The organism is Streptomyces stelliscabiei (genome assembly GCF_014873495.1).
In the GTDB taxonomy this organism is placed as follows: Bacteria; Actinomycetota; Actinomycetes; order Streptomycetales; family Streptomycetaceae; genus Streptomyces; species Streptomyces bottropensis.
Genome location: NZ_JADBGF010000001.1, coordinates 3326748 through 3441380 on the forward strand (window position 1 = coordinate 3326748; position 114633 = coordinate 3441380).

Consider the following 114633-nt stretch of genomic DNA (forward strand, 5'->3'; position numbering starts at 1 on the left):
TGGACGCCGTACGGGCCTCCGAGCTGAAGGCGGACGATCTCGCCGCGCGGCTGGCGGCTCTCGCCCCGGAGCTGACCAAGCTCAACCAGGGCGCGGGGCAGCACGGCGTACGGGAGACGCTGGAGCGGGCCGACCGGGTGGTGCGCGAGGCGGAGGCGGTGCGGGCGGACGCCGAGCGGCTGCCGGAGAAGGCCGCCGAGATCGATCACCGGCTGGTGTCGCTGCGTACCCGCGCGGAGGCGCTGGGCACCCGGGCGGGCCAGGTGCCGCAGGTGCTGAGCGAGCTGCGGCGGCGGTTCGTGGCGGCCTGCTGGCAGGACCTCCAGCAGGTGCCGGACCAGGCCGCACAGGACGTCGAGCAGGCCCGGGTGAAGCTGCGCGAGGCGCGGGCCGCGCGGGATTCCCAGCGCTGGCCGGACGCCACCGCGCTGCTGTCGACGGTACGGGCGCTGCTGAACCACACCGACGAGGCGGTCTCGGCGGCCGGTGACCGGCTGCGGCGGCTGAACGCCGTGCAGAAGGACCCGCAGCAGGAGATCGACCGGACCCGGTTCGCGATCCGGGACGCCCAGCGCCTGGCCATGACCGGCCGCTCCACCCCGGACCCGCGTCACGCCCGCCCGCTGGACGACTCCGTGGGCCGGCTGGACCGTGCGATCGCCTCCCTGGAGGGGCGCCACCCCGACTACTGGCACTTCCTGACCGAGACCGAGGCCGTACGGCAGAACGTGGCCCGGGTCGTCGACCAGATCCGCAAGGAGCGCGGCGCGGGCGCCCCCTGAGACGTACCGTCACGTCCCGGCCGAGGTTGCCCGGCGGGAGGCCCCGACGGATGCTGAAGGGGTACGCAGGCCTCCGCTCACACCCGATGGGAGGCGGACATGGCCACGCACGCCACGCACACGCTGCGTCCGAGGGGCCGGCACGCGGGTCCTCCCCGGCGGCGGATCAGGATCGACGAGCATCTGCCCGTCGACCACCGGCTCAGCCGGGTCTACCGGTTCGGGGCGGGCCTGATGGGTCTGTTCCTGCTCGTCTTCGGCGTTTTCGGCCTCATCGACAAGGTGGGCTGGTTCGACACCCGGGGCGACGAGGTCGTGGGGCTGAGCACCAACGGCACGCTGAGCGTGCTGTCCATCGCGGTGGGGCTGTTGCTGCTCGTCGGCATGGTGATCGGCGGCAACTTCGCCTCCACGCTGAACATGACCCTCGGCGTGCTGTTCGTCCTGAGCGGCTTCGCCAACCTGGCCCTGCTGGACACCGACTCCAACTTCCTGGCGTTCCGGATCCAGAACGTCCTGTTCAGCTTTGTCGTCGGCGTCCTGCTGATGACGTTCGGGATGTACGGCAGGGTCGGCACGGCGCTGCCGCACGACAGCCCGTACTGGCGGGCGCGCCACCCGGAGGAGTCGGAGCGCGAGATGCGGCGCAAGGCCGCTGTGGGGATGGCGAAGCTGGAACGCGCCGACGCCCTCCCCGGGTCCGGGCCGGGATCCTCGTCGGGATCCGGGTCGGACGGGAAGGGCGCCGACTGACACCTGCGAGGGCCCGGAGGCCGTGGATCAGGTGCGGTACGCGTAGTAGTACGAGTTCGGGTACGAGGCGATGATGCTCTGCACCGAACGGCGGTAGGTGTCCGCGTCGTGGTAGGTCAGGTACGGCACGCCGCTGGAGCTGCGGTAGGTCGTCATCATGGAGTGGTCCTTGTCGCCATCCCGGTTGAAGTCGACCTGCAGCACGTCACCGACGTCCATCTGGTAGACGTTCGCCAGCGGGGTGGTGCGCTTGGCGGTCTGGGTGAACCAGGACCACTCGTTGACGCCGATCCAGGCGTCGGCCGTACCGTTCGAGGCGTAGTACCAGGTGTCGTACTCCTCCGGCGTGACCTTGGAGATCTGCTGCCAGCCGCCCGCCAGGAGGCCCTGGCTGAGGTAGTTGGTGCAGTCGCCACCGAGCGAGTTGTACTTGCGGTACGCCGGGTTGTAGTTCTTCCAGTACTTCTCGGTGTACGCGGCCATCGCCGTGTAGTTGTACTTGCCGCCGTTGATCGTCTTCGGCGCGGCGGCCGCGGGCCAGCTGGTGGCCGCCTTCGGCGCCTGGAACACGGCCATCGGCGTACGGCTCAGCTTGGCGTCGGCGGCCGGGACCACCGGGTCGTTGATGCGCGAGGCGCCGCCGTCGGTGGAGCGCATGGCGGTCAGCTGCCACGTGCCACCGGCCTGGGCGGTGAAGACCAGCTCGTGGTGCGCGTCGAAGCCCGTGGAGGCGGGTTCGTCGCCACGTATCTTCTTGTACTTGAGGCTGGTGGTCTCGGTGATCTTGACCGTGGCCTTCTTGCCCTTGAGCTTGGCGCTGTCGACGCTGACCTTGGTGTCGGCCGAGGTGTAGGCCTCACCGAGGGCGGCGAGACGGGACTTGGTGCCCTTCAGGGCGGACAGCTTGCCGTCCTCGGCCTTCTTCTGGCCGGACGACAGCGACACGCCACCGGTGGGCTTCAGCGCCTTGCGGGCGGCCTTGCCGCCGAGCAGTACGGCCGTGCGGTCGGTCAGCACGTTGTCCGCGACACGGCCGAAGGCGTCCTTGGTCGCCTTGGTGACCTTGGGCGTCGACGCGGCGGCACTCGCGGCGGCGACGGGCAGCAGTGCGGAGGCCACCACGGCTGCCGCGAGGGTCGAGCCTGCGAGGCTCAACGTCCTTCTTCTCACTGGGAATCTCCTTGACCCCGAGTTGGTCGTACCCGGGTACGAATCTTTACATGACCTCCTCAAGCGAAGTGAGGCCGGGGGGTGTAACAAGTGAGCAACATGGGTATCTGTGGGGCTATTTCACGACCGATGCCCAGTCGGCCGGTGCCTGGGCGGGGTCGAGTCCGCGCAGGTTCGCCAGGGTCTGCGGCGTCTGGACGTCCATCCAGTCGGCCAGTTCGTCGAAGGACACGCACTTGACGTCCTTCTTCACGCACACGTTCTTGATGACCTCGTCGACGGCGTTCATGTAGATGCCGCCGTTCCACTGCTCGAAGTGGTTGCCGATGAGCAGGGGTGCCCGGCTGCCGTAGTAGACGCGGTTGAAGCCGGCCATGTAGGTGTCGGTGGTCTTCTGCTGCCACACCGGGTACTGGGCGGGGTCGCCCTCGGTGGAACCGCCCGACTGGTTGTGGAGGAAGTTGAAGTCCATCGACAGCGCCTGGTACTCGTCGTCGTACGGGAGCAGTTGCAGCGGGAAGTCCCAGATGCCGTTCTTCTTGCTGGGCCAGACCTGGTAGGCGCCGGGAGAACTGGCGTCGTAGCGGTAGCCGAAGTCCTTGACCGCCTTCAGCAGGTTGTCCTGGCCCTCCAGGCAGGGGGCCCGGCCGCCCTTGACGGCGTCGACGGTGAAGGGCAGCGGGTCGAGGTCGGTGTCCCCGGTGTTGGTCTTCCAGTTCGCGAGGAAGTCGTTGAACTCCTTGATCTCCTGCTTCCACTCCGCGACACTCCAGTCGCCGCCGCCCTTGGGGCCACAGAAGTGTCCGTTGAAGTGGGTGCCTATCTCGTTGCCCTCCTTCCAGGCCTTGCCCAGCTCGTCCAGCGTCGTGCGGATGTGCTCGTCGGTGGGGTAGCTGATCGCGGCGGCGCCCTTGTCGTGCTGGGGCGGGTCGTAGAGGTCCCGCTTCGCCTTGGGCAGCAGGTAGATGCCGGTCAGGAAGAACGTCATGTGGGCGTTGTACGTCTTCGCCATCTGCCGGTAGTGCTCGAAGAGGTTGTCGTCGCCGGCGAGGGCGCCGTCCCAGGAGAAGACGACGAACTGCGGCGGCTTCTCACCCTTCTTGAGCGGTACGGCCTTCAGCCGCCCCTTCTGCGGGCCCGTGTAGGAGGTCGAGCCGTCCCCGATGACCTTGGTCTTGCCGTCCCACACGGGCTCCCTCTTCGCGGACCCCTTGGTGTTCCCGCTGCCGGACGAGGAGGCGGTCGGCGCGGTGTCGGCCGTGCGGTTCAGCACCATGTAGCCGCCGACCAGCGAGGCGACCACGAGGAGCGCGGCCAGGGTCAGGAACTGCGGGCGGGTGGTACGGCGACGCTGCGGGCGTGCCTTGCGACGGCGGCCCTTGTGCGGCTTGCTGCCAGGGTTCATGTGCGGCTCATTCTGCGAGGGTGGCGGGTGCGGGTGCTCATCGGTGGTCAGCCGATACGCATCGCACGGGACCAGATGTCGTAGGGGACCCCGGCATTGGGTGTTCCGGCGATCCCGTCGAGCCGCAGCGGCTCCAGGCTCTTGGTGAGGTCGATGCGGTAGACGACGACGGCGGTGGAGACGTCGTCGGCCGTTCCGACGTACCAGGCGGCCTTGTCGTCCTGGGTGGTGCCGCCCTTGGCGGCCACCTCGTAGGAGGCGGCGCCGGGCGAGGTGGGGTGGTCCGCGCGGAAGGCGTCCGTGAGCGCCGAGGTGACCTCGGCGGCCACCCCGGGGCCCACCGCGCGCCGGGGCTTCGGCGTGTTCAGGGGAACCCGGGACCCGTTGTGGGTCATCTTCCGCACGGAGTACGGCTCGGTGTGCTTGCCCAGGGCGGCGAAGGTGCTGTATCCGCTGGCCATGCGGATCGCGCTGGGCGTGGCGCTGCCCACGGACAGCGCGGGTACCTGGGCCCCGAAGCTGGAGGAGAGCAGTCCGGCCGCCTCCGCGGTCCCGCGCACCTTGGCCAGTCCGGTGTCCATGCCGAGCTGCATGAACGGCGTGTTCACCGATCCGGCGAGCGCGTCGTGCAGGCTGATCGGACCCCAGGACTTCTTGCCGTCGTTGTGGGCGGAGACCCGGTCGCCGTCCCGGTCCCAGTACGGCCCCTCGGGCGTCGTCACCGGGACGCCGTCGTTGCCGTCGTAGATCGTCTGCGGGGTGACAGGTGTAGCCTCGCCGCCGCGCTCCTTGACGACTCCGTGTTCCAGGCCGGCGGCGTAGACGAACGGAAGGAAGGCCGAGCCGGACGGGACGGTGGTCGCGTTCGACTCGTTGTAGCCCTGTCTGCGGTGGTCGGGGCCGCCGTAGACCGCGAGGATCCGTCCGTCGGCGTCGACCGAGGAGGCGCCGAAGTGGGCGGTCTTCGCCTTCTTCGGGCTCTCCTTCCGCACCTTCTCGCGCTCCTTGGTGACGGCGTCGGTCAGCTCGGCCTGGCGACCCTTGTCGAAGGTCGTGTAGATCTGGTAGCCGCCCCGGTCGAAGTCCTGGGCGGTGACGTTCGCGGCCTTCTTCGCGTACTGGGAGGCCAGCTCCACCAGGTAGTCGCTCTGCTTGCCGGTGTCGTACTGGTTGGACTGGTCGAGCGGCTCGGGGAACTTCTTGTACGTGGCGCGCTCGGACTTGGACAGCTTCCCGATGTCCACCATCCGGTCCAGGATCCACTCCCAGCGGTAGACCGTCCGCGCGTGGTTGGCCTTGCTGAGGGAGGGGTCGTAGAGGCCGGCGCCCTTCAGGAGGGAGGCGAGGACGGCGGCCTCGCTGACGTTCAGCTCGCTGACGTCCTTGCCGTAGTACGCCTGGGAGGCGCGCTGGATGCCGTAGGTGCCGCGGCCGAACCAGCTGCTGTTGAGGTAGCCCTCCAGGATCTGGTCCTTGCTCATCTTGTTGTCGAGCTTGAGGGCGATCATCGCCTCGTCGAACTTGCGTCCGAGCGAGCGGTCCTGGGACAGGTACACGTTCTTGACGTACTGCTGGGTGATCGTCGAGCCACCCTGGGTGTCGCCCTCGCCGACGGTGCGGACCAGCGCGCGGGTGATACCGCTGAAGGATATGCCGGGGTCGGAGTAGAAGCTCGCGTTCTCCGCCGCGAGGACCGCCCAGCGCACGTCCTCGGGGACGTCCTTCAGCGGCATCGCCTGGCGCCGCACCCAGCCGGTACGGGCCATGGGCGTGCCGTCGGACCAGAAGTACACGTTGTCCTGCTGTGTGGCGAAGGTGTTGAGGTCGGCCGGTATGTCCGTGGCGGCGTAGGCGACGGTGAGGAACATGCCGCTGGCGCCCACGGCCAGACCGGCGGCGCCCAGCGACTGCCGCCAGGACGGCACCCAGCGGCGCCAGTCCGCGCGGCCCGGGCGGGGGTACTGTGGGCGCATCCGGGCGATGAAGGGGGCGAACGGGGCGAGCCGGGCGCCGGCGACGGCGGTGAATCTGGCCAGAACAGACGGCCTGGGCGCCTTGCGCCGACCGCGTCCTCCCGGTTTCGGCTCCTCCTGCGGGAGGTCGAACGAGCCGGGCTCGGGCAGTCGCAGCTGCATGGTCTCGTCCGCCGGGGCAGGCGGAAGTTTCAGCTGCATCGTGAGGTCGGACTCCCGGACCTCCTCCGGCCGGCCCTCCCCCGGGGCACGCCGACGGCGCGCGCGGTCCTCGCCCTCGGAACCGCCCGGGTTCCTCCGGCTAGCCAAGGCGGACCCCCTCGTACCGGCGGCCCGAGCGATGCGCGGCAACAATTCGGCGGTGCGCGGCAACCTTTCGCCCGCGCACGGCAACTGTTCGACCGGGAGACGTGGCTCCCGATCGACAAAGGACAGCGGTCATGACTGTCCCCCCTCCCCACTTGGCATCGCCCGTGCGGTCGGTCACAGTCGCCACTCGCGCGACCATGAGCCCCCTGTTCCCCCAGCCTTCCGGCCTCCACACAGCGACCACAAATTATCAGTCACTTTCACAACTGCTTCTGTCAGAGGCGTGAAAATCTGGCCGATGTGACCGACCAGCCATTTTGCAGGACCCTTGCCGCCGCGCGGACGCCGGTTAGCCTGGGCCCATGCCTCGCTACGAATACCGCTGCCGGACCTGCGGCGACACCTTCGAACTGACCCGCCCGATGGCCGAGTCGTCCGCCCCCGCGGACTGCCCCGACGGCCACTCCGACACGGTCAAACTCCTGTCGACGGTCGCCGTCGGAGGGGCGGCCGCCCCGTCCGCACCCGCGCCCCGGGCGGGCGGTGGTGGTGGCGGAGGCTGCTGCGGTGGCGGCTGCTGCGGTTGATCAACACACCCCGATCAACGGCCACCGCCCCGGGAGCGTTCAGCGGTCCCCCGCGGCACTGACTGTTCAAGCATACTTTCGGCCAGGCTCCCCGGCGTTCCCGGTCCCCTCAGGCTCTCTTCAGCTTCGCTCACCTAGCGTGCCCCCCATGACAGCCATGCAAGAGGAGTCGATGAGCGGCGCGCCCCTGTGGATCATCGGTCTGATGGATCTGCTGGGCGCGCCCGGCGCGGGCATCGCCGTCGCGCTGGAGAACCTCTTCCCGCCGATCCCCAGCGAGGTGATCCTCCCCCTCGCCGGCTTCGCCGCGAGCACCGGGCAGATCGGCCTCCTGGCGGCCCTGCTGTGGACCACCGCGGGCTCCGTCGTGGGCGCTCTCGCCCTCTACGGCGTCGGTGCCCTCCTCGGCCGCGACCGCACGGTCGCCCTCGCCGCCCGGCTGCCCCTCGTCAAGGTCTCGGACATCGAGAGGACGGAGGCCTGGTTCCTCAGGCACGGCACCAAGGCGATCTTCTTCGGGCGCATGATCCCCGTCTTCCGCAGCCTGATCTCCGTACCGGCCGGCGTGGAGCGCATGCCCCTGCCCGTCTTCACCCTGCTCACCACCCTGGGCAGCGCCCTGTGGAACACGGCGTTCGTCCTGGCCGGCTACTTCCTCGGAGCCAACTGGACCGAGGTGACGGCGATCGCCTCGACGTACTCGAAGATCGTCCTGGCGGGGGCGGCCCTGGCACTACTGGCCTTCGTCCTGGTCCGCTTCCTGAAGAAGGACCGCGGCAGCCAGGGTCGAGGGGCGCGGGGAACTGCGCGACAAGCCACGAACGACCCGCGGCCCGAAACGCACCGCACCCCCACCCCCTGACCGACACGGCCAAAAACCTCACCGCTCCCGCGACGCCCGCAGGAACTCCCGAAGAATCCGCTCCCCGGCGAGCACTCCCCGCTCGGGCAGCGCGGTCACCCCGGGCCCCATGAACCCCTCGTCCGCCAGCTCCCCGTGCCCGGGCCGCCAGGCCCGGTCCGCCGCGAGCAGCAGATCCGCGTCGAGCAGCGAGTCACCCGCGGCCAGGGTCAGCTCCACCCCGGTCCGGCGCGCGACCTCCCGCATCGCCGCCGACTTGGTGAGCGGCTTCGGCACGGCGTAGATCTTGCGCCCCTGGAGGGACACGGTCCAGCCCCGGTTCTCGGCCCACACCGCGAGATCCTTCACCCATTCCTCGGGCAGCAGCTCACGCTCGACGACGAGATAGACGAAGAGATCCTCCGCGACCCGGTGCTTGCGCACCCACAGCGGGTCCGCCGTGGCCTCCAGATGCGCCCGCACCTCGGCGAGCGGCGCGCACTCGTCCGCGAGCCGGGCGGTGACCCGCTCGTGCCAGGCGACGTCCGTGACGCCGTCCACGAGCAGATGCCCGCCGTTGGCGCAGATCGCGTACGCGGGCGGCGGCCCCGGCAGGTTGATCCGCTGGTACTGCTTGCGTGTGCGGGTCGTGGTCGGCACGAAGACCGCCGCGTCCCCCACTTCGGCGAGCAGCTCCGCGGCCGTCTCCGTCATGTACGACAGCGGTCTGCTCTCGTGCACCTCCACGGTGAGCAGCCGGGGCGCCCGCGCGTCCGGCATGGTCAGCGCGAGCGCGGCGGCCGAGTAGATGAGCGTACGGTCGAGATCGCTCGCGACGAGAACCCGAGGACCCGGCATCAGACCGCCACCGCCCTGCCGTCGGCGCCGGTCGCGCCCCGCGTGTACTGCGGATGGATCAACCCCACGCATGTGTACGGCAGTTCGGCCACCTCTTCCACCGGTACCCCTCTCTGTTCGGCGAGCAGGCGTACGTGGTCGAGGTCTGCGCCCGCCCCGGCTCGCGCGAGGATCTTCCACGGTACCCGGCGCAACAGCACCCGAGTGGTCTCGCCGACACCGGGCTTGACCAGGTTCACGTCGTGGATGCCGTACTCCTCGCTGATGCGCTCGACGGCCGCCCAGCCCTCCCAGGTGGGCGTGCGGTCGGCGGCGAGCAGCTCCTCGACGCGGGCGTCCACGGCGTCCCGGACGTCACCGAAGCGGTCGGAGACGGCGTCCAGGAAGGCCACCGACACATCCACACCGGCCAGCTCCCGGTAGAACTTGGCCCCGTGGAAGTCGTCGGGCCCGACGAGGTCCGCGCGCAGCACGGTCCGCGATATCAGCCCGGAGACGGTGGAGTTGAGACAGGCGGACGGGATGAGGAAGTCCTCCCGTGTGCCGTACGTCCGCACGCACGACCCCGGGTCGGCGAGCACGGCGATCTCCGGGTCGAACCCGGTGACGCCGTCGGTCTTCTCGAACTCCAGCAGGGCGGCGGCCAGTTCACGGGTGATCGCGCCCTTGCCGGTCCAGCCGTCGACGAACACGACGTCGGCGGGGTCGTGATGGGCGGCCAGCCAGCGCAGCGCGTTGGCGTCGATGCCGCGTCCCCGCACGATCGACACGGCGTAGTGCGGCACCTCGATGCCGTGCCGGTACCGCGCCCATCGCCGCATCAGCACACCGACCGGCGTCCCGGCCCGGGCCAGTGACACGAGGACGGGCCGCGCGGACCGCTCGGCCAGCACGCTCTCGGTCACCACGCCGACGGCCGCCGCGATCCGCTCGGCGGAGGTGTCGAGGGCGCTGTGAAAGAGGGCCTGGTACTGCTCGCTCGGCTGGTACTCGACCGGCAGGGACTCCGCGTAGTGCGCGCCCCCGCTCTGGATGGCCTCCTCCCGCTCCTCGGTGGGCGCCTCCAGCGTGACGTCCGAGAGGTCCCGCAGCAGCCAGCCCACCTCGTCGGCCGCGTAGGAGGAGAAGTCGGGACCACGCAGGGGGTCGGGCAGCATGGAGGGCCTTTCGGTGAGGTGCGGGTCGGGGGGTGTCGGCGCCCGGCGTCCGGAGGTACGGGCAGCCGCCCCGGGCTCCCGCGCACCGAGGGTGCCCGGCCGGGGCCGCGCGTCGCGGCCGTACCGGTTCGGGGGGACGTACGAGGGCACCACGGCGAGCAGCACGGCGGGGGTGTGGGCGGCGAGGGTGGCCAGCAGGCCGTCGGTGGCGTGCAGGGCGGGGGTGTCGGCCGTCGAGTCGACGACGGCGACGACGGCGTCGAAGCCGCCACCGGCCACGTTGTAGGCGTACCGCTCCCCGGGCCCGTCCGCGGGGTCGTCGTGGGCGGGGAAGACGAGGCGGCTGCGTATCGCGTAGCCGGGGTCGTCGACGGCGAGGACGGGTGACCGTGTGGTGGTGGAGAACCGTATCTCCGCCCCGGCGGCCCGCCCCTCGACCAGCCGTTCCAGTTCGCGGGCCAGCGCCAGCGGCGCGTACATCAGCTCCTCGAAACCGAGCACCAGCACGCGCCGGGCACCCGGCGGCAGGGCGTCGGCGAGGCGGGCGGCCATGGCGGGCAGCGCGCCCTCCAGCCGGGCGCGGTGCGCCGGGGTGAAGCCGTGCCGCCCGCCGTCGGGCAGACCCTGCGGCCACCCCAGCTCGACCCGGGTGACCCGCGCGGCCCCGCTCCTCCCGGCCGGCGCGGCGGACGCGGTCTCGTACCGCGCGACCAGCGCCTGCCCCTTCTCCAGCACGCCCTCCGGCAGCCGCACGGTCCCCTTCGCCGCGGTCACCAGGTCCACCCGCGCCCCGATCTCCCGGGCGAACTCGGTGAGCCGCCCCTGGTCGGCGGCCGACCGCATGTCGACCAGCGCCACGACGACGTACCGCTCGCGGGGGTACCGGTCGTGCAGGGCGCGGATGGTGTTGAGGACCGTGTTGCCGGTGGAGAACTCGTCGTCGACGAGCACCAGCGGGCCCCGCCCCGCGAGCAGGGTGGGGTCCTCCGGGAGCAGCAGATGCGAGGTCGCGTGCGAGTGGGACTCCTCGAAGCCGCCCGCCCGGTGGACGCCCTCGACCGGGCGCCGGGTGGAGTGCAGATAGGGCGCCTCGCCCAGCCCGTCCGCGACCGAGTGCCCGAGCCCGGTGGCCGTCTCGGCGTACCCGAGAACGACCGCGGTCCGCGCCCCGGCCTCCCCCAGCAGCTCCCGCACCCGGCGGCCGAGCGCGAACCCGTGCCCGTGGACGACGGCCGGCGACTGCGGCACATGCTTGCCGAGGACGTTCGACACCAGCAGATGCGCCCGCTTGGGGTTGCGTCGCAGCGCGAGCCCGAGCAGCCCGCTCAGCTCCGCGTCCCCGACCAGTTCGACCCCGAGCCGCGCACGGACCCAGGTGCCGGACCAGACCCCGCCGGACGGGTCGGGCGTACCGGTCGTGTCGTTCGCTGCGTTGATCATCGATTCCTCAGTCGTGGCGGTCAGTCGGGCAGACCCGCGGCCAACAGGTCCACGAACCCGATGTCCTCGTTGGCGACACCGAACACCTCGGCACGCTGCAGAACCCTTTCTGCCCAGGCGCGGTGCGGTTTCACCTCGTTCATCTTGTTACGGGACGCGGAGCGCAGTACGCCACCGCCGTGGCGGTCGGGCCGCACGATGTCCTGGGCGTCGTGGAACTCCTCGTGACTGACGACGGACAGCGCGTGCACGGGCAGGACGTGCGAGGGGTGGATGCAGGTCTTGCCGAGCAGCCCGTTGGCCTGGTCCAGGGAGATCTCGCGCAGCAGGCCGTCCAGCGCGTGCTCGATGAGCGACTCGCGCAGCTGACCGGCCCGGTTCGCCAGGAAGGGGCTCGTGCGCAGCTGCGGCTTGAACATGCGCTCCTGGACCCGGAAGTACTCCCACACCGGCCCGGTCACCGTGAACCCGGTGCCGTCGGCCCGCCCGAGCACGTTCACCACGTCCGCGATCACGGAGGCGACGATCTGGACGTCGTAGGCGGTCATGTCGGGCGCCCGGCGCAGGGCGTAGGAGGAGCAGAAGTCGGTGACGCCGAGACGCAGCGCGAGGACCCGGTCGCGGTACTTGTCGACGGTGTGGGCGATGCCCTGGAGTGCCTCTACGCGCGTCTCCCTGTACATCAGCTCCGGCGACTCCAGCACCGGCATACCGAACAGCCGCCGCCCGCTCGCGGACTCGGCGGCGGTGAGCGCCTCCAGGAACGCCACACCCCGCTCCTCGGTGAACTTCGGGAACACGAATCCGGACAGCAGGCGTGCGGACGGACCGAAACGGCGTACGAGGTCGGGGATCTGCTCGGGGAGGCGGACCCTGATGAACAGCAGCGGCAGCTCGGCGTCCGGCCGCTCGGCGAGGTCGGCGAACTGCCGGACGAGGTTCTCCTCGGCGTCCACGACCTCCTCGTCACCGATGGAGTCCTCCAGGCACAGCACCATGGAGACCACACCGCGTCCGGCCTGCTTGACGACGTCGTCGGCCAGCCGCTCCCGGGTGGCCGGGCTGTAGAGCGTGGCGCCGAGCGCGGCGGAGAGCACACGGGCCGGGGAGTCGGCGTCGAAGACTCCCGGCTCCCGGTAGAACAGGCGCTGGCGCTGCTCAGGGGCGATGTGCCCGAAATGACGCATGTGGTTCCCCCGTGGCTGCTGGGCGTCCGGTCACGATCGTGGCCGGTAATAGTACGTACAAATGTGTGACATCAGTTTCCACCGGGCGTGAAGTTCTGGTAACCCGGCCATGTCGGGTGCTGAACGATTCCACCGGCGGTTCGCCGCCCCCGCGTTGTCGTGATCAGGACCGAGAGGGCAGGATGACCGCATGACGCACGCGATGCTGAAGGGGTCGAACATCCCGATCGAGGCCACGGCGGTCCGCGCCGTGCTGCGCTGGGCGCCCGGGCAGGGCGTCCCGGTGGTCGACGCCTCGGCGCTGCTCCTCGGCCCCGACGGCCGCGTACGGTCCGACGAGGACTTCGTCTTCTACAACCAGCCGCGCCACCCCTCCGGCAAGGTGTGGCGGCTCGGCCAGAAACGGGTGGCCGAGGGCCCCACCGACACGATCCAGACCGACCTGGCCGGTGTCGAGTCCGCTGTCAGCCAGATTCTCCTGGTCGCCTCCGCCGGGGACGTCGCCTTCGACCGCGTACCGTCCCTGCGCATCCTGCTGTACGACGCCACGGTCGCCGACGCCGAGCCGCTGGCGTACTTCGACGTCAAGCCCGAGACCGGCGAGGAGACCGCCCTGATCTGCGGCGAGCTGTACCGCCGCGGCGGCGGCTGGAAGTTCCGCGCCCTGGGCGAGGGGTACGTCAACGGCCTGGAGGGTCTCGCCACGAACTTCGGCATCATGGTCGACGAGACGACCGCCGCGGGGGCCGACCAGAGCGGCACCTCCCAGCCCCCGTCCCCCGAGACCTCCGCCCCGCTGCCGCCCGAGCAGCCCCCGGCCGGCGTCCCGTCCCAGCCCGGGTACGGCTACCCTCCGGCGGCCCCCACGCAGCCCAGCCAGCCGGCCTACGGCTATCCGCACCCCCAGCCGACCCCGGCCACCACCAACGGCCCGGCGTACGGCTACCCCCAGCACACGGCGGCGGCCCTGGACCCCGACTTCCGTCTGCCGCCGCAGGGACCGCAGTTCATCGGCCGCTGACGACGGGGGCGCCGGGGTTCCCTAGGAGCGCTCGGCCTTGCTCTTGTACCCGCGCCCCCACTGCAGCCCCCACCCGTACAGCCGGTCCAGCTCGGCCTGGAAGCCGTAGACGAACTTCACCTCCCGGCGCACGGTGATCTCCCCCTTGACGTTCTCGATCATCACCACGGCGCACGACCGGGCCTGTGGATGCCTCTCGTCCAGGCCTATCTCGATGCGCGGACCGTTGCTCGGGTACAGGGTCACCACCGCGTGCGTGCGGTCGAACGCCGGCGTCTGGTCGTAGATGTAGACGAACACCAGCATCCGCCGGAAGGCCTCGCGGTGGTCGAGGTTGATGTACATCGTCTCGCCGGACCCCGACCCGAAGCGGTCGTCCCCGCTGAGGCGCATGTACGGCGGCTCGTTGATGTCGCCGAGGAAGCCGCCCAGCGGCTGCACGACCCCCTTCGTCCCGTCGGCCAGCTCGTACAGACAGCCGAGGTCGAGGTCGACGTTCACCATGCTCTGGCTGTGTGCCTGGACCTCCTCCGGCCGCAGCGCCCTGAACGGGTGCCGCAGTACGCTCTGGCGCTTCGGGGCGCCGATGTCGGAGGTCCGCATCCGCCAGGACAGGTTGACGCGCAGATGGCCCGCCGCGGCGTTCTGCTTGGAGAGGGACACCTTCTGGTGCCGCTTGGTCAGCTCGATCGCGTTGGTCGCCGCGTTGCCCGCGTCGAACTCCGAGGCCCGCCCCCGCCAGAGGTTGTCCAGGAAACTCATGCCCGCCCCACACCCGCCGTCTCGTCGCGTCGACCACCAGCGGGGCGGCCGACGAGGACGAGTCCTCGTCGGCCGCCCCGCTCAGAGCCTGCCCTCACCGCACGGGTGGTCACACCCCGGAGGAGACCGCCGCCTTGTCGGCGGCGTCAGCTTTTCCCTCTTCGGCCGCCAGCGCCTTGTTGCGGCGCACGGAGGACCAGAAGGACCAGCCGATCAGGACGACACCGATGAGACCGGTGACGATCTCGTTGATCTCGTACTGGATGGTGATCAGCAGGATCGCCGCCAGGGCGCCGATCGCGTAGTGCGCGCCGTGCTCCAGGTACACGTAGTCGTCGAGGGTGCCCTGGCGGACCAGGTACACGGTCAGCGACCGGACGTACATCGCGCCGATGCCGAGGCCCAGCGCCATCAGGACGATGTCGTTGGTGATGGCGAAGGCGCCGATGACTCCGTCGAAGGAGAAGGACGCGTCCAGGACCTCCAGGTAGAGGAACATGAAGAACGCGGCCTTGCCCGCGAGGGCGACGGCCGAGCGCTGCTTGCCGCTGCGCGCCGCCGCTTCCTCCTCCTCGTGCTCGCGCTCCTCGTCCTCCTCCAGCTTGTTCTCGAAGTAGCCGGAGAGACCGCCCACGATGAGATAGGTGATGAGGCCCGCGAGTCCGGAGATCAGGACGGTCTGCGCCTTGTCGACATGGGCGCCGCCGTGCTGGTGCGCCTGCGTCGCGAAGGTCATCGAGGTGATCAGCAGGACGATCATCGCGATGCAGGCCGACAGCATGTCGACCTTGCCGAGCTTGGCCAGCGGGCGCTCCAGCCAGCCCAGCCACTTGATGTCCCGGTCCTCGAAGATGAAGTCCAGGAAGATCATCAGCAGGAACATACCGCCGAACGCCGCGATCGACGGGTGGGCGTCGGTCACGTACTGCTGGTACTGGTCCTTGTCGGTGAGCGCCAGGTCGACGGCCTCGATCGGACCCAGCTTGGCGCTGATGGCGACGATGACGACGGGGAAGACCAGCCGCATACCGAAGACGGCGATCAGGATGCCGATGGTGAGGAAGATCTTCTGCCAGAAGGCATTCATCTTCTTCAGGATCCCGGCGTTGACCACCGCGTTGTCGAACGACAGCGAGATCTCCAGGATCGACAGGATCGCGACGAGCCCGAGCGCCGTCCATCCGTCGTAGAGAACCGCTGCTACCAAGCCGAGCGCGGTGACCGCGAACGACCAGCCGAAGGTTTTCAGAACCACTGGCTACCCAATCGTGTGTGTACGGGGTTCCCCCGCGCCGCGCGCGGCTTTACGAAACTTTGAACCCGAAGTCTAGTCGGGTACCCCTCGCACCCCACACGGCCCCGGCTTTTGCGCATATAGCGCTACGAGACGTTCACACCGAAGTCGAGTGCGATGCCTCGCAGACCGGACGCGTACCCCTGCCCCACCGCTCGGAACTTCCACTCGCCGCCGTAGCGGTAGACCTCGCCGAAGATCATCGCGGTCTCGGTGGAGGCGTCCTCGGACAGGTCGTAGCGGGCGAGCTCCTGGCCGTCGGCCTGGTTGACGACCCGGATGAAGGCGTTGCTGACCTGGCCGAAGGCCTGGCCCCGGTTCTCCGCGTCATGGATGGAGACCGGAAAGACGATCTTGTCGACGGTGACCGGCACCCGGGAGAGGTCGATGATCAGCGACTCGTCGTCGCCGTCGCCCTCACCGGTGAGGTTGTCACCGGTGTGCTCGACCGAGCCGTCGGGGCTCTTGAGGTTGTTGTAGAAGACGAACCACTCGTCGCCCAGCACCCGGCCGCCCTGGCACAGCAAAGCGCTGGCGTCGAGGTCGAAAGGGGCTCCGGTGGTGGTTCTGACGTCCCAGCCGAGGCCGACCAACACGTGAGTGAGGTTCGGCGCGGCCTTGGAGAGGGAGACATTGCCTCCCTTGGCGAGTGTGACGCCCATGGTGCTGGTCCTCCCCGATTTTCGAGCTTCAGTTGCTCAACTGTTCAGTTGTGTGCGTACGCGCGTGGACGGCCCGCCCCCGTCGTACGAGCGCGTCCGGCGCCGCCGTCGGTGACGACAGCGGCGCCGGACGTGGTGAGTCGGCAAGTCCAGGGGGTACTCCCCCGCGACTCAGACGTTCACACCGAAGTCCTGGGCGATCCCGCGCAGACCCGAGGCGTAGCCCTGGCCGATGGCGCGGAACTTCCACTCGGCGCCGTGCCGGTACAGCTCGCCGAAGACCATGGCGGTCTCGGTGGAGGCGTCCTCGGAGAGGTCGTAGCGGGCGATCTCCGCCTCGCCGGCCTGGTTCACCACGCGGATGAACGCGTTGCGGACCTGGCCGAAGGACTGCTGGCGGTTCTCGGCGTCGTAGATCGAGACCGGGAAGACGATCTTCTCGATCTCGGCCGGGACGGTCGCGAGGTTGACCTTGATCTGCTCGTCGTCGCCCTCGCCCTCACCGGTGAGGTTGTCACCGGTGTGCTCGACCGAGCCGTCCGGGCTCTTCAGGTTGTTGAAGAAGATGAAGTTGGCGTCGCTGCTGACCTTGCCCGACGCGTCCAGCAGCAGGGCACTGGCGTCCAGGTCGAAGTCGGTGCCGGTCGTGGTGCGGATGTCCCACCCCAGTCCGATGATGACCGCGGTCAGGCCCGGCGCCTCCTTGGTCAGCGATACGTTGCCGCCCTTGCTGAGGCTGACTCCCACGAAGTCCTCCGTTTGGTTTCAGGGGCGGGGAGCCCCTGCGTTGCGTTGGTGTCGGATCAACGTGTCGATCCTAGTGACGGGTTCCCGATCCCCGAAGGTCCTGGAACCGAGGAATCACAGGGTGTCGAGGGCGGCGAGGTACTCGTTCAGGTCCCGCGCGTCCGGCAGGGCGTTGACGACCGACCAGCGGACGATGCCCTCCTTGTCGACGATGAACGTGCCGCGCACCGCGCAGCCCTTGTCCGCGTCGAACACGCCGTACGCCCGGGAGACCTCGCCGTGCGGCCAGAAGTCCGACAGCAGCGGATACTCCAGGTTCTCCTGCTCGGCGAAGACCCGCAGCGTGTGGATCGAGTCGTTCGACACGGCCAGCAGCTGCACGTCGTCGTTGACGAACTTCGGCAGGTTGTCCCGCAGCTCGCACAGTTCGCCGGTGCAGACCCCGGTGAACGCGAACGGGTAGAAGAGCACCACCACGTTCTTCTCGCCGCGGAAGTCCGCGAGCCGCACGGTGGCCCCGTGGTTGTCCTTCAGCTCGAAGTCGGGAGCCTTGTCGCCGACCTGGATCGCCATGATGTTCCTGAGTCCCTTCATGGACCGTTCGGGTGGCCCAGCCTACGCAGGGGAAACGGCGCGCCCCTGGAGGGGTGGCCCCCGTGGGGGCCCTCTCTCCAGGGGCGCGGGTTCACGTCACTACTTCTTCGACTTCGCCGCCTTCGGCGTCACCAGCCGGCTCCCACTCCAGTCCTTGCCGACGCTGACGCTCTTCGACGCGGACAGCCCCGCGGTCGTCGCGGCTTCGGAGATGTCGCTGGGCTCCACATAGCCGTCCCGCCCGGTCTTGGGCGTCAACAGCAGGATCGAGCCACCTTCCTCGATGTACGTGGTGGCGTCCACCAGTACGTCGGTCAGGTCGCCGTCGTCGTCTCGGAACCACAGCACGACGGCATCGGCCACGTCGTCGTAGTCCTCGTCGACGAGCTCACTGCCCACGACTTCTTCGATGGACTCGCGGAGCTCCTGGTCGACGTCGTCGTCGTAGCCGATCTCCTGGACCACCTGCTCGGGCTGGAACCCCAGCCTTGCGGCAGGGTTCGTCCGCTCCTCCGCGTGGTCCGCGGTCGCGCTCACGGGTTGCCTCCTGATCATGTTCGGGTGGGGTCGCCCCCTGGGGAATGAGCCACGCGCGTGCGCGAAGCAATGGCCGTAGTCCACACGGGCGGGACCGATCGCGCAAGTACCCAGCCTTCCAGACCGCCGAAACGGTGACGATCCGGGCCGTGTCACCGCAACTCTCTGCGCCGATTCACCGCCTCACGTGACGCACGCCACACCGTTCTGCCCGTTTTGCGCATTCGGCAACCATCCGGGGGTACGAGCATCGAATACCTTTACTACCTTTGTCGAGCGGACGACCACCCTGGTTACCTCCCGGTAGAGGTGACGTTTACGTCCTTGAGGTACACGATGGTGGCGGTGCAGGCACCTAGAGAACACCCTTGCAGAACCCCTGAAGAGCGGCCCTCTGACAGCTAAGGAACAGCGTGGCTTCCGGATCCGATCGCAATCCGATCATCATTGGCGGCCTTCCGAGTCAGGTCCCTGACTTCGATCCCGAGGAGACCCAGGAGTGGCTCGACTCGCTCGACGCCGCCGTGGACGAGCGCGGCCGTGAGCGCGCGCGCTACCTGATGCTCCGGCTCATCGAGCGGGCCCGTGAGAAGCGCGTGGCCGTGCCCGAGATGCGCAGCACGGACTACGTCAACACCATCCCGACCAAGGCCGAGCCGTTCTTCCCGGGCAACGAGGAGATCGAGCGGAAGATCCTCAACGCGACGCGGTGGAACGCCGCCGTGATGGTGTCGCGCGCCCAGCGGCCCGGCATCGGCGTCGGCGGCCACATCGCGACCTTCGCCTCCTCCGCCTCCCTCTACGACGTGGGCTTCAACCACTTCTTCCGCGGCAAGGACGAGGGCGACGGCGGCGACCAGATCTTCTTCCAGGGCCACGCCTCCCCCGGCATCTACGCCCGCGCGTTCATGCTGGACCGGCTCGACGAGCGGCAGCTGGACGCCTTCCGCCAGGAGAAGTCGAAGGCGCCGTACGGGCTGTCCAGCTACCCGCACCCGCGCCTGATGCCGGACTTCTGGGAGTTCCCGACGGTGTCCATGGGCCTCGGCCCGCTGGGCGCGATCTTCCAGGCGCGGATGAACCGGTACATGGAGGCGCGCGGCATCGCGGACACCTCCAAGTCCCATGTCTGGGCGTTCCTCGGCGACGGCGAGATGGACGAGCCGGAGTCGCTCGGCCAGCTCACGATCGCCGCCCGCGAGCACCTCGACAACCTGACCTTCGTGGTGAACTGCAACCTCCAGCGCCTCGACGGCCCGGTGCGCGGCAACGGCAAGGTCATCCAGGAGCTGGAGTCGGTCTTCCGGGGCGCCGGCTGGAACGTGATCAAGCTGGTCTGGGACCGCTCGTGGGACCCGCTGCTCGCCCAGGACCGCGACGGTGTGCTGGTCAACCGGATGAACACCACGCCGGACGGCCAGTACCAGACGTACGCCACCGAGACCGGCGCGTACATCCGGGACCACTTCTTCGGTGACGACCACCGGCTGCGCGCGATGGTCGCGAACATGACCGACGACCAGATCCTGCACCTGGGCCGTGGCGGGCACGACCACCGCAAGATCTACGCGGCGTACAAGGCCGCCTACGAGCACAAGGGCCAGCCGACGGTCATCCTGGCCAAGACGGTCAAGGGCTGGACGCTGGGCCCGAACTTCGAGGGCCGCAACGCCACGCACCAGATGAAGAAGCTGACGGTCGCCGACCTCAAGGGCTTCCGCGACCGCCTCCACCTGCCCATCTCCGACAAGGAGCTGGAGTCCGGCGCGCCGCCGTACTACCACCCGGGGCGGGACTCGGAGGAGATCCAGTACATGCACGACCGCCGCAAGGGGCTCGGCGGGTACGTCCCGACGCGTGTCGTGCGGGCGAAGCCTCTGCCGCTGCCCGAGGACAAGACGTACGCGAGTGTGAAGAAGGGCTCCGGTCAGCAGTCGATCGCCACGACCATGGCGTTCGTACGGCTGCTGAAGGACCTCATGCGGGACAAGGAGATCGGCAAGCGGTTCGTGCTGATCGCCCCCGACGAGTACCGCACCTTCGGCATGGACTCGTTCTTCCCGAGCGCGAAGATCTACAACCCGCTCGGCCAGCAGTACGAGGCGGTCGACCGCGATCTGCTGCTCGCGTACAAGGAGTCGCCGACGGGTCAGATGCTGCACGACGGCATCTCCGAGGCGGGCTGCACGGCCTCCCTCATCGCGGCCGGTTCGGCGTACGCGACGCACGGCGAGCCGCTCATCCCGGTCTACGTCTTCTACTCGATGTTCGGTTTCCAGCGCACCGGCGACCAGTTCTGGCAGATGGCCGACCAGCTGGCACGCGGCTTCGTCCTGGGCGCGACCGCCGGACGGACGACGCTGACCGGCGAGGGTCTGCAGCACGCCGACGGGCACTCGCAGCTGCTCGCCTCGACGAACCCGGGCTGTGTCGCGTACGACCCGGCGTTCGGGTACGAGATCGCGCACATCGTGAAGGACGGCCTGCGCCGGATGTACGGCGAGAGTGCCGACGGCAAGCCGGGCGAGGACGTCTTCTACTACCTCACCGTCTACAACGAGCCGATCCAGCACCCGGCCGAGCCGGCGGACGTGGACGTCGACGGCATCCTCAAGGGCATCCACCGCTACAGGGCGGGAGAGGCGGGCTCGATCCCCGCGCAGATCATCGCCTCCGGCGTGGCCGTGCCGTGGGCGGTCGAGGCGCAGCGGATCCTCGCCGCCGACTGGAACGTGAAGGCGGACGTCTGGTCGGCGACCTCCTGGAACGAGCTGCGCCGCGAGGCCGTCGAGGTGGAGCGGCACAACCTGCTGCACCCCGAGGAGGAGCAGCGCGTGCCGTACGTGACGAAGAAGCTGAGCGGCGCCGAGGGGCCGTTCGTGGCCGTCTCCGACTGGATGCGGTCGGTGCCGGACCAGATCTCGCGGTGGGTGCCGGGCACGTACCAGTCGCTGGGCGCGGACGGCTTCGGCTTCGCGGACACCCGGGGCGCGGCCCGGCGCTTCTTCCACATCGACGCGCAGTCGATCGTGGTGGCCGTCCTGACGGAGCTGGCCCGTGAGGGCAAGGTCGACCGCTCGCTGCTGAAGCAGGCCATCGACCGCTACCAGCTGCTCGACGTGGCGGCGGCGGACCCGGGCGCCGCCGGAGGCGACGCATAGCATCCGTTTCGTGGTCAAGGGGTGGTGAACCGGTGGGTTCACCACCCCTTCACGTTTTCTACTATGCGCCCATGAAGCAGCGAGCGGTCTCGGCACAGGTCCGGTGGGAGCAGCACACTCAGCGGCCGCTGTTCGTTCTGGCGGCCCTGTTCGCGGTGGCGTACGCCGTGCCGATCGTCCGGCCCGAGGCGAGCGGGGAGGTGCGGCGGTGGTGCGACGTCGCCGAGTGGGTGGTGTGGGGCGCGTTCGCGCTCGACTACGTCGTCCGGCTCGCGCTCACCGAACGGCGCCGGGAGTTCGTGCGGACGCGGTGGCTGGACCTGGTGGCCGTGCTGCTGCCGATGATCCAGCCGCTGCGGCTGCTGCGGGTGGTGGCGACGCTGCTGCTGGTCGGGCAGCGGGCGCGGATGGCCTCGCAGATAAGGCTCACGACGTACGTCGGCGGGGCGGTGGTCGGACTGCTGATGTTCGGTTCGCTGGCGGTGCTGTCCGTGGAACGGAAAGCTCCGGGCGGCAACATCCGCACGCTGGAGGACGCGGTGTGGTGGTCGTTCACGACGATGACGACGGTGGGGTACGGGGACCACGCGCCGACGACCGGGCTGGGGCGGGTGATCGCCGTCGGGCTGATGCTGTCCGGGATCGCGCTGCTGGGTGTGGTGACGGCGAACATCGCGGCGTGGTTCATAGCGCGGTTCGAGAAGGACGACGCCGAGGAGCGGCGGCAGACGGCCGCGATAGCGGACCTGGCCGAGGAGGTGCGGCTGTTGCGGGCGGAGGTCCTGGCGTTGCGGGCCTCCGGGTCGGCGGTGCCTGAGCAGCGCCGCTGAGCGTGGGGTGGGGCGGGATGGGGTGCGTCGGTGGGTGCGGGTCCGGTGGGGCTTCTCGCGCAGTTCCCCGCGCCCCGGAGAAGCAGGGGCTGCGCCCACTGCTTCTCCGGCCGAACGGCCCCGCTTGCCAGGCTCGCGGCGCCGCGACTTCAGGCTCGCGGCGCCTCGCCTTCAGGCCCGCGGAGCCCGGGCTTTCAGGGGTGCGGGGAACTGCGCGACCGGCCCTCGCGTACCCGCGCCATCAGAACAGGCCGGTTCCCGGCCCGGTCGCGCCGGCCAGCCAGATGAGGGCCAGGACCGTGTCGATGGCGCCGAGCACGACCGCGACGACCGCGGGGACGGGGCGGGTGCCGGACCAGGTGCGGTTCATCGCCAGCCAGCCGCAGAGGATCGCCACCGGGCCGAGGATGATGCCCAGGACGAAGAATCCCGCGACCGCGCAGATGACGCCGATGATCCCGAGGGTCGCGCGATCCGGCCCGGACCGTGACCACGTCCGGCCACGTGCTCGGGGGTGCCTGCGCGTACCTTGTCCGAAGCCCGCCATCGTCAACAACTCCCTGAACCTCGCGGTCAGTTCGCGTACAGAACGACGGGTACCCCCGCGGAGTGGTTGAAACCAGGGAGTGTTGGCGGAGCCGGCCGCGCGCGCTGCCCCCCTCCGGCAGCGCGCCGCGGACCCCCGGGGTCGTTCCGCCGGCAACGGCCATGCCGTGCGGAGGACTTGACCCACTGTGACCCGCGGCGCGTACCGGGTGGAAGCGAGCTTGAGCGTTGTCACCCTGATAGGCGAACGCGGGCGAAAACCCGCGCGTGAAGCGGCGGTGGAGCGGTCAGATGTGCGCCGCTCCGGCGCCCGCCTCCGCGTTCTCGCCGCGCTTGGTCAGGAACGCCACGAGGACGGCGACGGCCGCCACCCCGGCGGCCACGAGGGACGCCAGGCCCATGCCGGACATGAACGTGGCGTGCGCGACCGTGGCGATCTTCGCCGCGACCTCCGGCGGGGTGCCCTCGGCGACCGGCGGGACACCGACCTGGACGGCCTCGGAGGCCTTGCCGAGCTGGGCCTCGGTGAGCGGCGGGAGACCGGCGTCCGTCCAGTTGCCCGGGAGGTCGCCGTCGACCTTGGAGGCCATCACGGCACCGAGGACGGCGGTGCCGAGGCTGCCGCCGATCTGCATCGCGGCCTGCTGGAGACCACCGGCGACACCGGACAGCTCCAGGGGCGCGTTGCCGACGATGACCTCGGTGGCGCCGACCATGACCGGGGCGAGGCCGAGGCCGAGGAGCGCGAACCAGAGGGACATCACGGCGCTGTCGGTGTCGGTCTCCAGCGTCGACATGCCGTACATGGCGATGGCGGTGAGGGCCATGCCGCCGGCCAGCGGGATGCGCGGTCCGGCCTTGGTGATCAGCGCGCCCGCGAGCGGCGAACCGACGATCATCATGCCGGTGAGCGGGAGGAGGTGCAGACCCGCGTCGACGGGGCTCATCCCGTGCACGTTCTGGAGGTAGAACGTCACGAAGAACAGGCCGCCCATGAAGGCGATGGCCATCAGGACCATCAGGACGACACCCGCGGACAGGGGTACGGAACGGAAGAGGCCCAGCGGGATCAGCGGTTCCCTCACCTTCGTCTCCCAGAAGGCGAAGAGACCGAATCCGGCGACGGACGCAGCGACGAAGGTCCAGGTCAGACCGTCGCCCCAGCCCCACTCCGGGGCCTTGATGAGCGCCCAGACCAGGCAGAACATGGCCCCGGACAGCAGGGCTATGCCCAGGATGTCGAAGGAGCGCGGGGCGTTCTCGGCGCGGTGGTCCAGCAGGATCCAGGCACCGAGGACCAGGGCGAGGACGCCGACGGGGACGTTGATCCAGAACACCGACTGCCAGCTGACGTTCTCCACCAGGAAGCCGCCGAGGATCGGGCCGCCCGCGGTGGAGGCGCCGATGACCATGCCCCAGATGCCGATCGCCATGTTCAGCTTCTCGGCGGGGAAGGTGGCGCGGAGCAGGCCGAGCGCGGCCGGCATCAGCAGCGCGCCGAACAGACCCTGGAAGACGCGGAAGGTCACCACGAAGGCGACCGAGTCCGACAGGCCGATGGCGCCGGAGGCGGCGGCGAAGCCGACCACACCGATGAGGAAGGTCTGGCGGTGGCCGAAGCGGTCGCCCAGCTTGCCCGCGGTGATGAGGGTGACCGCCAGCGCGAGGAAGTACGCGTTGGTGATCCACTGGACCTCGGCGAAACTCGCCTTGAGGTCGTCCGCGATGACCGGGTTGGCGATCGCCACGATGGTGCCGTCGAGGGCGACCATCATGACGCCGACGGCCACGGTGAGGAGGGTGAACCAGGGATGGCCGCGCAGGCCCCGGCCCTGGTTCGTCGTCGGGTCCGACGGGACGCCTGGCGCCTTGTCCCCCGGTCCCGTCTTGTCGACAGTGGTCTGACTAGTCATACGCGCGAGACTAATGACAGCGACTGACAGTTGACAAACCAGTTCACAAGTCGGTAACTGTCACGTCACTCGCCGCAGGGGCGGGTGGAGACGAGGGTTCATGGAGACGGCTGCCACGGCGGCGACGGACCGGGAGCGGCCGGGGCTGCGCGAGCGCAAGAAGCAGCGCACCCGCGACGCGCTGCTGCGGGCGGCCCTGGAGCTGTTCACGACCCGGGGGTACGAGACGACGACGGTCGACGAGATCGCCGAGGCCGTCGACGTCTCCCAGCGCACCTTCTTCCGCTACTTCGCGGGCAAGGAGGAGGCGGCCCTCGCGGTCATGGACCTCACTCAGGCACATTTCCTGGCGGCCGTGCGCGCCCGCCCGGCGCACGAGGCGCCGCTGGAGGCGCTGCGCAACGCCGTGCTGGAGGGCTGGGACGCCATCGGTGAGGCCATCGACCGGGTCGTTCCCGTCGACCTCTATCTGCGCGTCTACGGCATGGTCGAGTCGACGCCGGCGCTGCTGGCCGCCCATCTGCGCCGCTCGGACGAGGTCGCGCGGGAACTGGAGGGGATCGTCGCCGAGCGCGAGGGGCTCGACGTGCGCACCGACCCCCGGCCGCGCGTGGCGGTGGCCCTCTTCGGCGGGGTGATGCGGGTGACCGAGCGCATGTGGGCCCAGGGCGGCGACCTCAGCAAGGACGCGATGCGCGCGCTGACCGCCGCACATCTGGACGCCGTACGGCCGACGTTGGCCGAGAAGTGGCGTTCTGACTGAAAAGCGTAAGGAACGGCATCATCGCGACCTTCCGTGCGCGGCACACGGAAGGTGCGTGATCGAAACGTGATCCCTCTCACTTGGTTAACGCGAGACCCTTCCGTTCTCTTAGTGTGTCCTTTCAGTGACTTCCTTCGACTCCTCCCCGCAACTGAACGTCTGGCGCGCACTGCTGGCGCTGGCCGTGGTTTTCGTGATGCTGGCGACCACCGGCTGGACCGCGATCCGCAGCCACCGCGAGGAGTCGCCGCTGCAGGCGTCGCTCTCCGCGTGGCAGCGCGGACACCTCGACGGCCGTGAACTGCCGGACGCCGACGCGGCCCCGCACCGCCTGACCGCCTTCTTCGCCTCGCTCACCGCGCACCAGCGCGGCAGGCTCGCCCACCGCTATCCGCTCGCCGTGGGCAACATGGCCGGCGCCCCCGTGGAGCTGCGGTACCGGGCCAACCGCCTCGCGCTCAAGCAGCAGAGCGCGCGCGAACGCGAACGCATGCACGACCAGCGGCTCTCCGAGACCGGCCGGTACGAGGCCGGCCGCCGGATGCACCGCTTCGACATGCTCGCCGTGCAGAAGCGGCACATCCTCGCCTTCGACCCCCAGGGCGACGGCCGGGTCGCCGAGGTCTTCGGCAGTCTCGACAAGGCCGAACGCGTCTCGGTCGTCGTCCCCGGCGTCGACACCAACATCATCAACTTCCAGCGCACCAACCGCCGGTTCTCCGCTCCCGTCGGCATGGCCGAGTCGCTCTACGACGCCGAACGCTCGGCCGACCCCGCCACGCGCACCGCCGTGATCGCCTGGGCCGACTACACCGCCCCCACCGGCCTCGGCCTCGACTCGGCCACCGCGCTCCGCGCCGAACAGGGCTCGGTCCGGCTGAACGCGCTGGTGCGCAGCCTGCCCAGCGGCTCCACCGTCGCGCTGGTGTGCCACAGCTACGGCTCCGTCGTGTGCGGGGTCGCCGCGTCCTCGCTGCCGTCCCGGGTCACCGACATCGCGGTCGCCGGCAGCCCCGGCATGCGCGCCGAGACAGTCGGTCAGCTGCGGACGGGGGCCCGGGTGTGGGCCATGCGGGACGCCGACGACTGGATCCAGGACGTGCCCTATCTGGAGGTCGGCGGGCTCGGCCACGGCGCCGACCCGGTCTCCTCGGAGTTCGGGGCGCGCATCCTGTCGGCCGCCGACGCCCAGGGGCACAGCGGCTATTTCGAGCCGGGCACGGAGAGTTTGTCCAACTTCGCCGAAATCGGCATCGGCGCCTACGCGTCGGTGCGCTGCGCGCGGAAGGACGACGCCTGTCTGGCGGGTCTGTCCGACAGCGCTGCGGCCTGACGCGCGTAGAGAGGGGTAGAAGTGCGCTTCGCCACGGTCGGGACTTCCCCGCGTCGCCCGCATACGATGAGCCGCATGGGTGACGTACTGGCCGGATTTCATGCCGCCTGGGAGTTCGAGTCCGACTCCGTGCTCATCCGCTTCGAACGGGGGATTCGCACGCCGAAGCTCTTCCAGGCGCTCGGTGAGCGGCGCGTCCCCTTGGAGGCGATCGCGGGGGTGACACTGACGCCCGGGAAGCGGGGCACCGTCGTCCTGCGTGCCGTGCCGCGACCGGGCGCCGATCCGCTGATGGAGGTGGCGGCCGACCAGCTCAAGGAGGGCTCCGACCCGTACCGGCTGGTGCTGCCGGCCGAGCGGGAGACGCTCGCGGAGTACTACGCCGACGAGCTGCGGGCCCGGTTGACCAAGTCGGGGCCGGCCGACCGGTTCCTGGTGGCGGCGCCCGAAGTGCCCCTGCAGTTCAAGGCGTACGACGGGAAGGCGTCGTTCGACGGGCGGTCGGTGTCGTTCCGGTGGTCCTGGACGGGTGCGTCCTCGGCGAAGTGGAAGGCCGGGGACCAGAGTTTTCCGGTGAGCGCGCTCAGCGGGGTCGAGTGGCGGTCGCCGGAGGCGTTCGAGGGGTATCTGCGGCTGCTGCGCCGCGATGCCGCGGGCGAGCGGGAGGCTCAGCCGGATCACGATCCGGCCGCCGTCGTGTTCGGGCTGGGATACGGGCCGGTGCACGAGTCGTTGCCGTTCGCCGCGGCGGTGCTGGCCTCGGTGCGGTCCCGCTCCGCGGGGGGCACGCAGTCGGTCGAGGCCGGGCCCCGGCGGGATCCGGCCGACATCGCCGACCGGATCCGGCATCTGGGGGAGTTGCACGAGGCGGGGCTGGTCACCGATGAGGAGTTCAGCGTGAAGAAGGCGGAGCTGCTGGCCGAGTTGTAGCCCGCGCTCCCCCGCCCCGGCGGAGTTCGGCGCTACTCCCTGCCCGCGGAGGTGAACCGCATGTCCGCGTAGCGGTCGCCCGCCACCTGGGCCGCGATCGGTTCCAGCAGGGACAGGTCGTCCTCGCCGAGGACGATCCGCGTGGCCGCCGTGTTCTCCTCCACCCGGCCCGGCTTGCGGGTGCCCGGGATGGGGACCACGGGAAGGCCGTGCAGGGGTGCCTGTCGCTGGACCCAGGCCAGGGCGATCTGGCCCGGGGTGGCGCCGTGGGCCTCCGCGACCTTGCGGACCGGGTCCAGCAGGGTCGCGTTGGCGGTGGCGTTGTCGCCGGTGAAGCGGGGCTGCTGACGGCGGAAGTCGTCCGCGGTGAGGTCCTCGGCCTTGGCGAAGGAACCGGTGAGGAAACCGCGGCCGAGGGGCGAGTAGGCGACGAGGGTGACGCCGAGTTCGCGGGCCGCGGGGACGACGCTCGCCTCGATGTCGCGGCTGAACAGCGACCACTCGGACTGCAGGGCGGCGATGGGGTGCACGGCGTGGGCCGCGCGCAGTTCGGCGGCCGTGACCTCGCTGAGGCCCAACCGCCTGACCTTGCCCTCGCGGACCAGGTCGGCCATGACGCCGACGCTCTCCTCGATGGGCACCTCCACGTCACGGCGGTGCATGTAGTAGAGGTCGATCACGTCGACGTCGAGGCGGCGCAGACTGCCCTCGACGGACTCCCGTATGTGCGCCTCGTCGTTGCGGATGATCCGCCTCGTCGGGTCGTCGGGGTCGATCGCCAGACCGAACTTGGTGGCGATGACGACCTCGTCGCGGTGCGCCTTGAAGAAGGGGGAGAGGAACCTCTCGTTCTCCCCGGCGCCGTACGCGTGCGCCGTGTCGTAGAGCGTGACGCCCAGCTCCAGGGCGCGATCCAGCGTGGCCCTGGACTCCGCGGCGTCCGAGGGGCCGTACGCGAAGCTCATGCCCATGCAGCCGAGGCCCTGTACGCCGACCTCGGGGCCGTCGGCGCCCAGTCGTGCCTTCGCGATCCTGCCGTCCGTCATGAGGCCCTCTCCGACGCCAGGGCCTGCCCGGCGTCAGCGTAGAAGTTGATCTTTCGGTCGAGCACGTTCAGGGTGTCCTGCAGCTCCGCGATCCGGGACAGGACGTCGTCCCTGGTCGACTTGAGCAGGTCGAAGCGCTCGGTGTAGGTGTGGTCGCCCTCGCGCACCAGCTCCGCGTAACGGACCATGTCGGCGACCGGCATGCCGGTCAGCCGGAGCTTGCCGACGAGGTCGAGCCAGTCGAGGTCACGGTTGCGGTAGCGGCGCTGGCCGGTGTGGGAGCGGTCGATGTGCGGCATCAGCCCGATGCGCTCGTACCAGCGCAGCGTGTGCGCCGTCAGACCGGTGAGGTCCACGACCTCGCTGATCGTGTACCTGTCCTGCCCGTCCGGCCGCCGGGGCTTCAGTGGCGGACCGGCGCAACTGTCGGTACCGGCGGTACTCGTGGCACTCGGCGTACTCGTGGTCTCCATCACCGTCATGCCCCCCACGCTAAAACCTTGGAGTGCGCTCGAAGCAAGCGAATCCGGTGAGAAAACACGAGGACGTGACGTGATCCCACTGGTTAGCGTGCGGGCATGAGTCTCGTACGACGCGCCACGGCCGAGGACGCCCGGGAACTGCTCCGGCTGCGGCAGGTGATGATCGACTCCATGCGGGGCGCGGACCGCTCCACCGACTGGCACGCCGAGTCCCTGCCCACCGTACGCCGCCGACTCGCCGACCCGGACGGGGACTTCGCGGCCTTCGTGGTCGACCGTCCGGAGCGGCCGGGCACGCTCGCCGCACTGGTGGCGGGGACGATCGACTACCGGATCGGGCGGGCCGGGAACCCGCACGGCGCGGTGGGCCACGTCTTCAGCGTCGCCACCGACCCCGGCGCCCGCCGCCGGGGGTACGCCCGCGCCTGCATGGACGCGCTCCTGGACTGGTTCCGTGAACGGGGCGCCGGCCACGTCCACCTCACCGCGTCCCCCGAGGCGGAACCGCTGTACGCGTCGATGGGCTTCCGGCGCAGATCCGACCCCTTGATGCAGCTGGACCTGTGAGCCGCCTAGGCTCGTGGTCATGTCTCTGCAGAGCCTCGCCTTGATCGAGAACTGGCCGGTTCCCACGGCCGCCGCGGCCGTCGTCCGGGCGGACGGAACCGTCCTCGGGACCCACGGTCCCCTCGGGCACCGCTTCCCGCTGGCCTCGGTCACCAAGCCGCTCGCCGCGTACGCCGCGCTGGTCGCGTACGAGGAGGGGGCGATCGAGCTGGACGAGGCGGCCGGCCCGGCGGGGTCGACCGTGCGGCATCTGCTGGCGCACACCTCGGGGCTGGCCTTCGACGAGCACCGGGTGACGGCGGTGCCCGGGGAGCGGCGGCTGTACTCCAACGCCGGGTTCGAGGCGCTCGGGGACCATGTGGCCAAGGCGGCGGACATCCCGTTCGCGGAGTACGCGCGCCAGGCGGTGCTCGAACCGCTGGGGATGACGTCCACCTCCCTCGACGGCTCCCCTGCCAAGGACGGCGTCTCGACCGTCGCGGACCTGGTCCGGTTCGCCGCCGAGGTGCAGGCGCCCCGGCTGCTGGACCCGCGGACGGTCGCGGAGGCGATGACCGTGCAGTACCCGGGCACGAAGGGCGTGCTGCCGGGCTACGGACACCAGAACCCCAACGACTGGGGGCTCGGCTTCGAGATCCGGGACTCCAAGACGCCGCACTGGACGGGGACTTCGTCGTCGCCGGGGACGTTCGGGCACTTCGGGCAGTCGGGGACGTTCCTGTGGATCGACCCCGTGGCGGGGGTGGCGTGTGTCGCGTTGACGGACCGGGCGTTCGGGCCGTGGGCGGTCGAGGCGTGGACTCCGTTCACGGACGCTGTGCTCGCCGAAGTCGGGAAGAGTGTCTGATTGGTGAAGGAAGCGACAACTCTTCGACGGAAGGCCCCGGCGCCCGGTCCGGTCGGCCACAGGCGGCGATCCGTCCGCTAGCCTCCCCCGTGCACATCGGCCGCACAGCATTCGGGGGAGAACAATGGGCGAGGTTCGCGCGGGCGGGCAGTTCAGGCCGCTGGAGGCCGGTGACCCGACGACCGTGGCGACCTACCGGCTCGCGGCACGGCTCGGGTCGGGCGGCATGGGCACGGTGTACCTGTCGTACACGCCGGGCGGCCACCCCATCGCGCTGAAGACGATCCGGCCCGAGCTGAGCGAGGACCCCGAGTTCCGGCGCCGGTTCAAGCAGGAGGTGCAGGCCGCCCAGCGCGTGCAGGGCCTCTACACCGCCCCCGTCCTCGACCACGACACCGAGGGCTCGCAGCCCTGGCTGGCCACCGCCTACGTCCCCGGCCCGTCCTTGCACGCGGCCGTCGCCGAGCACGGCGCGCTGCCGCTGAACTCGGTCCTGCTGCTGCTCGCCGGGGTCGCGGAGGCGCTGTCGGTCATCCACGGCGCGGGCATCGTGCACCGCGACCTGAAGCCCTCCAACGTGCTGCTCGCCGCCGACGGGCCCCGGGTCATCGACTTCGGCATCGCGCGCGCCGCCGACGCCACCGCCCTGACCGGTACCGGTGTCTCCATCGGAACCCCGGCGTTCATGTCGCCCGAGCAGGCGGCCGGGAAGCCGGTCACGCCCGCGTCGGACATCTTCGCGCTCGGCCAGGTCGCGGCGTTCGCGGCACGCGGGTCCGGCGCGTACGGCGACGGCCCCTCGCACGCCGTGCTGTACCGGATCGTCCACGAGGAGCCGGACCTGAGCGGGCTCGCCGACGAACTCCGGTTCATCGAGCGCTGCCTGGCCAAGGACCCGGCGGACCGTCCCTCCCCCGCCGAGGTCGTCGCCCTCTGCCAGGAGGCGTCGCCCACCCCGCTGGTCCAGTCGGGCTCCTGGCTGCCGGAGGCGATCGGCGCCGACATCACCCGGCGGGTCTCGGCGTCGGCGGACCTGCTGGCCGCACGCGACAAGGCCGCGCAGACCGCGGCCGCTTCGGCGACACATGCCCCGCCGGCCACCGCGCCGGTGACCCACCTCAGCGCGCCGTCCGTGGACCACGGCGCGCCGACGATGCACGCGGGGCCGACCCCGCACTCCGGGCCGGCGACCCCGCCCCCGCCGGGTCCGCCCTCGGCGCCGTACCACCCGCAGTCGGGGCCGCACACCGTGCCGACGGGGCACCAGGCGCCGTACCCGCAGCCCGGCGGCTGGCAGCAGCCGTACCCCCAGGGCCATCCGCAGGGCCATCCCCGTCCGCTGCCCCTCCCGCCGCCGCGCAGCAAGGTCGGCAAGTGGATCGGCATCGGGGTGGCTGCGGTGGTCGGCCTGGGAGTGCTCGGGAGCTGCGCCTCGCTCGTGAAGGACCTCACGGATTCGTCGAGCAGCTCCTCCGGCGGGACGTCGGCCGGCGGCAGTTCCTCCGGCTCCTCCGGCTCCTCGGAGTCCAAGCCGAAGGCCGACCCGAAGCCGGTCACGTTCAAGGGCGTCAACATCCCCGGCAACTACTACGTGCGCTTCGCGGACTCCCCGCCCAAGCCCCTGGACAGCGAGATGGGCGTGTCGTACGAGGACGACGGGGACTTCTACTACTACTCGGACAGCCTGTTCGGGGAGAAGAAGCTGGGCAGCAGCAGCGAGAAGCTCGTCCTGCTGAACAACTCCCAGAAGGGCTCCCTCGCAACCTGCCGGAACGAGACCCGGTACACGGCCTCCGTCAAGCTCGGCCAGGTCACCAAGGGCTCCCAGATGTGCGTACGCACCAACTCCGGGCACATGGGGCTGGTCACCTTCCAGGGCGCGGCGGCGAGCGGCGACCCCAGCGACTACGTCTCCGTGGACATCACGGTGTGGCGCAACGCGGAGGAGCCGATCACCGAGAACTGACGGGACGTCAGTCGGAGAGCTCCCACACCAGCACCTCCGCCGTCTCCGACACTCCGACCAGCTCCAGCCCCTTCTCCCCCGCCACCCGCACCGAGTCCCCGGGCTCCAGCCCCAGCGGCCCGAGCCGTACGGCCCCCCGCACGACGTGCACGTACGCCCGCGCCGCGTCCGGCACCTCGGCCCGCTCCCCCGCCGCGCCGAGCCGCCGTACGTGCAGCATGGCGCCCGCCTCAGGGACGGCGTACGGGGTGGAGTCGGCGATGCCGCGGACGATCTCGTACGCGGGGTCGCCGCCCGGGTCCAGGGGGGCCAGCCACATCTGTACGAAGGTGAGGGGCGCGGAGCCGTCGTTGCGCTCGACGTGCCGCACCCCGTCGGCCGCGCTGAGCCGCTGGACGTCACCGGGGCGGACGACCGTCTCGTGCCCGGCGGTGTCGCGATGGGTCAGCTCGCCCTCGACGACCCAGGTGACGATCTCGGTGTGACTGTGCGGATGCTCGTCGAACCCGGCACCGGGGTCGAGCCGCTCCTCGTTGCAGGCGATCACGGCGCCGAACCGGAGGTTGTCGGGGTCGTAGTGCGCGCCGAAGGAGAAGGCGTGCAACGAGGCGATCCCGGCCTCCGGATCCCCCCCGGGGTAGCGCGCCCCGGCACGCCGCAACTCCATCACCCCTCCACGGTATCCCTCCGGTCGGTTCCGTCGGTGTCGGGCGGCGTAGGGGGCTCGCTCGGTGGTGGTCGGGTAGGGGGCTCGCTCGGTGGTCGTCGATGGGGGCTCGCTCGGTGTGGGGCGGGGCCGGGGCCGCCCCCTCGGTGGTCGGCGATGGGGGCTCGCTCGGTGTGGGGCGGGGCCGGTAGGGCCGCCCTCTCGGTGGCGGGCGGCCGATGTGGGGCTGGGCGGCAGACGCGGGCCGGCGACTCGGCACACCGCCCTGGCGGGACACCCGCGCCGCCGGGCATACCCGGCTCCGGCCGCCACCCTCCAGCCCGTCCGGCGCTTGAGGACGAGGCCGCAGGCCGACAGCGGGGGTCCGGGGGCGGCAGCCCCTGGCGCAGCGCCCCGGGGGGACTCGCACCCCGGCCCACACCCTCCGCCCCCCAGCCCGTCCGGCGCTTGAGGACGAGGCCGCAGGCCGACAGCGGGGGTCCGGGGGCGGCAGCCCCTGGCACACCCACCCCCGGGCAGACTCGCACCCCCGGCCCACACCCTCCGGCACAAGCGAGCGCAGCGATAAGGCAGTCTTGTCCCGTGCCCGAACCCGAAACCAGCAGGCCCGCATCCACCCCGCCCGTCCACGCGCACGTCGCGACCCTGAGGCGGCTGGAGAAGTCGTCCGGAAGCCTCGCCGCGCAGGCCATCGCGCGGATGGACGAAACGCTGCCCTGGTACCGGGCGATGCCGCCCGAGAACCGGTCGTGGATCGGGCTGGTCGCCCAGGCCGGTATCGCCGCGTTCACGGAGTGGTTCCGGCATCCGGACGCCCCGCAGGCCATCTCGACGGACGTGTTCGGGACGGCGCCGCGTGAACTGACCCGGGCGATCACGCTCCGCCAGACCGTGGAGATGGTGCGCACGACCATCGAGGTCATGGAGTCCGCCATCGACGAGGTGGCCGCGCCCGGCGACGAGAGCGTGCTCCGCGAGGCACTGCTCGTCTACGCGCGGGAGATCGCGTTCGCGACCGCGCAGGTGTACGCGCAGGCCGCCGAGGCACGCGGCGCCTGGGACGCCCGCCTGGAGTCACTGGTCGTGAACGCGGTGCTCAGCGGTGAGGCCGACGAGGGCGCGGTGAGCCGGGCCGCCGCGCTCGGCTGGAACTCCCCCGACCATGTCTGCGTGGTCCTCGGCACCGCCCCGGACGGCGACAGCGAGCTGACCGTGGAGGCCATCCGGCGCGCGGCCCGGCACGCGAAGCTGCAGGTGCTGACCGGTGTGCTGGGCGACCGGCTGGTGGTGATCGCCGGCGGCGACAACAACCCGTTGCAGGTCGCGAAGTCGCTGATCGGGCCGTACGCGGCGGGGCCGGTGGTGGCCGGGCCGATCGTTCCCGACCTGCTGGCCGCGACCCGCTCCGCGCAGGCGGCGGCCGCAGGACTCAAGGCGTGTACGGCGTGGCAGGACGCGCCCCGCCCCGTTCTGGCGGACGATCTGCTTCCGGAGCGCGCGATCGCGGGGGACCCCAGTGCGCGCGAGCAACTGGTGGAGGAGATCTACAGACCGCTGGAGGAGGCCGGCTCCGCTCTCCTGGAGACGCTCAGTGTCTATCTCGAACAAGCCTCAAGTCTTGAGGGCGCGGCCCGCATGCTGTTCGTCCATCCCAACACCGTGCGCTACCGGCTCCGACGTGTGACTGACGTCACCGGCTGGTCGCCCTCGGATGTACGCTCGGCCTTCACCTTGCGGATCGCGCTGATCCTGGGGCGTCTGGTCGATGGGGAACCCCAGCTCTAGGGTTTTGTCGAGGTGCTACAAAACCCCTACGTGTTCTTCGTCCCTGTCCCCACGGGCGGCCCGAGCCGTCCTCAAGAGAGAGTGTGAGAGTGCTCGTACTCGTCGCTCCCGGCCAGGGCGCCCAGACGCCCGGCTTCCTGACTCCTTGGCTCGACCTCCCCGGTGCCGCCGACCGCCTCGCCACATGGTCGGACGCCATCGGGCTGGACCTCGTCCACTACGGCACCGAGGCCGACGCCGACGCGATCCGCGACACCTCCGTGGCCCAGCCGCTGCTCGTGGCGGCCGGTGGACTGTCCGCCCTCGCCCTCGGGAGATCCATCCTCGGGGAGGTGACCCCCGGTGCCGTCGCCGGACACAGCGTCGGCGAGATCACCGCGGCCGTGTTCGCCGGTGTCCTCGACGAAACGTCCGCGCTGACCCTCGTACGCAAGCGGGGCCTGGCCATGGCCGAGGCCGCCGCGATCACCGAGACCGGTATGTCCGCGCTGCTCGGCGGCGACCCCGAGGTGACGATCCCGCACCTGGAGAAGCTGGGTCTGACCCCGGCGAACGTGAACGGCGCGGGCCAGATCGTGGCCGCCGGCACCCTGGAGCAGCTGGCCGCCCTGGAGGCGGACAAGCCCGAGGGCGTGCGCCGCGTGGTCGCCCTCAAGGTCGCCGGCGCCTTCCACACGCACCACATGGCCCCCGCCGTGGACACCCTCGCCAAGGCCGCCGAGGAGCTGTCGCCCAAGGACCCCACGGTCACCTATGTCTCGAACAAGGACGGGCAGGTCGTCGCCACCGGCGCCGAGGTGCTCTCCCGTCTCGTCGGTCAGGTCGCCAACCCGGTCCGCTGGGACCTGTGCATGGAGACCTTCAAGGAGCTGGGCGTGACCGCGATCATCGAGGTGTGCCCCGGCGGCACGCTGACCGGTCTCGCCAAGCGCGCCCTGCCGGGCGTGGCCACGGTCGCGCTCAAGACACCCGACGACCTCGACGCCGCTCGCGCGCTCATCGCCGAGCACCAGAATTAGGAGCCCTGGACCTATGTCGAAGATCAGGCCGAGCAAGGGCGCCCCGTACGCACGCATCCTCGGCGTGGGCGGCTACCGCCCGGTCCGGGTGGTGCCCAACGACGTGATCCTGGAGAAGATCGACTCGTCCGACGAGTGGATCCGCTCCCGCTCCGGCATCGAGACCCGGCACTGGGCGAACGACGAGGAGACCGTCGCCGCCATGTCGGTCGAGGCGTCCGGCAAGGCCATCGCCGACGCCGGGATCACCGCCGAGCAGATCGGCGCGGTCGTCGTCTCGACCGTCTCCCACTTCAGCCAGACCCCGGCCGTCGCCACCGAGATCGCCGACAAGCTCGGCACGGACAAGGCCGCCGCCTTCGACATCTCGGCCGGCTGCGCGGGCTTCGGCTACGGCCTCACCCTCGCCAAGGGCATGGTCGTCGAGGGCTCCGCGGAGTACGTCCTCGTCATCGGGGTCGAGCGGCTGTCCGACCTCACCGACCTGGAGGACCGGGCCACGGCCTTCCTCTTCGGTGACGGTGCCGGCGCGGTCGTCGTCGGCCCCTCCCAGGAGCCGCACATCGGCCCGACGGTCTGGGGCTCCGAGGGCGACAAGTCCCAGACGATCAAGCAGACGATCCCGTGGAACGAGTACCGGGTCGGCGACCTGGAGAAGCTCCCGCTCGACAGCGAGGGCAACGTCAAGTTCCCCGCGATCACGCAGGAGGGCCAGGCGGTGTTCCGCTGGGCCGTGTTCGAGATGGCGAAGGTCGCGCAGCAGGCGCTGGACGCGGCCGGGATCACCTCGGACGACCTGGACGTCTTCATTCCCCACCAGGCCAACGAGCGGATCATCGACTCGATGGTGAAGACACTCAAGCTGCCGGAGCACGTCACGGTCGCGCGTGACGTGCGCACCACCGGCAACACCTCGGCCGCCTCGATCCCGCTCGCGATGGAGCGGCTCCTGGCGACCGGTGAGGCGAAGAGCGGCGACACCGCGCTCGTCATCGGCTTCGGGGCGGGTCTCGTGTACGCAGCGACGGTCGTTACCCTCCCCTAGGCACCGCTGCCGGATCTTCGGGTCCGGCGCGGGAAAAACGCACAACCTGCCGCTGACGCGGCGGGCCGCCCACCCTCTGGAAAACAACGAAGGAGCGCCCGACATGGCCGCCACCCAGGAAGAGATCGTCGCCGGTCTCGCCGACATCGTGAACGAGATCGCCGGCATCCCGGTCGAGGACGTCCAGCTGGACAAGTCCTTCACCGACGACCTGGACGTCGACTCCCTGTCCATGGTCGAGGTCGTCGTCGCCGCCGAAGAGCGCTTCGACGTCAAGATCCCGGACGACGACGTCAAGAACCTCAAGACGGTCGGCGACGCGACCGACTACATCCTCAAGCACCAGGCCTGATCCGCGGATCGGGTCGGGCCGGTCCCTGACCGGCCCGTTTGCCCCGCCACCCGGCGGTGGCGCCGCTGAATCCTCGTAACCGTTGGAGAAAATTCCCGTGAACTCGACCAATCGCACCGTGGTCGTCACCGGTATCGGCGCAACCACACCGCTGGGTGGCGACGCGACTTCCACCTGGGAGGGTCTGGTCGCCGGCAAGTCCGGCGTCGGTCCCCTGGAGCAGGAGTGGGCCGCCGACCAGGCGGTCCGCATCGCCGCACAGATCGCCGTGGAACCGACCGAGGTCATCCCCCGGCCGCAGGCCCGCCGTCTGGACCGCTCGGCGCAGTTCGCGCTGATCGCGGCCAAGGAGGCGTGGGCCGACGCCGGTTACACGGAGACCTCGGCCGACGACGGCACCGTCGACGCGGACCGTGTCGGCGCGGTCATCGCCTCCGGTATCGGCGGAGTGACGACGCTGCTCGACCAGTACGACGTGCTGAAGGAGAAGGGCGTACGCCGCGTCTCCCCGCACACCGTGCCCATGCTGATGCCCAACGGCCCGTCCGCCAACGTCGGTCTGTACGTCGGCGCGCGTGCCGGTGTGCACACCCCGGTCTCCGCCTGCGCGTCGGGCGCCGAGGCCATCGGCTACGCCATCGAGATGATCCGCACCGGCCGCGCCGACGTCGTGGTCGCCGGTGGCACCGAGGCGGCCATCCACCCGCTGCCGATCGCCGCGTTCGGCAACATGATGGCGATGTCCAAGAACAACGAGGACCCGCAGGGCGCCTCCCGTCCGTACGACACCGGCCGTGACGGCTTCGTCCTCGGCGAGGGTGCCGGTGTCGTCGTCCTGGAGTCGGCCGAGCACGCGGCGGCGCGGGGTGCCCGGGTCTACGCCGAGGCCGTGGGCCAGGGCATCTCCGCCGACGGCCACGACATCGTGCAGCCGGAGCCGGAGGGGCGGGGCATCGCCCAGGCCCTGAAGCACCTGCTGGAGAACACCGACCTGGACCCGGCGGAGATCGTGCACGTCAACGCGCACGGCACGTCGACGCCGGCCGGTGACATCGCCGAGCTGAAGGCGCTGCGCAAGGTGTTCGGTGACGACACCGACCACTTCGCGGTGTCGGCGACGAAGTCCATGACCGGGCATCTGCTCGGGGGCGCCGGCGGTGTGGAGACGGTGGCGACGGTGCTCGCGCTGTACCACCGGGTGGCTCCGCCGACGATCAACGTGAACGACCTGGACCCCGAGGCCGAGGCCAACGCGGACATCGTCCGTGGGGAGGCTCGGAAGCTGCCGGTCGAGGGCCGTATCGCCGCGCTCAACGACTCGTTCGGGTTCGGTGGGCACAACGTGGTGCTGGCGTTCCGGACGATCTGATTCGTTCCCCACGCGCGTGTGGCCCGGGTCCCTTTCAGGGATTCGGGCCACATCTGTGGGTGCGTCGAAAGATCGAGAACGGGGGGTCAGACCACCTGGTGCAGCCACCGCACCGGGGCGCCCTCTCCCGCGTACCGGAAGGGCTCCAGTTCGTCGTCCCAGGGCTTGCCGAGGAGCTTGGCGATCTCGGCCTCCAGGTCGGTCTCGCCGCGCTGGGAGCGGGTCAGGGCGGCCCGCAGGCGGTCCTCGGGGATGAGGATGTCGCCGTGGATACCGGTGACGGCGTGGAAGATGCCGAGGTCGGGGGTGCAGCTGTAGCGCTCGCCCTCGGCGGTGGCGCAGGGCTCGGCGGTGACCTCGAAGCGCAGGAGGTGCCAGCCGCGCAGCGCGGAGGCGAGGGTGGAGGCGGTGCCGGCCCGGCCCTGCCAGGAGAACTCGGAGCGCCAGGTGCCCGGCGCGGCCGGCTGCCGGATCCAGTCGAGGTTCACGCGGGTCCCGAGAACGCCCGCGACGGCCCACTCGACGTGCGGGCACAGCGCGCGCGGCGCGGAGTGCACGTACAGGACTCCACGTGTCGTCACCGGGGCCTCCACAGAGCAGGACGGTTCGCTTTTCGACGGATCGACGGTGGCAGGGCGGCCACGTGGCGAGGCTACCGTGCGGCGGGGCAAGGAGTGTGACGTACCGTCGGAGCAGGCGTCAGGATGAACGCGGGTTTCACCCGAGGGGACGCCTGTACGGAGGGAACAGTTGCACCTTCCGTCGCGTCGAAGCCCCGGCTCCGCCTTTCCGGGAACTCCCGCGCGTTGTCATGGGTGGGAGCTTGCACGTGTAGGACCGACCGAGGGGACCAGGGGATGCGGAAGCGACGCCACCGTTCGAGGGCGGTGTTCGGCGCGGCCTTGGCGGCGGTCCTGCTGGCCGTGGCGGGATGCGACGCCACCGGTGGCGACTCTCCCGGCCCCGAGGGGACGGGGTCGCGGGCGAAGCCCTCCCCCACCCCCACCCCCGCCTGGGACAGCAGCCCCGAGTCGCTGGCCGCCGTCGGCGACTCCATCACCCGCGGCTTCGACGCGTGCCAGGTGCTCTCCGACTGCCCCGAGGTGTCCTGGGCGACCGGCACCGACGCCTCGGTCGACAGTCTCGCCTTACGGCTGCTGGGCGCGTCGGGGGCGACGCGGCGGAGCTGGAACTACGCGGTGACCGGGGCGCGGATGGCCGATCTGCCGAGCCAGGTGGCGCGGGCGGTCTCCCGTGAGCCGGAGCTGGTCACGGTGATGATCGGCGCGAACGACGCGTGCCGGGCGACCGCCGCCGCCATGACCCCGGTCGCCGACTTCCGCGCCGACTTCGAGGACGCGATGGCCACCCTGCGGGACAGCCTGCCGAGGACGCAGGTGTTCGTGGCGAGTGTGCCGGACCTGAAGCGGCTGTGGTCCGAGGGCCGTTCGAACCCGGTCGGCAAGCAGGTCTGGAAGCTGGGCATCTGCCCGTCCATGCTGGCCGACCCCGACCTCCTCACCACGGCGGCGGGCGAGCGGCGCGATGCCGTCCAGAGCCGGGTGGAGGCGTACAACGACGTGCTGCGCGAGGTGTGCGAGAAGGACCGCCACTGCCGCTACGACGGGGGCGCCGTCTTCGACTACCGCTTCGGGCAGGCCCAGCTCAGCCAGTGGGACTGGTTCCACCCGAGCGTGGACGGGCAGGCGCGACTGGCCGAGATCGCGTACCGGATCATCCGCGGGAAGGGCGCGTGACCTGCGGTTCTGCCGTGGCCTAGGGTTGACGGCAGGCCCGTGCACCGCTGGACTCTGGAGCGGGGCGGCGCCCGGGTGCGGATCCTGACGTACGGCGGGATCGTGCAGCCGGAGACGGGATCGCGTTGGAGACGCAGCACTTTCCCGATGCGCCGAACCGGCCGCGGTTTCCCGGTACGGAGCTGCGGCCGGGGGCGGTGTACCGGTCGGAGACGGTCTACGGGTTCGGGGTGCGTGCGTAGTTCACCGTCGCCCTGACGCGGCGGTCCTCGATCGAGCGGCCGGCCTCCACCTCGTACGAACCCTCCACCGGCACCCACGCGTCGGCCGACTCGTCCCAGATCTCGAAGGCCCTGCGCGGGAGTCGGACGACGGCTTCCCGCGTCTCCCCGGGCGCCGCGCTCACCGTCGCGAAGCCCGCCAGCCAGCGGGTCGGGCGGTTGTCGTCGGGAGTCGTGGGAGCCAGGTAGAGCTGGACGGTCTCCCGGCCCTCGCGGGTGCCCGTGTTGCGGACGCGTACCGTCGCCGTCGTGCCGGTGACGTCGAGGGACTCGTAGGTCCAGTCGGTGTAGCCGAGGCCGTGGCCGAAGGGGTACGAGGGTGTCGCGGAGTGCCTGTCCCAGGCGCGGTAGCCGATGAAGACGCCCTCGTCGTAGGGGAGTTCGCCGTCCGTGGGGGTGACCCGGGTGACGGGGGCCTCGGCCAGGGAGCCCCAGGTGGTGGGGAGCCGGCCGCCGGGCTCGTGGGCGCCGGTGAGGACGTCGGCGAGGGCGGCGCCGCCCTCCTGGCCGGGGAACCAGGTGAGGAGGACGGCGGCGACGTCGTCGCGCCACGGGAGTTCCACCGGGGAACCGGCGTTGATGACCACGACGGTGTCGGGGTTGGCGGCGGCCACGGCGCGGACCAGGTCGTCCTGACGGCCGGGGAGGCGCAGGTCCTTGCGGTCGAAGCCCTCGGACTCGACGCGCTCGGTGGTGGCGACCACCACGACGGCGGTGTCGGCGGCGCGCGCGGCCTCGACGGCCTCGGCGATCAGCTCGTCGGGGTCGCGCTGCGGGTCCTGGTGGCACAGGGAGAAGGCGATGGCCTTGAAGAGGGCGTCGGCGGGGAGTTCCGTGACATGGGTGAGGGAGACCTCGACGGGGGTGTCCGCCGTCAGCTCGACCCGGGCTCGGGGGACGGGGGCGCCGAAGAACGTCACGAAGGGGTCGTCCGTGTCGGTGGTCTGCACTCCGTCGAAGAGGGTCGTGCCGTCGACGGTGAGGGTGAAGGCGCCGAGGCCCTTGATGCCGAAGGTGTGCGTGCCGGCCTCGCGCGGGGTGAAGGTGCCGGTCAGCTCGACGGTGTGCAGGGCGGTGGAGGTCCCCCCGCTCGAGCGAGGCCGAGAGTGGGGGAGGGTGACTCCCTCGGGCAGGTCCGCGCCCATCCACTGGAGCTGGCCGCTCGGTACGGAGCCGGTGCCGAGGACCGTCCCGGTGGTGTCGCGGCAGACGGCCCGAAGGGTGAATCCCTTGTCGGCCACGCCGAGTTCCTCGTTGGGGTCCGCGCCCACCGTGTAGGTGAGGGCGCCGTCGGGGAGGGCGGCGGTGAGGCCGTCGAGGGGGGAGACGACACGGGAGGGGAAGACCGTGGCGGAGCCGCCGCCGAGGACGCGGGCGTCGCGGGCCGCCGCGCCGATGAGGGCGACCTGCGCACCCGGCTTCAGGGGCAGGGCCGCCCGGCCGTCCCTCACGTCGTTGCGGACCAGGACGAAGGACCGGCGGGCTATCTCGCGGGCCAGCGCCTCGCCGTCGACGGGGGCGGGCAGTTCGGTGACCACCGGATCGGCGCCCTCCAGGATGCCGACGCGGGCGGCCAGGCGCAGGACCCGGCGGACCGCCTCGTCGACCTCGGACTCCGCGACGTCGCCTGCGCGGACGGCGGCCGCCAGGGGATCGCCGTAGACGGTGACCGGGCCGGGCATGGCGACGTCGAGGCCGCCGGTGAGGGCGTCGGCCGTGGAGCGGGCGGCCATCCAGTCGGAGACGTTGAAGCCGTCGAAGCCCCACTCGCCGCGCAGGACCTCGTTCACGAGGTAGCGGTGCTCGCTCATCGTGGTGCCGTTGACCGTGTTGTAGGCGGTCATGATGCCCCAGGGGTGGGCGTTCGCCACGATCGCCTCGAAGGGGGCCAGGTACAGCTCCCGCAGGGCGCGTTGGGAGACCAGGTTGTTCACCGTGAAGCGGTCGGTCTCGGCGTCGTTGGCGACGAAGTGCTTGACGGTGGTGCCGACCCCGCCGGCCTGCACGCCGGTCACATAGCCCGAGCCGATCTCGCCCGTGAGGTACGGGTCCTCGCTGTACGCCTCGAAGTGGCGGCCGCCGAGCGGGGAGCGGTGCAGGTTGACCGTGGGGGCGAGGAGGACGTGGACGCCCTTGCGGCGGGCCTCCTGAGCCAGCAACACCCCTGCCCGGCGGGCGAGTTCGGGGTCCCAGGTGGCGGCGAGGGCGGTCGGGGACGGCAGGGCCACGGACGGGTCGTCGGCGGTCCAGCGCACTCCTCGCACGCCGATCGGACCGTCGGACATGACGAGGGAGTCGAGTCCGATCTCGGGCAGCGCGGGCAGGGTCCACATGTCCTGGCCGGAGAGCAGGCTCGCCTTGGCGTCGAGGTCGAGCTTGGCGAGGGCCGCCTCGACGGCCGCCTCACGGGCCTCGTCTGCCGGATCGGTGTGTGTGCCCGCCATGGGGTCCTCCTGGGTTCGGATCCGTCGGTCCGTGCGGTTCGTCCGTGAACCACCCCCATCGTGCATCCGTTACCTGTAGAGCGGTAGGTTTCGTTACCTTTACGTTACTTTCAGGCCCGGGGGATGTCGTACGGTGGCGCCATGAACGGCAGGGCCAGGAGTGTGGAGCGGCGAGCGGAGATCGTCCGGGCCGCCCTGGAGGTGATCGCCGAGCGCGGTTACCGGGGGGCGAGCCTGGCGGCCGTCGCCGAGCGGGTCGGGCTCACCCAGCAGGGGCTGCTGCACCACTTCCCGACGAAGGAGGCGCTGCTGGTCGCGGTGCTCCACGAACGCGACCAGTGGGACGCGGTGCCGAACACCGCGTGGCGGCTCGATCTGCTGGCCTCGCTCGTGGAGTACAACGCGATGCGGCCCGCCATCATCCAGACCTTCTCGGCGCTGCTCGGCGAGAGCGTCACGGAGGGGCATCCGGCACGCGAGTACTTCACCGGGCGCTACGACCGGGTGCGCGCCAGCATGGTGGAGGTGCTGCGCGACGAGTACGGCGACCGGCTGCCGAGCGGGCTGACACCCGAGCGCGTGGCGCCGCTGCTGGTGGCCGTGATGGACGGCCTGCAGTACCAGTGGCTGCTGGATCCGGGGTCCGTGGACATGCCGGGGGCCTTCCGGGACTTCCTGACGCTGCTGGGCGAGGACACGGGCTGAGACCGGCCGTTCACCGCGTACGAACGGCCGTTCACCGCGCGAGACCGGCCGTTCACCGCCTACGACCGGCTGTCGCGCCGCGGCCGCATGGCGTACGCCCCTTCCGTCACGCGATACTGCCGCCGTCCGGAGCGACACCCCCACGGCACGACAGCGACGGAAGGACCTCGACTCCCTTGATGTCCCCACTGATATCTCCCCTGACTTCCCGACGGGCACGCGGAGCGACGATCGCCCTGGCGGCCCTGCTCGCCGGCCTCTGCGCCCCCACCTCCGCCGCCTCCGCCTCCGCCTCGGCGGCCCTCACCGTCGAGGAGCAACGGCTCGACCGGGCCGTACCCCAGGAGATCCTGCGGCGGTCCGGATTCGACGCCGTGGCACCGGAGTTCGGGCGGGCCCTGGCCGGCGCGCGGTCGTACGCCCAGGCCGAGCGCATCGTGGAACGGCAGGGTGCGCGGTTGTGGACGCGGGCCGTGGACCGGGCGCAGGGGCGCGGGCCGGCGGGCGGCGATCTGAGCCGGGACGACGACCGGCCGCTGTACTGGGCGCGGTTGGGGATGACGCGGGAAGTGCGCGGCTGGAAGCCGAAGTTCGGGCTGACGGAACCGCAGAGAGCCGTGCTGCTGGGCGCGTTGGAGCGGGCGTCACGCGGCCAGGACTCCATCCGGTACCCCGGAGGTGCCAAGGGGACGAAGCGGATCCTCGTCACCGGCTTCGACCCGTTCACACTGGACCGGGACGTGCGGATCTCCAACCCGTCCGGCGCCACGGCGCTCGCTCTCGACGGCACGGTGATCCGGACCGCCGACGGGCCGGCGCGCATCGAGACCGCCGTCTTCCCGGTCCGCTGGGAGGACTTCGCGGACGGCACGGTCGAGCGGACCCTGCGGGGGTCGTTGCCCCGCGTGGACCTCTTCGCGACCGTCAGCCAGGGCCGGGTGGGCCGTTTCGACATCGAGCGGACCAACGGGGCCTGGCGCGGCGGCTTCGCCGACAACGACAACATCGGCCGCACCGGAACCGTCCCGGTGACCGACCCCGCCACCCAGCCCCAGTGGACGACCACGACCCTGCCGTACGCGGACATCGTCGCCGCGGACACGGGCCGCTTCCCGGTGTACGACAACACGAGCGTGACCGAGATCCCCGCGGGCGGCACGGCCGCGGTCGTACGGCCGGACGGGCCGACGCCGGGCTCGACCGCGCGGGCCGGGGGCGGCGGCGACTACCTCTCCAACGAGATCGCCTACCGGGCGACGCTCCTGCGCGACCGGCTGGGGCTCGGCCCCCGGCTGCCCGGCGGGCATGTGCACACGCCCGTCCTGCAGTTCGGCGCCGGCAACACCGACCCGGCGACCGGGGCGGTGACCGATCCGGAGTTCGTGCGGAACCGGCTGGACATCATCGCCCAGGTGCGATCGATCGTGACGGTCGCGGTGGACGCCGGTGCGGCGGGGTCCGGCGCGAGGGGTTCCGGTACGACGGATCCCGGTACGACGGGGAGTACGCGAGGCTGAGGCCTCCGGCCGGGCGAGGGGGACACGGCGGCCGCGTGGGTCTCGTTCAGGCGCCGACCTCGGGCTTGCGGAACATGCCGTTCTGCTGCGGGACCCGGTTGCGTTCGTCCTCGCCGGTCGTCTCCTCGCCCAGCAGGTCGCGGGCCATGAGGGTGGCGCCCGCGACCGCGCCCGGCATCAGGAAGACGGCGACGAACGGCACCAGGAAGGCGAGGCCCAGCGGGGTGCCGAAGCCCCAGATCATGGTCTTGCGGGAGCGCAGGAGGGTGAGGCGGGCGCGGAGTTCGACGCGGCGGCGCTGGAGGGCGACGGCGGTCAGTTCCTCGGTGAGGAAGAAGCCGGTCACCATGAAGCCGACCACCGGGACGACCGTCTGGCCGACGAACGGGACGAAGCCGAGGCCGAACAGCAGGAGGGCCCACAGCAGCGCCCGTACGACGATACGGAGGCTGTCCCGGCCCGAGATCCACAACTCCCGCCACAGGGGCAGGCCGGACTCCGGGGCGGTGCCGTCCGGGGAGACGTCCCGGTCGACCTTCTCCGAGAGGTTCTCGTAGAACGGCTGGCCGATGAGGAGGGTCATGGCGGTGAAGGTGATGACCGCGAGGGCCAGGGCGAGGGCGAACAGCACGGCGGTGAGCAGGCCGCGGAACAGACCGGCCCAGGGGCTGGACCAGTCGTCCGCGAAGGGGGTAGCCCAGGTGACGAAGTCCGGGCCCCAGACGCCGAGCGCGACCAGGGCGCCGAGGTAGAGGACGAGTGTGATCAGGCCTGGGATCAGGCCGAAGCCGTACTGCTTGCCGTGCCTGGCCACCCAGCGTTGGCCCTGCACGAGGTACTGGAAACCCACCCCGAAATCACGCATGGGGCAAATTTTACCCAGCGGGGTGCGGGGGGTCCGCAGTGGGCGCGAAGGCTCCCTCCGGCTCGAAGGCCAGCTTCGCGAAGCGTTCGCCGATGAGGCGGTGGGTCTCGGCGTCCGGGTGCAGGTCGTCCGGGAGCGGGAGGGTCGCGGCGTCGGACTCGCCGTAGAGGCTGAGGCCGTCGAGCTGGTGGAGGGCGGGGTCCTCGGCCGAGCGCTGGGCGACGATCGCCGCGAGTTCCTCGCGGATGACCCGGAGGGTGAGTTTGCCCGGGGTGAGATCGTCCGGGTCGCCCATGGCGCGGAAGCGGAGCCGCCCTTCGGCGAGGTCGGTGAAGTCGGGGGCGCTGGGGCCGGGGGTGTCCTCGTGGATGGGGCAGAGGATCGGGGAGACGACGAGGAGGGGCGTGGTGGGGTGGCCGTCGCGGATCGTGTCCAGGAAGCCGTGGACGGCGGGGGCGAAGGCGCGCAGCCGCATCACGTCGTGGTTCACGAGGTTGATGCCGATCTTGACGCTGATCAGGTCGGCGGGGGTGTCCCGGATGGCGCGGGCGGTGAAGGGGTCGAGCAGGGCGCTGCCGCCGAGGCCCAGGTTGATGAGGTCGACGCCGGCGAGGGAGGCGGCGCGGGCGGGCCAGATCTCGGTGGGGCCGGCGGCGTCGGAGCCGTGGCTGATGGAGCTGCCGTGGTGCAGCCAGACCCGGCGGCCCCGGTCCGGGTCGGGCTCGACGGGGGCGTCGGTGCGCAGGGCGAGGAGTTCGGTGGTCTCGTTGTGCGGGAGCCAGATCTCGACCGTCTTGGGGCCGGCGGGGAGGCCGGTGAAAGTCACCGTGCCGGGTGGGCCGGAGCGGTGCTCGGACTGCCCGGTGGTCATGTCGAGGGTGACGGTGTTGCCGTCGGGCACGCTCGCGCGGGCGGTCAGCCGGCCGTCGACGAGGAGGTCGTACAGGCCGTCCGGGCGCGGCGGGGCGCCCACGTAGGCGCGCTTGGTGCGCAGGGCGTCCAGTTCGACGGCGGTGGCGCGGGTGCGGAAGACCAGGCGTACGCCGGAGGGCTGGGACTCGACGACGGCCAGCTGCGGATCGGTGCACTGGGCGCGGGCCCGGGCCGGCAGCCGGTGGGGCAGCACACCGCGCTCGGTGCGCTCCAACTCCAGGGCGCCGCGCAGGAGGTCGGCGGTGAGGGGGGTGGTGATCCAGCGGGGGTTCATAGGGTTCTCGGTTTTCGAGGGGTTCACGGGGCGGGTAGGCGTGACCTGACCTGACGATCGTTGACATCCTCCCCCTCTTGAAAAGAGGAGATTCCAACCCGTTTGAGTTGAGGTTCACGGACGCTCGATCCCTTGCGGGGTGTCGTCCCTCCGGCACCGGCTGTTCGCCGGGGGCGGGGGATCCCGCCCTGTCCTGCCGCGACGTTGATACTCGCGTTGGTGTCCGCGTTGCAGGTGAAGCCGCAGGAGGAGCACTCGAACTCGGCTTGGCTCTTGCGCGAGTTCTTGTCGATCCATCCGCAGGCGCTGCACCGCAGACTCGTGTAGGGGGCGGGTACATCCTCGACCCGGCCAGGGGCTTTGTGCTCGGTGCGCTGCCGGAGCAGTCCCCAGCCCCGGGCGAGGGTCGCCCGGTTCAGGCCGGACTTCTGCGCCACGTTCCTGCCGGGCTGTTCCACGGTGCCCTTGGCCGAGCGGGTCATGTTCTTGATGTTCAGCTTCTCGAACCGCACAAGGTCGTAGGTGCGGGCGAGCATGGTCGAGGTCTTCTCGCACCAGTCCTTGCGACGGTCGGCTTCGCGCGCTTTGAGCCGGGCCGCCTTGGCGTACTCGGCCGTCTTCTCGGGGCTGCCCTGCTTCGCGCGTGCGGCGCGGCGCTGGTGCTTGCGGATCTGTGCCCGTTCGCGGGTGGTGAGCTGGGGGCAGCTGAGGGTGCGCCCGTCGGACAGTGCTGCGGTGACGGTGACGCCCCGGTCGATGCCGATGGCCTCACCTGTACCGGGCGCGTCGATCGGGTCGGGGACGACCGCGAAGGCGATGTGCCACTGCCCGTTCTTGAGGGTGACGCGGAACGTCTTCGCGGACGGGAGTCGGGCGCCTTTGCCCTTGGCGCTGAGACGGAAGCGGACCCAGCCGCAGCCGGGCATCTTCACCTGCGCCCACCTACGGTTCAGCTTCTGCACCACGACCGAGCGGCCCAGGACCTGCCTGCCGGTCTTCGCGTTGAGCTTCACGGTGCCGTCGTCGTTGAACTCCGGAACGCGGTCGTCGCCGATGACGCGGAAGCCCTGGTGCCGGAACTTCTTGCGCCAGGTCGGCTCACCGAACCCCGAGGTGAAGCGGGCGCTCTTGGCCTTGGCGAAGTCCTTGAGGGCCTGGGCCTGGACGGTCTGGTTTCCGGCGCGGAGCCACTGGGACGCGGCGCGGGCTTCGGTGAGCTGGCGGCACTGCTCGGCGAACGACGGGGCCGCCTTGCGGCCCTTGCGCCAGTGTGAGTGCTGTTCGACGGCGAGGTTCCAGACGTACCGGGCGTGCGCGCAGTGCAAGAGCATCTGCTCTTCCTGCGCGGGCGTCGGGTACATCCGGAAACGGCTCATGCACCCATTATGGGTGCACATTGGGTGCATATCAAACCCGTTCCGGGTCTACTCTGGGTGCATGGTGAACTTCAATCTCCGCCTTCCCGACGACCTGCACGCAGCCGTCAAGGCTGCCGCCGAGCGTGACGGACGCTCCGCCCATGGACAGATGCTGTGGTACCTGCGCCAGGCGGTCGAGTCCTCCGATACGCCGGATCGCCCCGGAGGCGACCCGGCTGCTCCTGCCCCGCTACGCGGGGACGGGCATTCACCCCGGCCCTGAAGGACCGGGCACCCTACCCGGCGAGACTGCTGGTGGAGCCGACTCGCGGATCAATCGGGCGGCGGAACGGGCCAGTTGCGCAGCAGGGCGTCGAGGGCGTCGAGGATGCGGTCCCAACTCTCCTGCGAGTCCGGGGCGCTGTGGCTGAAGCCGCCGGCCGACTCCAGGCTGACGTACCCGTGGAAGACGCTGCCGAGGAGCCGGACGGCGTGGGTCTGGTCCGGTTCGGTGAGGTCGTAGCCGCGCAGGATCGCCCGCGTCATCTGCGCGTGCCTGCCGCCCGCACCGGCCGCGGCGGCCTCCGGGTCCAGTCTCAGCTGGGCCGCCGCGTAGCGGCCGGGGTGTGCGCGGGCGTAGTCACGGTACACGTTCCCCAGCGCCGCCAGCGCGTCCTTCCCGGCCCGCCCGGCGAGCGCGGTGGCACCCTGGTCGGCCATCTCCGCCAGGGCGAGCAGGGCGATCCGGGTCCTGAGGTCCTGGGAGTTGCGCACATGCGAGTACAGGCTGGCGACCTTCACGTCGAACCGCCGGGCGAGTTCGGAGACAGTCACCTCCCCGAAGCCGATCTCATCGGCCAACTCCGCCCCCACCTGGGCGAGCCGCTCCGGGGTGAGCCCTGCGCGTGCCATGACCGTCCTTCGTTCCATCGTTCGGCGACGAGATCTACTTGACGAGTATGCAATTGCCTAAAAGTTTTAGGCAAGAGGCATCCATCTTTAGGCAAGAGCGCTCAGGCACCGGAGAAGCTCCTCCTCGGGGTAAGGAGTGCGCCGGGTCTCGTCCTCGAAACGCCGGAAGAAGTCCGCCGTCACCCTGGCGAGCGGGGCATAGCGGGTGATCACCGCCGCAGCCGCGTCCGGGATGCCGGTGGGACGCTCCCCCTGGGCATACGCGCGGATCCGAACCTCCCGTTCCTCACGATCGTGGTCGTAGAGGTCTTTGAGCAGCCAGTTCACCAGGTGGCTCAGGGTGTAGCAGCGGTCGTAGCCGCGATGGCGGTCGAGAAAGGCACACTCCTGCGGGGCGAGGTCGAAGCGGGAGGAGAGCGCGAGGCCGTAGTCGGTGAAGTAGAGGCGATGGCCGTCGGTCAGGATGTTCTGGAAGTGGGCGTCGAAGTGGAGCAGGCCGCGGCTGTTCATGAACGCGATACCGGCGGCCAGTTCGCGTTCCACCAGGGCGCAGGCGCGGTCGACGACTCCCGCGTCGGCCTTGGTCTGTTCGGCCAGCCAGTCGTGGAGGGTGCGCGGGATGTACTCCAGGAACAGTGTGACGCTCGCCGAGGACTTGCCGCGCGCCTCGATGCGCTCGCGCACGCCCGGGCCGCCGCCCCAGTGGGCGACGGCCCGTTCGATGTCGGCCAGTTCCCCGGGCAGAGGCGGGGAGTCCGGCAGCACCCGCCAGTGGTGCATGAGCGGGAAGCCGTCGTACTCCCCCGCGAGCGCCCAGTTCGTCGTCATCGTGTGAACGGCGAGTTCCCGCCAGGCGCCGAAGCCGGGGCTGCCGACGGCACCGACGCCGTACTGGCAGAAGGACGGGAGGCCGAAGAGGTTCGCCGTGGAGTGGACGTGCTCCGGTCGTCGCTCAAGGTCCGTGAGGGGCACCCGTTTCACGAAGACCGGTGTTCCGTCGACGTCCAGCAGTGCCGACGTGCCGCCGATGCCGGAGCCGAACGGGGTGGCGGTGTCGAGGAGTCGGCTGAGGGACCGATCACTGTGCAGGGCGAGGGTGGTCGAGGCCGCGTGGTGGGCGGTCAGACGCGCGCCGCGTGACATGCCGGGAGAGTTCATCCCCGATGCGTAGCACCTCACCGGGTTCCGTGGCCGGAGAAGCGTGATCGGGGCGGTCGTGCCGCCTGCGCCCGCTTGTCGGCCGGGAGTCGAACAGGTAGACCACCTACGGCCTCCGGGCACTCGCGCCGCCCGAAGGGGAACTCCCGCGGGTGGCACCGGCGTTGCTGACCGTGTGGGTACAGCCGGAGTCGAGGAACTGGAGCGCGCATGACCGAGGGGACCCGGACCGCTGTCGTGCACGGCGGTGTCGCCGACGGCTTCGAGGCGGTGCGTGAGGAGTTCGCCGTGTTCGTCGCCGGTGAACGGGCCGACTACGAGGGGCAGTTGGTCGCCTATGTACACGGGAGACGGGTCGTGGACCTGTGGGCGGGTCCCGAGGCGGAGGTGGAGAGGGGCGGCGACACGCTGCACGGCGTGTTCTCCTCCACCAAGGGCGCCGCGCATCTCGTCGTCGCGCTGCTCGTCCAGGACGGCGTGCTGGAGCTGGACCGCGAAGTCGCCCACTACTGGCCGGAGTTCGCGGCCGAGGGCAAGGGCGCGCTGACCCTGCGGGAGCTGCTGGCACACCGTGCGGGGCTCCTCGGCACCGACGCCGGGTTCACCCTGGAGGAGCTGGCGGACGACCGTCTCGTCGCCGAACGCCTGGCCGTCCAGCGCCCGTTCTGGCGCCCCGGCGCGGCCTTCGGCTACCACGCGCTCGTCATAGGCGCGCTCACGGGAGAGGTCGTACGGCGGGCGACGGGCCGCACATTGCAGGAGGTGTACGAGGAGCGGGTGCGCGCCCCGTACGGGCTCGACTTCTTCCTGGGGCTGCCCGAGGAGCACGAGCACCGTTTCCGCAGCGTGCTGCCGATGACGCCGACGCCCGCGCAGCAGGCCGAGCGGGACGCAGTGCCGAGCGGGCCGCACACGCTGGCGTCGATAGCGTTCAACTCCCAGGTGCCGGAGCCGGGAGAGCTGACGGACTTCCCCAACGCCCGTGTCGTGCGCGCGAAGGGGCAGTCGTCGGCGGGCGGTGTCGCCTCGGCGCGCGGGCTCGCCGGGATGTACGCGGCGGCCATCAGCACGGTGGACGGCCGGCCGCCGCTGCTGAAGCCGGACACCGTCGGCGAGTTCGGCCAGATCCACTCCGTCGGCCACGACCTGGTGGCCCGCGCCCCCAAGGCGTTCTGCCTCGGTTTCCAGGCGACCGCCGAGAACCTCTACCCGTTCCTCGGTGCCGGCACCTTCGGCCACAGCGGCGCCGGCGGCTCCCAGGCCTTCGCCGACCCCCGCAGCGGCCTCGCCTACGGCTACACCCGCCGCCGGATGGCCTTCCCCGGCGGGGCGGCGCCGGAGAACACGGGATTCGTCCGGGCCGTGCACACGGCGGCGCTGGCGTCGGCGCCCTGAGACACCCGCGCACCACGGAGTCCACACACGACGGAGTCCGCACCCCACGTCCAGGGGTGCGGACTCCGTCATGTGCAACGAACGTGAGCGGGCGTCCGTCACGGGGTGGGGATCAGAGCTTGACGATCATCTTGCCGGTGTTGTCGCCGCGCAGGACGCCGAGGAAGGCCTCCAGGTTGTTCTCGATGCCCTCGACGACGGTCTCGCGGTACTTGAGGGCGCCGGAGGCGACCCAGGGGCCGACCTCCTGGACGAACTGGGACTGGAAGTCGTAGTGGTCGCCGACGAGGACGCCCTCGACGCGGAGGCGGTTCTGCAGGATCTTGACCATGTTGCGCGGACCGGGGGTCACCTCGGTCGAGTTGTACTGGGAGATCATGCCGCAGATCACGGCCCGGCCCCGCAGGTTGAGCGCGCCGATCGCGGCCTCCAGGTGCTCGCCGCCCACGTTGTCGAAGTAGACGTCGATGCCGTCGGGGGCCGCCTCCTTGAGCTGCTCCCACACGGGGCCGTTCTTGTAGTTGAAGGCGGCGTCGAAGCCGTACTCCTCCACCAGCAGCTTGACCTTCTCGTCGGAGCCGGCGGAGCCGATGACCCGCGAGGCGCCCTTCAGCTTGGCGATCTGGCCGACCTGGCTGCCGACGGCACCGGCGGCGCCGGAGACGAACACGGCGTCGCCCTCCTTGAAGGCGCCGACCCGCAGCAGGCCCGCGTAGGCGGTGAGGCCGGTCATGCCGAGGACGCCGAGGTAGGTGGAGAGCGGCGCGGCGTCCGGGTCGACCTTCACGGCCTGCTTGGCGTCGAAGGTGGCGTACTCGCGCCAGCCGCCGAAGTGCAGCACGTGGTCGCCGACGGCGATGCCGTCCGCCGCCGAGGCGACGACCTCGCCGACCGCACCGCCCTGCATGACCTTGCCCAGCTCGAACGGGGCGACGTACGACTTCGCGTCGCTCATGCGGCCACGCATGTACGGGTCCACGGAGAGGTACTTGTTCCGTACGAGGACCTCACCCGCGCCGGGCTGCCGGATCTCCGCCTCGACCAGGGCGAAGTCCTCGTCCTTGGGCCAGCCGACGGGGCGGCTCAGCAGGTGCCATTCGCGGCTGGTGGCGGGGAGGGCGGGGGTGTCGGCCATGGGGGTGTGCCTTCCTGCGGGTGCGTGGTGCGAGCGGTGGTGCATACCGCACGGTTACTTCAGTGCCTGAAACAACCATGCGCTTTAATATTTCATGTTGTCAAGTAAAGAGGTAGCCTCGACCCCATGCCCACGCAGAAGACGACCCCCCGCATCGACCCCTTGACCATGGAGGTCGTCGAACTCATCGGGACGGTGGTGGCCCGCTACCACGAGGAGTACGAGGACGCCGCCGCCGAACACACGCTCACCGGCGCCCAGGCCCGCCTCCTCGGCCTCCTCTCCCTGGAACCGCTGCCCATGCGCCGCCTCGCCCAGAAACTCCGCTGCGAACCGTCGAACGTGACCGGCATCGTGGACCGGCTGGAGGCCCGGGGCCTGGTGGAGCGCCGCCCCGACCCCGGCGACCGCCGCGTGAAGCTGGCGGCGGCCACGGCCGAGGGGCGCCGGGTGGCCGGCAGCCTGCGGGACTCCCTGGACTTCGCCCGGGAGCCGCTGGCGGGACTCAGCTCGGGCGAGCGGGAGGTGCTGCGGGATCTGCTGCGGCGGATGGTGGGGGGCGTCCAGGGATAGCATGTAATGCATGCCAAACCCTGATGACCCTTACGAAGTGAGCGTCGGCGTGCCCTCCGTCGAGGTCTACCGCCGACTGCGCACCGATGCCGGCCTGTCGGACAAGGCCCCCGAGGCGGTCGCGCTCGCGCTGCCGCACACCTGGCACGGGGTGCTGCTCCGCCACGCGGGGCAGCCCATCGGCATGGGGCGGGTCATCGGGGACGGCGGTACGGCGTTCCAGATCGTCGACATCTGCGTGCACCCCGCCCACCAGGGCCGCGGCCTCGGCAGGCGCATCATGGCCGCGCTCACCGAGGAGCTGGAGCGCCGGGCGCCCGCCACGGCGTACGTCTCCCTCATCGCGGACGGCCCCGCCCGCTTCCTCTACGAGAAGTTCGGCTTCGCCGACACCGCCACGCACGGTTCGATAGGCATGTACCGGGTGATGAGGGCCGTCGCCGGGTCCGCGGACCGGGAGAAATGAGAGAGGGGACGCACGCCCTTTCCGGGCGTGCGTCCCCTCCTGCTCAGGAACACTCAGGCTTTCTTGCGTGCCGTCATCGCCCGCTGGATCAGGATGAACGCGCACAGCAGCACACCCGTGGCGATCTTCGTCCACCAGGAGCTGAGGGTGCCCTCGAACTGGATGATGCTCTTGATCAGGCCCAGGACGAGGACGCCGAACAGGGTGCCGACGACGTAGCCGGAGCCGCCCGTGAGCAGCGTGCCGCCGATGACGACCGCGGCGATCGCGTCGAGTTCCATGCCGGTGGCGTGCAGGGGGTCACCGGACTGGATGTAGAGGGTGAACAGCAGGCCCGCCAGGGCCGAGCAGAAGCCGGACACCGTGTAGACGGCGATCTTGGTGCCGCCCTGCGGGAGGCCCATCAGCATCGCGGACTGCTCGTTGCCGCCGATGGCGTACACCCGCCGGCCGAAGCGGCTGTAGTGGAGGACGTAGAACGCCGCGGCCAGGACCACCAGCGCGACGATCGCGCCGACGGAGAGGAAGCCCACGCCCAGTTGTGCCTGCGCCTGGGCCAGGCTGCTCACCGTCGAGTCGTCGATGGCGATGGACTCCTTGCTGATGACCAGACACAGGCCCCGGAAGAGGAAGAGGCCGGCCAGGGTCACGATGAAGGGCTGGATCTCGTAGTTCTGGATCACGTAGCCCATCAGGAAGCCGCCCAGGGCGCCCACGGCCAGGGCCAGGGGAATGACCGCCAGGATCGGCAGGCCCTGGCGTTCCACCAGCCAGGCCGTGAACATCGTGGTGAAGCCGATGACCGAGCCGACGGACAGGTCGATGCCGCCGGAGAGGATCACGAAGGTCGCACCGACGGCGGCCACCAGCAGGTAGCCGTTGTCGATGAAGAGGTTGAGGAAGACCTGCGGTTCACCGAAGCCGTAGTTCTGGTAGCGGCCCAGGCCCGTGATGTACATCGCGAGGAAGAGCACGGCGGTCACCAGGACGGGCAGGCGCCGGTCGGCGAGGAGCGCCGAGACCTTGGACGGGGACGCGGCTGCCGCGAGGCTGTCCTGGGACGGCGGGGTCTTGGTGGTCGCGGTCATCACGACACCTCCATCTTCGGGGCCGCGTCGGCGGGCGCGGCGGCGGTCTTCGCCGGGGCCGCGGGCGGCGTGCCGCCGCCGGTCGCGCCGGGCTTGGAGCCGAACCGGGCGCCGAAGACCTTCGCGCGGAACTTCGGGGACTGGAGCAGGCAGACGACGATGACGACGGCGGCCTTGAAGACCAGGTTGGTCTGGGTGGGCACGCCGATCGTGTAGATCGTCGTGGTGAGGGTCTGGATGACCAGGGCGCCGACGACCGTGCCGCCGATGGAGAACCGGCCGCCCAGCAGCGAGGTGCCGCCGATCACCACGGCGAGGATCGCGTCCAGCTCGATCCACAGGCCGGCGTTGTTGCCGTCCGCGGCCGAGGTGTTGGAGCTGATCATCAGGCCCGCGATGCCCGCGCACAGGGCGCAGAAGACGTAGACCATGATCTTGATGCGCATGGAGCGGATGCCGACCAGACGGCTGGCCTCGGCGTTGCCGCCGACCGACTCGACGAGGAGGCCGAGGGCAGTCCTGCGGGTCAGGGCCACCGTGATGGCGACGACCGCCGCGACGACGAAGATCGAGAAGGGCAGCGTCAGCCAGTAGCCGCCGCCGATCAGCTTGTACGGCTCGCTGTTGATGGTGATGATCTGGCCGTCGGTGATCAGCTGGGCGACGCCCCGGCCGGCGACCATGATGATGAGGGTCGCGATGATGGGCTGGATGCCCATCCGGGCCACCAGGAAGCCGTTCCACAGGCCGCAGACCACGGCCGCCACCAGGCCGATGCCCATGGCCAGGAAGACCCCCGACAGCGCGTTCTGGTCGGCCTGGTCGCTGATGTACGAGCAGGTCAGCGCGCCGGTGATGGCGACGACCGCGCCCACGGAGAGGTCGATGCCGCCGGTGGCGATGACCAGGGTCATGCCGACCGCCACCAGGATCAGGGGCGAGCCGAACAGCACGATCGAGACGAGGCTGCCGTAGAGGTGCCCGCCGGTCATCTTGATCGCGAAGAAGTCGGGCGTGAAGGGGACGTTGACGAGCAGCAGGGCCACCAGGACCGCGACCGGCCAGAAGAGGTGGTGGTGCGTCAGCGCCCGCCAGCGGGCCGCCGTGCCGGTCGTGGCCGTCGTCGCCACGGGTGGGGTGCTCACTGGTGTTCTCCGCTCGCGATGGTCTCCAGGATCCGACTGGTGGTGATCTCCGGCCCGTTGGTGAGCTTCGCCACCAGCTTGCGGTCGCGCAGCACGCCGATGGTGTGGCTGAGGCGCAGGACCTCCTCCAGCTCGGCCGCGATGTAGAGCACGGACATGCCGTCCTCGGAGAGGGACACCACGAGCTTCTGGATCTCGGCCTTGGCGCCGACGTCGATGCCGCGGGTGGGCTCGTCGAGGATCAGCAGCTTCGGCTGGGTGATCAGCCAGCGGGCGAGCAGCACCTTCTGCTGGTTGCCGCCGCTGAGCTGGCCGACGCGGGCCTCGGGGTTGGCGGGCCGGATGTCGAGGGCCTTGATGTACTTGGCGACCAGTTCGTCGCGCTGGGCGGCCGGGATGGGCCGGGTCCAGCCGCGGGACGCCTGGAGAGCCAGGATGATGTTCTCCCGGACCGTCAGATCGGGGACCAGGCCCTCGGCCTTGCGGTTCTCCGAGCAGAACGCGACCCCGGCGCCGATGGCGTCGTTCGGGGCGTGCATCGGGACCTGCTTGCCGCCCACGGTGACCTTGCCGCTGTCGGGCTGGTCGGCGCCGAAGAGCAGCCGGGCGAGTTCGGTGCGGCCGGAGCCGAGCAGTCCGGCGAGGCCCACGACCTCGCCCTTCTTGATGTCCAGGTCGAAGGGGGCGATCCCGCCCGTGCGGCCGAGTCCCTCGGCGTGCAGCAGGGTCTCGCCGACGTCGGCGTGCAGCTGCTGCTCGTGCAGTTCCTCCAGCTGGTCCAGGTCCTTGCCGATCATCAGCTGGATGAGGCCGACCTGGTCGAGTTCGCTGACCATGTGCTCGCCGACGAGAGTGCCGTTGCGCAGGACGGTCATGCGGTCGCAGATCTCGTAGATCTGGTCGAGGAAGTGCGAGACGAAGAGGATCGCCACGCCGTCGTCCTTCAACCGCCGCATCAGGCGGAAGAGTTCGAGGACCTCGTCGCGGTCGAGGCTGGACGTCGGCTCGTCGAGGACGAGGACCTTGGTGCCCTTGCCCTCCTCACCGCCGGTGCCCACCGACCGTACGATCGCGACCAGCTGCTGCACGGCCAGCGGGTACGAGGACAGCGGGGCCGTCACGTCGATGTCGAGGCCGAGCCGGTCGACCAGCTCCGCGGCCTCCTGGCGCAGCCGCTTCCACTGGATGCGGCCGTAGCGGGTGGGTTCGCGGCCGATGAAGATGTTCTCCGCCACCGACAGGTTGGGGCAGAGGTTGACCTCCTGGTAGACCGTGTTGATCCCGGCCTGCTGCGCCTGCAGCGGGCTGGCGAACCGCACGGACTCGCCGTCGAGGGTGATCGTTCCGCCGTCCAGGGTGTAGACCCCGGTGAGCACCTTGATCAGGGTGGACTTGCCGGCGCCGTTCTCGCCCATCAGAGCGTGTATCTCGCCGGGGAAGAGCCGGAAGTCGACGCCCGACAGAGCCCGTACCCCCGGAAACTCTTTGACAATGCCCGTCATCTCCAGGACGGGCAGCGGCTCTGCCATGGCAGCGCTCCTCATGGAATTCATCGAAGTCGTCCAGGCCCGCAGGGAGCCCCGGGACCGGGGGGCCGGTCCGACGGGGACTCCCTGCCGGTGGGGTGGGTCAGTACTTGCGGGTGGGAAGGGCGTCCTTGGCCTGGTCCTGCATGAAGTCGCTCTCCTTGGTCTTGATCCAGCGCTCGACCTTCTCGCCGTTCTTGACCTTCTCCACGACCTCCATCAGCTGGGGGCCGAGCAGCGGGTTGCACTCCACGATGGCGTTGATCTTGCCCTCGGACATCGCGATGAAGCCGTCCTTCACGCCGTCGACCGTGACGATCAGGATGTCCTTGCCGGGCTTCTTGCCGGCCGCCTCGATGGCCTGGATGGCACCGATACCCATGTCGTCGTTGTGCGCGAACAGCACGTCGATGTCCGGGTTGGACTGCAGGAAGGCCGCCATGACCTGCTTGCCGCCGGCGCGGGTGAAGTCGCCGGTCTGGCTGACGACGATCTTCCAGTCGTCCTTGTGCTCGGCGTCCATGACCTCCTTGAAGCCCTTGGCGCGCTCGATCGCGGGGGCGGCACCGGTGGTGCCCTCCAGCTGGGCGATCTTCACGTTGCCCTTGTGGCCGGCCTTCTCCAGGACCTTCTCCAGGATCTTGGCGGCGCGGCGGCCCTCGTCGGTGAAGTCGGAGCCGACCAGGGTGACGAACAGCGACTCGTCGGAGGTCTCGACGGAGCGGTCGGTCAGGACGACCGGGATCTTCTTGGCCTTGGCCTCCTTCAGCACCGCGTCCCAGCCGGTGACGACCACCGGGGAGAAGGCGATGACGTCCACGCCCTGGGTGATGTAGCTGCGGATCGCGGAGATCTGGTTCTCCTGCTTCTGCTGCGCGTCGGAGAACTTGAGGTTGTAACCCGCCTCCTTGGCCGCCGACTTCACCGAGTCGGTGTTGGCGCTGCGCCAGCCGCTCTCCGAGCCGACCTGGGAGAAGCCGAGGGTGATCTTCTTGCTGTCGCCACCGCCGGAGCCGGAGCCACCGGAGGAGCTGTCCTCCTTGGCGCAGGCCGCGAGGCCCGTCGCAGCCGCCACTCCGACCGCCGCGGTGAGGAAGTTACGTCTGTTGAGCATGTCTTCTCCTTTGAAGAGCCGGTCCGGGAACGGACCGTTGGTACTCGTGGTGGACCGGCCGCACTGCGTCCAACCTGTCGATCATTGTTCGAAATGTCGGCCACACTGAGGGATGAAAAGCGTTCGGTCGTTCGATGCCGCGTCAGCCCGGCGGGGGCAGGTACGGGAAGGTGCTGGCGCGGACGACGAGTTGGGGTTCGATGGCGATGGAGGACGGTCCGGCGGGGGGCCGCCCCTCGATCAGGTCGAGCAGCAGGGCGATGCTCCGCTGGCCCACCGTCGCGAAGTCCTGCCGGACGGTGGTGAGCGGTGGGGCGAAGAACTCCGACTCCGGGATGTCGTCGAAGCCGACCACCGCCACGTCCTGCGGCGTGCGTACGCCCGCCTCCCGCAGCGCGCGCAACACCCCCAGCGCCATCTGGTCGTTGGCGACGAAGACCGCGGTCAGCCCCCGGCCCACCCAGCCGGCCAGTTCCTGGCCCGCCCGGTAGCCCGACAGCGGGCTCCAGTCCCCGCGCAACGGCTGCGGCGGTTCGATGCCCGCCTCTTCGAGGGTGGCCCGCCAGCCGGCGGTCCGGTCCGCCGCCTCCTGCCAGTCCTCGGGTCCGGCGAGGTGCCAGACCTTGCGGTGCCCCGCGGCGAGCAGATGGCCGGTGGCCAGCCGCGCGCCCAGTTCCTGGTCCACGTTGACGCTGGGGACCTCCGAGCCCGAGCCGGTGCCCACGGCCACCACCGGGGAGGGGAGCCGTAGTTCGGCGAGGGCCGCGACCGCCGACCGCTGCGGGGCGAGAGCGATCACTCCGTCCACGCCGCCGTCGCTGAGGCGGTCGACCGCCTCGGAGAGTGTCTCCACGGTCAGTTCGCGCAGACTGACCGTCGAGACGAGGTACCCCTCGGCCAGGGCCGCCTCCTCCAGCGCGAACAGCGTGCTGGCCGGCCCGTAGAGCGTGGTGTTGGAGGCGACCACGCCCAGCGTCTGGGTGCGCCGGGTCACCAGGGCCCGTGCGGAGGAGTTGCGACGGTAGCCCATCTCCTCGATCGCGCGCTGCACCCTGGTCCGGGTCTCGTCCCGCACGTTGGGGTGGTCCCCCAGGACGCGCGAGACGGTCTGGTGGGAGACACCGGCCTGACGTGCCACGTCGGCCATGGTGGGCGGCCGGAGCTGCGAGTAAGTCACGGCCACACCTCCTCGGCGGTCGACGGTGGACGGGGTCCTGTGCTGCGGGTGGTTCGGTGCTGCGGGTAAGTCCTGTGGTGGCGACGGTTCCCGCGCCACGGACGGGCCCTGTGCGGCGGGCGGATGGTTCCGCGCCGTCGGCTTCACGCCGGGGTCCCGGAAAACCCCAGGTCAGCCGCGGGTAATGCGAGTTGGGACGGTGCCGGCAAGACGCTCGTACCTCCTCGGATGCCCTGGGGCGTCGACTGGTGAATGCGGAGGTCATTGTGAGCGCTAACAATTCATGCCGGTCAAGAGGGCTGCGTCAGGGAAGTCGTTACGGTTGCGTAACGCGACCGTCCGCGGGGCCCTCGGAGAGGGCGGCCGGGGCATGCCGGAGCCCCCGGGCACGGACTCCAACCCGGGGGCTCTGACCTGCACGTTCTCCCTACGAGCACCACCACAGGAACTGCTTGCACGTCGCCGAGGGACTGGGTTGCGGGGCGGTTTCGTCCGCGGTCGGTTCGGCGGTCGGGTCGTCGGCGTCCTCGGGGTCCGGGGTCGGATTTCCGGCCGGAGGGGCGGGGCTCACCGTCGCGTTGGACGCCGAGCGGTCCGCAGGCTTGTCGTCGTCCTCATCGGCGTCCTCGTCCTTGGATTTTCCCGACTCGGAGGCGGACGGAGAGGGCGACTTGTCCGGCTTCTTCCTGCCCTTCTCGGTGTCGGCCGGCCCGACCGGACCCTCGCCGGCCTCCTCGGCGCCGTCCGCCGAGGCCGACGGGGAGGCGTCGGAGACGTCGTCGACGGAGGCCGCGCGCGGCTCCTTCGGCGGCGCCTCCATGCCTAGTTCAGCGAGGCTCAGTCCGCCGGCGGCGAGCAGCAGACCGGCCCCGACCATCAGCACCCGCCGACGTCGGCGCCGGTGCGCGGCGGCCTTGCGGTCCCGCCGTCCGGCTCGCGCGTCCCGCCCGCGGCCACGCCCCCGGGACCGGCCGGGAGGCCCGTCGGCCTCCGGGTCGTCACCCTCGGTGACCTGCTCGGACGCGCCGGCGTGTCCGTCCACGTCCGGGGCCTGCCGCGCGGCACGCGCACCGCGACCGCGGCCCCGGGCGCGGCGTCCGCCCGGACTCACGGGGGCGGCTTCGGCGTGCCCGAAAGGACTCTCGTGCGGGTCCGCGGTCGTGTCGTCCCCGGCGGACAGGGCGTCCGGATGGGTGCGGCACTCTTCGGCCGACGCGCCGCACCCCGAGCAGGAGAGGGCGCCATTGAGGTGCCGTTGGCACGGGTGGCAGTAATCCATGACGCCGGAAGATTATGTTCCGCACCGGTGACGTTCCCGGGTGGGCCCGTGAAAGTTGTGTAGGAACCTCGTGGACCGGGGTGTCGCGGCGAGATGATCGGCCCTATTTGCCCGCTGTCCGCGCCTTCGGCCCCCTCGACCCGGAACCGTTGTGCGTTCGACCCATTGACACTCAGACCGGGTCGTCCTTACTGTCGCGATCAGCATTTCGAACGAGCGACGAAATTTCGAACAGACCACAAAGGACAGGGAGTACCGTGCGCATCACGGGAATCAGCACGCACGTGGTCGGGACGCCGTGGCGGAACCTGACCTACGTACAGGTGCACACCGACGAGGGGCTCACCGGCGTCGGCGAGACCCGCATGCTGGGCCACACCGACGCGCTGCTCGGCTATCTGCACGAGGCACAGACCAATCACATTCTCGGGTCGGACCCGTTCGCTGTCGAGGACCTCGTCAAGCGGATGAAGTACGGCGACTACGGCCGGGCCGGCGAGATCGTGATGTCGGGCATCGCCGTCATCGAGATGGCCTGCTGGGACATCAAGGGCAAGGCCCTCGGCGTGCCCGTCTGGCAGCTGCTGGGCGGCAAGGTCACCGACAAGGTCAAGGCGTACGCCAACGGCTGGTACACCACCGAGCGCACACCGGAGGCTTACCACAAGGCGGCGCAGGGCGTCATGGAGCGCGGCTACAAGGCGCTCAAGATCGACCCCTTCGGGACCGGCCACTTCGAGCTGGACCACGAGCAGAGCCTGTACGCCGTCTCGCTGATCGAGGCCGTGCGCGACGCCATCGGCCCGGACGCCGAGCTGATGCTGGAGATGCACGGCCGGTTCTCGCCCTCCACCGCCGTCCGTCTCGCCAAGGACCTGGCGCCCTTCAAGCCCGCGTGGCTGGAGGAGCCGTGCCCGCCGGAGAACCTGAAGGCGCTGGAGAAGGTCGCCGCCAAGGTCGACATCCCGGTGGCCACGGGTGAGCGCATCCACGACCGGATCGAGTTCCGGGAGCTCTTCGAGAGCCAGGCCGTGGACATCATCCAGCCCGACGTCGGCCACATCGGCGGCATCTGGGAGACCCGCAAGCTGGCCGCCACCGCCGAGACCCACTACACGCTGGTCGCGCCGCACAACGTGGGCGGTCCGGTGCTGACGGCGGCCTCGCTGCAGGTGGGCTTCACCGCCCCGAACTTCAAGATCCTTGAGCACTTCAACGACTTCGCGGACGCGGAGATCAAGAAGGTCGTCTCGGGGGCCCCGGAGGTCGTGGACGGCTACTTCCACCTGTCCGACAAGCCCGGCCTCGGCGTCGAGCTGGACGTGGACGCGGCGGCGGAGTTCCCGCAGCAGCAGGCCCGCTTCGACCTCTGGGCCGAGGGCTGGGAGCAGCGCAAGCCCAAGGGCAGCCAGTGACCGCCTCGCCCGACGCGGCCGACGCCGGTTCACCGGCCACCGCCGTCGTCATCGAGGCACCGGGCGAGCACCGGCTGGTGCCGCACGAGCCCCGGCAGCCGGCGGCCGGCGAGGCCCTGGTCCGGGTGCACGCCTCCGGGATCTGCGGCAGCGACCGCGAGGTCTTCCAGGGCAACAGGCCGGAGGGGTACGTCCGTTACCCCCTCACACCGGGCCACGAGTGGTCCGGGACGGTCACGGCGGTCGGTGACGGTGTTCCTTCAAGTCTTGTAGGCCGTAAGGTCGTTGGCGAGGGCTTCCGGAACTGCCAGGTGTGCGACCGCTGTCACGCGGGCGAGACCACGCTGTGCTCGGCGGGGTACGAGGAGACCGGGTTCACCCAGCCCGGCGCGATGGCCACGACCCTCACCCTCCCCGCCCGCCTGCTGCACGTCCTCCCGGACGACGCGGACCTGTCGGCGGCGGCGCTGCTGGAGCCGGCCGCGTGCATCGCGGCCGCCGCGCTCAAGGCGAACGCCGTCCCTGGCGAGCGGGTGGCCGTGGTCGGCACGGGAACGCTCGGCATGTTCGCCGTTCAGTTCCTGAAGGCGGCGTCCCCGGCCGAGCTGCTCGTCGTGGGCACCCGGCCGGACCGGGCGGAGCTGTCGAAGCGGTTCGGGGCCACGGACTTCCGTACCAAGGACCAGGAACTGCCGGGCGACTTCGACGTCGTCATCGAGACCGCCGGGTCCGCGGACGCGGCGCGCACCGCCGCCGCCCTGCTGCGGCGCGGCGGGCGGCTGGTACTGACCGGCATCCCGGCGGCGGGCGCGGACGGGCTCGACCCGACCGATCTCGTCGTACGGCAGCTGGAGGTGCACACGGTGTTCGGTGCGGCGCCGGACGCCTGGGCCCACACCGTGCGGGTCTTCGGGGCCGGGCTGCTGGACCCGCTGCCGCTCGTCACGCACGAGCTGCCGCTGGAGCAGTTCCCGCAGGCCATCGAGCTGGTGGGGTCCGGCGACCCGACCGTCGGAAAGGTCCTGCTGCGGCCATGACACACCCCTGAGCCGTGCGCCGGTGCGGGGTACCTGACGACTTCGCACCGGCGCACACCCAAGAGCTTTGTGCACCAAGAGCCGCGAACCTTGTCCGAAATATCGAACATGAAGGACAGCTTGTGACCGACACCACCGCTCCGGCGCCGCGCCGACCCGGCGAGCAGGCCCTCGCCGCGCTCGGGCTGAACGCACCCGCCCTCGACCCTTCCGACGCCTCCCCGCACTCCTTCCCCGGCGGCGGCCGCTGGCGCACCGAGGTGCCCTCCGTCGAGGGCCCCGAGGCACTCGGCGTGGTCCTCAAGGAAGCCTCGCGGCTCGACGTGCCGATCCACCGGATCAGCCAGGGCAGCGGCGTGTGGATGCTCACCGACGCCGAGATCACCGAGATGGTGGAGGCGACGGCCGAGCGCGACATCGAGCTCTGCCTGTTCACCGGCCCGCGTGGCACCTGGGACATCGGCGGCTCCACCCGTACCGACTCCAAGGGCGGCGGTCTGCGGGCCCGCGGCCACGACGCGGTGGCCGGGTGCGTCGAGGACGCCGTGCGCGCGACCGAGCTGGGCGTGAAGTGCCTCCTCGTCGCCGACGAGGGCGTGCTGTGGACGCTGCACCGGGCGCGGGTGGAGGGGATCATCCCGGCCGACACGACCTTCAAGGTGTCGGCGCTGATCGGACCGGTGAACCCGACCGCGTACGCCGTGTACGAGAACCTCGGCGGCGACTCGATCAACGTGCCGAGCGATCTGACGCTCGATCACCTCACCGAGATCCGGCGGGTGTCCGGCGCTCCCATGGACATGTACATCGAGGCGCCCGACGACCTCGGCGGCTATGTGAGGATGTACGAGGTCGCCGAGCTGATCCGGCGCGGCGCACCGATCTACCTGAAGTTCGGCCTGTCGAAGGCCCCCGGGATCTACCCCTACGGGCACCACATGCGGGACCTCACCCTGTCCACGGCCAAGGAACGCGTACGGCGCGGCCGACTGGCCCTGGACCTTCTGGCGCGCCACGGAGCGGACGGCGACATGGCTCCGCTCGGTACCCGTTTGCCCGGAGATCTGAAGCGGTTCGGAAATCCCTCATAACGAAGCGGACAACTGGCTTCACAGAAGAAGACGCAGTCACACAGAATCCCCCACATCTCCTCTGGCTCCTTTCGGCTCATGAAGTGCCGTCCACGCCAGAACGTACAGAGCCTTCAAGACATCAAGGATGATGATCATGCGCACTCGCCGAGCCGCACTCGCCGCCATAGCCTCCACCGCCTCCCTCGCCCTCACCCTGACCGCCTGTGGTCAGAGCGGTGAGGGTGGCAGCGAGGACAAGGGCGGCAGCACCGAGGGCGCCACCATCGGCATCGCGATGCCGACCAAGTCCTCCGAGCGCTGGATCGCCGACGGCAAGAACGTCGTGACCAACCTCGAGAAGATGGGCTACAAGACCAAGCTGGTCTACGGCGAGGACGACCCGGACCAGCAGGTCGGCCAGATCGAGAACCTGATCACGCAGGGTGTGAAGGCCCTCATCGTCGCCGCCATCGACAACAAGTCGATGAACAACGTGCTCCAGCAGGCCGCCGACGCCGACATCCCGGTCATCTCCTACGACCGCCTGATCCTCGGCACGAAGAACGTCGACTACTACGCGTCCTTCGACAACGAGAAGGTCGGCGAGCTCCAGGGCAACTACATCCTGGAGAAGCTCGGCCTGAAGGACGGCTCCAAGAAGGGCCCCTTCAACATCGAGCTGTTCGCCGGCTCCAACGACGACAACAACACCCGCTACTTCTTCCAGGGCGCCATGAACGTCCTGCAGCCCTACATCGACAAGAAGCAGCTCGTCGTCAAGTCCGGCCAGACCCAGCTGAACCAGGTCACCACCCTTCGCTGGGACGGCGGCACCGCCCAGAAGCGCATGGACGACATCCTGACCTCGGCGTACAAGAGCGACCCGGTGGACGCCGTCCTCTCCCCGTACGACGGCATCTCCATCGGCATCCTGTCCGCGCTGAAGTCGGACGACTACGGCTCCAAGAGCAAGCCGCTGCCGATCGTCACCGGCCAGGACGCCGAGGTCGCCTCGGTGAAGTCGATCATCGCGGGCGACCAGTCGATGACCGTCTACAAGGACACCCGTGAGCTGGCCAAGGTCGCCTCGAACATGGTCGACGCGCTGCTGAACGACAAGAAGCCCGAGGTCAACGACACCAAGACCTACGACAACGGCTCGAAGGTCGTCCCCGCCTACCTGCTGGAGCCGGTCAGCGTCGACAAGTCGAACTACAAGGAGACCGTCGTCGACTCCGGCTACATCAAGGAGAGCGACCTCAAGTAGTACGACGGCTTCCCCGACCGACCACTGATTGGAAGGCACGACCATGGCGGGACCCGTCCTGGAAATGCGCTCGATCGTCAAGACCTTTCCCGGCGTCAAAGCGCTGTCGGACGTCACACTGACCGTCCAGCAGGGCGAGGTCCATGCCATCTGCGGCGAGAACGGCGCCGGCAAGTCGACCCTCATGAAGGTCCTCTCCGGCGTCCACCCGCACGGCAGCTACGACGGCGACATCCTCTTCGAGGGTGAGCCCTGCGAGTTCAAGGACATCAGGGCCAGCGAGCAGCGCGGCATCGTCATCATCCACCAGGAGCTGGCGCTGTCGCCGTACCTCTCCCTCGCGGAGAACATCTTCCTCGGCAACGAGCACGCCCGGGGCGGGTTCATCGACTGGCGGGAGACGCTGCGGCACGCCACCGAACTGCTGCGCCGGGTGGGGCTCTCCGACCACCCGGACACCCGCGTCGCCGACATCGGCGTGGGCAAGCAGCAGCTCGTGGAGATCGCCAAGGCGCTCTCGAAGAAGGTGAAGCTCCTCATCCTGGACGAGCCGACGGCCGCCCTGAACGACGAGGACAGCGACAAACTCCTGGATCTCATCCTGGAGTTGAAGAAGCAGGGCATCACCTCGATCATCATTTCCCACAAGCTGAACGAGATCCGCAAGGTCGCCGACTCGGTGACGATCATCCGCGACGGCCAGACCATCGAGACCCTCGACGTGAAGGCCGCGGAGACCACCGAGGACCGGATCATCAGCGGCATGGTGGGGCGCGACCTGGAGCACCGCTTCCCGGAGCGCACCCCGCACGAGCCGGAGCAGGGCGCCTCGCCCGCCCTGGAGATCCGCAACTGGACCGTGCACCACCCGATCGACCAGCAGCGCAAGGTCGTCGACGACGTGTCGGTCCAGGTGCGGCGCGGTGAGATCGTCGGCATCGCGGGCCTCATGGGCGCCGGCCGTACGGAACTGGCGATGAGCGTCTTCGGCCGCACCTACGGCCGCTACAGCGGCGGCACGGTCCTCAAGGACGGCAAGGAGATCCGTACCAGGACCGTCCCCGAGGCGGTTGACAACGGTATCGCCTACGTCACCGAGGACCGCAAGCACTACGGTCTCAACCTCATCGACACCATCAACCGCAACATCTCGCTCAGTGCGCTGGGCAAGGTCGCCAAGGCCGGGGTGGTCGACGAGCACGAGGAGCGCAAGGTCGCCGAGCGCTTCCGCACCTCCATGAACATCAAGGCGCCGACCGTCTTCGAGCCGGTGGGCAAGCTGTCCGGCGGCAACCAGCAGAAGGTCGTCCTCAGCAAGTGGATCTTCGCGGGTCCCGATGTGCTGATCCTGGACGAGCCGACCCGCGGGATCGACGTCGGCGCCAAGTACGAGATCTACACGGTCATCGACAAGCTGGCGGCGGAGGGCAAGGCGGTCGTCTTCATCTCCTCCGAGCTGCCGGAACTGCTCGGGATGTGCGACCGCATCTACACGATGGCCGCAGGAAGGCTGACGGGTGAGTTCTCGCGTGCCGAGGCCACGCAGGAATCGCTGATGCGTCAGATGACGAAGGACAAAGAGGTAACCCGATGAGCACCGATGTGACCGCCAAGAGCCCGGCCCCCGCGCCGCCCGGCAAGAGCGGGACGGCGGCCGGCGGCGGCCTGCTCCAGCTGGTACTGGACGGCATGCGCCGCAACATGCGGCAGTACGGCATGCTGATCGCCCTCGGCCTGATCGTGGCGTTGTTCGCGGTGTGGACCGACGGTGACCTGCTGCTGCCGCGCAACGTCTCCAACCTGGTGCTGCAGAACAGCTACATCCTGATCCTCGCGATCGGCATGATGCTGGTCATCATCGCGGGCCACATCGACCTGTCCGTGGGCTCCCTGACCGCGTTCATCGGCTCGATGGCCGCCGTCTTCATGGTCGACAACGACCTGCCGTGGCCGCTGGCCGTGCTGCTGTGTCTGGCCGTGGGCGCCGCCGCGGGTGCCGCGCAGGGCTTCTTCATCGCGTATCTCGGCATACCGTCGTTCATCGTGACCCTCGCGGGCATGCTCGTCTTCCGCGGTCTCACCGAGATCTTCCTCAAGGGCCAGACCCTCGGCCCGTTCCCGGAGGGCCTGCAGAAGGTCGCCAACGGCTTCCTCCCCGAGGTCGGCCCGGAGACCAACTACCACAACCTGACGCTGCTGCTGGGCTTCGCCGTCATCGCCTTCGTGGTCCTCCAGGAGTTCCGCGACCGGCGCCGGCAGCAGGAGTTCGCGCTCGACGTGCCGCCGATGAACCTGTTCGTCCTCAAGCTCGTCGCGATCTCCGCCGCCCTGCTCACCGTCACCATGCTGCTCGCCAGCTACAAGGGCGCCCCGATCGTCCTGCTGATCCTCGGCGCGCTGGTCGTCGGCTTCGGTTACGTGATGCGCAACGCGATCATCGGCCGCCACATCTACGCCATCGGCGGCAACCTGCCCGCCGCCAAGCTGTCCGGCGTGAAGGACAAGAAGGTCACCTTCCTGATCTTCCTGAACATGGGCATGATGGCCGCGCTGGCCGGTCTGGTCTTCGCCGCCCGCTTCAACGCGGCGTCCCCGAAGGCGGGCCTCAACTTCGAGCTGGAGGCCATCGCGGCCTCGTTCATCGGCGGCGCGTCGATGAGCGGCGGCGTCGGCACCGTCCTCGGCGCGATCATCGGTGGTGTCGTCCTCGGTGTCCTCAACAACGGTATGAACCTCGTCGGCATCGGCACCGACTGGCAGCAGGTCATCAAGGGCCTCGTCCTGCTGGCGGCCGTCGGATTCGACGTGTGGAACAAGCGCAAGGGCGGCAACTGACCGCACCGCAAGGGGGCCTCGCCGAAACGGCGGGGCCCCTTTCCCATGGGAGAAAGGCGGGACGTCACCCGTGAAGGAACTCTTCGGCAAGCTCGCCGACGGCACCGAGATCCACCGCTGGTCGCTGGAGAACGGCGGCACCCGTCTCAGGGTCCTGTCCTACGGCGGGATCGTGCAGTCCCTGGAGACCCCGGACCGCGACGGCCGGTACGCGAACATCTCGCTGAACTTCGACAGCATCGAGGACTACGTCGCCGGATCGCCCTACTTCGGCGCGCTGATCGGCCGCTACGGCAACCGGATCGGCGCCGGGCGCTTCACGCTGGACGGCGAGACCCACGAACTCCCCGCCAACGACGGCGCGAACAGCCTGCACGGCGGGACGCACGGCTTCGACCGCGCCGTGTGGGACGTCGAGCCGTTCACGGACGGCCCGGACGTGGGTCTGCGGCTGTCGTACACCAGCCCCGACGGCGAGATGGGCTACCCCGGCACCCTGACCGTCCAGGTCCTCTACACACTCACCGAGCGGGGCGAGTGGCGGATCGACTACACGGCGACCACGGACCGGACCACCGTCGTCAACCTCACCCACCACGTGTACTGGAACCTCGCGGGCGAGGGCAGCGGCCCGGTCCACGACCACCGGCTGACCATCCCCGCCGCCCGCTACACCCCGGTCGACTCCGGCCTGATCCCCCTCGGCGAACCGGCCGAGGTCGCGGGCACCCCCTTCGACTTCCGCACGGACAAGGCGGTCGGCGACGACCTGCGCAGGGCCGATCCGCAGCTGCTGCACGCCAAGGGGTTCGATCACAACTGGGTCCTGGACAAGGGCGTCACGGCCGAGCCGGAATGGGCCGCCACCCTCACCGACCCGGCGTCCGGCCGCATCCTGCGGATCTCCACGACCGAGCCGGGGCTGCAGTTCTACTCCGGGAACTTCCTGGACGGCACGCTCGTGGGAGCCTCCGGGAGGAGCTACCGGCAGGGCGACGCGCTGTGCCTGGAGACCCAGCACTTCCCCGACTCGCCGAACCAGCCGTCGTACCCGTCGACCGTGCTGCGACCCGGGCAGACGTACCGGTCCACGACGGTCCACGCGTTCGGCTGACAGCGGCTCGACGGCGACCCCGGTGGCCTTTCACAGATCACTCACAAGTTCTTACCTGAATTTCAGCGGTTGAACGGAACCTCCCCGGCCTCCGTATGTAGGGGCGGCCCGTGCTCCCCCGCACGGGCCGCCCTTGGTCGTCGGGCCCGGTCGTCCCCAACGGGCCCGCCCCCTACGGAGGTTCCATGTCCGACAACGTCACCTCGTTGTTCCGCAGCACCGCGGCGCACAGCCCCTCGATGGCTGCGCTGACGCGTGAGGGCGGCGACGGGGTGGGGCCGGTGGACTTCTGTATCCCGTGCAATCCGTACTTCCCCACTCCCGCCATGTTCGACGACATGGCGAGCAGACTGCGCGACATCATCACGTACTACCCGAGCAGCGCCGACACCATCACGGCCGAGCTGTGCAATCTGCTCCAACTCCCGCCGCAGTGCGTGGCGATGGGCAACGGCTCGACCGAACTCATCACCTGGCTCGACCATCTGATGGTCCGTGAGTCCCTCGCCGTGCCCGTCCCCACCTTCGGCCGCTGGACCGACCAGCCGATGGAGACCGGCAAACGGGTCGACATGTTCCCGCTGCAGGAGTCCAGCGGCTTCGCCCTCGACCTCGCGCAGTACGCCGAGTTCATCCGGGCCCGGGGCACCCGGGTCGCCGTCATCTGCAACCCGAACAACCCCGACGGCGGCTTCCTGCACCGGCACGCGCTGGTGCAGTTCATGGACGCGATGGCCGACCTGGACCTGATCGTCATCGACGAGTCGTTCCTGGAGTTCGCCGACGCCGAGTCCGAGCCGTCCACGGTGCAGGACGCGGTCATGCGGCCCAACGTGGTCGTGCTGCGCAGCCTCGGCAAGAACTTCGGCCTGCACGGCATCCGCTTCGGCTACCTGGTCGCCAACCCGGCGCTCGCCGGCAAGGTCCGCTCGATGCTGCCGAAGTGGAACCTCAACTCCTTCGCCGAGCACGTGGTGTTCATGCTGAAGAACCACGGCCCCGAGTACATGGAGAGTCTGCACCAGGTCCGCCGCGACCGGTTGGACATGGCCCGCCAGCTCTCCGCCCTCCCCGGGCTGACGGTCTACCCGTCACAGGGGAACTTCCTCTTCGTGCGCCTGCCCGTGGGCGCCGAGGGCACCGTGGTCCGCGACCGGCTCCTCACCGAGCACCGGGTCCTGGTCCGCGAGTGCGGCAACAAGGTCGGCTCGTCCAGTCGCTTCCTGCGACTCGTGGTCCGGCCCCAGGTGGACGTGCGTCGCCTGGTGTCCGGCCTGGAGTCGGTTCTCTACGGGTCCAGGAGGGGAGCCGCCGTACCCGAGCTGGGCACCGGGACCAGCTACAGCTCGGGTACGGCGGCCGTGGACCGGCTGATGAGCGAGACCAACGGCACCGGGATGCACAACCTCGCGGCGCAGGCCATGAGCATGCCCGCCCCGGCGCCCGCGTCCTCCATGCAGTTCGCCTCCCCCGCGCCGGCGCCCGTCCCCGCCGCCGCGTCCATGCAGTTCGCCTCCCCCGCCCCGGCGCCCGTCCCCGCCGCCGCGTCCATGCAGTTCGCCTCCCCCGCGCCGACGCCCGTCCCCGCCGCCGCGTCCATGCAGTTCACCTCCCCCGCCCCGGCGCCCGCCGCGCCGATGCAGTTCCCGAACCCGGCACCCGCTGCGGCCCCGATGCCGGCTCCGATGCCGATGCCGGTTCCCGCGCAGGCCCCGATGCCCGCCGCACCGGCCGCCGCCATGCCGGTCCCCGGCCTGCAGCCCGTCGCCCAGACCGGCATGCCCGGCCTCGCGACCGCCGCCCAGGGCCGCCGCACGATGGGCGCGGCCCAGGGTCTGACCGCCGCCCAGGTACGCGGCCGCACCCAGCCGGACCCCCTGGAGGAGCCGCAGGGGTGGCCCGCGGCGGGGGCGGTCTACAACCAGGTGGGGTGAGCCCGGCTTCCTCCGGCTCCCCCTGACGGACCCCATGGGGCGACGCCCCCGACCGGCCTGTACGGGCCGCGGTCGGGGGCGTCGCCCTGTTGCCGTGCGACCGGGGCCGCCGGAGGGGCCGGAGGGGCCGGCCCGGCGACCCCGGTCGAGGGGGCGGCTCGCGTCAGTTCTGGTGGAGCCTGTTGCGGCCGGGGCCGCCGGAGAGGGTGTCGTCGCCCTTGCCGCCGTACAGGACGTCGTTGCCGCTGTTGCCGTAGAGCTTGTCGTTGCCGTCCTCGCCGTACAGCGCGTCGTCGCCCTTGCCGCCGTGGAGGGCGTCGCTCCCGGCCCGGCCGCGCAGGGTGTCGTTGCGGAGTCGCCGTACAGACCGTCGGAGTCGGCGCCGCCGGTGAGGGTGTGCCTGAACACGCGCGGAGCCGGTTTCATCCGGCGTTACCCCGCGGGAGTCCCGGAGTTCGCTCCGCGGCCACGCCTCGGACCTGGCTCTCCCGGGCCGGGTGAACGACGCTCGCGCCGGATCCGTACTCCCTGACGCCGGTGGGGCATCCCGGTCACCGCCGTCGGGCCGTCACACCGTCGGAATCAAAACGCAACGCCCCCGGCCCCGTGCGCGCCGGTGCGCGCCCTACGATCAAGCCCGTTCTCTGCTCCTTTACACATGTGCCAGGTGCGACTGGCAGCCGGAAGTGGGTGGACCGTGCGTCGAAAGACCCGGCCGAATCAGCAGGTCCGGACGAGTCAGCGGGTCCGGACGAGTCGGCAGGCCCGGACGAGCCCTCGGGCGAGCCGGGCGGTTCTGACGAGCCGGACGGGCCGGGGGGTCCGGACGAGTCGCCGGACCCAGGCGGTCGTGGCGGTCACGGCCGTGCTGGGGCTCGCGGTCGGTCTGTCCGGCTGCGGCGGCAGCGCGGACGCGGAGTCGAAATCGGTCTCCCTGACCGTCGTCGCGACCAACTACGGCGACAGCGTCCGCAAGAACTCCGAGGGCTACTGGGACCGCGTCACCCTGGCGTTCGGCGCCGAACACCCCGGCATCGACGTGGACGTGCGGGTCTACGGCCCGGACGAGGTCGACAAGAAGGTCGCGGAGCTGGTCGAGCGGGGCGAGGCCCCCGACATCGTGCAGACGGACAGCTACTCCGAGTACGCCGCGCGGGACCTCCTCTACAGCGCGGACGAGGTGTTGTCCGTCCCGGTGCAGGCCTCGTTCGTGCGCAGTCTCGCTAACGCCGGGGAGATGGGCCGGGCGCAGTACGGCCTGCCGTTCACCGCGAGCACCCGGCTGCTCTACTACAACAAGGACCTGTTCGAGCGGGCGGGCCTGAAGCCACCGAAGACCTGGGACCAACTCCTCACCGCCGCAAGGACGTTGAAGGCACAGGGGGTGAAGTACCCGATCGCCGTGCCGCTGGGGCCGGAGGAGGCGGAGGCCGAGACGCTGATGTGGCTGCTGGCCGGCGACGGCGGCTACACCGACTCCACCAACCGCTACGACATCGCCTCCCCCACCAATGTGGCGACTCTGACCTGGCTGAAGGAGAACCTGGTCGGCGAGGGACTGACCGGCCCGGTCGCGCCCGGCGAGCTGAACCGCCGGGAGGCCGTGGACGCCTTCCTCACCGGTGACGCGGCCATGGTCAACGCCCCGCTGTCGCTGGTCCGCCAGATCGCGGACTCCTCCGACTCCGTGCCCTACGGCGCCGTCCCGCTGCCGAGCCGTGACGGCAAGGAGACGCCCACGATGGGCACCGCGGACTGGGTCTTCGCCTTCAAGAACGACGACCATCGCGCCGCCATCGGGCAGTTCCTCGACTTCCTCTACACCGACAAGTACGTGACCGAGCAGGCCGCCCAGTACGAACTGCTCCCCGTCACCACCTCCGCCGCCGACGCCATGCGGGCCGACAAGGCGCACCGGGCGCTGTGGAGCGGCCTCGACACCCTGCAGAACCTCCGCCTCTATCCCGTCGCCGAGACCAACTGGTCGGAGGTGGCCGCGACCATCCGCAAGCGGATCGGCAAGGCGGTGGCGCCGGACGGCAGTCCGCGGGAGGTGCTGGAGTCGATCGCGAGGGCGACGAAGTAGGCGGGCGGGGCGTGCCGACGCGTACGCGGCCGGTCAGGGCGGGATGATCGCCGCCGGCAGGGCGAGGCGGGGCCGAGCGCGGCGCGGCGAGGCAGGACCGAGCGCGTGCAAGGCCGGGCGAAGCGAGGCCGGGCGAGGCGGGTCTCAGGGGCGCGTCGGCGCGGAGCCGGAGCGGTCGGGGCGGTCAAGGTGGCCGGCGCGGTCGGAGTTGTCGGGGCGGCCGACGCGGTCGAGGTGGAGGGGAGCGTCGACGCGGTCGAGATGGTGAGGGGCGTCGGGGCGGTCGGGGTGATCCGGCGGTGCCAGCAGATGTGTCGCGATCCCAGCCGTGACCAGGCCGGATGCGAGGAGCAGGCCCTGCGGCAGCGCCATGCCCATGATCAGCATCACCAGCGAGAGGGCGAGGAGGGCCCAGGCACGGCCGCGTCGTCGCCGGTACGCGCGTGGCGGGAGCGGAGGGGCGAGCCGCCCCCGAGGACCGCTGCGCCGCGTCCCCTGCTCCGGAGCGGACGGCGCTTCGGTGTCGGGCCGCGTCATGGCTCCTCCCTCCGGACCGGTGGCTGGGCGGTACGGCCACGGTCACACACGCCCGCGCGGGGTCACCATCGGGTCCAGTGCTCATTTCGCGCCTGCCCGGACCCCACGACCGCCCGGCCGGATGGGCACGGGTACCGATGGACCCCGCCGCACGCACGCCTCCGGCTGGTTCCCCACGGGGCTGATCGAGCCATGCCCCTGGCGCCGCTCGCCGTCAACACGACTGTCTTACAAGCGACTTGACGGTCACCGACTTTGCCGGACTGACAGCTGACCTACAGCATCCGTTCCTACGGTGCCGTGTCCATGACAGATACTCCAATGCCCTCAGAGGCAACAGGCGCGACAGAGACACCGACACCGACACCGACACCGATCGGACGCCGTACCGTCCTGATCGCCACCGGCGCCACGGCCGCCACCCTGGCCGTGGGCGCCGCCGCCACACCCGGAGCCCCCACAGCCAGGACGGCCGACGCGGGGAACACCGCCCCCGTGGCCGCCGCGGCCGTCTGCACCCTCACGAAGGAGATGACCGAAGGCCCCTATCACCTCGACGGACAGCTCGTCCGCCCCGACATCCGCGAGGACAAGACCGGCTTTCCCCTGGTGCTGACCCTCACCGTCGTGGACGACGACACCTGCGCGCCGCTCAAGGGCGCCCTGGTGGAGATCTGGCACTGCGACGCGCTCGGCGAGTACTCCGGCTTCGTCGGCGCCAACGGCCACGACGAGCCCGACAACGGTACGTTCCTGCGCGGCGCCGTCCTGTCGAACTCCAGCGGAGTCGCGAAGATCACGACGGTCTACCCCGGTTGGTACCGGGGCCGCTGCGTCCACATCCACCTCAAGGTGCACACGGACGTCACCCTCACCTCCGACGGCTCGTTCACGGGCGGCCAGGAGCTCCACACCGGCCAGCTCTTCTTCAGCGAGACGATCACGGCCCGGGTCGGGGCCCTCTCCCCGTACGCGGCCAACACGGTCCCCCGCACCACCCTCGCCCAGGACTCCATCTACGACGAGGGGGGCGCCGCGTCCGGCCTTCTCACCCTGACGGCACTGGGCGGCTCACCGGCGGCCGGGTACGCGGGGTCGCTGACGGTGGGGGTGGAGTCGGGCTGACGTGGCCGGCCCTTCCCCTCCGGGGCGCCGGCTCCCTCCCGGTCCGTCCGGGAGGGAGCCGGCGACGGATGCCGAACACCGAACACCGAACGCCAACTGATCAGCCGAGGTCGGGCAGGCTCGATCACGACTCGATCGAAATCGTAAGGTTTTGACCAGGCACGATGTCCTCTCGATCTCCTGGGTACGCATCGGACGAGCGCGGCTAGCGTGGGCGAGGTGCGGCAGTTCGCCTTTGACGCCCAGCACCCGTGCTCGTACCCATCGAGTCCCATCGAGAGGAGGCGGCCGTGATGCCGGGCGGGGAGACGGACAGCGGTACAGGAACGATCGGCGGCCCGAGCGGCGAGAGCCCGGACCACGCCCCCGGAACACTCCTGCTGAAGCGCCACTTCACGGGCGAGAACCTGCCCCTGGTACGCGCCCAGGTGGAGGACACGGCCGCGGCGGCGGGTCTGTGTGGCGTACGGCTCGGCGAGTTCACCCTCGCGGTCAGCGAGATCGCCGCCAACGCGGTCGAGCACGCCGGCGGCCAGGGCCGCCTCGAACTCCGCCGCCTGGCCCACGAACTGGAATGCCGCATCACCGACAACGGCCCCGGCTTCACCCCCACCCTCCCCGAACTCCTTCCCGGCCTCGGCACCTGCCCCGGCCGCGGCCTCTGGCTGGCCCACCTGGTCACGGACCGCATGACGGTGACGACGGACATCACGGGGGCGGGGGCCGAGGTGACGCTGGCCGTGCGGCTGGGGTGAGGGCCCCTCGGGTCAGGACGGACGGGTTGCGAGGAACCCGGCCCGACTCCGATGTCCCGCAACGGCCGGCGTCGGCCGATCTCCCCCGATGCGGACGGCCCCACCCTCGGTCAGCCCCTCGCCAGGGATCGGACCTCGAACCACGGAACACCCCCCGCTCGTCAGCTTCGGCCACCCCCACTGGGAGCGGGACGCGCCCGGGGGCGCGCCGTTGACCGCGTGAGCGCGGAAGCACCGCTCCTCGCCTTCCGCAGCCGAACCCTCAGCCGACGCCACCAGGGCTGCGGATCATCCAGCTCCACGGGTGCGTCCGGCAGCGCCGAAAATACGCCCGCTTCCGTGTGCCAGGCGCGGAACACGCCACGGAACATCGGGTGGGGTTCGCGCGGTAGAGCGCCTCTCGAACAAGCCACTGCGTCTCCTTCGTCCGCTTCTCCGTTACCGTTAACGTTACCGTTAACGGGATTCTGACCCAGGACTGCCGACCTCGTCAACGCCCGCCGCCGGACGGCTCACGATCCGTCGATGGCGTGCCGGCGCTGCCCCGCCCGCGTGGCGGTGCCGGACCGGTGATGGCGCGGCACACCGGCGAACCTGGTTGACTTGGCGCGGGGCGGCACAGGAACAGAAGTGAGTGGGCAGCGTGGCCGGACAGCGGGATACGGAAGACCAGCGGGCGCGGGGTGTGAAAACCGTCAAGCGCGTCACGCTCCGCGACGTCGCCCAAGCGGCAGGCGTGTCCCATCAGACCGTCTCCCGGGCGATCAACGGCAAGGGAGAGATCGACCCGAAGACTCAGCAACGCGTGCTCGATGTCGCGCGGCAGTTGCGTTACCGGCCCAGCCGGTTCGGCCGAGGGCTGGTCCGCCCGGACGTCGTGTCCGTCGGGCTCATCGTCCCCGACGTGGTCAACCCCTTCTTCCCGGAGTTCGTGGCAGGAGTGATCGCGGCCGCGGACGAACGCGACTGGCAGGTGCTCGTGGCCAGCACCGAGAACGATCGGTCCCGGGAGCTGACGTTGGTCCGCTCACTCGGCGGACAGGTCGACGCCCTCGTCGGCTACCTCAGTCATCCCGATGCCCAGCTCGAGCCGTACGTGGGCACCGTGCCGCTGGTTCTGGTCGATCGCGGGCTGGACTCGTCGAACCACGCGGTGGTCCACGTCGACACCGCGGCCGGAATCCGGGCCGGGATGCAGCACCTCGTCGACCGGGGTCACCGCCGGATCGGCATGATCGACTGTGAGTGCGTGAGCGCCCCCCTGGTCCGGCGCCGCACCTTCCTCGACGTCGTCGGCGAACACGCGCTGCCCGTCGACGAGGGCTGGATCGTCATGGGTGAGCAGTCCCCGGCCGGGGGCGCCGCCGCCTTCGAGGCGCTGCACGCCGCGCGCCCGGACCTCACCGCCGTCGTCGCCTTCAACGACCTGGTCGCGATCGGTGCTCTCCGGGCCGCCCGCCGGCTCGGCGTCCGAGTACCCGACGACTGCGCACTGGTCGGCTACGACGGGCTGAGCGTCGTCGATCTGGTCGACCCGCCACTGACCACCCTCCACCTCGACAAGAGACGGCTGGGCGAACTGGCCGTTCACCAGGTCGACCGACTCCTCACAGGCGAACTGCCACCCCCTATCGTCCTGACACCGAGCCTGCGTGTACGCGGCACGACCTGACCCACCTCCGGCCTCGATCCGCGAGCGGGGTTCGGCAGGCGGTTCTTCGTGAGGCGGGCCGGCAGGACGCGCTCTGCCTCCGCTTGCGTCCGAGCGCGGCGGTCCCGCCTGCACGAACCTGGCCCACTCCTCCTCCGTGGACGGCAGGGGCGGGACCTGCCACAGTCGTCACGTGGACTGGATGTCTCCGGCCTCCGCGTTGTTGGGGGCCGTCATCGGTGCTGGTGGGACTCTCCTGGCTCAACGTGGCCAATGGCGGCAGCAGGTGCAGGCTCAGGACCGGAATGCCCGTCGGCAGTTGTACGGCGAGTACCTGTCGGCACCGCACACAGCTGGTGAACGACTGCACCTGCCGGCCCGGGGGGTGAGACATCCGGGCGATGACGCCCTGCTGGAAGCGGCCCACGATGCCTACGGGGCCGAATCCCTGTATCCGTTGAGGGCACAACTCGTGATCAGCGCTCCGGCACCGGTGGTGGAGCAGGTCCGGGCCGCGACGATCGCCATGCGCGACCTCCGGGACTGCGTCGGAAACGCATACCTCATCGGCATCGGCGAATACGCGGCGGGCGAGCAAGCGGTCCGGGACAGCCAAGAGCGCCTGCGCGACGTGATGCGTACGGACTTGGCCGGCCGGCCACAGGCTCACTAGCCTTCCACCACAGGGCCCTGTCAGGGCGGGTGAGAGGCGGGGTCACGGGTTCTCCCAGGCCGCCGGTTCCGCCGCCAGGTTCTTCACCGGATCGGGGAGGGTGCCGGCCGCGATGTCGGCCACCGTGACGCCCTCCAGGATGCGCCGGACGTTGGCCCGCAGGGCGATCCACAGGGGGAGCAGCGGTTCGGCGGAGCCGGTGTAGGTGAGGCCGGTGGGGCGTTCGCCGCGTACCGACACGATCGGGCCGTCGACGGCCCGGATCACGTCGGCGACGGTGATGGCGGCGGCTTCACGCGCCAGCCGGTACCCGCCGCTGCCGCCCCGCCTGCTGGTGACCAGGCCGCCTCGCCGCAGATCGCCGAGGATGCCCTCCAGGAACTTGTGCGGAATCTCCTGGACGGTCGCGATGACTTCCGCCTTCACCGGGCCGCTGTCCTGCCGTACGGCGACTTCCAGTACCGCGCGTACGGCGTAGTCCGCCCGTGCCGAGATCCTCATGGCCACCATTGTCGGCCACGCGGACGGCACGGCGGTCCCGCGCTCCGCAGGGGGCGCGGGACCGGGCACGGCGGCTCAGCCCAGCCGGATCACGTTCCACGACAGCGGCTCCAGGACCGCGCTCAGTACGCCGTCCCGCAGCACGGCCCCCGCACCCGCGTGCGGAGCGACCCGCTCGGGGTCCGTGAGCGTGTTGCGTGCGTCCGGGTCCGCGTCGGCCAGCACGCTGTGCTCGACGATTCGGGTCAACTCCAGTCCGTTCAGAACGACTTCGAGCGGCAGCGCGTCCGTACGACCCCGGTTGACCGCGAACACGGTCACCGAACCGTCCTCGGCCCGCACCGCCGTCGCGTGCAGCAGATCCGCCTCGCCGTACTTCTTCGTCCCGTACGTCGGCGAGTCCACCCGTACGTCGAGCACCTCGCCCCGGCCGTACTTCGCGGCCTGCGCGAACGGGAAGAACGTCGTCTGCCGCCAGGCGGGGCCGCCCGGCTCGGTCATGATCGGGGCGATGACGTTGACGAGCTGGGCGAGGCAGGCGACGGTGACGCGGTCGGCGTGCCGGAGCAGCGCGATGAGCAGGGAGCCGAAGACGACCGCGTCCATGACGCTGTAGTTGTCCTCCAGCAGACGGGGGGCCTCCGCCCAGTCCCGCTCACCGGAGTTCTCGATCTCGTGCCACTTGGAGATGTACCAGACGTTCCACTCGTCGAAGGAGAGGTTGATCTTCTTCTTGGACTTGAGTTTCGCGCCCACGTGGTCGGCGGTGGCGACCACGTTCTCGATGAAGGACTCCATGTCGACGGCGGAGGCGAGGAAGGAGTCGATGTCGCCGTCCTCGGGCTGGTAGTAGGCGTGCAGGGAGATGTGGTCGACGAGGTCGTACGTCTCCGTCAGGACCGTCGCCTCCCACTCGGCGAACGTCGGCATGGACTGGCTGGAGGAGCCGCAGGCGACGAGTTCGACACCCGGGTCGATCTGGCGCATCGCGCGGGCGGTCTCGGCGGCGATACGGCCGTACTCGGTCGCCGTCTTGTGGCCGGTCTGCCAGGGGCCGTCCATCTCGTTGCCCAGGCACCACAGGGTGATGCCGAAGGGGTCCTTGTCGCCGTGGGCGGCGCGGAGGTCGGACAGGGCGGTGCCGGAGGGGTGGTTGGCGTACTCCTGGAGTTCGAGGGCCTCGGCGACGCCCCGGGTGCCGAGGTTGAGGGCCATCATGGGCTCGGCCTGCGGGCCGATCTTCTTCAGGAAGCCGATGTACTCGGAGAGGCCGAAGCGGTTGGTCTCGGTGGAGCGCCAGGCGAGGTCGAGGCGGCGGGGGCGGTCCTCGACGGGGCCGACGGAGTCCTCCCACTTGTAGCCGGAGACGAAGTTGCCGCCGGGGTAGCGGATCGTGGTGACGCCCAGCTCACGGATGAGGTCCAGTACGTCGGTGCGCAGGCCCGCCTCGTCCGCCGCGGGGTGGCCCGGCTCGAAGACGCCCGTGTAGACGCAGCGGCCGAGGTGCTCGACGAAGGAGCCGAAGAGCCGGGGGTTGACCTCGCCGACCTTGAACGCGGGGTCGAGGGTGAAGCGGGCGGTGCGGGTCATGGAGGGGGCCCCTTCGGTGTTCGGCGTACGGCGTGCGGCGTGCGGCGTGCGGTGTGCGGTGTGCGACGTGCGGGCGTTCGGTATTGCGGATGCTGATCGTTGAGCCGAACGGGACGCTAGGGTCGAAGTCGGGACCAGTCAATGGGGCGAGGGGCCGACAGCCCGTCGCGGGTCTGTTGAGGGTCTATTGAGGGCTTGTCGGGGGCCTGCCGAAGGCTGATGCGGGCTGTTCGGGGCCGATACGGGCTGCCGAGGACCGGTGCGGGCTCGGCACCGTCCGCGCCTGGGAGGGGCCGCGGCCGTGGGCCCCGCCGGGTGGCTCAACCATCGTTCGTCAAAATTCAACGATCGTTGGAATCTCATGGTGCCGGGGTCCCCCGGGCACGTAGGGTCGGCGCGTGCCCGTGCTGCCCGACACCCTTGCCGAGACCTTGGGACGACTCGACGCCCGTATCGCGGAGGCCGGCGCCGACCGTGGTCTCCTGCTCGACGCGCGGGCGTTGGCGGACCGCACCGCCCTCGCCGAGGACGTCGTGCGGGCGCTGCTCGACGGGCACGGGCCCGCCGCCGACCGGGTCGACGACCGGGTGCGGGGGCGGGTGCGCGCACTGCACGAGGCGTATGCCGCGCGGAGCGGCAAGCGGGCCGGTGAGGTCGGCCGGGAGGTGGCGGAGCGGCTCTCCATCAGTCCCGAGTGGGCCCGGCAGTTGTTGCTCGGCAAGAAGATGCCGAACGTGCCCGACCTGACCGCGCTCGCGGAGTTCTTCGGCGTCGAGGAGGGCGTCCGGTTCTTCACCGACCCGGCCGCGGCCGTCCTGAACCGGGAACTCGGGCGCCTGCTCGCAGGACTTGAGGGCGACACGGACGGCGACGGGCCGCTGGTGGAGTTCGCCACCCGGCACGGGGTCGTCACGCTCGCGCTGCGCGGCCATCGGCTGACCCCCCGCAAACAGGAGGCGCTCGCCGTCATGCTCGAAGGGCTGCTCGGTGTCGACGACGAGGAGGCCCGCCGATGAGCCATGGCGCCGACCGAGGCCGCGGCGCCGACCCGAGCCATGGCGCGGAACGGCGCGGCCGGGCCGGGCGTGTCGCCCGGGGTACGGGCGGGGCGGGACTGCGCCGGGTCGTCGGCCGGGTCCGGGCCGCGTTGGCGCCCTCGCGGTCCGCCGCCGAGATGCGGAAACTGACCGCCGGGCTCAACAAGGCCGTGCGGGGAAGGCTCGACGGGCCCGTCGACGTACGGGAGTTGGGTGCGGCGTTGTGTGCGGAGATGAGCGCGCGGCGGGGCGGGCGGCCGGTGAAGCTGCGGTTCGAGCGGTTCCCGGACGGGATAGGGGTGACCGGACTGTGGATGGAGTTCCCCGACTTCGACCTGGTGATCGTCGAGGAGCGGGCGGAGACCGTGCAGCAACTGGTCATCCTGGGCCACGAGTTGTGGCACATGCACGCCGGGCACTGTCATCACCCGCTGCCGGGCCCGGACTCCGCCTCGCTCGCGCTGTCGGACGGAGTGGCCGAGCGGGATGAGCCCGGTGCGCCGGACGCGTCGCACGCTTCGGTCGGGGGGACGGCGTCCGCGCTGCCGCCGCTCTCCCCCGAGCTGTCCGCCGCGCTCGGGCAGGGCGGCACACCCATCGCCGCGCGCAACGGTTCGCACGAGTCGGACGAGCAGGAGGCCGAGGACTTCGGGCACCGGCTCGCGACCGCCTTCCGGCCCTGGGTGGACGCCGGGCCGGGCGGGTCGGCCGACGCGGCGGATCCGGGCGACCCGGCCGACCCCGTCGGGCAGGCCATCCAGGCGTCCCTCGGCTATCGCCGACCCCGCGGATGAGGGGGACGGCCGTGCCCGCGACGACGACCGGGGCCCTCAGCCCCGCGGCCTTCTTCGGTGAGCTGTACATCTCGTTCTGGATCCCCACGGCCGTACTGACCGCAGCCCTGGTGATCAAGCTGCCCAGCATCGTGAAGCTGTGGCGGGACTCGCTGCTGCGGGCGGTGGGCGGGCTGCTGCTCCTCGCCTGCTCCGTCTTCGTGTTCGCGGTGCCGTCGGTCATCGCGTGGACCAACCGGACCGTGGGCGTCCCGAACGTCGCTGCGCCCTGGGTGTATTCGCTGATCACCGCGTTCTGCGCGTGCTGTCTGCTGCTGATCGTCGCCTGGCGCAACGGCCCGGCCGACCGGTCCCCGGCGACCCGCCGCCTCATGCGGTGGGTCGTCGCCGTGTACGTGGCGGTGATCGTCGTGCTGTGGGTGCTGTTCGCGCTCGCGGACGTCCCCCGGGAGCGGCTGCGCGACCTCGACACGTACTACGCGACCACGCCCTTCATGCGCGAGGAGATCCTGCTCTACCTCGGCGCGCACACGGCGGCCTGCGTGGTCACCTACCGGCTGATCCGCAACTGGGTCCGCGCGGACGGCCTCGACCGGTGGCTGCGCGGCGGCCTGCGGGCGCTGGGCCTGGGCTGCGCGCTCAATCTGGCGTTCGACGCCGCGAAGCTCACGGCCGTGGTCGCCCGCTGGACGGGACACGACCTGGACTGGCTGAGCACGCATGTGGCGCCGCCGGTCGCCGCCCTGGCGGCCATCTGCATCGCGGTGGGCTTCATCCTTCCGCACGGCGGCCAGTATCTGCGGGACCGCTGGAGGGTGCGGGCACGCCACATACGGCTGCGGCCCCTGTATCTGCTGACCCGGACCGTCGACGACTCCCGCGTCCCCTTCGCCCTGCGCGCCACCCCGGAGCTGCGCCTCACCCGCCGGGAGACGTTCATCCGCGACGCCCTGCTCCGGCTGACCCGCCACCTCGACGAGGACCTGCGACGCCGCGCGTACGACATCGCGCTGGGCCTCGGGCACGAGCCCGGCCGGGCCAAGGCCCTGGCCGCCGCCGTCACGATCGAGGACGCCGTGGCCGCGCGGAGGCGGTCGCCCGACAGCGGGACGACGGCCACGCTCACCTCGGGCCCGCTCGTCTTTCCGGGGCTCGCGGTGGGTGTGCACGGCCTGCCGGTGACGGGGGACGCCGAGGGCGCGCCCGGTCGGGCGGCCTTCCCCGCGTTCGCGGTCGCGACGGACTTCACCGATCTGCTCCAGGACATCGAGGCCGTGTCCCTGGTCCTGCGTGAGCCCGACGAGATCGAGGCCGTACGGGCGCTCGCCGACGCCGACGCTGACGCCGAGCGCGGTGTGCCCGCGCACGAGTGAACGTCCCCCGACGAGCGGTCTGCCCTCCCGTCACGCGACCCGGTGAACTCCTTCTCGCCGTCCGAGACGTCCTCAGCCCCGCCGCGGGCCCACGCGCGCGATCACCCGGCGACGTCCCGCCACGTCCTGTCGAGTGCGATCCGCCTGAGTTGCCGGAGGGTGAGGGCGGGTTCGGTACGACTCGCGCTCACTCCGTAGCCTCTGGCGTTGACCGCCATGACCACCACCCGTAAGCCGTCGTCACGAAGGATGTCGACGGACCATTCGACGGCGCCCTTCCCGCCGTGGGCAGAAGGCTCCTTGGCGCTTCTGACGCGGGTGCCGTCGGGCAGGGTGGTCGACTTCTCGAAGACCTTCGCCATCCGGTCGTCGCCGGGCTTCCAGCGTTGCACGTTGGCCGCGACGAGGCTCTCGCCACGGCCGTCGTCGACGACGACATGTCCGAAGCCCTCCGCGCCTGCGGGCCGACGGGCTCGCAGGCCGGCCGGGAGCAACACGGCGAGGGTGCGGGCGATCTCCTTTCCGGCCACCCCTGGACTCGATTCGGTCCGCTCCGTGTCGGGCGGCTTCGGCATCCTCGAGAGAACGGGCTTCCACCGCGGTGAGGTCGCCACGGCCGAAAGCTGTTCGCCGGCCAGCGGAAGGGACGCGTCTTCATCCGCGGCCCACTGGCCGGGCCGCGTCTCGGTCTGTTTCACCACGACCTGTTCGCCACCGCCGTAGGTGAACTGGGCGGTGAGAACCTCGACACCGGACGGTTCGGAACCGTCCTCGGGCGACCGGTCCATGGTCAGCCTTCCGCCGTCGGGCAACCTTGTCTCCGTACACCGGCTGAACGGCGCGTACGCGGTGTCGGGGCACTGCAGGACCAGCGAGGGAACGGGAAGGCCCCATCGGTACAGGGAAACCGACACCTTGGCCTGGTTCCCGTCCCGTCCGTAGACGAGCGCGGCGGAGGGCGCCGCCGAACCGCTGCCCAGCCCCTGCCCCCGCTGCCCCGAAAGCCTCCCTTCGGGGAGCAGCGCTTCCAGGACGTGCACCATCTGCTGTGCCGACGGCGAACCGGAACCCGGGGAGCCGGACCCGTGTGCAGGCTTCGCAGGACTGCAGCCGGAGAGCACGGCGGCGCTCAGGCAGAGGGACACGGCCGATGCCCGGGCGAGGCGGTGGTGCTTTCCGGCAAAGGTGTCGGGGAGAACGGTATTCGTGGACACAGGGCCGGTCCTCAGCAATTTCCCGGGCGCCACACGCTGATTTTGTCCTGCATGTAGGCGTTGATGTTCGGCCAGTTCTCATGACCGCCGATCCCGAAGGTCAGCCCCGCGAAGTAGTAGTGCTGGTAGAAGCAGTACCCGCTGCTCGAATTGTTGACGATCGCCGAGGTCCTGTTGTCCATGTAGTGCCCGGGGAGGCTGAAGGACTGGCCGTCGCCGAGTTGAGCGAGCAACCGGCCGTTGTAGGTCGTGTGCTCGTAGACGCAGAGCGTGTACCCGTCACACGTGCGCGGCGTCCCGTTTCCCGTCAGGTTGTACCACGCCTGTGCGGACGCCTGCGTCGGAACGGCGGCCACCGCGATGGCCGCCGCGACGACCGCCACCCGCTTCATCCGCTCAGAGAAATTGAACATCTCGAAGAACTCCTTCCGTCCGGTGGAACCGTGGCTCGATGTCGGCGATCAGTAGCAGTTTCCGGGGTGGAAGGCGCTGATCTTGTCCACGATGTAGCTGTTGAGGTGAGGCCAGTCCTCGTTGCCGTGGATCAAGAAAGTCAGACCCTTGAGGTCCCAGTGCTCGTAGAAACAGAAGGCGCTGCTCGAATTGTTGACCATGGACGAGATCTTGTCGTTCATGTAGGTGTCCGTCCAGGAATTACCACTGACCGGAGAGACCCACTTGAAGGACGCGCCCTCCACGCCGGTGAATCCGGCCATATCGCCGTTGTAGACCGTGTGCTGGTACAGGCACAGCTGGAAGTTGGCACACGTACCGGTGGTCCCGTTCCCTGTTCTCTGGAGGTATGCGGATGCGTCCGTCACCGCCGCACCGAGAGCCAGGGTCGCCGTCGCAGCGACTATCGCCGTCCGCGTCCGCTTGGAAGTCCAGGACATGAGAACTCTCCTCTTCTCGTCGATTTCCTTTCGATGAGTCGCAGTCAACTACACGCGAAACGAGGTGTATTGAACCTGGGCGTCACGCATGGGATTGTGGTGCCACATTGCCGCGCGGGATGTCGCGGCTGTCTCTGCACGGGTGACCAGACAACGGACCTGCTCGCCGGTACCGGACGGGCATTCCGCGAGGAGGATGCGGGTGGAAGGGCGATTACGGTTCTCGGTGCTGGGGCCGGTCAGGGCGTGGCGCGACGGAACCGAGATCGAGTTGGGGCCGCCCCAGCAGCGCGCGGTGCTGGCCGTGCTGCTGCTGGCGGAGGGTGCGCAGGTGCCGACGAGCGGCCTGGTCGACGCCGTGTGGGGAGCCAGGGCACCCGCTTCCGTCCTCGGCATCCTGCGGACGTACGTCCACCGGCTGCGCAAGGCACTGGAGCCCGGCGGGGACACCGCGGCGTCCGTGATCCGTTTCACGGGGGACGGTTACCGACTCCAGGTCGCGCCGGACGAGTTCGACCTCGCCGCCTTCCGCCAGGGGCTGGCCCGGGCGGAGCGGGAGCGACGAGCGGGAGACATCGAGGGTGCGGTGCACCAGCTGCGGGACGCGCTCGCCCTGTGGCGGGGGACGGCGCTGGCCGGTGTCCGCGGCGAGTTCGCGCGGAACCGGCGGCAGCGGCTCGCCGAGCTGCGGCTGTCCACGGAAGCGGCCCGCCTCACGGCGGAACTCGACCTGGGCGCCGCCGCACAGGCTGCCGCGGAGCTGACCGGGCTGGTCGCCGAGCACCCGCTGGACGAGCGGTTCCGGGAGCTGCTGATGCTCGCCCTCTACCGGTCGGGGCGGCAGGCGGCGGCCCTGGCCACCTACCGCGAGGCGCGGACCCTGCTCGTGGAGGAGCTGGGGGTCGACCCCGGCCCGGCCCTCCAGACGATGTACCAGCGGGTGCTACGGGCGGACACAGCGCTCCTCGCTCCGCCGAACCCGCCCTCGCCCTCGCCCGCACCCGCACCCGCACCCGCACCCGCACCCGCCCAACTACCGGCCGGGCTGCCGGTCTTCGTCGGACGCGATGCCGAACTGGCCGAGGTGGCCGGACTGACGCCGGGCACCACGGTGGTGGTCAGCGCCATCGCGGGTATGGCCGGTGTCGGCAAGACCACCTTCGCGGTGCACTGGGCACGGCAGGTCGCCGACCGCTTCCCGGACGGCCAGCTGTACCTGAATCTTCGGGGCTTCGACCCCGTCGGTCTTCCGGTCACTCCGGAACACGCCCTGCGCACCCTGCTGATGTCCCTGGGCGCCGACGCGCGCACCCTGCCGCAGGACGACGTCGACGCACTCGCCGCCCTGTACCGCACCCTGCTCACCGGCAAGCGCGTACTGGTGCTGCTGGACAACGCCCGGGACGCCGCGCAGGTCCGGCCGCTGCTGCCCGGTGCGTCCGACTGCCTGGTCATCGTCACCAGCCGCAACCGGATGACCGGGCTGGTCGCCCTGGACGGCGCCCATCCCCTCCATCTCGACGTGCTCTCCGTGGCGGAGGCCCGCAGGCTGCTCGCCCGGCGCCTCGGGCCCGACCGGGTCGCGGCCGAACCGGACGCGGTGGAGGAGATCATCGGCCGCTGCGCGCGCCTCCCGCTCGCCCTGGCGGTCACCGCCGCCCGGGCCGCGACCCGGTCCGCCCTCCCGTTGAGCGCGATCGCGACCGAACTGCGCGAGAGCGCCAACGGCCTCGACGCGTTCCGGGACGGGGACACCGCGGCGGACGTGCGCGCCGTCTTCTCCTGGTCGTACCACTCCCTCACCCCCGGCGCCGCCCGCCTGCTCCGGCTGCTCGGCCTTCACCCCGGCCCCGACATCTCCCTGCCCGCCGCGGCCGACCTGGCCGGGCTCACCGTCCCGCACACGAGGCAACTGCTGGCCGAGCTGCTGCAGGCCCACCTCGTCGACGAGCCCGCCCCCGGCCGCCACACCTTGCACGACCTGCTGCGCTCCTACGCCATCGAGTTGGGCGAGGCCGACGAACCCCGCGACGAGGTGCGGGCGGCCCGGCGCCGTATGTTCGACCACTATCTGCACACCGCCTGCGCGGCGACCGCGTTGACCACCCGTGCGCGGGCACCGATCCTCCTGGCTCCCGCGGTCGAGAACGTGCGTGCCGAGAGGTTCGGCGACGACACGGCGAAGGCGACGGCCTGGTTCACCGCCGAGCACCCGGTGCTGATCGCGGTCGTCGAGAACGCCGCCGTCCACCGGTACGACGTCCACGCCTGGCAACTCGCCTGGGCCGTGTCCAACCATCTGCACCTGCGTGGTCTGTGGCGGGAGCATGAGGCCCTGCACCTCACCGCCCTGGACTCGGCTCACCGACTGGGCGACCGGGCCGCCCAGGCTCATGCCCACCACGGTCTCGCCGTCGCCCTGACGGGTCAGGACCGTAATGGCGAGGCACGGGTTCACGGAGAACAGGCCGTCGAACTGTTCACCGAATCGGGCGACACGAGGTACTGCGCCGAGGCATATCGCACGCTGGCCTGGCTGGCGGAGCAGCAGGGCGAGTTGGAAGCCGCGCTCAGCGCCGCTCAACGAGCCCTCGTGCTGAACCGGGCTCATGGCGGCCCCGCCGCGGACGACACCCGCGGCCGGTCGGCGACAGCGTCCGCGCTCAACTCGGTCGGCTGGTGCCACATACTGCTCGGCCAGTACGAACAGGCCCTCGCCCCCTGCCGGGAGGCGCTCGCCCTGCAGCGGGAACTCGGCGACGACACCAACGCGGCACACAGCTGCGACAGCATCGGCCACGCCCACCATCATCTCGGGCAGTACGGCGAGGCAGTCACCGGTTTCCGCGACGCCCTCGCCCTCTACCGCCGGCACGGCGGCGTCCCCTGGTTCATAGCCGGAACCCTCAAGCGGCTCGGGGACACCCATGTCAGCGCGGGCCACCCGGAACAGGCCCGCGCCGCGTGGACCGAGGCGCTGGAGATCCTTGAGCGGCTCGGCCATCCGGACGCCGAGTCCCTGCGCACGCGGCTCCGTCGGCTCGCCGAGTCGAGTGGCTCCGCCGAGGCGGGCGTGGTGCTCACCGACTCGTAGTCGGCTCTCGCTTCGGGCCCGGCCGGCCGGATGCCGGCGGCCGGGCCCGGTCGACGTGTGGTCCGGGACGAAAACGGACGTCAACGCTCCGTGGAGCGGGCGTCAACGGGTCGTGGACACCGGGCTGGTTTCTTGATCGGACGACGGGTGGGTGTGCAGCCTGCTCGACGCATCCGATCGAGCGGCCGAGAGGAGACGCATCATGAGTGACCGGGCGTCGGACCTTTACCCCACCGGTTCACCGAGATGTGGTCGAGCCATAGAATTCGAGATCGAATCGGATATCACTGATCCGGAGATCCGAGATTCGACCCGATTGTTCCGCGAGTGGAAGATCGGCCCGTTACAGCATCTCACTCAACTGCACATCATCGAGCCCGCTCCCCACGGCTTCCGCTTGTCCGCGCGTGGTCACGACTTCGGCGGTCTGATCTCGATCGATTTTCATTCCGATGCGCTGACCGGTGTTTCCGGGAGACATCTGGACCAGGATCCGATCGTGGCGGATCTGGTGGTCTCCGGGAGGCTTGACTTCAGTAGGGAGGGAAGAAAATACCCGGTCCTGCCGGGGCAGATCTGCATTCGGGACACCAGGTCCCCATGGCGCTTCTCCTGTGCACCGGCCACGCGTGTTCGCGTGGTCTCGATACCCCGTCATGCGCTGACCGCACGCATCGGATCGCTGAAGAAGCTCGACCATGCCCACATCAAGGACGCCGGATCCCCGGAGGTCGGCCTCTTCGTCAATTTCCTGGAGGCGCTGGAGAAGTCCTGCGACGGTCTGGATCGGTCTGCGGGGGCGCGGAGCATCGCCCTTGATTCCTGCGCCACCCTACTGGCGGGAATACTGGCCACGTCCCATGAAGCCGAATCCGGCTCGAACGATCATCGGGAGACCACGCTCCGGGCCGCGATGCATGCCATAGAGACACATCTCGACAGGCCCGACCTCTCTCCCGCACTGATCGCCCGGGCCCTCGGCATCTCGCTCCGGACGCTGCATCGCTCCTTCTCCGGTTCGAGTGATTCCGTCATGTCGTTCGCTCGTCGCCTCCGGCTCCAGGGAGCGCACGACGACCTCATGCGGGCGGGTGGCGCTGCCGGGGTCTCCGAGATCGCGGCCCGCTGGAATTTCGCGGACGCAAGTCATTTCATCAGAAACTTCAAGGAGTTCTACGGGACGACTCCGGCCGCCTATGTGCTCGCACGGGGGCACCGGGACCGTCATCGGCGTCGTGGGTGAGGGCGGTCGCCCACCTCGCGGCGGGCGACCACGGCGATGCCGTTCCTCCGGATCAGCCCGCGAACGCCGGCTGGGCCAGGCCCTTGCCCGCGCCCGGTACGACGAGCAGGGAGCCGGACAGGGGGTGCGGGGTGTCCGTGCCCGTGCGGGCCGTCGTGATGTAGAGGTCGGTGAGGTCGGGGCCGCCGAACGCGCAGGCCGTGGGACGGGGGGTGGGCAGGGGGACGACGCGGTCCAGGGTGCCGTCCGGGGTGTAGCGGCGGACGGCGCTCCCCTCCCAGAGGGCGACCCAGACACAGCCCTCGGCGTCGACGGTGAGGCCGTCGGGGAAACCGCCGCCGTCCTCGATGGTCACGAAGGGGCGCCGGTTCACGGGCAGACGGCCGTCCGCCGCGCCTCCGCCCGTGGCCGCACCCGGGTCCGTGTGGTCGAAGACGTCGATCCGGCGGGTCGGCGAGTCGATGTAGTACATCAGCCGTCCGTCCGGGCTCCAGCCGGTGCCGTTGCTGACGGCGACGTCGTCGAGGACGGTGGTGGCGAGCCCGTCGGCGGTGAAGCGGGCCAGGGTGCCGCCGCCCGGGGCCTCGTCGTAGCGCATGGTGCCGGCGAAGAGGGAGCCGTCGGGTGCGACGGCGGCGTCGTTGGCGCGGCGGCCCGGGACGGGCTCGTGGTGCAGCCACCGGAAGCCGCCGTCGGGGTCGGTCAGGGCGACGCCGTCACGGAGGTTCAGCACGAGGCCGCCGCCGGCGCGGGGCTTGACCGCGCCGACGTGCTGCTCGGTGACGAACACCGTGCGGCGGCCCGAGGCGGGGTCGTAGGTGTGGACGCGGGAGCCGAGGATGTCGATCCAGATCAGGCGCTGGGCGTCGGCGTCCCAGGTGGGGCCCTCACCGAGGGCCGCGTACTCCCGGACCGCGACCTCGTAGCCCGGGTGACTCGTGCGGGCGCTCATGCCACGATCCGGTGGCCGAGGCGCTCGGACAGCTCCGCGGCACCCTTGGCGGCGAGCTGCTCCAGCTCGATCCGGCGCTCGTCGCTCCAGCGGATCATGGGGACGGAGATGGAGATCGCGGCGACGACCCTGCCGGTGCGGTCGCGGACCGGCGCGGCGACGCAGGAGACGTCCGGGTTGGACTCGCGGTTCTCCACGGCGAGACCCCGCTCACGGATCCGGGCCAGGGTCTCGCGCAGGGCGGCCGGGTCGGTGATGCTGTTGGGGGTCATGGCGAGCAGGTCGGCGTCGTCCGGGATGCGGGCGTTCAGCTCGGCCTCGGGAAGGGAGGCGAGGAGCATCTTGCCGACGGAGGTGCAGTGCGCCGGGAGGCGGCGGCCCGCGGCGGAGACCATGCGCACGGCGTGCGTGGAGTCGACCTTGGCGATGTAGATGACGTCCGTGTACTCCAGGATCGCCACGTGCACCGTCTCGTCACAGGTCTCGGCGACGGACCTGGCCACCTGCTGGCCCTCGGCGGCGAGGTCCAGCTGCTCGGCGTAACGGCTGCCGAGCTGGTACGGGCGGACTCCGAGGCGGTAACGTCCCGGCTGTCCCTGTACCTGGACGATGTATCCCCTGGCGGCGAGCGTGGTGACCAGCTCGTGCACGGTGGTGCGGGGCAGTTGGAGTCTGCGCACGATGTCGGGGGCGGACAGCGTGCCGTCCCCGTCCAGGAAGAGCTCCAATATGTCGAGCGCCCGGGTCACGGCAGGTACTAGGCGTCCCATGGTCGGCCCCCTCCCTTGAGTCTGTCTGCGGCGAGTGTTCGAGATTTCAACTGTCGATCGGCATAACGAACACAGGCTAGTCATAGTGCCCATGACCGGGCAATGGCCGGGGCAACCGGGGTTTGCGTGGGGGCGGCCCGATCCGGGGGTCGGTGGTCGGGTGCGGGCGCGGTGGGGCTTCTCGCGCAGTTCCCCGCGCCCCTGGAAAGCAGGGGCTACGCCCCATGCTTTTCACCCCCACAGAACCGCCACGCCCCAGACTCACAAGAGTCTCGCCATACCGGCCCAGGGAGCCTGGTGCCGCCGAAAGCCGCCGAGTCCGGGGCCCTTCAGGGGCGCGGGGAACTGCGCGAGAACCCCCTCCGAAGCCGCACCCGCCACCCCTCGCGCACCCCCACTCACCCGGCGCGCGCACCCCCGCCCCCGGCACGCACCCCCCACCCACCCGGTGCCGCTCACCGTCGGGGGCGCGGATCTCCCAGTTCCCCCCGCAGGCGTTGCGCCCTCAGCACCAGTTCCAGCTCGAAGCGGCGGTCGGGGTCGTCGATCTCGTCGCCCCAGAGTTCTCGGATCTGCCGGAGGCGATAGCGAACGGTTTGCGGGTGCACACCAAGGCGCGCGGCGATCTCGGGCGCTCCGCCGCGGGTCTCCAGCCAGGCGAGGAGGGTCTCGGCGAGGCGGCGCCCATGGGTGGGGCCGCAGTGGGCCAGGGGCGCGAGGCAGCGCAGGGCGAGGTCGTCGATCAGCTCCTCGGGCTGGAGGAGGACAAGGGCCTCGGTGTGCTCGGTGCAGTGCAGGACCTCGCCGCCGGGCAGCAGCCGGCGCTCCATGAGACGGACGGCGGCCTCCGCCCAGCGCAGCGACTTCGCCGCGTCGGCCAGCGGCACCGGCGGGCCGATCGCGCCCGACCAGCCGGTCAGGGCCCGGTGGAGGAGTTCGGGACGGCCGGCCGCGTCCGGTTCGGGGACGACCATGCGGGGCTGCTCGTACTCCATGTCCAGCAAAACGCCCTGGCCGACGGCGGGGGCCATGGCCTCGCGGGCGGGCCGTAACAGAACCCCGACCGCGACCTTCTCCGGCAGGGTCCAGCCGATCCGGGCCGCGCGTTCGGTGAGCGCGTCCGCCGGGTCGCCCCGATGGTGCTCGGCGAGGAGGAGTTCCATCAACCGGCGTTGCAGTCGCAGCCGTTCGCCGGCCTGCCGGGCCGCCGCCTCCGCGTAGCCGCGCACCGACTGGTCCACCAGACCGTCCAGGTATTCGTATCCCGCGTCGACCAGCTCGTACATGGCGGGCGGCGGGATCTCCACACGCTGGCCGATCTCCGCGAAACGGCGCCAGGCCAGGCGTACGCCGAGCCGGTAGATCGCCTGCAACGAGTCGAGGCTGCGGCCGTTCAGCCCCTCGCCGCGGCCGAACTCCTGGAAGACGCCGGGAGGAACGCGCGGCCGGCCCTCGGCGGTCTCCAGATGCTGGACGAAGACCTCGATCGCGCGGCGGATGCCGATGAGGGCCATCGGCTCGCCGGAGTCGTCGAGGACGACGGGAAGGTGGGGGTACTCGCGGCGGATCTCGCGCAGGATCTCCTCGGCGAGGGCGGGGGCCTCGGCCATGGCGATCGCGGCGAACTCGCGCACCTGCAGACGCGGCACGTCGTGCCAGGCGGAGCGGACGGTGACGGTTCCCGGGCCTCCGGTCGTCACCCCTCAGCGCTCCTGACCGGCGTTCTCGTAGGTGATGAGCGGGGTGTTCGGCTGGTCCGGGGTGGCGTCGAGCAGGGCGACGGCGCCGAACGCGGCCCCCACGGCGAGAGCGGCGGCGACCGCCGTGGTCAACGCGGCGGCGAGCAGTCTGGACATCGCAGGGGCAGCCTCTCGGTCGACAGGTCGTCCCCACCCAGGGCACCCCGCGGACTCAGTGTCAGCAATGCATTGACACTGCGTCAAGACTCCGCCTACGGTTCCCGGCCCATACACAGCCCCCACACCCAGCCCCCGTCCGCACGCGCACATTCCCCCAGGCGTCGCACTTTCCGCACGCCTACCCGAGTCGCACCTCCCAACGCCCCCTGGAGTGCCCGGATGCGCCGTACAGCTTCACCACTCTCGCTGGTCCTGCTGGGCCTCGGCACGTTTCTGCTGGTCCTCGCGCCCTTGCTCGCCTGGTACGTGGAGCCGAGAGCCGCCGTGAATCCGATCGACATCGACACGACCGCCGTCTACTCCGGCACCGGCAGCGTCTTCGACGTCGAGCAGGTGAAGACCGTGCCGGACCAGGAGATCACCGTGACCCAGCGGGTACGCGGCGATGTGGCCGAAAGTGAGCGCAGCGGGGCCGCGGTGTGGGACGTGATCACCTCGGTCGACACCGACAAGTCACTGCCGGCGGCCGATCCGCACGACGCGCTGGACTTCTCCCCGCACCGCTGGGTCAGCGACCGGAAGACCAACCGGCCCGTGCACTGCTGCGACGAGAAGCCGTACATCGAGGGCGAGGCGTACCTGAAGTTCCCCTTCGACGTGCAGAAGCGTTCCTACCGCTGGTGGGACAACACGCTCGGCGCGACGGTGACGCTCCACTACGAGGGCCGGAAGAAGATCCGGGGCTACGAGGGGCTGCGCTTCACGGCGAAGGTTCCGGCCACGAAGACCGGCACCCGGCTGGTCCCCGGCGCCCTCGTCGACGAGCCGGGCCGGCCGCAGGTGCTCGCCGAGGAGTGGTACGCCAACCACGGTCTCGAACTGGTCGTCGACCAGAGCACGGGGCGCGTGCTCTACGCGCAGACCGGCCCGCGCCGGACGCTGCGGGCACCGGGCGGCACCGAGGACGCGGCGGTGCTGCTCGACAGCCGGAAGCTCGCCTTCACCCCGGCGACGCAGAAGTTCGCGGTGGACCAGGCGGAGAAGGACAGCGGACTGTTGCGCCTGGTGGGGCAGACGGTGCCGATCGGTGCCACTGTGGTCGGTTTCGTCCTCGCCGTGGCCGGTGGCGTTCTGGTCGCACGTGGCAGGCGGCGCCCCGATACGCCCGAGTCGTCCCAGGAAGAGATCACGATGTGACAGGGCGTCAGTTGAACAAACCCCGGAAATTGTCACGCCGGTGAGTAGCAGCTTCGTACCGCTGGGCGAAAACTGTCCACCCCACCTGAGCACAGCCCACCCACACCTCGCCCACAGCGACTCCCGGCACTCCCCCGCAACTCCGAGCACCTGCAAGCAACTTTCAGCACCTTCCAGCACCTTCCAGCACCTTCGAGGAACGAGAGAGCCGAACGACCCCACCCGGACCCCCCGCCCACCGGAACATCCCCCACGGCGAACGTCCTTCTCCCCGCTGAGTTCCGCACCCCGAGACGAGTTGGAGCACCCATGCCCCAGCACGTGCCGTTCTCGCTGGTCGAGGTGTTTCCGCGCCTTGATCAGCACCGGTCCGCAGGCCCCCCGCAGCCCCGCCGGATCGTCTTTCTCGCCCGCCGTGACCTCGGTAATCCGGCGGCGGGGGGCTCCGAGCTCCTCGTCGACCGGCTCGCCGACGGCCTGACCCGGCTCGGCCACCAGGTCACCCTGCTGTGCGGCGGCCCCGCCGCCTACCGCGACTACCGGGTCGTGTCGGCGGGCGGCGACCTGAGCCACCATCTGCGCGCCAGATCGGCCTTGGCCCGGCAGGTCGGCGACTGCGACCTCCTGGTCGAGGTGTGCAACGGCATGCCCTACCTCGCCCCGCTCTGGCACCAGGGCCCGACGCTGTGCCTGGTCAACCATGTGCACACGGATCTGTGGCAGTTGCGGTTCGGCGGCGCGCTGGCGCCGGCCGCGCGGCTCGGCCGCAGACTCGAACACTGGTCGCTAACCGCCGCGCAGCGCCGCAATCTCGTGGTCGCCGTCTCCTCCTCCACGGCCGGCGCGCTCCGCGACATCGGGGTGGAGCGGGAGCGCATACGCGTCGTGCACAACGGGGTCGAGGAGCCGGGGCCGCGTGCCGAGCGGTCGGCCGAGCCGCTGTTCGTGGCCGTGGGCCGACTGGTCGAGTACAAGCGGATCGATCTGCTGCTGCGACTGTGGGAACGGGTGCGGCCGGTGACGGGCGGGAGGCTCGTGATCGTCGGGGACGGGCCCGAGCGGGCGCGGCTGCAGGCGATGGCCGGGCCCGGGGTCGAGTTCGCCGGGCACGTGTCCGAGGAGGAGAAGCACCGGCTGCTGTGCGCGGCCTGGCTGCTGCTCCATCCCTCCGCCGTGGAGGGCTGGGGGCTCGTCGTCACGGAGGCCGCCGTGCGGGAGACGCCCTCGATCGCCTTCGACGTGCCCGGCCTGCGGGACTCCGTCGTGGACGGGGAGACCGGGGTGCTGGCCCGGGGCGAGTCCTCCTTCGCCGCCGCGTGGGGTGCGCTGGCCCTGTCGACCGATCGGCGGGTGCTGATGGGGAAGGCCGCCCGGGAGCGGGCCGCGCACTACCGGTGGGGGCACACGGTCCGGCAGTTCCGGGCGGTGGCCGCGGAGGCGGTGCGGGGTTGGTCGCCGTGAGCGCGAGACGGGGTGCCGCGACAGCGCGTTGGCGAGCGCGGGTGCGTGGTGGCTGGTCGCTCCCCCATCGCGGCGGAGCCGCACAGGTCACAGCCCCGCGCCCCGTTCGGGACCCCTCTGTGAAACGCTCCGTGTCCCTCTTCCGGGCGTTCATGCGGGAGCAGGACGACCCGGAGTACTGCTACACGCTGCTCGCGCGTGACGCCGTCGACCAGGTCGAGGCGTACGGCGGCCGGCCCGTGGACGGGCTGACCGTCGTCGATGTCGGCGGTGGCAGCGGGTACTTCACCGAGGAGTTCCGGCGCCGGGGTGCCCAGGCGTACCTCTTCGAGCCGGACCTACGGGAGTTGGGGACCAAGCCGCCGGACGGGTCCGTCGTCGCCGACGGGTATCTCCTCCCCCTGGCCGACGGGGTCGCGGACGTCACCTTCACCTCCAACGTGCTGGAGCACGTGGCCGATCCGCCGACCTTCCTCAGCGAACTCGCGCGGGTCACCCGGCCCGGCGGGCTGATCTACGTGTCGTTCACGAACTGGCTGTCCCCCTGGGGCGGGCACGAGTGGGCACCCTGGCACTACCTGGGGGCCGACCGGGCGCGGGCCCGCTATCGGCGCCGTACGGGCAAGGACGCCAAGCACACCCTCGGCGAGAACCTCTTCGCCGTGCACATCGGACGCACTCTGCGGCAGGTGCGCGGCCGGGACGACGTGACGGTCGTGTCGGCGCGCTCCCGCTACTGGCCGTTTCTCGCGGAGACCGTCGTGAAGGCGCCGGGACTGCGTGAGTTCGCCACCTGGAACCTCCTCCTCATCCTCCGGCGGTGTCCACCATGACGAGCACGGTCCAGGCTCCACCCCCCGCGCCGGTACGGCCCGCGGGCACGACCGAGGGACCTCCCGAGGGCCCTCGGTCGCGGCGCTGGCTGCTGGGATTCTGGGCCGTGGTGTTCGTCCTGCTGGTCGCCGCCCAACCGGGCAGGCAGACCTTCGACACCAAGCTCGGCGTCACCACCGACCCCTGGCAGTTCGTCTCCGACCTCGGTCAGCTGTGGCACGACCGGGGCGGGTTCGGCGGCATCCAGGACCAGTACGTCGGATACCTGTGGCCGATGCTGCCGTACTACGGGCTGACCGATCTGGTCGGGCTGCCGGTGTGGCTGGCGGAGCGGCTGTGGCTGTCGCTGATCGTGTCGGTGGCCTTCTGGGGCGCGCTGCGGCTGGCGGAGCGGCTGGGCGTGGGAAGTTCGGCGTCGAGGCTGCTCGCCGCCTCGGCCTACGCGCTGTGGCCCGTGTTCACCACCGTCGTCGGGTCGACCTCGGCCGCCGCGCTGCCGGGGGCGTTCCTGCCGTGGGTGCTGCTGCCGCTGACGAACGAGCGGTACAGCGCGCGGGTGGCCGCCCTGCGTTCGGCGCTCGTCATCCCGTTCATGGGCGGGGTCAACGCCTCCGCGACCCTGGCCTCGCTGCTGCCCGTCGGGCTGTATCTGCTCACCCGCAGGCCGGGACCCCGGCAGCGCGGGCTGATCGCCTGGTGGGTGCCGGGGGTGCTCCTGGCGACCGCGTGGTGGGTGGTCCCGCTGCTGCTGCTCGGCTTCTACGGCGAGAACTTCCTTCCCTACGTGGAGAGTTCGCAGACGACGACGGCCACGATGTCCGCCACCGAGGCACTGCGCGGCGCCGGGAACTGGGTGGGCTATCTGAACTTCGGTGAGCCCTGGCTGCCGGCCGGCTGGTCCGTCGCCGCGTCCGTGGTCGTCATCCTGGCGTCGACGGTGGCCGCGGGGCTGGGCCTGGCCGGGCTGGCCCGGCGGGACATGCCCGAGCGCCGGTGGCTGGTGCTGACCGTGCTGGTGGTCGCGCTGTTCACCCTGGCCGGGTACGGCGGCGCGTTCGGGGCGCCCTTCCACGGGGTGGTCCAGGACTGGCTGAACGGGGGCCTCGTGCCCTTCCGGAACATCTACAAGTTCCAGACGGGGCTGGCACTCGCGCTCGTCCTCGGGCTGGCGCACCTGGTGGGCGTGGCCGCTTCGGCGCAGGGGGCCCGGCGGGTGCGGGGGCGGCGGTTCGCGCCGCTGGTCGCGGCCGTCCTGGTCGTACCGGGGCTGCTGTGGCCGTACCTCAACGGATCGGTGCTGCAGCCGGGTTCGTTCCAGGAGCTGCCCAAGTACTGGCAGGCGACGGCGAACTGGCTGGAGAAGTACTCCCCGGACTCCCGCGCACTGGTCGTACCGGCCACCGCGCACGGCATCTACACCTGGGGCACCACCGTCGACCAGCCCCTCGACGTCCTCGCCGACTCCCGCTGGGCACAGCGCGACTACGTCCCCTTCGGCACCCCCGGCAACCGGCGCGCGATGGACGCCGTCGAGCAGGCACTGCTGACCGGGGGCGAAGTCCCCGGTCTGGGCGACTACTTGAGCCGTGCGGGCCTGTACTACGTCGTCGTACGCAACGATCTGGACCCCGACCAGATCGGCGCGGTGCCGACGGCGACCGTGAAGCGGACCCTGGAGCAGTCCGGGTACGAGCGGGTGACCGGGCTCGGGCCGGTGATGACCGGCGGACGGATCGCCGAGGGCACCCCGATGCAGGTCGAGGGCCTGTACGCGCGACAGCGGGCCGTGGAGATCTACCGCCCGGCCGAGGACGTGCCGCGCCCCGGCCAGGCCGGGCTGAAGGCCATCGCCGACACGGCCGTCGTCTCCGGCGGCCCCGAGTCGCTGCTGCCGCTGGCCGCCGACCCGGAACTGCGCGACCGTGCCACCGTGCTGACCGGCGACAACCACCCCGGGCTCGGTACGCCGGCCGTGCAGGTGGTCGGTGACGGGCTGCGCCGCGCGGACACCCGCTTCGGCCTGGTCAACGCCAACACGTCGTACACGTACACGGCGAACGAGCGGAACCCGAGCGGGAGCGTGCAGGACCCCGGTGCGCGGCCGAAGCAGATCCTGCCGGTGTCGGGCCTCGACCACCAGACGGTGGCCGAGCTGCGGGGCGCCAAGTCGGTGACCGCGTCGACCAGCGGCAACTGGCTGTTCCATCTGCCGCAGTACGACCCGGTGAACGCCTTCGACGGCGACCGGGGCACCGCCTGGGCGGAGGGCGCGGCCGGTTCGGCGGACGGGCAGTGGCTGCGGATCGACTTCGACGGCAGCCAGGACCTCCCGGCGGCCTTCGAGGTCACACCGCTGCCGCAGGACGGGGTGCGGTCGGCGCCGACCCGGATCAAGGTGGAGACCGAGCGGGGCTCACGCTCCACGAACCTCCAGGCGGACGGATCCACCCAGAAGGTCGATGCCGCTCCCGGCGACACGAGTTGGCTGAAGATCACGATCCTCGACTCGGCGGAGCGGCACACCGGACTCGTCGGCGCCGGCTTCTCCGAGATCGACCTGCCCGGCGTCAGGGTCACCCGGATGCTGCGGCTGCCCACGGACGCCCAGGACCCCGACGGCACGGCCGCCTCCGCCGAGGTGGTCTCGCTGCGGCGGGCCGCCGACCCGACCGGCCTCTCCCCCACGGGCACGGAACCGGGGCTGCACCGCACCTTCGGCACCAGCACGGCGGGGACGTACGAGGTGAAGGCGACGGCCGTCCCCGTGCCGGGCGACGAACTCGACAAGCTGCTCTACAAGGCCGCCCCCGAGCAGCAGAGCCAGATCAAGGCGAGCGCGGAGTCCACGGCCTCCCTCGGGGCCGGGCTCTCGCCGCGCAACCTGACCGACGGCGACCTGACCACGGCGTGGATCGCGGGCGACGACCCCACGATCCACCTCGCCTGGGGCGACAAGTGGCCGGTCGGCTCGCTCGTCCTGGCCCCGGCGGGCGGCCTGTCGGCCCGGCCGACCCAGGTCGAGATCAGCTCCCCGGACGGTGCCGCCGTCGCCGGTGTCGACGAGAACGGCTGGGTCCGCTTCGACCCGATCACCACCGACCGGCTCGACATCACCGTCACCGAGACGGCCCCGCTGACCGTCCACAACCCCGTCGCCGACGACGACCTGCAGCTCCCGGTCGGCCTCACGGAGGCCTACGTCCCGGCCCTGGACCAGTTCCGCACCCCGCAGCCCGCCCCGACCCGTGAGTTCGAGCTGGGTTGCGGCGAGGGTCCGGCGGTCGAGGTCGACGGGACGCTGTACGAGACGAGCGCACGGGGGACGGTACGGGACCTGACGGAGCGACGGCCGGTCGACCTGACGCTCTGCCGGGACGGAAAGGCCCAGGGCGCGCTGGAACTCGGCGCGGACGACCGGCACACCTTCGAGTCCGAGGACACCGGCGCGCTGGCCGTCACCACCGTGACCCTCACCCGGGGCACGATCGCCGAACCCGCCGTCAGTGGACGGGAGTTGGACATCCGTGACTGGCTCGGCGACCGCCGCGAGGTCACCGTCGGCGACGGCGCGGCCTCCTACCTGACGACGTACGAGAACTTCAACGACGGCTGGAGGGCCACGCTGGGCGGCCGTGAGCTGACCCCCGTGCGGCTCGACGGGTGGCAGCAGGGCTGGCGCGTCCCCGGCGGCGCGGGCGGCACCGTCAGGCTGTCGTTCGAGCCGTCCGTGACGTACGAGGCCGGGCTGATCGGCGCCGGTGTGGGCCTCGCGGCCCTGATCGGGCTGGCCCTGTGGCGCCGCCAGGAGCCCAACCCGGACGCGCCCCAGCAGGCGCCACCGGGGCCCGGCCTCTGGCTCGGCACGGTCGCCCTCACCCTGGTCGGCATCGTCGTCGCGGGCTTCCTCGGCCTCCTCGTCCCGCTCCTGGCCCTGCTGGCCTGGAAGCGGCACACCCTGCTCGTCCCGATCGCCCTCCTCGCTCTGGTCGGCGCCGGTGTCGCCGCCGCGTTCGGAGCGGGTGAGCCGGTCGCGGCGGGCGAGGGAGCGTTCGGTCACCTCGCCCAACTCCTCGCGCTGACCGGCCTGTTCGCGGCGCTGGTGAGCGTGGGGACCGGGGTGGAGGCCGGACCCGGACGGCCCGGCACGACACGGCGGTTCGCGGTACCGCCGGGGGCACAGGCGCCGACGGAGCCGTTGCCGCAGCGCAGGCGGGTGGACCGGACGCTGAACGGCGGGCCGGGAGGCGCGGGCGACGGGTCCGTGGCCGGTCCGACGGTCTCGGCGCGCGGGCCGGGCTCCCCGCAGGGCGACCCGGACACCCCGACCCGGCGGATCGCGTTCACCAAGCCGAAGCCCCGGGCGCCGGAGGACGGCGGCCCCGCGGGAGGCGGCGGTACCGGTAAGGGGGAGCCCGGATGACGACGCTGGACCACCCCGCGCGGGACGACGCCGCCCCCGGCCCCGTGCGCATCCCCTTCCCGGTGGTCGACGAGGTGTCCCGGCACTGCGCCCAGGAGGAGGAACCCGAGACCGTCCACATCGAGGTCCACCTTCCCGGCCGGCTCGACCCCGACCGACTGCGCACGGCCTTCGTCACCGCCCTGCGGGCCCACCCCCGCATCCTCATGCGGGAGGCGCCGGGGCGCTGGTACAGGCGCCGCTACGAGTGGGAGCTGACCGCGGGGCCGGACGTCGAAGTGGTGGCCTTCCCGCCGGCCGGCCCGCACGCGCTGCGGGACGCGCGGACCAGGGCCCTGGTCGAGGCGCCCCCGCTGACGCTGTCGCCGCCGATCCGCCTGGAGGTGGTGGAGGGAGCGGGCCCCGCGGTGGGAAGCGAGGCGACCGACGCCGTCGGCCTCACCGCGGGCGGTCGGGCCGGCGGGGCGACGGCGCCGCGGCCCGCCGAGCGGCGGAACCCTCCTCCGGCCTCCCCCGGCCCCGGACGCCCGAAGGGCACGGTCCTCTTCCTCACCGTCAACCACACCGCACTCGACGGCCCGGCCTGCCTCCGCATCCTCGCCACCGCCGCCCAGCTCTATGGCGGCGAGGACAACGCCCCCACGGCCCCGCCCGTCCGCCCCACCCCCGCCCCCGCCGAACCGGCCCCGCCCGAGGCGGACACCCCCTCCCCCTGGGCCCGGCCCGCCCGCGTCGCGGCCGGCAGCCCCGAACCCTCGCCCGGCAACGGCCTGCTCGTCACCGAACTGCCCGTGCCCCGCCGCCCCAAGGGCGCCCCCTACACCGTGAACGACCAGCTCATGGTCACCACCGCCCTGACGCTCGCCCACTGGAACCGGGAACACGGCGCCCACCCCCGCCCCCTGCGCATCACCATGCCCGTGGACGACCGGCCGAGGGACACGGACATGGCGATCGGCAACGGCACCCGTCTGGTCGAAGTCGCCTTCCACCCCGCCGAGTTGCGCACCGATCACACCCCGCTGCCCGCGCTCCTGCGCCGCACGGCCGAACGCACCCGCGCCCTGAAGTCGCTCCCCCGGCCCCAACTCGGCCACGGAGCCTCCCTGTTGACGGCTCCGGTGGTCCCCGTCTCCTGGCGGGCGGCCGTCACCCGGGGCCTGCGCAGAGCCGCGGCCCCCTGGACGTCGACCACCCTGCTCAGCAACATCGGCCGCATCCCCTACGCGCTGGACTTCGGTGAGGAGGCCGGACGCGCCCACGCCGTGTGGTTCTCGGCCCCGGCCCGCATGCCGCGCGGCCTCACCGTCACGACCGCCTCCACGGCGGGCCGCCTGCACGTGGCCCTGCGCTGGTCCCGCGCCCTGCTCAGCCACGGTGACGGAGCCCACCTCCGGGACCTCTTCGAGCACTATCTGCACACGACGGAAGAGGAGACCCGTTGACGCCGGCCACCTCGCCCACCCCCACGTCGACCGAGCCGCCCGCGCGGGGCCTGCGGGACTTCTACGAGGACCCCTCCGTCCCCGTCGCCTCCGGCACCCCCCGCAGCCTCGCCCAGGCCCGCATGCTGGCCGCCGCCCTCGGCCCGGCGGCCACGACGGGCCCCCGTACCGTCCTCGACATCGGCTGTGGCGACGGCACCGCCGCCGCCACAGCCGCCCCCCTCCTCGCCGGCCACCGCGTCATCGGCGTCGACTGGTCCCAGGACGCCCTCAGGCGGGCCCGCACCCGCATCCCGTACGCGATCCGCGGCGAACTCACCGACGGCGGGCTGCCGTTGCGGGCGGAGTCCGCCGACGCCGTCCTGTTCAGCGAGGTCATCGAGCACCTGGTCGACCCGGACGCGGCCCTCGACGAGATCCGCCGCGTCCTGCGCCCCGGCGGCCATCTGATGCTGTCGACCCCCAATCTCGCCGCCTGGTACAACCGCGCCCTGCTGTTGGCGGGCGTCCAGCCGGTGTTCTCGGAGGTGAGCCTGCGCGGCATCCACGGCCGCCCGGGGAAGGAGGTCGTGGGCCATCTGCGGCTCTACACCGCCCGCGCGCTGCGGGAGTTCGTGGCCGCGTCCGGCTTCGAGGTCGTCCGGCTGCGCGGGGCGCCCTTCCACGACGTACCGCGCCCGCTGCGGCCACTGGACCGCCTGGCCTGCGCCGCCCCCTCGGTGGCGTCGATCCTGCTGCTGCACGCCCGGAGGACGTAGGCGATGTGGTGGGGAGTGGCCGCGGCCCTGTTGGCGAACGCGCTGTACAGCACCGGGTTCGTCCTGGAGAAACGGGCGCTCACCGCCATGCCGCCGGTGTCGGTCCGCGCACCGGTGAAGCTGCTGCGGCAGGTCGTCGGCAGTCCGCTGTGGATCGCCGGCTCGCTGTCGCTGGCCGCCGGGTTCGCCGCCCAGCTCGCCGTGTACCGGACCCTGCCGATCGCCGCCGCCCAGGGCATCTTCGTGTCGGGGCTGGTCCTGCTGGTCCTGCTCTCGGCGCGGCTGCTCGGCGAGCGGACCACGGGCCGGGAGCGGTACGCCCTCGGCGCCATCCTCGCCGCGCTGCTGATGGTGGTGCTGTCGCTGGACGAGGGCTCCGACACGGTCGGCCGGGGGGCGCCGTACGCGCTGGTCCTGACGATCTGCCTGCCCGCCCTCGCGGCCGGGGTGGGGCTGTACCGGTCCGCCGAACGGCGCGCCCGGCACCGGCACCGGCTGCCCACCACGGGCGTCGAGTACGGCGTGGCCGTGGGCCTGCTGTACGGCGTCAGCTCGCTCGCGATCAAGGGCGTGTCGAGCCGTCTGACCACCGGCGGGGCCGGGGACGCGGTGGTCGGCCTGCTGCGCTCCCCGTACCCGTATCTCCTGCTCGTCACCGGCGCGTTCGGTCTGGTGATGTCGCAGGCGGCGCTGCAGCGCTGCCGGGCCTCGCTGATCGTGCCGGTCTGTACGACGGTGACCTCGCTGTTCACGGCGGTGCTCGGCACGCTGTCGTTCGGCGAGTCGCTGCCCGACGATCCACTGCGGCTGACCCTGCGCCTGTCCGGCACGGTGCTGGCGGTCGCCGTACTGCTGAGCATGCCCAAGCACGACACCCCGGCGCCCCCGGCGCCCCCACCCCCGGTACCGGCCAAGGAGCTGACCTCCCATGAACCCCGACGACCCGTTGCTCCGGATCCTGGCGTGCCCGCTGGACAAGGGGCCGCTGCACCTGGTGGTCCACGAGGAGGAGATGCGGCCCGGGACCACGACCGCCGAGGCCCCGGGGTCTGAGTCGCTCTACAACCCCCGGCTGCACCGCCGCTACCCGATCGTCGACGGCATTCCGCAGCTGCTTCCGTCGTCGGGCGAGCAGGTGACCGAGGACGAGCACGAGAAGCTCTCCGCACTGCTGAGGAGGACGGGCTCATGACCACACTCGCCGCACGGCTGGCGCCGCTCCTGCCGGACCGGCTGGTCGCCGCGACCGCACGGCTGCTCTACCCGCGCTTCGAACCGGAACTGTCCCGGCTCGACGAGCTGTGCCCGCCGGACTGCGGGACGGCGGTGGACGTCGGCGGCTGGTACGGCCCCTGGACCCACCGGCTGGCGGGACGGGCCGCGCGCGTGGTGACCGTGGAGCCCGCGCCCCGGCTGGCCCGGCTGCTCGCCGCGTCGGCCCCCGCCAACGTCCGCGTCGTCCAGGCCGCCGCCTCGGACGCCCCGGGCACGGCCCGCCTGTGGCTGCCGTCCGGCGACGACGGCGGCCGCGGGGTGTCCTCCCTGGTCCGCCGGGACATCCACGCCCGCGCGCTGGACGTCGACTGCGTCACCCTGGACGGGCTCGGCCTGACGGACGTCGGCTTCGTCAAGATCGACGTCGACGGCAACGAACTGGCCGTGCTGCGCGGCGCGTCGGACCTGCTGGCCCGGGACCGCCCCGCCCTCTTCGTCGAGCTGGAGGCCCGTATCCAGCCGATCGCGCCGGTCGTCGACCTCCTGACCGGCCTCGGCTACACCGGCTGGGTCCTGCCCGCCGGCACCTGGCTCCCCCTCGTCCCGGCCACCCTGGAGGCGCACCAGGCGCGCACGTCGCACCGGGCGTCCAAGGGGCTGCTCCGGCGTGTCCTGCCGTTCGCCGGGCGGTACGTCAACTCGGTGCTGTTCCTGCCGGACGGGCGCCGCCCGGGTGAGCGGGCCGGTGGCCGCCGGGCCGCGTCCGGTGCCGTACGCCACGATGGACCCCATGCCCTCCGCGAAGCGCCCCGGCCCCGATAGGCCCTCCGGTCCGTTCACCCCCCTGGACTTCCAGCTCGTGATGCTGCGCCGGATGGCCGACCACAATCCGGGACTCGTCGAGGACGCCCGCCGTGCGCTGGGCGTCTCCGTCGCGGACATGCGGGAGGCCAACCGGCGGTGGCAGGCGATGGTGCGCTCGCCCCGGTCGCGCGGCTCGGCGTCGCGGTACCGGTCGGTGCTGGGGGCGCCGGAGTCCGTCACGGTCCAGAAGATCGGCGACCTGGACTGCGAGGCCTGGCTGTGGCCGGTGCCGCTGTGGGCCGACCTCCGCTTCGAGGTGCTGCTCGCGCCGAACGGGGCGGTGTGGAACGAGTGGCTGGTGCGGGCCCCGGGAGTGGCGGGGCCCGCGTTGCGCGCGCTGGAGGATCTGGCGCCGTGGTCCTGCACGGTGGACGAGGTGGCGCGGGCCTTCGCGCCGGCGCGGCCGCTGGAGGGGACCGCGCCGACGCGGTGGGGGCTCAGGTTCTCCGCGCCCGATGCGGAGGGCGTGCGGCGGGAGTGTGTCGCGGAGTTCACGTGGGGGCTGTTGCAGCGGATCGCCACGGTGGACGCGCGGCCCTGACAGCGCCGGATCGCACCTGATCGCACCTCGTCAGTTCACGCACACCGCCGATCACCTTCTTCCCCAACCGCTCGCAAGAGCACCCCAAGCGGAAGATTGACGATCATCGAGCCGTGCGGGACACCGCTGGGCCTACTGTCCGTGAAGAGTTCCGATCTCACGTTGCGATCCCACGGAGAGGCAGCCCCATGACGACCCGGCACCCCGCGGAGCGAACCGTGCCCGTCGAACGGCTGCGACTGGGGGATCACGCGTGCATGGGGCCGGGGGACCTGGAGGACGCCGGGGAGTCCCCGTGGAAGGTGTTCACCGCCTACACCCGGACCAGTCTGGCGCGCGGGGAGAAGGTCCTGCTGGTCATGGACCCGGACGACCTGAGCGACGACGAGGTGGTCGCCCTGCTGGACCGGGGCAGCGGGCAGGTCGTGGCGGCGCGGGCCGGCGGTCAGCTGTCGCTCAGGCGCAACACCGAGATCTACGCCCCCGACGGCCGCTTCCGGGAGCGGCGCACGATCGACACCTACGCCTCCGAGGTCGACCGCGCCCGCGACGAGGGCTGGACGGGGCTGCGGGTCACCGCCGACATGAGCTGGGCGCCCCGGATGAACGTCGGCCACGACCGGCTGCTCGACTACGAGGCGTCCGTGGCGCCGCTGTTCGCGGATCCGCTGTTCACCGCGATCTGCTGGTACGACCGCCGGCGCTTCGACGACGACCTGACGGCCCGCGTCGGCAAGGTCCACCCGCTGCGGGTCACGGACCGCCTCGACGCCCTGGAGGTCACCGAGACCCCGGACGGCGGGCGGATCGCCGGCACCGCCGAGCTGAGCACCCGCACCGAGTTCGTCGAGGCCCTGCGCGAAGCGCTGGAACGCCGTGACGAGGCCGGCCCCAGCCACCTCGTCCTCGACCTGCGTGACCTGTGCTTCATGGAGGCCCACTGCGCCTGGCAGCTGATCAGCCTCGCCGCGTCGCTCCCGGCCGGCAGCGAGGTCACCGTGCGCTGCGGCGAGCTGCTGGGGCTGGTGCTGGAGCAGCTGGGCGCCGACGAGGTGCCCCAGCTGCTGGTCAGCGTCGAGGCGGAAGGGGACGGGGGAGACGCCGGGTGAGCGGGGCTGCGCTGCTGCGGACGGAGTTCGGCGCGGCCGATCTCCCGCTGCTGCGCTCGCTCGTCGAGGAGACCTGCGTCCGGGCCGGTCTCGCCGCCGCAGTCCGAGGGGTTCTCGTGCAGGCCGTGGCGGAGATCGCGACGGACGCCGTGGAGCACGGAAGCGGCGCCGGTCTCGTCGAACTCCGCGTGGACGAGGGCGAGTTGCGCTGCGAGGTGACGGGGTACGGGGCCGGCCCCGCGGCGGGGCGGCCCACGGGGCTCGGGCCGCGGCTCGCCGGGGCGCTGCTCGCGGGCGCGGTGCCGGGCACCGGTGCCCTCCGGGTGCGCGGCACCGAGCAGGGCACCCTCGTCACCCTGTCCGCGCCCCTGCCGGGCTCCGCTACAGCCCCGCCCGCGCGCTGAACCAGGCCGCGACCTGACTGCGGTTGTGGAAGCCGAGCTTCACGAGGATCCGTTCGACGTGGCCCTCGGCGGTGCGGCGGGCGATGACCAGGTGATCGGCGATCTGTCGGTTGGTACGGCCCTGGGCGACGAGGGCGGCGACCTGGAGTTCACGGGGGGTGAGGGGGACCGGGTCGGCGCTCACGTGATCGGCACCCGGTTCCGGGGCCGCGCCCGCGGGTCTCCCGGCCGGGGCGGCCCCCGCGCACCCGGTGGAGGCGGCCCGCGTCCGGGGAGCCGGGGCGGGACTCTCCGCCGCGCGCACGCCGGGCGCCTGACGCCGGGCCGGCTCGCCGAGAGCGTACGCCACCGCCTGCTCCGGGGTCAGGCGGCCGCCCCGGCGGTGGGCCAGGGTGTAGGCGTGGTCGCCGAGAGCGCGGCGGGCGTGCTGTTCGGCGGCGCGGGGGCGGCCGGGCCCCAGGGCGTCCATGGGGTTGCCGCCGATGTCGTGCCAGATGCGGTCGACGGCGCCGCGCAGGACGCCCGCCCGCTCGGTGTCGCCCGCGAGGGCCTCGGCGGCGGCGAGCAGGTCGAGGGTGCGGGCGAGGCTCTGGTGCTGGCGCACGGTGTACGGCAGCCGCAGACAGGCACGGGCCTGCTCGGCGGCCCGGTCGTACTGCCCGGCCGACCAGTGCGCGAGGGCGAGGGTGCGCAACGCCCAGGAGCGGGCCCACTGTTCGCCGTGCGCCTCGCAGAGGGCGACGGCCTCGGCGCACAGCGGGATGGCCTGCGCGGCGCGGCCCCGGCTGACGAGGGTGCAGGCCAGTTCGACGCGGGTGAGGACGACGAAGGCGGTGGAGGCGCGGGCCCGGCCCGGGGCGAGGGCACCGGCGGGCACGGGCGGGGGCGCGGGCATCGGGAGTTCCCCGTCGTCGGCGGCGGCCGCCGCCCGCACCGGGGCGAGGCCGGCCAGGACGGCGGCGGAACGGCTGTGGACCAGCGAGGTCAGGGCGCCCGCCCACATGGCGCGGGTCAGCGCCACGTCCGGCCGGGCCCCGGCCCGCAGGGCGCCGTCCATCCAGTGCCGGCCCTCGCCCCAGATGCCGCCCGCGACCCAGTGGAACCACAGGCGGGCGGCGAGCCGCAGGCCGTGCTGGGCCTCGCCCGGGGTGGTGAGGCAGAAGTCGAGGGCGGCCCGGTAGTTGTCCTGGTCGATGCGGAGGCGTTCGGTGATCTCCGCCTGGTCGGGGCCGAACCATGCCTGCTCGTACCCGGCGCCGAGACGGGCGAAGTGGTCGCGGTGGCGCCGCCGGGTGCCGGTCGCCTCACCGAGGCCGTGCAGCTTCTCCAGTCCGTAGTCGCGCAGGGAGACCAGCAGCCGGTAGCGAACCTGTCCGGCGTGGTCCTCCCGGACGAGCACCGACTTGTCGACGAGCCCGGCGACGGCGTCCAGGACGGCGCCCGCGGTCATCTCCTCCCCGGCGCAGACGGCCTCGGCGGCGGCGAGGTCGAAGCCGCCGACGAACACCGACAGCCGCGCCCACACCAACTGCTCCTGCGGGGTGCACAGTTCATGGCTCCAGTCGACGGCGGAGCGCAGGGTGCGGTGGCGGGGCGCGGAGGTCGGGCTGCCGCAGGTGAGGAGCTGGTAGCGGTCGTCGAGGCGTTCGACGAGCTGGTCCACGCCGAGGGCGCGCACCCGGACCGCCGCCAGTTCGATGGCGAGCGGCAGTCCGTCGAGGCGACGGCAGAGGCGGGCCACCGCCCGCTGGTTCGCCTCGCCGACGGTGAAGCCGGGGACCACGGCCGCGGCCCGGTCGGCGAACAGCCTGAGCGCGGGGAAGGAGTCGACCGCCGACGGGGTCAGCTCCTCCGGCTCGGGCGCGGGCAGCGGCGGCACCTCGAAGAGCTGTTCCCCGGCCAGACCGAGCCGGTGCCTGCTGGTGGCGAGGATCCGTACGCCCTCCGTGGCCGCCAGTACGGCCTGGGCGAGGACCGCGCAACTGCGCCGCAGATGCTCGCAGTTGTCGAGCACGATGAGGAGGCGCCGCTCGCGCAGGTGGTCGACGAGGATCTCCAGCGGGGGCCGTACGGTCTCGTTGCGCACGCCGAGCGCGTCGTTCACCGCGTGCGGGACGAACGCCTCGTCGCTCAGGGCGGCCAGGGGCACGAGCCAGACGCCGTCCGGGAAGGCCCGGGCGACCTGGCCCGCCACATGTCCGGCTAGCCGGGTCTTGCCCACCCCGCCGGGTCCGGTCAGGGTCAGCAGTCTGCCCGCCGCCAACAGCCTTCTGACATCGGCGGCCTCGTCCCGTCGCCCCACGAAGCTCGTCAGCTCCGCCGGGAAACCGGACGGGCGCCGCGACTCCGATCCGCCCACGATGCCGTTCACGCCCTCAGTTGTGGTTCCCGTACGCGCTGTTGTAACCGCGAAGGGCGGGCAGCGGGCACGGGCGGGACGCGCGCTTCGTGGATTTCCCGCCTCTTCGGGTGAGGAGGGCTCGCGGGGCCGGGAGCGGGTGCCGCGGGTCAGCCGCTGGTCGCCGCCGCCATGATCGCCTCGACGACACGGGGCAGCGAGTCGGGGTGGAGCCACAGGAACAGGTTGGGCTCGACCAGCTCCAACTCCATCACGCACGGCCGCCCGTCCTCCCCGGTGACGAGGTCGACGCGGGCGTACAGCAGCTCGGGCTCTCCGGGTACGGCCGCCAACGCCCGCTCGGCGACGGCGAGTTCGGCCTCGCTCGGGGTCCAGGGCTCCAGGTCCGGGTGGGCGATCTTGTCGGCGTCGTAGGCGGTGCCCGGCGCGAGCACCGCCCCCTTGCGGCTGGCGTGCAGCAGCCGGCCGCCGAAGAACTGCAGGGCCCGCTCCCCCTCGGTGTCGATGCTGGTCACGAACGGCTGCACCATCGCGGTGAGCCCCTCGGCGTGCATCCGCTCGACATGCCCCGCGGCGGTGTCCCGCTGGTCGGGCGTGTAGCGGGCGGCGAAGCGGGCGCCCGCGCCGGAGGTGGGCTTCACGACGTACTCGTGGGTCCGCGGAAGCTCCACGGGCTCGCCCGGCGCGAGGTAGGCCGTCGGCACGACGGGCACCCCGGCTGCGGCGAGGTCACCGACGTACCGCTTGTCGGTGTTCCAGCGCACGACCCCGGCCGGGTTGGCGAGCCGGGTGGCCGCGCCCGCCTTCTCCGCCCAGGCCACGAACTCGGCCGCGCGCCAGCTGTAGTCCCAGGTGGACCGGATGACGACGAGGTCGTACCCGGCCCAGTCGGCCGCCGGGTCGTCCCAGTGCACGGCCGCCGCCTCGGCCCCTGCCTCCCCCAGCGCCCGCACCAGCACCGGCAGGTCCCGGTCGTGGCTCGTCCCCGGACCGGGGTCGTAGGTGGCGACGGCGATTCGGGGGGCGGCTGTGCGGGCCACGGGGGCTCCATTCTCGGACGGCTGCGGGTGACCCCCGGGCGGGTGTCCAGGGGGTCCTGGGCGCAGGCTAACAACCGCGCGTGCCGGGAAGGGAAGGGGTTTTCCGCGAGCGCGGTCCCGCTCACGGCACGGCGGGGCCCGTGAGGAAGCGGCCGTCGCCGTCGTACGGCCAGACGTTGGGGACGCAGCCGTTCATGCCCTTGATCTGCTGCATCATCGCCGGGGCTGGCTCGCCCTCGCCGGGGCAGCCGACATGGCCCTGGCCGAGGAAGTGGCCGACCTCGTGGTTGATGATCAGGGCGCGGTAGGCCTCGACGTCCTTGGCGTAGACGGGGGTCGCCAGTTCCCAGCGTTCGAGGTTGACCATGACCTTGTCGTTCACGTTGCAGTTGAACTCGCCGCCGGTGTCCAGCCCGCCCTCGCCGCAGACGTCGTCGACGGTGCCGGGGGTCGCCACCTTGACGACGAAGTCGAAGGTGCCGCCGGAGACCCGCTGGAAGGCGTGGTCGCCGCCGGCCGTCCAGCCGCGCGGGTCGGCCAGGACCCGTTCCACCTCCTCGGCGACGTCGGCGGGGGAGAGCGACAGCCCCTTCTCGACCTCGACCCGGTAGCGCAGGGGCGTGCCCTTGCCCACCTTGCCGCTGCCGCCGGAGGCCGTGCCGAACGTCCCGGGCCCGGTTCTCGGGATGGTCACCGGCTTGCGGCTCGGGGACGGGGCCTTCGACTCGTCCGGAGACGTGTCGGGCGAGGCGGCCGCGGAGGAGGAAGGGGAGGAGGAGGGGCTGCGGGGGGCGTCGGCGCCGGAACTCCTGCCGCCCGTGGAACCCTTGCCGCCCCCGGGGCCGGGGTCGGGGTCGGCCGAGCGCCGGGACCGCTCGGACGAGGGCTCCGCCGACGCGGTGGGCTCCGCCTCGGCCGCCACCTCCCGCGCGCCGCCGTTCATCCAGCTCACCGCCGCGAACCCGGCGACGCCGAGGACCGCCACGACCCCGAGACCACCCCACAGGGGCCCTTTCCCGCGCCGCTCGGGGGCTCTGCGTCTGCGCCCCGGCCCCTTCCCCCTGCCCGTGGCCGTCGCCTTGGCGGAATCCTGCGCGGTGACACGCGGCGGGCCGCCGCGGCGGGTACGCCTGCCGGAAGGTGTTGCGTGGTGGGCGGTCATGTTCCTTCAGAGTGTGATCGATATGTGATCGGATGTGGCCGAGTCAGTCACGAAAAGATAACGGATGATCGGCACGGCTCCGCACCACCGCTTGACCTTCCCCTTCGGTGAAGCCCCAGCATCGATCGCGGAACGAGGAGCGGTCAGGGCCGAAGGAGCCGAGAGCCGGCCGGTGAGAGCCAGGGGGAGTCATGGAGATGCTGACGATCGGGGCCTTCGCGAAGGCGTGCCGGCTGTCGCCGAAGGCGCTGCGGCTCTACGACGAGCTGGAGCTGCTCCGGCCCGCCCACGTCGACCCCGACACCGGCTACCGCTACTACGCCACCGCGCAGTTGGAACAGGCCCGGCTGGTGGCCTGGCTGCGCCGGCTCGGCATGCCGCTGGCCCGTATCCGTACGGTGTGCGCGCTGGAGCCGGGCCCGGCGGCCCGGGAGATCCGGGCGTACTGGGCCGGGGTCGAGGGCGAGACGGCGACCCGTCGCGATCTGGCGGCCTTCCTCGTGCACCACCTCACCCACCCGTCCGAGGAGGACACCACGATGCTGGAACTCCGTTACGCCGCCCTCTCCGACACCGGCCTGGTCCGCGCCGCCAACCAGGACACCGCCTACGCCGGGTCCCGCGTCCTCGCCGTCGCCGACGGCTTCGGCCCGGCGGGCGCCCCCGCGAGCACGGCCGCCGTGGAGGCGCTGAAGACCCTGGACCGCGACACCCTGCCGGCGGGCGGCGTGCTGAACCTGCTGGAGGACGCGGTGCGGGGCGCGAGCGCCGCCGTCCGGGACGTCGCGGGGACCGGGGACGACGGGACGACCCTGACCGCGATGCTCTGGACCGGCTCCCAGCTCGCCCTCGTCCACATCGGCGACTCCCGCGCCTATCTGCTGCGCGAGGGCGAGCTGTTCCGGATCACCCACGACCACACCGTCGTCCAGTCGATGATCGACGAGGGCCGGCTGACCCCGGAGGAGGCGACCACCCACCCCCAACCCGCCCTGCTGCTCAAGGCGTTGACCAACAGCGACACCGTCGCCACCCCCGACCTGCGCCTGCACGACGCCCACGCCGGCGACCGCTACCTCCTGTGCTCCGACGGCCTGTCGACGGTCGTGCCCGACCCGGAGATCCGGCGCGTCCTGTCCACCGCCCAGGACCCTGAGGCCGCCGCGCACGCCCTCGTCCGCGAGGCGAACGGGGCGGGCG

100 protein-coding genes and 2 pseudogenes (2 of these 102 running past the window's edge) are annotated in these 114633 nt (G+C 71.2%); 57 read left to right on the forward strand and 45 right to left on the reverse strand.

Annotation, left to right across the window (positions count from 1 at the left end; genetic code table 11):
* Together H4687_RS14530 and H4687_RS14535 are read left to right on the forward strand one after the other, a co-directional pair.
* Window positions 1–782 carry the 3' portion of a glycosyltransferase family protein gene (locus H4687_RS14530; protein WP_078907166.1) on the forward strand. It extends 631 nt beyond the left edge of the window, so the window shows 782 of its 1413 coding nt (coding positions 632–1413); the start codon falls outside the window, past its left edge; its stop codon occupies window positions 780–782.
* 99 nt (window positions 783–881) lie between these two features.
* Entirely contained in the window at window positions 882–1535 is a 654-nt protein-coding gene (locus tag H4687_RS14535) for a DUF4383 domain-containing protein (protein ID WP_046913855.1), read from the forward strand.
* 27 nt (window positions 1536–1562) lie between these two features.
* Here the strand turns inward: H4687_RS14535 and H4687_RS14540 are convergent, their stop codons facing one another.
* The 3 genes from H4687_RS14540 to H4687_RS14550 form a co-directional block, all read right to left on the reverse strand.
* A complete protein-coding gene (locus H4687_RS14540) occupies window positions 1563–2705 on the reverse strand; it encodes an amidase domain-containing protein (protein ID WP_046913854.1) in 1143 nt (380 codons plus the stop codon).
* 115 nt (window positions 2706–2820) lie between these two features.
* Entirely contained in the window at window positions 2821–4110 is a 1290-nt protein-coding gene (locus H4687_RS14545) for a polysaccharide deacetylase family protein (RefSeq protein ID WP_046913853.1), read from the reverse strand.
* A gap of 47 nt (window positions 4111–4157) precedes the next feature.
* A complete protein-coding gene (locus tag H4687_RS14550; RefSeq protein ID WP_046913852.1) occupies window positions 4158–6284 on the reverse strand; it encodes a transglycosylase domain-containing protein in 2127 nt (708 codons plus the stop codon).
* 470 nt (window positions 6285–6754) lie between these two features.
* Between H4687_RS14550 and H4687_RS14555 the strand changes: the two genes are divergently transcribed.
* Window positions 6755–6979, forward strand: coding sequence for an FmdB family zinc ribbon protein (locus H4687_RS14555; protein ID WP_046913851.1), 225 nt, complete (start codon window positions 6755–6757; stop codon window positions 6977–6979).
* A gap of 157 nt (window positions 6980–7136) precedes the next feature.
* Window positions 7137–7841, forward strand: a complete 705-nt coding sequence (locus tag H4687_RS14560; RefSeq protein ID WP_078907165.1) for a DedA family protein — start codon at window positions 7137–7139, stop codon at window positions 7839–7841.
* Between the two features lie 18 nt (window positions 7842–7859).
* Here H4687_RS14560 and H4687_RS14565 read toward each other — a convergent pair whose 3' ends face one another.
* From H4687_RS14565 to H4687_RS14575, 3 genes are read right to left on the reverse strand one after another with little or no spacing between them, the layout of a single operon-like run.
* A complete protein-coding gene (locus tag H4687_RS14565; RefSeq protein ID WP_046913849.1) occupies window positions 7860–8678 on the reverse strand; it encodes an HAD family hydrolase in 819 nt (272 codons plus the stop codon).
* Complete coding sequence (locus tag H4687_RS14570) at window positions 8678–11275, reverse strand: phosphoribosyltransferase (protein WP_046913848.1); 2598 nt, start codon at window positions 11273–11275, stop codon at window positions 8678–8680. Before H4687_RS14570 ends, H4687_RS14565 begins: the two co-directional genes overlap by 1 nt.
* Window positions 11276–11295: 20 nt before the next feature.
* Window positions 11296–12462 carry an HpcH/HpaI aldolase/citrate lyase family protein gene (locus H4687_RS14575; protein ID WP_046913847.1) on the reverse strand — a complete coding sequence of 389 codons (1167 nt, stop codon included), beginning with the start codon at window positions 12460–12462 and terminating at the stop codon, window positions 11296–11298.
* Between the two features lie 190 nt (window positions 12463–12652).
* On the opposite strand from H4687_RS14575, the gene H4687_RS14580 reads away from it, so the two are divergent.
* The gene (locus H4687_RS14580; RefSeq protein WP_050398273.1) at window positions 12653–13483 is read left to right on the forward strand and encodes a TerD family protein; all 831 of its coding nucleotides are present in this window, start codon (window positions 12653–12655) and stop codon (window positions 13481–13483) included.
* Window positions 13484–13504: 21 nt separating this feature from the next.
* Here the strand turns inward: H4687_RS14580 and H4687_RS14585 are convergent, their stop codons facing one another.
* From H4687_RS14585 to H4687_RS14610, 6 genes are all read right to left on the reverse strand, one after another.
* A complete protein-coding gene (locus H4687_RS14585) occupies window positions 13505–14245 on the reverse strand; it encodes a TerD family protein (RefSeq protein ID WP_050398272.1) in 741 nt (246 codons plus the stop codon).
* A 109-nt stretch (window positions 14246–14354) separates the two neighbouring features.
* Window positions 14355–15500 (reverse strand): DUF475 domain-containing protein, encoded by a 1146-nt coding sequence (locus tag H4687_RS14590; protein ID WP_046912573.1) that lies wholly within the window; start codon window positions 15498–15500, stop codon window positions 14355–14357.
* Between the two features lie 125 nt (window positions 15501–15625).
* Window positions 15626–16201, reverse strand: coding sequence for a TerD family protein (locus tag H4687_RS14595; protein ID WP_005478759.1), 576 nt, complete (start codon window positions 16199–16201; stop codon window positions 15626–15628).
* Window positions 16202–16372: 171 nt separating this feature from the next.
* Window positions 16373–16948, reverse strand: coding sequence for a calcium homeostasis/redox stress adaptation protein (locus H4687_RS14600; RefSeq protein WP_005478762.1), 576 nt, complete (start codon window positions 16946–16948; stop codon window positions 16373–16375).
* 114 nt (window positions 16949–17062) lie between these two features.
* On the reverse strand, window positions 17063–17521 hold the full coding sequence (locus H4687_RS14605) for a peroxiredoxin (RefSeq protein ID WP_046912576.1): 459 nt from the start codon (window positions 17519–17521) through the stop codon (window positions 17063–17065).
* A 120-nt stretch (window positions 17522–17641) separates the two neighbouring features.
* Window positions 17642–18079, reverse strand: coding sequence for a DUF3052 domain-containing protein (locus H4687_RS14610; RefSeq protein ID WP_020115348.1), 438 nt, complete (start codon window positions 18077–18079; stop codon window positions 17642–17644).
* Window positions 18080–18492: 413 nt separating this feature from the next.
* Between H4687_RS14610 and aceE the strand changes: the two genes are divergently transcribed.
* Together aceE and H4687_RS14620 are read left to right on the forward strand one after the other, a co-directional pair.
* Window positions 18493–21240, forward strand: coding sequence for a pyruvate dehydrogenase (acetyl-transferring), homodimeric type (gene aceE, locus H4687_RS14615; protein WP_046912574.1), 2748 nt, complete (start codon window positions 18493–18495; stop codon window positions 21238–21240).
* Between the two features lie 71 nt (window positions 21241–21311).
* A complete protein-coding gene (locus H4687_RS14620; protein ID WP_046912575.1) occupies window positions 21312–22070 on the forward strand; it encodes a potassium channel family protein in 759 nt (252 codons plus the stop codon).
* A 241-nt stretch (window positions 22071–22311) separates the two neighbouring features.
* Here the strand turns inward: H4687_RS14620 and H4687_RS14625 are convergent, their stop codons facing one another.
* Together H4687_RS14625 and H4687_RS14630 are read right to left on the reverse strand one after the other, a co-directional pair.
* On the reverse strand, window positions 22312–22617 hold the full coding sequence (locus H4687_RS14625) for a hypothetical protein (protein WP_046919410.1): 306 nt from the start codon (window positions 22615–22617) through the stop codon (window positions 22312–22314).
* A gap of 273 nt (window positions 22618–22890) precedes the next feature.
* Window positions 22891–24529, reverse strand: a pseudogene (locus H4687_RS14630) (MFS transporter); the annotation flags it as partial.
* Between the two features lie 100 nt (window positions 24530–24629).
* Here H4687_RS14630 and H4687_RS14635 point away from each other — a divergent pair.
* From H4687_RS14635 to H4687_RS14645, 3 genes are all read left to right on the forward strand, one after another.
* A complete protein-coding gene (locus H4687_RS14635; RefSeq protein ID WP_046919412.1) occupies window positions 24630–25292 on the forward strand; it encodes a TetR/AcrR family transcriptional regulator in 663 nt (220 codons plus the stop codon).
* A 124-nt stretch (window positions 25293–25416) separates the two neighbouring features.
* Window positions 25417–26625 (forward strand): alpha/beta hydrolase, encoded by a 1209-nt coding sequence (locus H4687_RS14640; protein WP_046919413.1) that lies wholly within the window; start codon window positions 25417–25419, stop codon window positions 26623–26625.
* Window positions 26626–26700: 75 nt separating this feature from the next.
* The gene (locus H4687_RS14645; RefSeq protein ID WP_046919414.1) at window positions 26701–27555 is read left to right on the forward strand and encodes a DUF4429 domain-containing protein; all 855 of its coding nucleotides are present in this window, start codon (window positions 26701–26703) and stop codon (window positions 27553–27555) included.
* A gap of 32 nt (window positions 27556–27587) precedes the next feature.
* Here the strand turns inward: H4687_RS14645 and H4687_RS14650 are convergent, their stop codons facing one another.
* Together H4687_RS14650 and H4687_RS14655 are read right to left on the reverse strand one after the other, a co-directional pair.
* Window positions 27588–28601 carry an aldo/keto reductase gene (locus H4687_RS14650; protein WP_046919415.1) on the reverse strand — a complete coding sequence of 338 codons (1014 nt, stop codon included), beginning with the start codon at window positions 28599–28601 and terminating at the stop codon, window positions 27588–27590.
* Complete coding sequence (locus H4687_RS14655) at window positions 28598–29083, reverse strand: MerR family transcriptional regulator (RefSeq protein WP_046919416.1); 486 nt, start codon at window positions 29081–29083, stop codon at window positions 28598–28600. The genes H4687_RS14650 and H4687_RS14655 overlap by 4 nt, the downstream gene beginning before the upstream one ends.
* Before the next feature lie 96 nt (window positions 29084–29179).
* Between H4687_RS14655 and H4687_RS14660 the strand changes: the two genes are divergently transcribed.
* From H4687_RS14660 to H4687_RS14670, 3 genes are all read left to right on the forward strand, one after another.
* The gene (locus H4687_RS14660; protein ID WP_046919417.1) at window positions 29180–29650 is read left to right on the forward strand and encodes a GNAT family N-acetyltransferase; all 471 of its coding nucleotides are present in this window, start codon (window positions 29180–29182) and stop codon (window positions 29648–29650) included.
* Window positions 29651–29669: 19 nt separating this feature from the next.
* Complete coding sequence (locus H4687_RS14665; RefSeq protein WP_046919420.1) at window positions 29670–30497, forward strand: serine hydrolase domain-containing protein; 828 nt, start codon at window positions 29670–29672, stop codon at window positions 30495–30497.
* 124 nt (window positions 30498–30621) lie between these two features.
* Entirely contained in the window at window positions 30622–32463 is a 1842-nt protein-coding gene (locus H4687_RS14670; protein WP_046919418.1) for a serine/threonine-protein kinase, read from the forward strand.
* Window positions 32464–32470: 7 nt separating this feature from the next.
* On the opposite strand, the gene H4687_RS14675 is transcribed toward H4687_RS14670, so the two are convergent.
* Window positions 32471–33130: a pirin family protein gene (locus H4687_RS14675; protein ID WP_097250286.1), complete on the reverse strand. Its 660-nt coding sequence runs from the start codon at window positions 33128–33130 to the stop codon at window positions 32471–32473.
* A 582-nt stretch (window positions 33131–33712) separates the two neighbouring features.
* Here H4687_RS14675 and fasR point away from each other — a divergent pair.
* The 5 genes from fasR (at window position 33713) to fabF (ending at window position 38700) form a co-directional block, all read left to right on the forward strand.
* Entirely contained in the window at window positions 33713–34915 is a 1203-nt protein-coding gene (gene fasR, locus H4687_RS14680) for a fatty acid biosynthesis transcriptional regulator FasR (protein WP_005478789.1), read from the forward strand.
* Window positions 34916–35004: 89 nt separating this feature from the next.
* The gene (locus tag H4687_RS14685; protein WP_046919076.1) at window positions 35005–35934 is read left to right on the forward strand and encodes an ACP S-malonyltransferase; all 930 of its coding nucleotides are present in this window, start codon (window positions 35005–35007) and stop codon (window positions 35932–35934) included.
* A gap of 13 nt (window positions 35935–35947) precedes the next feature.
* On the forward strand, window positions 35948–36979 hold the full coding sequence (locus tag H4687_RS14690; protein WP_005478791.1) for a ketoacyl-ACP synthase III: 1032 nt from the start codon (window positions 35948–35950) through the stop codon (window positions 36977–36979).
* Between the two features lie 103 nt (window positions 36980–37082).
* Window positions 37083–37331, forward strand: coding sequence for an acyl carrier protein (locus H4687_RS14695; RefSeq protein WP_007381745.1), 249 nt, complete (start codon window positions 37083–37085; stop codon window positions 37329–37331).
* Window positions 37332–37428: 97 nt separating this feature from the next.
* Window positions 37429–38700 (forward strand): beta-ketoacyl-ACP synthase II, encoded by a 1272-nt coding sequence (gene fabF / locus H4687_RS14700; RefSeq protein WP_046919077.1) that lies wholly within the window; start codon window positions 37429–37431, stop codon window positions 38698–38700.
* Window positions 38701–38786: 86 nt separating this feature from the next.
* Here fabF and H4687_RS14705 read toward each other — a convergent pair whose 3' ends face one another.
* Window positions 38787–39281: a DUF3145 domain-containing protein gene (locus H4687_RS14705; protein WP_046919078.1), complete on the reverse strand. Its 495-nt coding sequence runs from the start codon at window positions 39279–39281 to the stop codon at window positions 38787–38789.
* Between the two features lie 276 nt (window positions 39282–39557).
* Between H4687_RS14705 and H4687_RS14710 the strand changes: the two genes are divergently transcribed.
* Both H4687_RS14710 and H4687_RS14715 read left to right on the forward strand, forming a co-directional pair.
* Entirely contained in the window at window positions 39558–40457 is a 900-nt protein-coding gene (locus H4687_RS14710) for an SGNH/GDSL hydrolase family protein (RefSeq protein ID WP_179860130.1), read from the forward strand.
* Window positions 40458–40567: 110 nt separating this feature from the next.
* A pseudogene (locus tag H4687_RS14715) lies at window positions 40568–40699 on the forward strand (aldose epimerase family protein); the annotation flags it as partial.
* Here H4687_RS14715 and H4687_RS14720 read toward each other — a convergent pair.
* On the reverse strand, window positions 40675–43182 hold the full coding sequence (locus tag H4687_RS14720; protein ID WP_046916938.1) for a glycoside hydrolase family 3 protein: 2508 nt from the start codon (window positions 43180–43182) through the stop codon (window positions 40675–40677). The pseudogene H4687_RS14715 and the gene H4687_RS14720 overlap by 25 nt on opposite strands.
* Before the next feature lie 123 nt (window positions 43183–43305).
* Between H4687_RS14720 and H4687_RS14725 the strand changes: the two genes are divergently transcribed.
* Together H4687_RS14725 and H4687_RS14730 are read left to right on the forward strand one after the other, a co-directional pair.
* Window positions 43306–43887, forward strand: a complete 582-nt coding sequence (locus H4687_RS14725) for a TetR/AcrR family transcriptional regulator (protein WP_046916937.1) — start codon at window positions 43306–43308, stop codon at window positions 43885–43887.
* 179 nt (window positions 43888–44066) lie between these two features.
* Window positions 44067–45404, forward strand: a complete 1338-nt coding sequence (locus H4687_RS14730) for a pyroglutamyl peptidase (protein WP_046916936.1) — start codon at window positions 44067–44069, stop codon at window positions 45402–45404.
* 46 nt (window positions 45405–45450) lie between these two features.
* On the opposite strand, the gene H4687_RS14735 is transcribed toward H4687_RS14730, so the two are convergent.
* From H4687_RS14735 to H4687_RS14745, 3 genes are read right to left on the reverse strand one after another with little or no spacing between them, the layout of a single operon-like run.
* Window positions 45451–46269, reverse strand: a complete 819-nt coding sequence (locus tag H4687_RS14735) for an EI24 domain-containing protein (RefSeq protein ID WP_050398270.1) — start codon at window positions 46267–46269, stop codon at window positions 45451–45453.
* A 10-nt stretch (window positions 46270–46279) separates the two neighbouring features.
* Window positions 46280–47476, reverse strand: coding sequence for a GDSL-type esterase/lipase family protein (locus H4687_RS14740; protein ID WP_097250283.1), 1197 nt, complete (start codon window positions 47474–47476; stop codon window positions 46280–46282).
* Window positions 47477–47499: 23 nt separating this feature from the next.
* A complete protein-coding gene (locus H4687_RS14745) occupies window positions 47500–48852 on the reverse strand; it encodes an RNA-guided endonuclease InsQ/TnpB family protein (protein WP_225966696.1) in 1353 nt (450 codons plus the stop codon).
* On the opposite strand from H4687_RS14745, the gene H4687_RS14750 reads away from it, so the two are divergent.
* Window positions 48851–49117 (forward strand): toxin-antitoxin system HicB family antitoxin, encoded by a 267-nt coding sequence (locus H4687_RS14750; protein WP_107082318.1) that lies wholly within the window; start codon window positions 48851–48853, stop codon window positions 49115–49117. The genes H4687_RS14745 and H4687_RS14750 overlap by 2 nt on opposite strands.
* 50 nt (window positions 49118–49167) lie before the next feature.
* On the opposite strand, the gene H4687_RS14755 is transcribed toward H4687_RS14750, so the two are convergent.
* Together H4687_RS14755 and H4687_RS14760 are read right to left on the reverse strand one after the other, a co-directional pair.
* Window positions 49168–49746 (reverse strand): TetR/AcrR family transcriptional regulator, encoded by a 579-nt coding sequence (locus H4687_RS14755; RefSeq protein ID WP_046914104.1) that lies wholly within the window; start codon window positions 49744–49746, stop codon window positions 49168–49170.
* A gap of 87 nt (window positions 49747–49833) precedes the next feature.
* On the reverse strand, window positions 49834–50889 hold the full coding sequence (locus H4687_RS14760; RefSeq protein ID WP_225966697.1) for a protein kinase family protein: 1056 nt from the start codon (window positions 50887–50889) through the stop codon (window positions 49834–49836).
* A gap of 225 nt (window positions 50890–51114) precedes the next feature.
* Here H4687_RS14760 and H4687_RS14765 point away from each other — a divergent pair, with 225 nt between their 5' ends.
* Entirely contained in the window at window positions 51115–52299 is a 1185-nt protein-coding gene (locus H4687_RS14765) for a serine hydrolase domain-containing protein (RefSeq protein ID WP_046914102.1), read from the forward strand.
* A 112-nt stretch (window positions 52300–52411) separates the two neighbouring features.
* Here the strand turns inward: H4687_RS14765 and H4687_RS14770 are convergent, their stop codons facing one another.
* The gene (locus H4687_RS14770; protein ID WP_046914101.1) at window positions 52412–53434 is read right to left on the reverse strand and encodes an NADP-dependent oxidoreductase; all 1023 of its coding nucleotides are present in this window, start codon (window positions 53432–53434) and stop codon (window positions 52412–52414) included.
* Window positions 53435–53560: 126 nt separating this feature from the next.
* Here H4687_RS14770 and H4687_RS14775 point away from each other — a divergent pair, with 126 nt between their 5' ends.
* Together H4687_RS14775 and H4687_RS14780 are read left to right on the forward strand one after the other, a co-directional pair.
* Entirely contained in the window at window positions 53561–54007 is a 447-nt protein-coding gene (locus H4687_RS14775) for a MarR family winged helix-turn-helix transcriptional regulator (protein WP_046914100.1), read from the forward strand.
* Window positions 54008–54017: 10 nt separating this feature from the next.
* Window positions 54018–54473: a GNAT family N-acetyltransferase gene (locus H4687_RS14780; protein WP_046914099.1), complete on the forward strand. Its 456-nt coding sequence runs from the start codon at window positions 54018–54020 to the stop codon at window positions 54471–54473.
* Window positions 54474–54526: 53 nt separating this feature from the next.
* Here H4687_RS14780 and yjfF read toward each other — a convergent pair whose 3' ends face one another.
* From yjfF to H4687_RS14810, 6 genes are all read right to left on the reverse strand, one after another.
* Window positions 54527–55561, reverse strand: coding sequence for a galactofuranose ABC transporter, permease protein YjfF (gene yjfF, locus H4687_RS14785; RefSeq protein ID WP_046914098.1), 1035 nt, complete (start codon window positions 55559–55561; stop codon window positions 54527–54529).
* Entirely contained in the window at window positions 55561–56691 is a 1131-nt protein-coding gene (locus tag H4687_RS14790) for an ABC transporter permease (protein WP_046914097.1), read from the reverse strand. The genes yjfF and H4687_RS14790 overlap by 1 nt, the downstream gene beginning before the upstream one ends.
* Before the next feature lie 11 nt (window positions 56692–56702).
* A complete protein-coding gene (locus tag H4687_RS14795) occupies window positions 56703–58235 on the reverse strand; it encodes a sugar ABC transporter ATP-binding protein (RefSeq protein ID WP_037704431.1) in 1533 nt (510 codons plus the stop codon).
* 100 nt (window positions 58236–58335) lie between these two features.
* A complete protein-coding gene (locus tag H4687_RS14800) occupies window positions 58336–59346 on the reverse strand; it encodes an ABC transporter substrate-binding protein (protein ID WP_046914096.1) in 1011 nt (336 codons plus the stop codon).
* A 142-nt stretch (window positions 59347–59488) separates the two neighbouring features.
* The gene (locus H4687_RS14805; RefSeq protein ID WP_046914106.1) at window positions 59489–60523 is read right to left on the reverse strand and encodes a LacI family DNA-binding transcriptional regulator; all 1035 of its coding nucleotides are present in this window, start codon (window positions 60521–60523) and stop codon (window positions 59489–59491) included.
* A 427-nt stretch (window positions 60524–60950) separates the two neighbouring features.
* Window positions 60951–61802: an SCO2400 family protein gene (locus tag H4687_RS14810; RefSeq protein ID WP_046914095.1), complete on the reverse strand. Its 852-nt coding sequence runs from the start codon at window positions 61800–61802 to the stop codon at window positions 60951–60953.
* A 257-nt stretch (window positions 61803–62059) separates the two neighbouring features.
* Here H4687_RS14810 and H4687_RS14815 point away from each other — a divergent pair, with 257 nt between their 5' ends.
* The 8 genes from H4687_RS14815 (at window position 62060) to H4687_RS14850 (ending at window position 72477) form a co-directional block, all read left to right on the forward strand.
* Complete coding sequence (locus tag H4687_RS14815; RefSeq protein ID WP_005478828.1) at window positions 62060–63217, forward strand: mandelate racemase/muconate lactonizing enzyme family protein; 1158 nt, start codon at window positions 62060–62062, stop codon at window positions 63215–63217.
* Window positions 63214–64254, forward strand: coding sequence for a zinc-dependent alcohol dehydrogenase (locus H4687_RS14820; RefSeq protein WP_046914094.1), 1041 nt, complete (start codon window positions 63214–63216; stop codon window positions 64252–64254). Before H4687_RS14815 ends, H4687_RS14820 begins: the two co-directional genes overlap by 4 nt.
* Before the next feature lie 122 nt (window positions 64255–64376).
* A complete protein-coding gene (locus H4687_RS14825) occupies window positions 64377–65345 on the forward strand; it encodes a hypothetical protein (RefSeq protein WP_005478839.1) in 969 nt (322 codons plus the stop codon).
* Window positions 65346–65481: 136 nt separating this feature from the next.
* Entirely contained in the window at window positions 65482–66594 is a 1113-nt protein-coding gene (gene chvE / locus H4687_RS14830; protein WP_179860129.1) for a multiple monosaccharide ABC transporter substrate-binding protein, read from the forward strand.
* Window positions 66595–66637: 43 nt separating this feature from the next.
* Complete coding sequence (gene mmsA, locus H4687_RS14835; protein ID WP_046914092.1) at window positions 66638–68188, forward strand: multiple monosaccharide ABC transporter ATP-binding protein; 1551 nt, start codon at window positions 66638–66640, stop codon at window positions 68186–68188.
* Window positions 68185–69429 (forward strand): multiple monosaccharide ABC transporter permease, encoded by a 1245-nt coding sequence (gene mmsB, locus H4687_RS14840; RefSeq protein ID WP_046914091.1) that lies wholly within the window; start codon window positions 68185–68187, stop codon window positions 69427–69429. Before mmsA ends, mmsB begins: the two co-directional genes overlap by 4 nt.
* A 70-nt stretch (window positions 69430–69499) precedes the next feature.
* Complete coding sequence (locus tag H4687_RS14845) at window positions 69500–70543, forward strand: aldose epimerase family protein (RefSeq protein WP_046914090.1); 1044 nt, start codon at window positions 69500–69502, stop codon at window positions 70541–70543.
* Window positions 70544–70728: 185 nt separating this feature from the next.
* Window positions 70729–72477, forward strand: coding sequence for a pyridoxal phosphate-dependent aminotransferase (locus tag H4687_RS14850; protein WP_050398268.1), 1749 nt, complete (start codon window positions 70729–70731; stop codon window positions 72475–72477).
* A 163-nt stretch (window positions 72478–72640) separates the two neighbouring features.
* Here the strand turns inward: H4687_RS14850 and H4687_RS14855 are convergent, their stop codons facing one another.
* Window positions 72641–72817, reverse strand: coding sequence for a hypothetical protein (locus tag H4687_RS14855; protein WP_318787737.1), 177 nt, complete (start codon window positions 72815–72817; stop codon window positions 72641–72643).
* A 510-nt stretch (window positions 72818–73327) separates the two neighbouring features.
* Between H4687_RS14855 and H4687_RS14860 the strand changes: the two genes are divergently transcribed.
* Entirely contained in the window at window positions 73328–74563 is a 1236-nt protein-coding gene (locus H4687_RS14860; protein WP_046919961.1) for an ABC transporter substrate-binding protein, read from the forward strand.
* A gap of 144 nt (window positions 74564–74707) precedes the next feature.
* Here the strand turns inward: H4687_RS14860 and H4687_RS14865 are convergent, their stop codons facing one another.
* The gene (locus tag H4687_RS14865; RefSeq protein ID WP_063778577.1) at window positions 74708–75100 is read right to left on the reverse strand and encodes a hypothetical protein; all 393 of its coding nucleotides are present in this window, start codon (window positions 75098–75100) and stop codon (window positions 74708–74710) included.
* 321 nt (window positions 75101–75421) lie between these two features.
* Here H4687_RS14865 and H4687_RS14870 point away from each other — a divergent pair, with 321 nt between their 5' ends.
* The 4 genes from H4687_RS14870 (at window position 75422) to H4687_RS14885 (ending at window position 79304) form a co-directional block, all read left to right on the forward strand.
* Complete coding sequence (locus H4687_RS14870; protein ID WP_046919962.1) at window positions 75422–76225, forward strand: intradiol ring-cleavage dioxygenase; 804 nt, start codon at window positions 75422–75424, stop codon at window positions 76223–76225.
* A gap of 251 nt (window positions 76226–76476) precedes the next feature.
* Entirely contained in the window at window positions 76477–76980 is a 504-nt protein-coding gene (locus tag H4687_RS14875; RefSeq protein WP_097250275.1) for an ATP-binding protein, read from the forward strand.
* Between the two features lie 634 nt (window positions 76981–77614).
* Window positions 77615–78652 (forward strand): LacI family DNA-binding transcriptional regulator, encoded by a 1038-nt coding sequence (locus H4687_RS14880; protein ID WP_050398266.1) that lies wholly within the window; start codon window positions 77615–77617, stop codon window positions 78650–78652.
* Between the two features lie 172 nt (window positions 78653–78824).
* Window positions 78825–79304 carry a hypothetical protein gene (locus H4687_RS14885; protein WP_097250274.1) on the forward strand — a complete coding sequence of 160 codons (480 nt, stop codon included), beginning with the start codon at window positions 78825–78827 and terminating at the stop codon, window positions 79302–79304.
* A 42-nt stretch (window positions 79305–79346) separates the two neighbouring features.
* On the opposite strand, the gene H4687_RS14890 is transcribed toward H4687_RS14885, so the two are convergent.
* Both H4687_RS14890 and arfA read right to left on the reverse strand, forming a co-directional pair.
* Window positions 79347–79805 (reverse strand): RrF2 family transcriptional regulator, encoded by a 459-nt coding sequence (locus H4687_RS14890; protein WP_046918997.1) that lies wholly within the window; start codon window positions 79803–79805, stop codon window positions 79347–79349.
* 75 nt (window positions 79806–79880) lie between these two features.
* Window positions 79881–81395, reverse strand: a complete 1515-nt coding sequence (gene arfA, locus H4687_RS14895) for an arabinosylfuranosidase ArfA (protein ID WP_046918995.1) — start codon at window positions 81393–81395, stop codon at window positions 79881–79883.
* A 398-nt stretch (window positions 81396–81793) separates the two neighbouring features.
* Here arfA and H4687_RS14900 point away from each other — a divergent pair, with 398 nt between their 5' ends.
* The 3 genes from H4687_RS14900 to H4687_RS14910 are packed head-to-tail and all read left to right on the forward strand — an operon-like array spanning window position 81794 to window position 84599.
* A complete protein-coding gene (locus H4687_RS14900; RefSeq protein ID WP_046918994.1) occupies window positions 81794–82411 on the forward strand; it encodes a helix-turn-helix domain-containing protein in 618 nt (205 codons plus the stop codon).
* Window positions 82408–83226: a hypothetical protein gene (locus H4687_RS14905; protein ID WP_046918993.1), complete on the forward strand. Its 819-nt coding sequence runs from the start codon at window positions 82408–82410 to the stop codon at window positions 83224–83226. Before H4687_RS14900 ends, H4687_RS14905 begins: the two co-directional genes overlap by 4 nt.
* The gene (locus H4687_RS14910) at window positions 83223–84599 is read left to right on the forward strand and encodes an MAB_1171c family putative transporter (RefSeq protein ID WP_046918992.1); all 1377 of its coding nucleotides are present in this window, start codon (window positions 83223–83225) and stop codon (window positions 84597–84599) included. The genes H4687_RS14905 and H4687_RS14910 overlap by 4 nt, the downstream gene beginning before the upstream one ends.
* A 101-nt stretch (window positions 84600–84700) precedes the next feature.
* Here the strand turns inward: H4687_RS14910 and H4687_RS14915 are convergent, their stop codons facing one another.
* The 3 genes from H4687_RS14915 to H4687_RS14925 all read right to left on the reverse strand — a co-directional run bounded on the left by H4687_RS14915 (window position 84701) and on the right by H4687_RS14925 (window position 86706).
* The gene (locus tag H4687_RS14915; protein ID WP_225966699.1) at window positions 84701–85642 is read right to left on the reverse strand and encodes a hypothetical protein; all 942 of its coding nucleotides are present in this window, start codon (window positions 85640–85642) and stop codon (window positions 84701–84703) included.
* 182 nt (window positions 85643–85824) lie between these two features.
* Window positions 85825–86226: a peptidase inhibitor family I36 protein gene (locus H4687_RS14920; protein WP_046918990.1), complete on the reverse strand. Its 402-nt coding sequence runs from the start codon at window positions 86224–86226 to the stop codon at window positions 85825–85827.
* A 48-nt stretch (window positions 86227–86274) separates the two neighbouring features.
* Complete coding sequence (locus H4687_RS14925; protein WP_046918989.1) at window positions 86275–86706, reverse strand: peptidase inhibitor family I36 protein; 432 nt, start codon at window positions 86704–86706, stop codon at window positions 86275–86277.
* Window positions 86707–86902: 196 nt separating this feature from the next.
* On the opposite strand from H4687_RS14925, the gene H4687_RS14930 reads away from it, so the two are divergent.
* Both H4687_RS14930 and H4687_RS14935 read left to right on the forward strand, forming a co-directional pair.
* Complete coding sequence (locus H4687_RS14930; RefSeq protein ID WP_050398264.1) at window positions 86903–89800, forward strand: AfsR/SARP family transcriptional regulator; 2898 nt, start codon at window positions 86903–86905, stop codon at window positions 89798–89800.
* Window positions 89801–90002: 202 nt separating this feature from the next.
* The gene (locus H4687_RS14935) at window positions 90003–91043 is read left to right on the forward strand and encodes an AraC family transcriptional regulator (protein WP_225966700.1); all 1041 of its coding nucleotides are present in this window, start codon (window positions 90003–90005) and stop codon (window positions 91041–91043) included.
* 52 nt (window positions 91044–91095) lie between these two features.
* Here H4687_RS14935 and H4687_RS14940 read toward each other — a convergent pair whose 3' ends face one another.
* From H4687_RS14940 to H4687_RS14955, 4 genes are all read right to left on the reverse strand, one after another.
* Window positions 91096–91995: an SMP-30/gluconolactonase/LRE family protein gene (locus tag H4687_RS14940; protein ID WP_050398263.1), complete on the reverse strand. Its 900-nt coding sequence runs from the start codon at window positions 91993–91995 to the stop codon at window positions 91096–91098.
* Window positions 91992–92765: an IclR family transcriptional regulator gene (locus tag H4687_RS14945; protein WP_028796950.1), complete on the reverse strand. Its 774-nt coding sequence runs from the start codon at window positions 92763–92765 to the stop codon at window positions 91992–91994. Before H4687_RS14945 ends, H4687_RS14940 begins: the two co-directional genes overlap by 4 nt.
* A gap of 455 nt (window positions 92766–93220) precedes the next feature.
* Entirely contained in the window at window positions 93221–94465 is a 1245-nt protein-coding gene (locus tag H4687_RS14950) for a helix-turn-helix domain-containing protein (protein ID WP_046919659.1), read from the reverse strand.
* Window positions 94466–94468: 3 nt separating this feature from the next.
* Window positions 94469–94621, reverse strand: coding sequence for a hypothetical protein (locus H4687_RS14955; protein WP_167358622.1), 153 nt, complete (start codon window positions 94619–94621; stop codon window positions 94469–94471).
* 222 nt (window positions 94622–94843) lie between these two features.
* On the opposite strand from H4687_RS14955, the gene H4687_RS14960 reads away from it, so the two are divergent.
* From H4687_RS14960 to H4687_RS15015, 12 genes are all read left to right on the forward strand, one after another.
* Window positions 94844–95821 carry a DUF3068 domain-containing protein gene (locus tag H4687_RS14960; RefSeq protein WP_046919658.1) on the forward strand — a complete coding sequence of 326 codons (978 nt, stop codon included), beginning with the start codon at window positions 94844–94846 and terminating at the stop codon, window positions 95819–95821.
* 309 nt (window positions 95822–96130) lie between these two features.
* The gene (locus H4687_RS14965) at window positions 96131–97282 is read left to right on the forward strand and encodes a glycosyltransferase family 4 protein (protein WP_046915608.1); all 1152 of its coding nucleotides are present in this window, start codon (window positions 96131–96133) and stop codon (window positions 97280–97282) included.
* Window positions 97283–97434: 152 nt separating this feature from the next.
* On the forward strand, window positions 97435–98115 hold the full coding sequence (locus H4687_RS14970; protein ID WP_225967508.1) for a class I SAM-dependent methyltransferase: 681 nt from the start codon (window positions 97435–97437) through the stop codon (window positions 98113–98115).
* Window positions 98112–102536 (forward strand): alpha-(1->3)-arabinofuranosyltransferase, encoded by a 4425-nt coding sequence (locus tag H4687_RS14975; protein ID WP_046915607.1) that lies wholly within the window; start codon window positions 98112–98114, stop codon window positions 102534–102536. Before H4687_RS14970 ends, H4687_RS14975 begins: the two co-directional genes overlap by 4 nt.
* Window positions 102533–103981: a condensation protein gene (locus H4687_RS14980; protein ID WP_192781672.1), complete on the forward strand. Its 1449-nt coding sequence runs from the start codon at window positions 102533–102535 to the stop codon at window positions 103979–103981. Before H4687_RS14975 ends, H4687_RS14980 begins: the two co-directional genes overlap by 4 nt.
* Window positions 103978–104739, forward strand: a complete 762-nt coding sequence (locus tag H4687_RS14985) for a class I SAM-dependent methyltransferase (protein WP_046920029.1) — start codon at window positions 103978–103980, stop codon at window positions 104737–104739. The genes H4687_RS14980 and H4687_RS14985 overlap by 4 nt, the downstream gene beginning before the upstream one ends.
* A 3-nt stretch (window positions 104740–104742) precedes the next feature.
* Window positions 104743–105792 carry a hypothetical protein gene (locus H4687_RS14990; protein WP_225966701.1) on the forward strand — a complete coding sequence of 350 codons (1050 nt, stop codon included), beginning with the start codon at window positions 104743–104745 and terminating at the stop codon, window positions 105790–105792.
* Complete coding sequence (locus H4687_RS14995) at window positions 105686–105931, forward strand: Trm112 family protein (RefSeq protein ID WP_225967509.1); 246 nt, start codon at window positions 105686–105688, stop codon at window positions 105929–105931. The genes H4687_RS14990 and H4687_RS14995 overlap by 107 nt, the downstream gene beginning before the upstream one ends.
* Complete coding sequence (locus H4687_RS15000) at window positions 105928–106776, forward strand: FkbM family methyltransferase (protein ID WP_046920144.1); 849 nt, start codon at window positions 105928–105930, stop codon at window positions 106774–106776. The genes H4687_RS14995 and H4687_RS15000 overlap by 4 nt, the downstream gene beginning before the upstream one ends.
* A complete protein-coding gene (locus tag H4687_RS15005) occupies window positions 106736–107359 on the forward strand; it encodes a hypothetical protein (protein ID WP_046920146.1) in 624 nt (207 codons plus the stop codon). The genes H4687_RS15000 and H4687_RS15005 overlap by 41 nt, the downstream gene beginning before the upstream one ends.
* A gap of 188 nt (window positions 107360–107547) precedes the next feature.
* On the forward strand, window positions 107548–108468 hold the full coding sequence (locus H4687_RS15010; RefSeq protein WP_046920143.1) for an MEDS domain-containing protein: 921 nt from the start codon (window positions 107548–107550) through the stop codon (window positions 108466–108468).
* Window positions 108465–108872 (forward strand): ATP-binding protein, encoded by a 408-nt coding sequence (locus H4687_RS15015; protein ID WP_046920142.1) that lies wholly within the window; start codon window positions 108465–108467, stop codon window positions 108870–108872. Before H4687_RS15010 ends, H4687_RS15015 begins: the two co-directional genes overlap by 4 nt.
* On the opposite strand, the gene H4687_RS15020 is transcribed toward H4687_RS15015, so the two are convergent.
* The 3 genes from H4687_RS15020 to H4687_RS15030 form a co-directional block, all read right to left on the reverse strand.
* Window positions 108850–111243, reverse strand: a complete 2394-nt coding sequence (locus H4687_RS15020) for an ATP-binding protein (RefSeq protein WP_046920141.1) — start codon at window positions 111241–111243, stop codon at window positions 108850–108852. The genes H4687_RS15015 and H4687_RS15020 overlap by 23 nt on opposite strands.
* A gap of 137 nt (window positions 111244–111380) precedes the next feature.
* Complete coding sequence (locus H4687_RS15025) at window positions 111381–112271, reverse strand: ATP-grasp domain-containing protein (protein WP_046920140.1); 891 nt, start codon at window positions 112269–112271, stop codon at window positions 111381–111383.
* Between the two features lie 121 nt (window positions 112272–112392).
* Window positions 112393–113256: a DUF3152 domain-containing protein gene (locus H4687_RS15030; RefSeq protein WP_046920139.1), complete on the reverse strand. Its 864-nt coding sequence runs from the start codon at window positions 113254–113256 to the stop codon at window positions 112393–112395.
* Window positions 113257–113624: 368 nt separating this feature from the next.
* On the opposite strand from H4687_RS15030, the gene H4687_RS15035 reads away from it, so the two are divergent.
* Window positions 113625–114633, forward strand: partial view of a MerR family transcriptional regulator gene (locus H4687_RS15035; RefSeq protein ID WP_050398261.1) — the 5' portion only. Its footprint extends 68 nt past the window's final position; 1009 of the gene's 1077 nt are visible here — the first part of the coding sequence; its start codon is at window positions 113625–113627; the stop codon falls past the right edge of the window.

Bases quoted from the DNA above. Each gene is read 5' to 3' on its own strand.
- H4687_RS14980 (WP_192781672.1), top strand. From the start codon at position 102,533: ATGACGACGCTGGACCACCCCGCGCGGGACGACGCCGCCCCCGGCCCC.
- H4687_RS14585 (WP_050398272.1), bottom strand. From the start codon at position 14,245: ATGAGTTTCCTGGACAACCTCTGGCGGGGGCGGGCCTCGGAGTTCGAC.
- H4687_RS14665 (WP_046919420.1), top strand. From the start codon at position 29,670: ATGTCTCTGCAGAGCCTCGCCTTGATCGAGAACTGGCCGGTTCCCACG.
- H4687_RS14620 (WP_046912575.1), top strand. From the start codon at position 21,312: ATGAAGCAGCGAGCGGTCTCGGCACAGGTCCGGTGGGAGCAGCACACT.
- H4687_RS15000 (WP_046920144.1), top strand. From the start codon at position 105,928: ATGACCACACTCGCCGCACGGCTGGCGCCGCTCCTGCCGGACCGGCTG.
- yjfF (WP_046914098.1), bottom strand. From the start codon at position 55,561: ATGACCGCGACCACCAAGACCCCGCCGTCCCAGGACAGCCTCGCGGCA.
- H4687_RS14535 (WP_046913855.1), top strand. From the start codon at position 882: ATGGCCACGCACGCCACGCACACGCTGCGTCCGAGGGGCCGGCACGCG.
- H4687_RS14595 (WP_005478759.1), bottom strand. From the start codon at position 16,201: ATGGGCGTCACACTCGCCAAGGGAGGCAATGTCTCCCTCTCCAAGGCC.
- H4687_RS14765 (WP_046914102.1), top strand. From the start codon at position 51,115: ATGACCGAGGGGACCCGGACCGCTGTCGTGCACGGCGGTGTCGCCGAC.
- H4687_RS14965 (WP_046915608.1), top strand. From the start codon at position 96,131: ATGCCCCAGCACGTGCCGTTCTCGCTGGTCGAGGTGTTTCCGCGCCTT.
- H4687_RS15005 (WP_046920146.1), top strand. From the start codon at position 106,736: ATGGACCCCATGCCCTCCGCGAAGCGCCCCGGCCCCGATAGGCCCTCC.
- mmsA (WP_046914092.1), top strand. From the start codon at position 66,638: ATGGCGGGACCCGTCCTGGAAATGCGCTCGATCGTCAAGACCTTTCCC.
- H4687_RS14780 (WP_046914099.1), top strand. From the start codon at position 54,018: ATGCCAAACCCTGATGACCCTTACGAAGTGAGCGTCGGCGTGCCCTCC.
- H4687_RS14975 (WP_046915607.1), top strand. From the start codon at position 98,112: ATGACGAGCACGGTCCAGGCTCCACCCCCCGCGCCGGTACGGCCCGCG.
- chvE (WP_179860129.1), top strand. From the start codon at position 65,482: ATGCGCACTCGCCGAGCCGCACTCGCCGCCATAGCCTCCACCGCCTCC.
- H4687_RS14960 (WP_046919658.1), top strand. From the start codon at position 94,844: ATGCGCCGTACAGCTTCACCACTCTCGCTGGTCCTGCTGGGCCTCGGC.
- H4687_RS15010 (WP_046920143.1), top strand. From the start codon at position 107,548: ATGACGACCCGGCACCCCGCGGAGCGAACCGTGCCCGTCGAACGGCTG.
- mmsB (WP_046914091.1), top strand. From the start codon at position 68,185: ATGAGCACCGATGTGACCGCCAAGAGCCCGGCCCCCGCGCCGCCCGGC.
- H4687_RS14935 (WP_225966700.1), top strand. From the start codon at position 90,003: ATGAGTGACCGGGCGTCGGACCTTTACCCCACCGGTTCACCGAGATGT.
- H4687_RS14910 (WP_046918992.1), top strand. From the start codon at position 83,223: ATGAGGGGGACGGCCGTGCCCGCGACGACGACCGGGGCCCTCAGCCCC.
- H4687_RS14575 (WP_046913847.1), bottom strand. From the start codon at position 12,462: ATGCGTCATTTCGGGCACATCGCCCCTGAGCAGCGCCAGCGCCTGTTC.
- H4687_RS14580 (WP_050398273.1), top strand. From the start codon at position 12,653: ATGACGCACGCGATGCTGAAGGGGTCGAACATCCCGATCGAGGCCACG.
- H4687_RS14930 (WP_050398264.1), top strand. From the start codon at position 86,903: ATGCGGGTGGAAGGGCGATTACGGTTCTCGGTGCTGGGGCCGGTCAGG.
- H4687_RS14770 (WP_046914101.1), bottom strand. From the start codon at position 53,434: ATGGCCGACACCCCCGCCCTCCCCGCCACCAGCCGCGAATGGCACCTG.
- H4687_RS14750 (WP_107082318.1), top strand. From the start codon at position 48,851: ATGCACCCATTATGGGTGCACATTGGGTGCATATCAAACCCGTTCCGG.
- H4687_RS14745 (WP_225966696.1), bottom strand. From the start codon at position 48,852: ATGAGCCGTTTCCGGATGTACCCGACGCCCGCGCAGGAAGAGCAGATG.
- H4687_RS14810 (WP_046914095.1), bottom strand. From the start codon at position 61,802: ATGGATTACTGCCACCCGTGCCAACGGCACCTCAATGGCGCCCTCTCC.
- H4687_RS14720 (WP_046916938.1), bottom strand. From the start codon at position 43,182: ATGGCGGGCACACACACCGATCCGGCAGACGAGGCCCGTGAGGCGGCC.
- H4687_RS14905 (WP_046918993.1), top strand. From the start codon at position 82,408: ATGAGCCATGGCGCCGACCGAGGCCGCGGCGCCGACCCGAGCCATGGC.
- H4687_RS14650 (WP_046919415.1), bottom strand. From the start codon at position 28,601: ATGACGGACGGCAGGATCGCGAAGGCACGACTGGGCGCCGACGGCCCC.
- H4687_RS14625 (WP_046919410.1), bottom strand. From the start codon at position 22,617: ATGGCGGGCTTCGGACAAGGTACGCGCAGGCACCCCCGAGCACGTGGC.
- H4687_RS14675 (WP_097250286.1), bottom strand. From the start codon at position 33,130: ATGGAGTTGCGGCGTGCCGGGGCGCGCTACCCCGGGGGGGATCCGGAG.
- H4687_RS14795 (WP_037704431.1), bottom strand. From the start codon at position 58,235: ATGGCAGAGCCGCTGCCCGTCCTGGAGATGACGGGCATTGTCAAAGAG.
- H4687_RS14660 (WP_046919417.1), top strand. From the start codon at position 29,180: ATGAGTCTCGTACGACGCGCCACGGCCGAGGACGCCCGGGAACTGCTC.
- H4687_RS14890 (WP_046918997.1), bottom strand. From the start codon at position 79,805: ATGAGGATCTCGGCACGGGCGGACTACGCCGTACGCGCGGTACTGGAA.
- H4687_RS14670 (WP_046919418.1), top strand. From the start codon at position 30,622: ATGGGCGAGGTTCGCGCGGGCGGGCAGTTCAGGCCGCTGGAGGCCGGT.
- H4687_RS14945 (WP_028796950.1), bottom strand. From the start codon at position 92,765: ATGGGACGCCTAGTACCTGCCGTGACCCGGGCGCTCGACATATTGGAG.
- H4687_RS14920 (WP_046918990.1), bottom strand. From the start codon at position 86,226: ATGTTCAATTTCTCTGAGCGGATGAAGCGGGTGGCGGTCGTCGCGGCG.
- H4687_RS14725 (WP_046916937.1), top strand. From the start codon at position 43,306: ATGTCGTACGGTGGCGCCATGAACGGCAGGGCCAGGAGTGTGGAGCGG.
- H4687_RS14955 (WP_167358622.1), bottom strand. From the start codon at position 94,621: ATGTCCAGACTGCTCGCCGCCGCGTTGACCACGGCGGTCGCCGCCGCT.
- H4687_RS14710 (WP_179860130.1), top strand. From the start codon at position 39,558: ATGCGGAAGCGACGCCACCGTTCGAGGGCGGTGTTCGGCGCGGCCTTG.
- H4687_RS14695 (WP_007381745.1), top strand. From the start codon at position 37,083: ATGGCCGCCACCCAGGAAGAGATCGTCGCCGGTCTCGCCGACATCGTG.
- H4687_RS14800 (WP_046914096.1), bottom strand. From the start codon at position 59,346: ATGCTCAACAGACGTAACTTCCTCACCGCGGCGGTCGGAGTGGCGGCT.
- H4687_RS14755 (WP_046914104.1), bottom strand. From the start codon at position 49,746: ATGGCACGCGCAGGGCTCACCCCGGAGCGGCTCGCCCAGGTGGGGGCG.
- H4687_RS14915 (WP_225966699.1), bottom strand. From the start codon at position 85,642: ATGGTGCACGTCCTGGAAGCGCTGCTCCCCGAAGGGAGGCTTTCGGGG.
- H4687_RS14565 (WP_046913849.1), bottom strand. From the start codon at position 8,678: ATGCCGGGTCCTCGGGTTCTCGTCGCGAGCGATCTCGACCGTACGCTC.
- arfA (WP_046918995.1), bottom strand. From the start codon at position 81,395: ATGACCCGCACCGCCCGCTTCACCCTCGACCCCGCGTTCAAGGTCGGC.
- H4687_RS14735 (WP_050398270.1), bottom strand. From the start codon at position 46,269: ATGCGTGATTTCGGGGTGGGTTTCCAGTACCTCGTGCAGGGCCAACGC.
- H4687_RS14545 (WP_046913853.1), bottom strand. From the start codon at position 4,110: ATGAACCCTGGCAGCAAGCCGCACAAGGGCCGCCGTCGCAAGGCACGC.
- H4687_RS14775 (WP_046914100.1), top strand. From the start codon at position 53,561: ATGCCCACGCAGAAGACGACCCCCCGCATCGACCCCTTGACCATGGAG.
- H4687_RS14925 (WP_046918989.1), bottom strand. From the start codon at position 86,706: ATGTCCTGGACTTCCAAGCGGACGCGGACGGCGATAGTCGCTGCGACG.
- H4687_RS14740 (WP_097250283.1), bottom strand. From the start codon at position 47,476: ATGAACCCCCGCTGGATCACCACCCCCCTCACCGCCGACCTCCTGCGC.
- H4687_RS14555 (WP_046913851.1), top strand. From the start codon at position 6,755: ATGCCTCGCTACGAATACCGCTGCCGGACCTGCGGCGACACCTTCGAA.
- H4687_RS14560 (WP_078907165.1), top strand. From the start codon at position 7,137: ATGCAAGAGGAGTCGATGAGCGGCGCGCCCCTGTGGATCATCGGTCTG.
- H4687_RS14870 (WP_046919962.1), top strand. From the start codon at position 75,422: ATGCCCTCAGAGGCAACAGGCGCGACAGAGACACCGACACCGACACCG.
- H4687_RS14940 (WP_050398263.1), bottom strand. From the start codon at position 91,995: ATGAGCGCCCGCACGAGTCACCCGGGCTACGAGGTCGCGGTCCGGGAG.
- H4687_RS14690 (WP_005478791.1), top strand. From the start codon at position 35,948: ATGTCGAAGATCAGGCCGAGCAAGGGCGCCCCGTACGCACGCATCCTC.
- H4687_RS14655 (WP_046919416.1), bottom strand. From the start codon at position 29,083: ATGACGGTGATGGAGACCACGAGTACGCCGAGTGCCACGAGTACCGCC.
- H4687_RS14865 (WP_063778577.1), bottom strand. From the start codon at position 75,100: ATGACGCGGCCCGACACCGAAGCGCCGTCCGCTCCGGAGCAGGGGACG.
- H4687_RS14730 (WP_046916936.1), top strand. From the start codon at position 44,067: ATGTCCCCACTGATATCTCCCCTGACTTCCCGACGGGCACGCGGAGCG.
- H4687_RS14990 (WP_225966701.1), top strand. From the start codon at position 104,743: ATGTGGTGGGGAGTGGCCGCGGCCCTGTTGGCGAACGCGCTGTACAGC.
- H4687_RS14645 (WP_046919414.1), top strand. From the start codon at position 26,701: ATGGGTGACGTACTGGCCGGATTTCATGCCGCCTGGGAGTTCGAGTCC.
- H4687_RS14635 (WP_046919412.1), top strand. From the start codon at position 24,630: ATGGAGACGGCTGCCACGGCGGCGACGGACCGGGAGCGGCCGGGGCTG.
- H4687_RS14970 (WP_225967508.1), top strand. From the start codon at position 97,435: ATGCGGGAGCAGGACGACCCGGAGTACTGCTACACGCTGCTCGCGCGT.
- H4687_RS14570 (WP_046913848.1), bottom strand. From the start codon at position 11,275: ATGATCAACGCAGCGAACGACACGACCGGTACGCCCGACCCGTCCGGC.
- H4687_RS14605 (WP_046912576.1), bottom strand. From the start codon at position 17,521: ATGGCGATCCAGGTCGGCGACAAGGCTCCCGACTTCGAGCTGAAGGAC.
- H4687_RS14550 (WP_046913852.1), bottom strand. From the start codon at position 6,284: ATGCAGCTGAAACTTCCGCCTGCCCCGGCGGACGAGACCATGCAGCTG.
- H4687_RS14850 (WP_050398268.1), top strand. From the start codon at position 70,729: ATGTCCGACAACGTCACCTCGTTGTTCCGCAGCACCGCGGCGCACAGC.
- H4687_RS14760 (WP_225966697.1), bottom strand. From the start codon at position 50,889: ATGTCACGCGGCGCGCGTCTGACCGCCCACCACGCGGCCTCGACCACC.